The following is a 112345-nucleotide window of genomic DNA, read 5'->3' as shown; positions in this document are numbered from 1 at the left end:
CGCCGTCGGCGATGCGGAACATCTCCCGCACCAGGTCGATCCCCGCGACCTCCTCGGTCACCGGGTGCTCCACCTGCAGACGCGTGTTGACCTCCAGGAAGGAGATCGTGCCGTCCAGGCCGACGAGGAACTCCACCGTGCCGGCGCCGACGTAGCCGGCCTCCTTCAGGATCGCCTTGGAGGCGGAGTACAACTCCTCCATCTGGGCGTCCGACAGGAACGGCGCCGGCGCCTCCTCGACCAGCTTCTGGTGCCGCCGCTGCAGCGAGCAGTCACGCGTGGAGACCACGACCACGTTGCCGTACTTGTCGGCCAGGCACTGCGTCTCCACGTGCCGCGGCTTGTCGAGGTAGCGCTCGACGAAGCACTCCCCGCGACCGAAGGCGGCGACCGCCTCACGCACCGCGGAGTCGTACAGCTCCGGCACCTCCTCCAGCGTCCGCGCCACCTTCAGACCGCGCCCGCCACCGCCGAACGCGGCCTTGATCGCGATCGGCAGCCCGTGCTCCTCGGCGAAGGCGACGACCTCCTCCGCCCCGCTCACCGGATCGGGCGTACCCGCCACCAGCGGGGCGCCCGCGCGCTGCGCGATGTGCCGGGCGGCGACCTTGTCGCCGAGGTCGCGGATGGCCTGCGGCGGCGGGCCGATCCAGATCAGGTCCGCGTCCAGCACCGCCTGGGCGAACTCGGCGTTCTCGGAGAGGAAGCCGTAGCCGGGGTGGACGGCGTCGGCACCCGACTCACGCGCGGCGTTCAGCACCTTGTCGATGTCGAGGTAACTGGTGGCCGGAGTGTCACCGCCCAGGGCGAACGCCTCATCCGCTGCGCGGACATGCAGAGCGTCCCGGTCCGGGTCGGCGTAGACGGCAACGCTCGCGATTCCGGCGTCCCGGCAGGCCCGGGCAACGCGGACAGCGATTTCGCCACGATTGGCGATGAGCACCTTGCGCACGATTGAGGCTCCCTCCTTGAAACAAGCCGAGTTTAGGGACTGCCGACACGGCTCTTCGACCCGTCCCCACTGGTGAGCTTGCCCACACGGAGCGTGATACGAGGCTCGCTCGACCCGCGAAAGCCCTTGTCGCACCTCGGTACGCAGGGCTCCTCCCGGAAACCCTAGCCGTCCTGTGTGGTCAAGGTCTCTGTGAGAGCGTGCTGCGGCCCACTCCGTTTCTTTGTGGAGTCCCTACGAATGGCCCAATGATTCTTTGCCCCGCACGGACCCCTTGTACCGAGGTTTACCCGTTAGTAGCCTTCCCGGCGACCCGAACATACTCGGGGTAACCACAAGCGTGCTCGAAAGTGGGTGGGGCCGGTGGTGCGCAGACCGGTGGCGTGGGTCGTGGCGCTCGTGCTGTTCGCCGAGGCGCTCGGCATCGCGGCGCTGAACTGGTTCCTGGGTGTCGTCGTCGACCGGCAGGACATGTCGCTGGCCGGTCTCGACCCGGACGTGATGTCGACGTCCTCGAAGATCGGCGGAGTCGTCTTCGGGCTCTACTTCGCGCTGTGCGGCCTGGCGGCCCTGCAGGCCGCCCTGCGCGACCGGGCGCCCGCCGGGCTCGCCCGGGTGCTGCTGGTCAGCGCGGCGGTGGTGCACGCGCTGCTGGGCGCGGTCACGTGGGGCCTGGTCGGCCCGCTCGCGTTCCTCTGGATGGTGCTCGTACTCGGGCTGGTCGTGCTGCTGCTGATGACGTACGACGGCCGTCCGGAGCAGCCGGCCGACGCCGCTCCCGAGGACGGCGCCGGCGGTGACGGCTCTCCGGTCGCGCCCCCGGTCACTCCTCCGGCGGCGCCCACAGCTCCGTGATGCCGACGCCGAGGTCGGCGAGGAGGCGCCGGACCAGGGGCAGGCTGATGCCGATGACGTTGCCGTGGTCGCCGTCGATGCCGTCGATGAACGGGGCGGAGCGGCCGTCCAGGGTGAACGCCCCGGCGACGTGGAGCGGTTCGCCGGAGGCCACGTAGGAGGCGATCTCCTCGTCGCTGGGATCACCGAAACGGACCACGGTGGAGGCGGTGGCGGAGACGTAACGGCCACTGAGGGTGTCGTAGACGCAGTGGCCGGTCTGCAGGGTGCCGGCACGGCCCCGCATGGACTTCCAGCGCGCCGTGGCCTCCCCGGCGTCCGCGGGCTTGCCGAGGGCCTGGCCGTCCAGTTCCAGGACCGAGTCGCAGCCGATCACCAGCGCGCCCTTGACCTCGGGCTTCGCGGCGACGACGGAGGCCTTGGCCTCGGCCAGGGCGAGCGCCAGGTCGGCGGGGGTGGGGGCGGTGACGGCGTCCTCGTCGACCCCGCTGACGATCACCTCGGGGTCCAGCCCGGCCTGGCGGAGCAGCCCGAGCCGGGCGGGGGACTGGGAGGCGAGCACGAGTCGGCGGCGCGGCTGATCTGTCATGCGGTCAGCGTAGCGACGTGGCCCGGATGCCTCATCTCACGCCGATCACGAGCATGGCGAGCACCATGGCCAGCGCCATGAGAACGCCCAGCCGCCGCAGCATGTCCTGCGTGTCCCGCAGTTCCTTGGGCGGCTCGTTCTCGGGGTCGGACCACAGCATGCCACCAGCGTGGGGCCTGGCCGGCCGGGGTGCCTGAGTACGCGTACTCAAGTAGGGACGCGGGACTCGTCGTGCCGTGCGCCCGCGCGGCGGATCCGCACCCGGGCACAGCCCCGCGTCCCTGAGCCGGCTGCCGCTAGCCGGGCCAGTAGGTGCGGGTCCAGGACGTCGGGCCCGGGCTCGGGACGCCCCGGGCCGCGAGGCGGGACGGGTCGGACCACGCGTCGCGGGGGGCGGGCGCGCCGGGCGGCACGGCTGACGCCGCCGCGGCGCGCGCCCGGACCACCGCCAGTGCGGCGGCCAGCTCCTCCGGGGTGGGGTTGCCCCGTACGACCTTGATCACGTCGGCTCCTTACAGGGGGATGTTGCCGTGCTTCTTCGGGGGCAGGGATTCCCGCTTCGTACGCAGCTGACGCAGCCCGCGGACGATGTGCCGGCGGGTGTCGGACGGCATGATCACCGCGTCGACGTAGCCGCGCTCGGCCGCGACGTAGGGGTTGAGGAGGGCGTCCTCGTACTCCCGCATCAGCCTCGCGCGGGTCTCCTCCGGGTCCTGAGCCTCGGCGATGGTGCGGCGGTGCAGGATGTTGACCGCGCCCTGTGCGCCCATCACGGCGATCTGGGCGGTCGGCCAGGCCAGGTTGAGGTCGGCGCCCAGGTGCTTGGAGCCCATGACGTCGTAGGCGCCGCCGAAGGCCTTGCGGGTGATCACGGTGATGAGGGGGACGGTGGCCTCGGCGTAGGCGTAGATCAGTTTGGCGCCGCGGCGGATGATGCCGTCGTGCTCCTGGTCCACGCCGGGCAGGAAGCCGGGGACGTCGACGAAGGTGATCACCGGGATGTTGAAGGCGTCGCAGGTGCGCACGAAGCGGGCCGCCTTCTCGGAGGCGGTGATGTCCAGGCAGCCGGCGAACTGCATCGGCTGGTTGGCGACGATGCCGACGGGGCGGCCCTCGACGCGGCCGTAGCCGGTGAGGATGTTCGGCGCGAACAGCGGCTGGGTCTCGAAGAACTCGGCGTCGTCGAGGACGTGCTCGATCACCGTGTGCATGTCGTAGGGCTGGTTCGCCGAGTCCGGGACGATCGTGTCGAGCTCGAGGTCCTCGTCGGTGACCGTCAGGTCCGCCTCCTCCGGGAACGCCGGGGGGTCGGAGAGGTTGTTCGACGGCAGGTAGGACAGGAGCTGCTTGACGTACTCGATCGCGTCCTTCTCGTCGCCGGCCATGTGGTGGGCGACGCCGGAGGCGGTGTTGTGGGTGCGGGCGCCGCCGAGTTCCTCGAAGCCGACGTCCTCGCCGGTGACGGTCTTGATGACGTCCGGGCCGGTGATGAACATGTGGCTGGTCTGGTCGACCATGACCGTGAAGTCGGTGATCGCGGGGGAGTACACCGCGCCGCCCGCGCACGGACCGACGACCAGGCTGATCTGCGGGATCACGCCGGAGGCGTGGGTGTTGCGGCGGAAGATCTCGCCGTACGCGCCGAGGGAGGCCACGCCTTCCTGGATGCGGGCGCCGCCGGAGTCGTTGATGCCGATGACCGGGCAGCCGGTCTTCAGCGCGAAGTCCATGACCTTGACGATCTTCTGGCCGTAGACCTCGCCCAGCGCCCCGCCGAAGACGGTGAAGTCCTGGGAGAAGACGGCGACCGGGCGGCCGTCGACGGTGCCGTAGCCGGTGACGACGCCGTCGCCGTAGGGGCGGTTGGCGTCGAGGCCGAAGCTGGTGGAGCGGTGCCGGGCGAACTCGTCCAGTTCGACGAAGGACCCCTCGTCGAGCAGGAGGTCGATCCGCTCACGGGCCGTCAGCTTGCCCTTGGCGTGCTGCTTCTCGACGGCGCGCGCGGAGCCGGCGTGCGTCGCCTCTTCGATACGGCGCTTCAGGTCCGCGAGCTTGCCCGCGGTCGTGTGGGTGTCAGGCTGCTGCTCTTCCGGCTCGGACATCGGGATGCGGCTCCCTGCCTGCTCAAAAGGGGGGACGGTTACTCATCCGTAGCGTAGTGGGGGGCCCTCCGTTCGGCAGTGCGGTCTTTCCCACACCGCTTCCCCCTTCACAGACGCGGGAAGGAGATCCTCGAAGAGCCCACGTCATCGCCGTGCTCAGGGCGACGATCGAGGCGTCGCGGCGGGACACGTCGGAGGGGCGACACCGTGAGAACGGTCGAGCGCCCGTGAACCTCGGCCCTCGGGGCCGGCATCCGTCCCCTGTGCGGGGCGGAGGATGCCAAATCTAGTGTGGGTCGCATGACACCACATGGTGAAGGTAAGCCCAATGGGCCCAGTGAGCCGAGGTCGGGACGTTGGTCGGACCTCGACCGCCCGCCGTTGAACGCCGCCGGCCTGCGCCGGGGACTTGTGCGCGCGGGCGGATTGTGGCGGCAGCTGGACGTGGTGCAGCGGACCGGGTCCACCAACTCCGATCTGGTGGCGCGGGCCGCCGAGGGGCCGCTCGAGGAGGGTGTCGTCCTCGTCGCCGAGGAGCAGACCGCCGCGCGCGGGCGCCTCGACCGGCGGTGGACGGCGCCGGCCCGGTCGGGGCTGTTCTTCTCCGTGCTGCTGCGGCCCGCCGAGGTGCCCGTGGCGCGGTGGGGCTGGCTGCCGTTGCTGACCGGTGTCGCGGTGGCGACCGGGCTGTCGCGGGCCGCGGGCGTCGACACGGCGTTGAAGTGGCCCAACGACCTGCTGGTTACGGTGGGCGGCGAGGAGCGGAAGGCCGGCGGGATCCTGGCGGAGCGGGCCGGTGACGACGGGGTGGTGATCGGTGTCGGGATCAACGTGAGCCTTCGGGCCGACGAGCTGCCGGTGCCGACCGCGGGGTCGCTGGTGCTGGCGGGGGCGGTGAGCACGGACCGGGATCCGTTGCTGCGGGGGGTGCTCCGGTCGCTGGAGGACTGGTACGGGCGGTGGCGGGCGGCGGGGGGCGACCCGGGGCCGAGCGGCCTGCAGGAGACGTACGCGGCGGGGTGCGCGACGCTGGGGCGGGTGGTGCGGGCGGAGCTGCCCGGGGACCGGGAGCTGGTGGGGGAGGCGGTCGCGGTGGACGGCGACGGCCGGCTGGTGCTGGCCACGGGGGAGGGCGTGCAGGAACCGGTGGGCGCGGGCGACATCGTCCACCTGCGCGCACGCTGACGCCGGGGGCCGCGGGAACGCCGGGGTTCCGCCCCCGGCCCCGGCCCTCGGGGCGACGCCGATCGCCCCACCTCACGGCTCAACCCGACGGAGTGAGCTGGCGCACACCTGCCGTAGAGTTGAGCCCGGTCGACACCTGGCCATGGCAGATCGGAAGGGCACGCGTGACCGTCGACGACTCGGGTTCCACGGACGCGCAGGGCGACGGCGAGGATCCGCTTGCCCTGCGCCTCGAACAGCTCATCCTGGGTGCCGAGCGCCGTTACACACCGTTTCAGGCGGCCCGCAGCGCCGGTGTCACCATGGAGCTGGCCACCCGCTTCTGGCGGGCGATGGGTTTCGCCGACGTGGGCCAGGCCAAGGCCCTCACCGAGGCCGACGTGCTCGCGCTGCGCCGGCTCGCCGGTCTGGTGGAGGCGGGCCTGCTGAGCGAGGCCATGGCGGTCCAGGTGGCGCGGTCCACCGGGCAGACCACCGCCCGGCTGGCCGAGTGGCAGATCGACTCGTTCCTGGAGGGGCTGACCGAGCCGCCCGAGCCGGGCATGACCCGTACCGAGGTGACGTACCCGATCGTCGAGCTGCTCCTGCCCGAGCTGGAGGAGTTCCTCGTGTACGTCTGGCGGCGACAGCTCGCCGCGTCGGCCGGGCGGGTCGTGCAGGGCGCCGACGACGAGGAGATGGTCGACCGGCGGCTCGCCGTCGCCTTCGCGGATCTGGTGGGGTTCACGCGGCTGACCCGGCGGATGGAGGAGGAGGAGCTCGGCGAGCTCGTCGAGGCCTTCGAGACCACGGCCGCCGATCTGGTCGCCGCGCGGGGCGGGCGGCTCATCAAGACGCTGGGCGACGAGGTGCTCTACGCCGCCGACGACGCCGGTGTCGCCGCGGACATCGCGATGCGGCTGATCGAGACCATGGCGAACGACGAGACCATGCCGGAGCTGCGGGTCGGCATGGCGTTCGGCACGGTGACCACCCGGATGGGTGATGTGTTCGGCACGACCGTGAACCTGGCGTCCCGGCTCACGTCCATAGCCCCCCGGGACGCCGTGCTGGTCGACAGTGCCTTCGCCGAGGAGTTGATCCGCACCGGTGCCGCCCCTGCCTCCGAGGCGGCGGCGGCCGAGGCGGTGGCCGCGGCGGAGAAGGAGGGCGAGGAGCCGCCGAGCTACCGGTTCGCGCTCCAGCCGATGTGGCAGCGGCCCGTGCGTGGCCTCGGTGTGGTGGAGCCCTGGCTGCTCACGCGCCGGAACGGGGCTTCCGCCTCGGCTTAGTTCTGGCCGGCTCGGCCTGGTTCCGGCCGCCTCGGTCTGCTTTCGGCCGTCTCGTCCCGGTCCCGGCCGTCTCGTTTTACTCCTGTTGCTCCTGTTCCTCCTGGCTGTTCCGTCCTAGTCCCGGTCGCCGAGGTCCGGGCCGCCGCCCACGCAGAGACCGATGATCGGTACGCACAGGCCGCCGGGGTCGGGGCCGTGGCCGGGGTCCGGTCCGTCCGGCTGTTCCGGTGCCGGGTCCCCGGGTGTCGGTGGGGGTGTTCCCGGGGTGCTCGGTGACGGGGGTGCGGGCGGCCGGTGCCGGGTGGCCGGGGGCCGGGCGGCCGGGGTGCTCGCCGTGGCCGGGACGGCCGTCGGGGGCCGGGCCGGGGACGACGGGCCGGGTGCGGTGAGCGGGGCCCGGTCCTTGCCGCCCAGGGCCGTGGGGGAGGACGGGCTCGCCTCGGGGGCGGGCCCGGTGGCCTCGCTCGTCGTGGGGGAACCGGTGGAGGAACCGGTGGGTGTGCCGGTGTCCGTGTGGAGGACGGGGCGCGGGCCCGTCTCCGCGCCGATGTCCGTGCCGTCGCCCTGGGTGGTGGCCAGGCGGACCAGGGTCACAGCGCTCGCGGCCACGGCCAGGCTTCCCGCGGCCAGCAGGGCCTTGCGGGGGCGGGGCTTGCGGTGGCGGCCCCGGAAGCGGGAGGTGCCCGCCGGTGGCTCCTCGATCGGTGCGGTCGGTGTCATCGTGATCCCCTCCCCTGCGTGCGCGCCCCCGACGCGCCGCGGTGTGCGCACGCTATGCGCTTCCGTGAAGGGCCGGGCCGGGAAGTCGGGGTGATGTCACTCGAACGGGTGGGCGGGGGGTGACGAGGGAACCGGGCGTGCGCCCTTTTCCCCGGTGGGCGTGGGCTGCGATGATCGGGACGAGTGGAAGTTAACCCGCGTTAACCGGAGGGTGTCGATGAGTGAGGAACGGTTCGGGGAGTTCGTGCTGGTGCGCCGGCACGAGCGGGGGCATGTCGCGGAGCTCGTCCTCGACCGGCCCAAGGCCATGAACGCCGTGTCGACCGGGATGGCCCGCTCCATCGCCGGTGCCTGCGCGGCGCTGGGGGAGGACCGGAGCGTACGGGCGGTGGTGCTGAGCTCCTCGCACGAGCGGGCGTTCTGCGTGGGGGCCGATCTGAAGGAGCGCAATTCCTTCAGCGACGCCGATCTGGTGCGTCAGCGGCCCGTGGCGCGCGGGGCGTACACCGGGGTGCTCGAGCTGCCCGTGCCGACGGTGGCGGCGGTGCACGGGTTCGCGCTCGGCGGCGGGTTCGAGCTGGCCCTGTCGTGCGACGTGATCGTCGCCGACCGCACGGCCGTCGTGGGGCTGCCCGAGGTGTCGGTCGGGGTGATCCCGGGCGGGGGCGGTACGCAGTTGCTGCCCCGGCGGGTGGGGGCGGCGCGGGCCGCCGAGCTGATCTTCACGGCGCGGCGGGTGGAGGCCGCCGAGGCCCGGGAGCTGGGGCTCGTCGACGAGCTGGTGGAGGAGGGCCGGGACCGGGAGGAGGCCCTCGCCATGGCGTCCCGGATCGCCGGGAACTCGCCGGTGGGGCTGCGGGCGGCCAAGCGGGCGCTGCGGCTCGGGCACGGGCTGGACCTGTCCGCCGGGCTGGAGGTCGAGGACGCCGCCTGGCGGTCGGTGGCGTTCTCGGGGGACCGGGCGGAGGGGGTCGCCGCCTTCAACGAGAAGCGCAGGCCGGAGTGGCCCGGGGAGTAGGGGGCCGCCGGGCCCGTTCGCTTCTCCCGATGTCCCGGTCCGTCCTGAATCTTCCTAGTCTGGAGAGATGGGTGAGGAGAGCCGGCTGGCGGCCGTGGTGGCGCTGGCCCAGGGCATGGCCGCCGCGCACGGTTCGCGGGACGCCTGGCGGGCCGCGGCCGGCGGGGCCTGCCGGGCGCTGGGCGGGAGCTTCGCCGCCCTGTCGGTGTGGGAGCGGGAGCTCGGGCGGCTGCGGGTGCTGGTGAACGTCGGCGAGCTGGCCGAGGGAGAGGAGGAGTTCCCGGAGGACGAGTCCTATCCGGTGCACCAGTTCGCCGAGATCACCGAGTTCCTGCACGAGCGGTGGGCGGGGGGTGGTGAGCCCGACGCGTGGGTGGAGACCGCCGAGGGGCCCTCGGCGGGGCGCGCCGGGTACCGCCACCAGCGGGTGGCCGCGCTCAGGCGGCGGGGGCGCGGGTGCTGCGTGGTCGCGCCGGTCGTGCTGCACGGGCGGGCCTGGGGCGAGCTGTATGTGGCCCGGCCGGCCGGTGCGCCCGTCTTCGGGCGGGACGACGCCGACTTCGCGACGGTGCTGGCCGCCGTCGTGGCCGCCGGGCTCGCGCAGACCGAGCAGCTGGAGGAGGTCCGGCGGCTGGCGTACACGGACTCGCTGACCGGGCTGGCCAACCGGCGTGCCGTGGACGCGCGGCTCGACGAGGCCGTCGAGCGGCACCGGCGCGACGGGGCCGTCGTCAGCCTCGTGGTGTGCGACCTGAACGGGCTGAAGCGGGTCAACGACACGCTGGGGCACGCCGTGGGCGACCGGCTGCTGGAGCGGTTCGGGACCGTGCTGTCGCTGTGCGGGGCCATGCTGCCGGGGGCCCTGGCGGCGCGGCTCGGCGGGGACGAGTTCTGCCTGCTGGTCGTGGGGCCGCCGGCCGACGAGGTCGTCAAGGCGGCCGACGAGGTGTGCCGACGGGCCGTGGAGCTGGGCATCGGGGACGGTGTCGCCTGCGGTGTGGCGTCCACCGGGGATCCCGTCGGGCCGGTGCACTCCGCCCGGCGGTTGTTCCGGCTGGCCGACGCGGCGCAGTACCGGGCCAAGGCCGAGCGCGCCGCGCATCCCGTCGTGGCCGGGCGGGAGGGGCCCGGCGATCCCGTCGTACGGCTCGCGGACGAGCCGTCACGGGCGGCAGACGGGGAGCGGCGCCGGTTCCGGGGGCGGCATTCGCCGTAGCGCGTGACCCCTCGGTAAGGGGTGAGGTGCCGAACCGGTGGTGACATTATTGAATTCACTGCGTACGCTCCTGAATATGGATATGCACACTGTGGTGGTGGGGACATCCGGCGTGACCGCGTCCGACGTGCTCGCCGTGGTGCGCGGCGGTGCCCGCGTCGAACTGTCCGCGGAGGCGGTGGCCGCCCTCGCCGCGTCCCGCGAGATCGTGGACGCCCTGGCCGCGAAGCCGGACCCCGTGTACGGGGTGAGCACCGGATTCGGCGCCCTGGCGACCCGGCACATCGGCCCGGAACTCCGTGCCCAACTCCAGCGCAACATCGTCCGCTCGCACGCCGCCGGCATGGGGCCCCGCGTGGAGCGGGAGGTCGTCCGCGCCCTGATGTTCCTGCGGCTGAAGACCGTCTGCTCCGGGCGCACCGGCGTCCGGCCCGAGGTCGCGCGGACGATGGCCGACGTGCTGAACGCCGGGATCACCCCGGTCGTGCACGAGTACGGCTCCCTGGGCTGCTCCGGCGACCTCGCCCCGCTGTCCCACTGCGCCCTCACGCTGATGGGCGAGGGGGAGGCGGAGGGCCCCGACGGCAGCGTGCGGCCGGCCGGTGAACTGCTCGCCGAGCACGGCATCCGGCCCGTCGAACTGCGCGAGAAGGAGGGGCTCGCCCTCCTCAACGGCACCGACGGCATGCTCGGCATGCTGGTCATGGCCCTCGCCGACCTCGACGTCCTGTACAAGTCCGCCGACGTCACGGCCGCCCTGACCCTGGAGGCGCTGCTCGGCACCGACAAGGTGCTCGCCCCCGACCTGCACGCCATCCGCCCGCACCCTGGTCAGGCCGCGAGCGCCGCCAACATGCTGGCCGTGCTGAAGGGTTCGGGACTGACGGGGCATCACCAGGACGACGCGCCCCGCGTCCAGGACGCCTACTCGGTGCGCTGCGCCCCGCAGGTCGCCGGCGCCGGACGGGACACCCTGGCGCACGCCCGGCTGGTCGCCGAGCGCGAACTCGCCTCAGCCGTCGACAATCCGGTCGTGCTGCCCGACGGGCGGGTGGAGTCCAACGGCAACTTCCACGGGGCGCCGGTCGCCTACGTGCTGGACTTCCTCGCCATCGCCGTCGCCGACCTCGCCTCCATCGCCGAGCGCCGCACCGACCGGCTGCTGGACAAGAACCGCAGCCACGGGCTGCCGCCCTTCCTCGCCGACGACCCCGGCGTGGACTCCGGGCTGATGATCGCCCAGTACACGCAGGCCGCCCTGGTCAGCGAGTTGAAGCGGCTCGCCGTACCGGCGTCGGCGGACTCGATCCCGTCCTCCGCGATGCAGGAGGACCACGTCTCCATGGGCTGGTCGGCGGCGCGCAAACTGCGGACGGCCGTCGACAACCTCACCCGGGTCGTCGCCGTCGAGCTGTACGCCGCCACCCGGGCCGTGGAACTGCGCGAGGGGCTGACCCCGGCACCGGCCACACGGGCGGTCGTCGAGGCCGTACGGGCGGCGGGCGTGGGCGGTCCCGGGCCCGACCGTCACCTCGCCCCCGACCTCGCCGCGGCGGACGCGTTCGTGCGGGACGGGCGGCTGGTGGCGGCCGTGGAGACGGTCACCGGACCGCTGGGCTGAACCGGCCGGGGTCCGGCGGCCGTTCCGCCGGGCCCCGGTGCGCGCGTCCACGGACCCGTGCGCGCGCGTCTACAGACCGAGGTGCTCCCGGCGGACCGAGTAGACGACGAAACCGGCGCCGAGGGTGAGGCAGGCCGTGCCGCCGACGATGTACGGGGTGCTGTCGAAGCTGCCGGTGTCCGCGAGGCGGACGTCCCCACCCATGCCGTCGACGGACGTCGACACGACTCTCGCCTGCTGCGTGACCTGCGGCGACGGACTTGCCGGGACCGTGTCCGCGACCGGTGTGTTCGAGGTCGCGTTCGCGGACGGGACGAACCACAGGGCGCACAGCAGGGTGCCCGCGGCGGTGGCGGTCAGCAACGGACGGAGCGCGGATGACACGGAATATCGATCCCCTTGTGGTGCTGGCGAATTGGCCGTGTGGGGCGATGTTAGTGAACAGCGCGGGTCACGGGAAAGCCGCGGGGGCCCGAGGCCGTACGCTCCGGGCATGAGCACCCCAGAGACATCACGGTTTGTGCGACTTCGCGTGGAACTCGTCCTCGAGATCGACGACGAGGAGGCGGTGACCGGGGCCGCGTTGCGCAGGATCGCGGACGACGGCGATATGCCGGACGAGGAACGGGTACACGCCGAGAGCGCCGTGACGGAGGACACCGCGGAGGCCCTCGCCCAGCTCGTCGATCCGTTCGCCCTGATCGACGAGGTACCGGGCGTGGAACTGCTGCAGGCCTCCTGGAGCGGCGAGGAGATCGACTACGACCCCGACTCACCGGAGTGGGACCTCGACGAGGACGATGACGGCGAGCCCCACGGCGGTGAGGAAGAAGGGGCGGGCAGGGAAGGCTGAGGCGTTTTGGGGAAATCGTGACCCCGGGCGGCAACCGCCGCCCGGGTGATGACGTCTCAAGCGACGGCGCACCGACCGGCGCCCTCACCGTCCGCCCCGGCGGACGTGGCGAGCCCCACACCCGCGGGCCGTGGGGAACGGGAGCACCCGGTCGTAGCGTTGAAGGTTGTGGACGAGGTCCTTCGGCTTCGCGCCGGGGACTCGTGGGGTTGGGATTCGGCAACGATGGAGAAGCGTGTGATGACGGACGGTAAGCGGCGCAGGGGTCTGGCGGCCGCGTCCGCTCTGCTCGGCGGAGTGCTGGTGCTCTCGGCGTGTTCCGGTGGTGACAGCAGCGCCTCGAGCGACGGCGGCAAGGGCGACTCGCAGGCCCAGGTCGACGAGGCGGCGGCCAAGAAGTCCTCCGAGGCGCAGATCAAGATCACGCCGAAGGACGGCTCCAACAACGCCTCCATCAACAACTCCGCCACCGTGACCGTGGCCAAGGGCACGCTCACCGAGGTGAAGATGACCACCGCCGACGGCACCGCCGTCGCCGGTGAGATATCCGCCGACAAAAAGAGCTGGAAGCCCAGCGCCCAGCTGGAGCGGGCCACCACCTACAAGCTGTCGGCCACCGCCGAGGACGCCGCGGGCCTCGCCGCCCACGAGAACGCCTCGTTCACCACGGTCGCCCCGGACAACAGCTTCATCGGCACCTTCACCCCGGACGACGGCACCACCGTCGGCGTCGGCATGCCGGTGTCGATCAACTTCGACAAGGCGATCACCAACAAGGCCGAGGTGCAGAAGGGCGTCACCGTCACCAGCAGCAGCGGCCAGGAGGTCGTCTGCCACTGGTTCAACGCCAACCGCATGGACTGCCGGCCCGACGAGTACTGGCAGGAGAACTCCACCGTCACGCTGAAGCTGGCGCTCGACGGTGTCGAGGGCGCCGAGGGCGTCGTCGGCGTCCAGCAGAAGACGGTCACCTTCAAGATCGGCCGCAACCAGGTGACGTACGTCGACGCCAAGACCAAGCAGATGAAGGTCACGCAGGACGGCAAGACCGTCCGCACCATCCCGATCTCCGCCGGGGCGCCCGAGAACAAGACCTACGAGGGCCAGATGGTGATCTCCGAGAAGTTCAAGGAGACCCGGATGAACGGCGCGACGGTCGGCTTCACCGACGACGACGGCAAGGGCGAGTACGACATCAAGGACGTGCCGCACGCCATGCGCCTGAGCACCTCCGGCACCTTCATCCACGGCAACTACTGGGGCGCCAAGTCCATCTTCGGCAGCGTCAACACCAGCCACGGCTGCGTGGGCCTGTCCGACACCAAGGGCGCGAACGACCCGAGCACGCCGGGCGCCTGGTTCTACGACAACTCGATCATCGGCGACGTGGTCGTCGTCCAGAACACCGGCGACAAGACCATCGCCCCGGACAACGGCCTCAACGGCTGGAACATGGACTGGGAGCAGTGGAAGGCGGGCTCGGCGGTCTGACGCCGGCCGCGCACGCGGCACCCCATCCCACCACCTGACCGATGCCGCCGCCCGCCCCTTCGGGGAGCGGGCGGCGGCATCGGTCTTCTTCTCATGGGGCTCTTATGGGGCGCTTATCGCTTCATCACCCACCGTCCCTAGCTTGCCGCCATGTTCTTCACCTACCTGAGGCGCGAGCTGCGCCGCCGCAGAAAGGCGGCCCTCGTCGTCGCCTCCGGCCTCGCCCTGGGCATCGCCCTGGTCGTCGTGGTCAACTCCGTGTCCTCCGGCATGAGCAAGGCGCAGGAGAAGGTCCTGCAGTCCCTCTACGGGCTCGGCACGGACATGACGGTCACCAAGGCCGCCGAGTCCCAGACGGCCGGCGAGCGCCCCCGGTTCCGGTTCGACGCCCAGGACGACGACTCCGGCGAGGAGCAGAGCAGCGACCGCGTCATGGTGCAGGGCTTCCAGACCCTGGCGAGCTCCACCGTGGACAAGGTCGGCGAACAGGACGGCGTCGCCGGCGCGGTGGGCGGACTGAGCCTCCAAGTGATGAAGGTGAGCGGCGAGTTCACCCGGGGTCAGTTCCAGCAGGACGGCCAGGGCGCCGAGGGCGGCCAGGGCGGCGGTCCCGGTGCCGGCCAGTCCTCCCCGCAGGGCCGGGTCGAGGGCGGCGGCGCCAGCTTCGACGTCAACAGCTACACCGTCTACGGCACCGACGTCACCGAGCCCGCCCTCGGCCCGCTGACCTCCTCCGAGATCACCGACGGACGCACCTTCGAGCCGACCGAGACCGACGCGAAGGTCGCCGTCGCCGACTCCGCCTACGCCAAGGAGAAGAAGCTCGAGACCGGTGACACCGTCACCGTCAAGGGCACCGAGTACAAGGTCGTCGGCATCGCCACCGCCACCAGCGGGGACGCCGCGGCCAACCTCTACCTGCCGCTGAAGCAGGCGCAGACCCTCGCCGACGCCGAGGACAAGGTCACCACGATCTACGTCCAGGCGACCGACTCCCAGCAGATCGACAGCGTCAAGTCCGGGATCCAGAAGAACATCTCCGGTACGACCGTCACGACCTCCGCCGACCTCGCCGACACCGTCTCCGGCTCCCTGTCCACCGCCTCCTCGCTCGCCGCCGGCGTCGGCAAGTGGCTGTCGGTCGTGGTCCTGGTGGCCGCGTTCCTGGTCGCCGGTCTGCTCACCTCCTCGGCGGTCTCCCGCCGGGTGCGCGAGTTCGGCACCCTCAAGGCGCTGGGCTGGAAGTCCGGCCGGGTGACCCGGCAGGTGGTCGGCGAGTCCATGGTCCAGGGCCTGATCGGCGGCGCCCTCGGCATCGCGCTCGGCCTGGCGGGCGCCTACGCCGTCACCGCCGTCAGCCCCACCCTGCAGGCCCAGCTCGGCGGCGGCACCGGTGGCGCCGGCGGCATGGGCGGACCCGGTGGCGGCGGCATGGGCGGCCCCGGGCGGCAGACCGCCGCCAAGACCCTCGACATCGCGCTCACCGCGCCCGTCAGCCTCACCACCGTCGCCCTCGCGGTCGGCCTCGCCGTGGCCGGCGGCCTCGTCGCCGGCGCCTTCGGCGGCTGGCGCGCCTCCCGGCTGCGGCCGGCCGCCGCGTTCCGCCGCGTCGAGTAGCACCCGCCCGGCACCTGCCCCGGGGCCCGCCCGCAGCGGACGGGCCCCACCCTCGTACGCGATCCAGGAGCAGCCCCATGTACGAACTCAGAGGCGTCACCCGGCGCTACACGCGCGGCAAGGAGACCGTCCACGCCCTCGACGGAGTCGACCTGACCATCCCCGACGGCGACCGGCTCGTCATCCAGGGCCCCACCGGCGGCGGCAAGTCCACGCTGCTGCAGATGCTCGGCGGACTCGACCGGCCCACCTCCGGCGAGATCGTCCTGGACGGCACCGACCTGGCCAGGCTGCCCGAGGCCCGGCTCACCCGGGTCCGCAGCGAGAACATCGGCTTCGTCTTCCAGTCGTTCAACCTGATCCCCACGCTCACCGCGCAGGAGAACGTCGAGACCGCGCTCGTCCCGCTCGGCGTGAAGGCCAAGGAGCGCCGGGAGAAGGCCGCCGAGGCGCTGGCGTCGGTCGGTCTGGGCGAGCGGCTCGGACACCTGCCCGGCGAGATGTCCGGCGGCCAGCAGCAGCGCGTGGCCATCGCGCGGGCGCTGGTGAAGGAGCCGAAGGTGCTGCTCGCCGACGAACCCACCGGAAACCTCGACGAGTCGATGCGCGACGAGATCATGGACGTGCTCATCCGCATGTGGAAGGAGCTGGGGCTGACCTTCGTCATGGTCACTCATGACTCGGCCATCGCGAAGGCGGCCCCGCGCCTGGCGACGATCCGCAAGGGACGGATCACGGTGAAGGAGAACGCGAAAGCCTGACCGGACGACCGGAAAAGGCGTCAACCGCGCGGTTGTGTAACAGAGTGTCGGCGGCGGTGTTACAGCCTCCCGTCGACTTCGGCACCCTTTCCGGCGCCCCTTGAGTCGCTTGATCACCCCTCGGCATACTGCGTGTTCCGGGGGGTGCGCGCATGCGTACGAGACCACCCCCGGCCGGGTGACGTCGAGTTCGCCCGGCGACTTCGCTAGGGGGAACCTTGCGCAGACAAGTGAAGAGAGCGTGCGCGGCCACGATCGCCACGGCGACCGCCGTGGCGCTCGCGGCGGGCATGGCCGGCCCGGCGTCGGCGAACGGGGAGCGCACGACCGCCACCTCCGCGACGGAGGCGTCCTCGCCGAAGGCCAAGCACCGGATCACGCTGATCACGGGTGACCGGGTCGCGGTGGACGCCAAGGGCCGCGTGGTCGGCCTGGAGCGGGCCGAGGGCCGGGAGCACATACCCGTGCAGGTCCGCCGCACCGGCGGCCACACCCTGGTGCTGCCGGCCGACGCCGCCCGGCTGATCGCGAGCGGCAAGCTGGACCAGCGGCTGTTCGACGTCACCGAGCTGAACAAGGCCACGACCCGCGGCTCCCAGAAGCGGGGCCTGAAGGTCATCGTCGGCTACCAGGGCGCCGCCCAGGCCGCCAAGGCCGACGTCCGTGACGCGGGCACGGTCCGCCGGACCCTGAAGTCCCTGAACGCGGACGCGGTGCAGACCCCGCACGAGGAGACGCCCGAGCTGTGGGACGCCGTCACCAACGGTGACAGGACCGCCTCCGGCATCGCCCACGTCTGGCTCGACGGGGTCCGCAAGGCCTCCCTCGACACGTCGGTGGCGCAGATCGGCACCCCGAAGGCATGGGCGGCCGGCTACGACGGCAAGGGCGTGAAGATCGCCGTCCTCGACACCGGCGTCGACGCCGCCCACCCGGACCTCAAGGGCCAGGTGACCGAGTCCAAGAACTTCACCTCCGCGGCCACCGCCGGCGACAAGGTCGGCCACGGCACCCACGTCGCCTCCATCGCGGCCGGCACGGGCGCCCAGTCCAAGGGCAAGTACAAGGGCGTCGCGCCCGGCGCGAAGATCCTCAACGGCAAGGTCCTCGACGACTCCGGCTTCGGTGACGACTCCGGCATCCTCGCCGGCATGGAGTGGGCGGCCGCACAGGGCGCCGACGTCGTCAACATGAGCCTGGGCGGCATGGACACCGCCGAGGTCGACCCGCTGGAGGCGGCGGTCAACAAGCTGTCCGCCGAGAAGGGCGTCCTGTTCGCCATCGCGGCCGGCAACGAGGGCCCGCAGTCGATCGGTTCGCCCGGCAGCGCGGACGCCGCCCTCACCGTCGGTGCCGTCGACGACAAGGACCAGCTCGCCGACTTCTCCTCCACCGGCCCCCGCCTCGGCGACGGCGCCATCAAGCCGGACGTCACCGCGCCCGGCGTGGACATCACGGCGGCCTCGGCGAAGGGCAACGACATCGCCAAGGAGGTCGGCGAGAAGCCGGCCGGCTACATGACCATCTCCGGTACGTCGATGGCGACCCCGCACGTCGCGGGCGCGGCGGCGATCCTCAAGCAGCAGCACCCGGAGTGGACCTACGCGGAGCTGAAGGGCGCGCTCACCGGCTCCACCAAGGGCGGCAAGTACACGCCGTTCGAGCAGGGTTCGGGCCGCGTCCAGGTCGACAAGGCGATCCAGCAGACCGTGATCGCCGACCCGGTGTCGCTGAGCTTCGGCGTCCAGCAGTGGCCGCACACCGACGACACGCCGGTGACCAAGCAGCTCACCTACCGCAACCTCGGCACCCAGGACGTCACCCTGAAGCTGACGTCGACCGCCACGAACCCCCAGGGCAAGGCGGCCCCGGCCGGCTTCTTCACCCTGGGCGCCACGACGGTCACGGTCCCCGCGGGCGGCAAGGCCTCCGTGGACCTCACGGTCGACACCCGGCTCGGCGGCACCCTCGACGGCGCCTACTCCGCGTACGTGGTCGCGACGGGCGACGGGCAGACCGTGCGCACGGCGGCCGCGGTGCAGCGCGAGGTCGAGTCGTACGACGTGACGCTGAAGTTCCTCGACCGCGCGGGCAAGCCGGCCGCCAACTACGTCGCCAACCTCGCCGGCATCTCCGGCCTGGGCGCCGGCCGGTGGCACCAGCCCTACGAGGCCGACGGCACCGTCACCGTCCGCGTGCCCAAGGGCGGTTACGTCCTGGACACCGGCATCCTCGTGGGTTCCGACCCGGAGAAGTACGAGGGCGCCGACTGGCTCGCCCAGCCGAAGCTGAACGTCACCAAGGACACGACGATCACGCTGGACGCCCGCAAGGCCAAGCCGGTGAAGATCACCGTGCCGGACAAGGCGGTCAAGGCGGGATTCGCCTCCGCCGACTACACCGTCGAGACGAAGAACTCGGCCTACGGCTTCGGCTGGTGGCTGGACTCGTACGACAACTTCCGCTCCGCCCACCTCGGCCCGCAGGTCACCGACGGCTCGCTGTACCAGCAGTGGGACGCCCACTTCAGCAAGGGCGCCAAGGAGCAGTACAGCGCCGTCACCGGCGCCAAGGTCAAGAACCTCGCCACCGGTTACACCCGGAACTACAAGGCCGGCGAGTTCGCCACGGTGAAGGTCGGCATGGGCGCCGCGGCGAGCGGCAAGAAGGGCGTCGTCAGCGCCTTCGGCACGTTGCCCGAGAGCGGCGGCGCCTCCTCGTTCGGCCAGGCGCAGAACCTGCCCGGCACCCGCACGCTGCACCTGTCCACCGTGTCCGGGGTGAAGTGGGACCTCGACTTCGAGCAGCAGGGCGGTGTCGACGCCGAGGGCTGGCCGATCTGGGATGCCGGCTACGTCATCGGGTACGAGAAGGGCTACAAGGGCGGCAAGACGTACAAGGAGACCGTGAACACGGCCGTCTTCGGGCCGCGCCTCACCTCCGACTACGGCATCTTCCGTGACGGCAACAGCATCTCCGGGCTGGTCCCGCTGTTCGCCGACGGCAAGGGCCACGCCGGCTCCTCGGTGTTCACGTCGGTCACCACCAGCCTCTACCGCAACGGCAAGAAGGTCGGTTCGCACGACGACCCGCTGTTCGGCGAGAAGGAGTTCAAGGTCCCGTCCGCGGACGCCTCCTACAAGCTGACCACCTCGGTCAAGCGCAGCGCCAAGGTCGCCGCCGCCTCCACGCGGATCGACGCGAGCTGGACCTTCCGCTCCAAGAAGACCGCCGACCTCAAGCAGCTGCCCGCCTCCACGGTCCGCTTCCAGGCGGCCACCGGACTGGACAGCAAGGTGACGGCCGGCAAGAAGGTCACCGTCCCGGTCACCGTCGAGGGCGCCGCCAAGGGCAAGAACCTCAAGTCCCTGTCGGTGTACGTGTCCTACGACTACGGCAAGACCTGGAAGAAGACCACGGTCACGAAGGGGAAGATCACCTTCAAGAACCCGTCGAAGGGGAAGGCCGTCTCCTTCCACGCCAAGATCGCCGACAAGAAGGGCAACAAGTCGACGATCTCGATCTACAACGCGTACTACGGCAAGTAGTCCGTGAACGGACGGCCCGCCGGAAGCACCGCTTCCGGCGGGCCGTCCCGTTTCGTCCGGACGCGGGAGGACCCGGGCGTCGAGAGCCGTGGGCCGTCCGGGCTCAGGGAGCCGTGGATCGTCCGGCTCAGGGAGCCGAGGGCCGTCCGCCTCAGGGAGCCGTGGTCCCCGCTCCGGCCCGCCTCGCGTCCGCGCCCCAGCTGCACAGCAGCTTCAGGGCCTCCGCCGACGGCGAACCCGGTTCCGCGAAGTACGTGACCAGCGACTGTCCGGTGTCGTCGCCGGCCGGGCGGAACGACTCCCACAGCAGCGTCAGCTCACCGACCAGCGGATGCCGGACGTGCTTGACGCCGTGGCTCTTCTCCTTGACGTCGTGCGCCGCCCACAGCCTGCGGAACTCCTCGCTCTTGACGGACAGCTCGCCCACCAGCGAGGACAGCTGCGGGTCGTCCGGATGGAGGCCCGCGTCCATGCGGAGGTAGGCGACCATGTCGTACGCCTTCTGCTCCCACTCCACGAACAGCTCCCGGTGGTCCGGGTTCAGGAACACCAGCCGCGCCCAGTTCCGCTCCTGCGCCGGGAGCCGGTCCCAGTCCCCGAAGACCGCCGCCGCCATCCGGTTCCAGGCGAGGATCTCCGAGCGCCGGCCCACGACGTACGCCGGGACCGCGTCCATCGACTCCAGCAGGTGCCGCAGCGCGGGACGGGCCTGCTGCGTCCGGGCCACCGGCTTCCGCCGCTGCCGCTTCGGCTTCGCCAGGTGCGTGAGGTGGGACCGCTCGGCGTCGGTGAGGCGCAGGGCGCGCGCGATCGAGTCCAGCACCTCCGCCGACACGTTCCGCCCGTTGCCCTGCTCCAGGCGCGTGTAGTACGCCACGGACACCCCGGCGAGCTGGGCCAGCTCCTCGCGGCGCAGTCCCGGCACCCGGCGGTGCCGTCCGAAGTCCGGCAGTCCCACGTCCTCCGGCTTCAGCCGGGCCCGCCGGGTGCGCAGAAACTCGCTGAGTTCCGCCCGTGGGTCGAGGCCGCCGCTCGCGGGGCCGGCCGGGTGGGTGTGCTGCTCGTCCATGTCTCCAGTATTCCCGGTCGTACGCACGCCATCCTGTCCCCGCCAGTGGTACGCACGGCCAACGTAGGCAGAACCGTGGTCTGGGTGAGTCCGGGCCGTTGTCGCAGGCTGGGGACCGTGCCCGGCCGGACAGGAGACAGCCGGGCGCACGACCTCACGAGGAGAACCCCGGCATGACCACTGTTGCCGCATACGCCGCACCCGCCGCCAAGGCTCCGCTGGAGCGGACGACCGTCGAGCGGCGCGCGGTCGGCGAGCACGACGTCCTGATCGACATCAAGTTCGCCGGCATCTGCCATTCCGACATCCACCAGGTCCGTGAGGGCTGGGGCGAGGCGATCTTCCCGATGGTCCCCGGCCACGAGATCGCCGGCGTGGTGTCCGAGGTCGGCTCCGGCGTCACCCGGTACCAGGTGGGTGACCGCGTGGGCGTCGGCTGCATGGTCGACTCCTGCCGGGAGTGCGAGAACTGCAAGGCCGGACGGGAGCAGTACTGCACCGGCAGCGGCATGGTCGGCACGTACAACGCCCTGGACAAGAACGGCGAGCCCACCCACGGCGGCTACTCGGAGAAGATCGTCGTCGACGAGAACTACGTCGTCCGCATCCCCGACGGGCTGGCCCTCGACGTCGCCGCGCCCCTGCTCTGCGCCGGCATCACCCTGTACTCCCCGCTGAAGCGCTGGGGCGCCGGCCCCGGCAAGAAGGTCGCGGTCCTCGGCATGGGCGGCCTCGGCCACATGGGCGTCAAGATCGCGCACGCGCTGGGCGCCGAGGTGACGGTGCTGTCGCAGTCCCTGCGCAAGAAGGACGACGGCCTCAAGCTGGGCGCCGACCACTACCACGCCACCAGCGACCCGAAGACCTTCGAGGAGCTGCGGGGCACCTTCGACCTGATCGTGTCGACGGTGTCGGCCCCGCTGGACTTCGGCGCCTACCTGTCCCTGCTGAAGACGGAGGGCACGCTGGCGAACGTGGGCGCTCCCGAGGAGCCGGTCGCCCTCAACCTCTTCTCGCTGCTCGGGGGCGGCAAGACCCTCGCCGGTTCGATGATCGGCGGCATCGCCGAGACCCAGGAGATGCTGGACTTCTGCGCCGCGCACGGCATCGGCGCGGAGATCGAGCTGATCGGCGCGGCCGAGATCAACGAGGCGTACGAGCGCGTCCTGAACAGCGACGTCCGCTACCGCTTCGTGATCGACACGGCGACGATCTGACGCCCGGCGCCTCCCCTGGTCACCGGCGGCGGGGACACCGGTCACCGGACCTGCGGGGCCCCGCCGACTCCGGCCGGGGCCCCGCCGCGGTGCGTCGCTCAGTGCGGGAGTGTCGCCGGGCTGCCGCCGTTCGCCTCGTAGCCGGCCACCGCCAGGGCGCGGTAGACGGCGAACTCGGCGGCCGGGTCCGGGGAGAGGGTCCAGGGGAGGGCGCCCACGTGGCCGTCGATGTGTATGAGCTGGCTCATGGCCTCCGCCCAGCGCTCGCCGCGGACCAGGAAGAAGACCAGCAGGTGCCGCACGTGCGCCGACATCGGGTCGTCGGGGCGGGCCGAGTGCACCGCGTGCAGCGCGCCGTGGACCGCCTTGGTGACGGTCTCGCTCCGGTAGAAACCGGCGACCAGGTTCACCTCGGGCAGGTGCTCGAAGACCGCGAAGAGCGGCATGGCGGCGAGGAGGGAGCCCTGGGGCGCCCGCGCCGCCGCGGCCTCCGCGAACGCGAACGCCTGCTGCCGCGAGCCGTGCCACTTCTCGCACCAGTAGTGCAGCGCGGCCAGGTGCGCCCCCATGTGGGCCGGGGCGCGGTCCAGGATCTTCAGCCAGAGCTGCTCGAAGTCCTGCTGCGGGTAACCGAGTCCGCGGGCCACCGACAGCTCCACGATGTACGGGACCGGGTCACCGGGAGCCAGCAGCGCGGCCTCGCCGCACGCCGCCTTCGCCTCCTCCATGATGATCCGGAACTCGTCCGTCCCGGGCGCCGCCGTACGCCACGCCTGCTGCACCAGGAACTCGGCGTGCACCGCGGCGCCGCCCGCGTCCTTGGGCATCTCGGTCCGCCACACCCGCAGCCACTGCCCGCCCGGCGCCTCGCCCACCCCGCCGGGCCGCTGCTGCAGTTCCAGCGAGGCCGCGCCCGCGAACGCCTGGACGCGCTGCCAGCGCAGCTCGCCCTTCGCGTCCGTGCCGGCCAGCAACTGCTGCGCCGCGCGGTAGTCCTGGGTGCGCTGCACCAGGTCCAGGACGTCCAGCAGGTCCTGGTCGGGGCCGGGCATGCGGATGTCCAGCTCCTCCTCGCGGGCGAAGCCGTAGTTCGCCGGGTCCGCCGCGTCCGGGTGGCCGGCGGGGACCTGCGTGATCGCCCCGCGCCCGCGCCGCAGATACGGCACCACCACGAAGCCGAGCATGACGAGCGCGATCAGGACCCAGAGAATCTCCATGCCACCAAGCGAACCAGACCACGCCGACAATTGGCCAACCCGGTGCCGGACCCTGTGGAAAACTCCCGGCGTCCGCCCGCTCCACCCGTTCCGTCCACCCGTTCCGTCCACCCGCTCCGTCCGTGCCGCCCCTCCGCGTCCGTCATCCGCACCGTGCGCGCACTACCCTCGGTGCCCATGAGCGACAGGCACATCAGTCAGCACTTCGAGACGCTCGCGATCCACGCGGGCAACACCGCCGACCCCCTGACGGGCGCGGTCGTCCCGCCGATCTACCAGGTGTCCACCTACAAGCAGGACGGCGTCGGCGGCCTGCGCGGCGGCTACGAGTACAGCCGCAGCGCCAATCCGACCAGGACCGCGCTGGAGGAGAACCTCGCCGCCCTGGAGGGCGGCCGCCGCGGCCTCGCGTTCGCGTCCGGACTGGCGGCCGAGGACTGCCTGTTGCGTACGCTGCTCGGCCCCGGCGACCACGTGGTGATCCCGAACGACGCCTACGGCGGCACGTTCCGGCTCTTCGCCAAGGTCGTCGCACGGTGGGGCGTGGAGTGGTCGGTGGCCGACACCTCCGACCCGGCCGCGGTACGGGCCGCCCTCACCCCGAAGACCAAGGCCGTCTGGGTGGAGACCCCCTCCAACCCGCTGCTCGGCATCACCGACATCGCCGCCGTGGCCCAGGTCGCCCGGGACGCGGGCGCCCGGCTCGTCGTCGACAACACCTTCGCCACGCCCTACCTCCAGCAGCCGCTCGCACTCGGCGCGGACGTCGTCGTGCACTCCCTGACCAAGTACATGGGCGGCCACTCCGACGTCGTCGGCGGCGCCCTGATCACCGGCGACGCGGACCTGGGCGAGGAGCTCGCCTTCCACCAGAACGCGATGGGCGCGGTCGCCGGCCCCTTCGACTCCTGGCTGGTGCTGCGCGGCACCAAGACGCTCTCGGTCCGCATGGACCGGCACAGCGAGAACGCCACGAAGATCGCCGACATGCTCACCCGCCACGCGCGCGTGACGAGCGTCCTGTACCCGGGGCTGCCCGACCACCCCGGCCACGAGGTCGCCGCCAAGCAGATGCGCGCCTTCGGCGGCATGATCTCCTTCCGCGTGGAGGGCGGCGAGGAGGCGGCCGTCGAGGTCTGCAACCGGGCCAGGGTGTTCACGCTCGGCGAGTCCCTGGGCGGCGTCGAGTCGCTGATCGAGCACCCCGGGCGGATGACGCACGCGTCCGCGGCCGGTTCCGCGCTCGAGGTCCCCGCCGACCTGGTGCGCCTCTCCGTGGGCATCGAGAACGTCGAGGACCTGCTCGAAGACCTCCAGCAGGCGCTCGGACGCTGACGGTCACCAGCCCATGAGCGGTGGAGTCGTCTCCGGCGGCGGCTCCACCCAGGGGCGGGCCGTCAGCGCCCACACCACGAACGCCACGCTCCCCGCCAGCAACAGCAGCCACATCACGCGGCGGGCGAGCGTCCTGCGGCGCAGGATGCGGGCCCCGCGGCGCGCCGCCTCCGCGTGCAGCCCGGGCGGCACGGGCGGCGGCGACTGCTCCAGCATCCGCCGCACGGTCGCCTCACGCCTCATCCGGGTCACGACGGCACCGCCTCGACGCCGCCCGCCGCGGGGGCCGGCCCCGGGGGCGGGCGCAGTACGGCGGCCATCGCGCGGTGGAAGACGGTCCGCACGCGCTCCGCGGACAGGCCGAGCAGGGCCGCCGTCTGTTCCTCGGCGATCCCCTCGTACAGCCGCAGTACCAGAATCAGGCGTTCCTGCGGGGAGAGCCGGGCCAGCGGGCCCGCCGGGCGGGCACGGGAGGGGAGCAGTCCGCCGCGGCGGTGCCAGGCGTCGTTCGCGAAGCGGGTCGCCAGGTACCGGCGGGTGTGGGCGTAGGGGTCCCCGCCGCGCAGCCGGTGCCAGGCCGCGTACGTGCGGGCCAGCGCCAGGGTCAGCAGGCGTCGCGCGTGCGGGTTGTCGTCCGGGGCCTCGGCGGTGAGCAGGGTCGCGGTGTGCAGCAGCCGGGTGCCGGCGCCCGCTACGTACGCCTCGAACTCGCGGGCGCGGAGGTCGTCCTGGGACGTGTGCCGTGGGTGCAACCGTGCCTCCCGTCGCCGGTGGGAGCCCTCGGTTCTCATATCAGGGCAGGGTGTACCCCTCGGTCAAGGGACGTGCGCGCGTGACGCTCCGGTTTTTCGCCCCCGCCGCCCCTTCCCGTCCCGACCCGGCGCTCCGCCCCGGACCTCGCTCCTCAAACCGCCGGAGGGGCTGGAAGTCAGCCCGTCCGGCGTTTGAGGACGAGGCCGTTCAGGCCGAAGGGGGTCTGGGGCGCAGCCCCCAGAGATCAGGAGTCCACCCGGTCAGAGGTGGACATCCGAGCCGACAGCGCGCCGTTGAAGCGCGTCAGGAGCGTGCAGAACGCCTCACGCTCCTCCGCGTCCCAGTCCTGGGTCAGCTCGGCCATCAACTGGCGGCGGGAGGAGCGCACTTCCTCCAGGCGCGACTGCCCGCGCGGGGACAGCTGGAGCACGACCGCGCGCCCGTCCTCGGGGTGCGAGGTCCGTTTGACCAGGCCGGTGTCCACGAGCGGGGCGACCTGCCGGGTGACCGTCGAGGAGTCGATGCCCATGCTCGAGGCGAGCGCCTTGACGCCCATCGGGCCTTCCTTGTCGAGGCGGTTGAGCAGCAGGTACGCGGCGCGGTCCATCGAGTTGCGCACCTGGCCGACCCCGCCCAGACGCGTCTGTTCGGCACGGCGGGCGAACAACGCCACCTCGTGCTGCAGCGTGTCGAGAAGACCGGTGTCACCGACGGCCGTCAGGTCCGTCCTCATGTCCATCGACATATCAGGTGGTGTGGGCATGGCCGGGGGCTCACTTCGTGGAGGGCTGCTAATTGGGGGACAGGGTACGCGGCCGGACGACGGCCCGTACCGGCGCTGCGCAAAGCCGAGTCCGCGGGTTGGTCACACCGGCCGCCGCCGGCGGCGAACTGCGATCCTGGAGCCATGAGCTACAGCACGGCCGAACACCTGCGGACCGTCACCCTCGACGACGTGCGCGGTGCCCGGAAGATGCTCTCGGGCGTGGTACGGACGACCGCGCTGGAGGGCAGCAGGCACCTGTCCCGGCGGGTGGGCGCGCCGGTGCACCTGAAGTGCGAGAACCTGCAGCGGACGGGGTCGTTCAAGCTGCGCGGCGCGTACGTCCGGATCGCCGGGCTGCTGCCCGAGGAGCGGGCCGCCGGTGTCGTCGCGGCGAGCGCCGGCAACCACGCGCAGGGTGTCGCGCTGGCGTCCTCGCTGCTCGGGGTGCGGTCCACGGTGTTCATGCCGAAGGGCGCCCCGCTGCCGAAGATCAGCGCGACCCGGGAGTACGGCGCCGAGGTGCGCCTGCAGGGCCAGGTGGTCGACGAGACGCTGGCCGCGGCGACGGAGTACGCGCGCGAGACGGGCGCCGTGTTCATCCACCCCTTCGACCACCCGGACGTCATCGCGGGCCAGGGCACGGTGGGCCTGGAGATCCTGGACCAGTGCCCCGAGGTGCGCACGATCGTCGTCGGGGTCGGCGGGGGCGGGCTGGCCGCCGGGATCGCGGTCGCGGTGAAGGCGCTGCGGCCCGACGTGCGGATCGTCGGCGTGCAGGCGGAGGGCGCGGCGGCGTACCCGCCCTCGCTGGCGGCCGGGCGTCCGGTGTCGGTGCGCGACCCGGCGACGATGGCCGACGGGATCAAGGTGGGACGGCCCGGTGACGTGCCGTTCGGGATCGTCGGCGAGCTGGTGGACGAGGTGTGCACGGTCACCGAGGACGAGCTGTCGGCCGCGCTGCTGCTGTGCCTGGAGCGGGCCAAGCTGGTCGTCGAGCCGGCCGGGGCGAGCCCGGTCGCGGCGCTGCTGAGCCGGCCCGGCGCCTTCGAGGGGCCGGTCGTGGCGGTGCTGTCCGGCGGCAACGTGGACCCGGTGCTGATGGAGCGGGTGCTGCGGCACGGCATGGCCGCGCAGGGCCGCTACCTGGCCGTACGGCTGCGCCTGACGGACCGGCCGGGCGCGCTCGCGTCGCTTCTGGGGGCGTTGTCGGTGGCCGACGCCAACGTCCTCGACGTGAGCCACGTACGGACCGACCCCCGGCTCGGGCTCACGGAGGCGGAGGTCGAGCTGCACCTGGAGACCAAGGGCCCGGAGCACTGCGCGGAGGTCGAACGGGCCCTGCGCGAGGCGGGTTACACGGTCATGGACTGACGCCCGGCGCGGCGTCACCCCTCTGGGTGAGTCCATTGTGAAACGCGATACATCGCGTTATGGTGTATCCCTCGCCACCGGGTGCCGTCGCCCGTCCCGCCGCCCGCGCCCGGCGAAAACCTCAGCGCGCCGGAGTGCGCAAACCTAGGCTTTCCGAAGAATCACAACGACGTGGAGACTCATATGCCAGGCGCCATCCATGCCGAAGGCTTAGTGAAGACCTTCGGGAACGTCAGGGCGCTGGACGGCGTCGACCTCGATGTCCCCGAGGGCACCGTCCTGGGCCTGCTCGGGCCGAACGGAGCGGGCAAGACCACCACCGTCCGCTGCCTGACCACCCTGCTGCGGCCCGACAGCGGCAGGGCGGTCGTCGCCGGCCTCGACGTGCTGAAACAACCCGACGCCGTACGCCGCTCCATCGGCCTGTCCGGCCAGTTCGCCGCCGTCGACGAGTATCTGACCGGCCGCGAGAACCTGCAGATGGTCGGACAGCTCTACCAGATGAGGGCGAAGGCGGCGAAGGCCCGCGCGGACGAACTGCTGGAGCAGTTCAACCTCGCGGACGCCGCCGACCGCACCGCCAAGACCTACTCCGGAGGCATGCGCCGCCGGCTCGACCTCGCCGCCGCCCTGGTCGTCTCGCCGCCCGTGATGTTCATGGACGAGCCGACGACCGGCCTCGACCCGCGCAACCGCCAGCAGCTGTGGGAAGTGATCAAACAGCTGGTCTCCGGCGGTACGACGCTGCTGCTCACCACCCAGTACCTGGAGGAGGCCGACCACCTGGCCCACGACATCGCGGTCGTCGACCACGGCCGGGTCATCGCCCAGGGCACCTCCGACCAGCTCAAGGCCCGCACCGGCGGCGAGCGCGTCGAGGTCGTGGTGCACGAGCGCGAGCACATCCGGGCCGCCTCCGCCCTCCTCGACAAGTACCGCCTGCGCGGCGCCGGCCAGGGCGACACGACGGTCGAGGACCACATGCGCAAGATCACCACACCGGTCTCCGGCGGCGCGAAACTCCTCGCCGAGATCATCCGCGACCTCGACACCGAAGGCATCGAGATCGACGACATCGGTCTGCGCCGCCCCACCCTCGACGACGTCTTCCTCTCCCTCACCGGCCATGTCGCGGAGGCCGGGGCCGGGGACGAGGACAGCAAGGAGGCCGCGAAGTGAGCGCCGTCACCGACGCCGTCCGGGGCACGGCCCCCGGCAACCCCCTCGGCCGGTCGATCCGGGACTCCCTGGTCGTCGCCCGCAGGAATCTAATCCGTATGACCAGGATTCCTGAGATGCTCCTTTTTGGGGTCATTCAGCCTGTTATGTTCGTCGTCCTCTTCACGTACGTCTTCGGCGGCTCGATGAGCGTCGGCGGGACCACCGACCCGGACGTCTACAAGAACTTCCTGATGGCCGGGATCTTCGCGCAGACCGTCACCTTCGCCACGGCCGGCTCGGCCGCCGGTATCGCCGACGACATGCAGAAGGGGCTGGTGGACCGCTTCCGTTCGCTCCCGATGGCGCGGGGCGCGGTCCTGACCGGCCGGACCGTCGCGGACCTGGCACAAACGTGCATCACGATGCTCGTCCTCGCGATCGTCGCGCTGATCGTGGGCTGGCGACCTGGCTCGGCTGAGCCGACCGACGCGGGCAAGGTGCTGGGCGCCTTCGCACTGCTCCTCCTGGTTGGATACGCCTTCACCTGGATCGGTGCGCTGATCGGCCTGTCCGTGCGGACCCCGGAGGCGGCGACCTCGGGCGGCATCATCTGGCTGTTCCCGGTGACGTTCATCTCGAACGCCTTCGTGGACTCCAGCCAGATGACCCCCTGGCTCCGGCACATCGCCGAGTGGAATCCCTTCAGTGCGACCGTGCAGGCGTGTCGAGAGCTGTTCGGTAACCCAGGCGTCGTGCAGTCCGATGCATGGCCGATGCAGCACCCGGTCTGGGCGTCGCTGATCTGGTCCGTGCTGATCATCGCGGTCTTCCGCACGCTGGCAGTGCGCAAGTACCGCTCGGCGGCGGCATGACGAAGCCCCCGGCACCGCAGGGGTGCCGGGGGCCCGTCGGGGACTCGCGGGGGCGGGTCAGCCGGTGTACGGCTTCGCCTCCAGGATCTTCACCGAGGCCTTCTTGCCGTTCGGCAGCTCGTACTCCGCGTCCTCGCCGACCTTGTGGCCCATGACGCCCGAGCCGAGCGGGGACTGCGGCGAGTAGGTCTCGATCTCGGAGCTCGCGTACTCGCGCGAGGCGAGCAGGAAGGTCAGCGTGTCGTCCTCGTCGCCGTCGAAGGCGATGGTCACGACCATGCCGGGCGCCACGGCACCGTCGGCCGCCGGGGCCTCGCCGACCTTGGCGTTCTCGAGGAGCTGGGTGAGCTGGCGCACACGGAGCTCCTGCTTGCCCTGCTCCTCCTTGGCCGCGTGGTACCCGCCGTTCTCCCGCAGGTCGCCCTCCTCGCGCGCGGCGGCGATCTTGGCGGCGATCTCCGTGCGCGCGGGACCAGTAAGGTACGCAAGCTCGTCCTTGAGCTTGTTGTACGCCTCCTGGGTCAGCCAGGTGACGTTCTCGCTGGTCTGGGTCACAGGTGCTCCTCGTAGGTGCTGGGAATACAAAGCATCGCCCTCTCTGAAGGATGTTCCTCCAGGGATGGGCGAAACCACGAGCCTAACAATTGAGTGCCCGTAGGGGGAGGACATAAGCCACCGGACTCATGTCAGCGCAGGTCAGTGGCCGGGTATTCCCCGTGGTGTCAGTCCGTGTGGCAGCCGACGAGCTCGGCCGAGGTGCCCCGGGAGGTGGTGCGGAGCGTGACGACCTCGTCGACGCGCGTGGCGTCCTCGTCGAAGCGGAAGTCGGCGCGGCCCACCTCGGCGCCGTCCTCGGCCTGGGAGCGGACCGTGCAGTAGCCGGCGGTCCCCGCGTCCTTGTGCACCTCCAGGTGCACCTTCACCGAGTCCTCGGCGGTGTCGAAACCGATCACCTCGGCGCTGATCTCGTTCTGGACGACGTGGTGGTAGCCGAACCAGCCGATCAACGCGAGCGTCAGCACCGCCAGCACGGCGCCGACGGCCTTGAGGGTGCGGTCGGCCTGCTGGTCGGAGGAGCGGCCGTAACGGCCCTCGGGCAGCCGCGCGCTCGGCGTACTCATGATCGTCTCCTCGGCAGGAGGGAACCGTGTCCCCTGGCAGGCCCCGGAGTGTAAAACCCCGGAATTATTCGTCCCCCGATTCGGTCACTATAGAAGCCTGCTACTGCGCCGCCGCACTGAGGGCGCCGACCGACTTGAGGATTGAGTCTTGACTGACCAGCTGCGACTGATGGCCGTGCACGCCCACCCCGACGACGAGTCGAGCAAGGGCGCGGCCACCATGGCGAAGTACGTGTCCGAGGGGGTGGACGTGCTGGTGGTGACCTGCACGGGCGGGGAGCGCGGCTCCATCCTCAACCCGAAACTGCAGGGCGACGCCTACATCGAGGAGCACATCCACGAGGTGCGCAGGAAGGAGATGGACGAGGCCCGGGAGATCCTGGGCGTGAAGCAGGAGTGGCTCGGGTTCGTCGACTCCGGGCTGCCCGAGGGCGACCCGCTGCCGCCGCTGCCGGAGGGCTGCTTCGCCCTGGAGGACGTCGACAAGGCGGCCGGTGAGCTGGTGCGGAAGATCCGTTCCTTCCGTCCCCAGGTGATCACCACCTATGACGAGAACGGCGGCTACCCGCACCCCGACCACATCATGACCCACAAGATCACGATGGTGGCGTTCGAGGGCGCGGCGGACACCGAGAAGTACCCGGAGGGCGAGTACGGCCCGGCGTACCAGCCGCTGAAGGTGTACTACAACCAGGGCTTCAACCGCCCCCGCACCGAGGCGCTGCACCAGGCGATGCTGGACCGCGGCCTGGAGTCGCCGTACGGGGACTGGCTGAAGCGCTGGAGCGAGTTCGAGCGCAAGGAGCGCACGCTCACCACGTACGTGCCGTGCGCCGACTTCTTCGAGGTCCGTGACAAGGCGCTGATCGCGCACGCGACGCAGATCGACCCCGACGGGGGCTGGTTCCGGGTGCCGATGGACCTCCAGCGGGAGGTCTGGCCGACGGAGGAGTACGAGCTCGCGAAGTCGCTCGTCGATACGTCCCTCCCCGAGGACGACCTCTTCGCGGGCATCCGGGACAATGCCTGACATGAGCGCAAGCGCAAGCCTGGCAATGACCCACCTGGTGCCTCTGGCCAAGGAACTCGACGAGGACAAGGTGACCCCCGGTGTCCTCGGGTTCATCGTGTTCGCGGTGATGGCTCTGGCGGTGTGGGCCCTGATGAAGTCCATGAACCGGCACATGGGGCGCGTCGACTTCGTCGAGGCCGAGGAGCCCGGGGGCGAGAAGGCGGGGGCCGCGGAGAAGCGGGGCTGAGCCCAGCCCGGTACAGCCGCGGGCAGTCGTGCCGCTGGGGCGGCACGGTGGGCGCGACGGCACCCCGCAAGCGCCGGGCCGCGCAGACGCCCCCCGGTCGGCACCGACGCCGGATGCCGGCTGCGGGGTGGTTGTGCCCACCCGTTCCGCCCTGCGGAACGACTGCCCACAACCACCGGCCGGTGACCAGTGCGCCCTACGCCTTCTCGTTCACCGGTACGCCCATCACCTCCCGGGCGTGGCGGCCCGGGACCATGCCCAGGTGCCAGGCCTGCCAGCCGGCCTCCAGGCTGACGCCCCGCTCCAGGAGGAGCTGGTACGCCTCCACGCAGTCGGCCAGTTTTCCGTCGCGCGAGGCGTGGCCGGCCCGGCCCAGCCGGGACAGCTCCTCCTGCGCCACCGCCGTACCGACCTCCGTGCCGCCCGGCGCCGCGTACGGCAGCAGCGTGCAGCGCAGGAAGCGCGCCCAGTCCTCGCCGCGCCGGTCGCCGTACGACACGAACAGGGACACCGCCTCGTCGCACAGTGCCAGCGCCTGCTGGGTGCGCGCGTTGCCCGCGTCGACGACCGCCAGCTCCAGGCAGGTCCACGCCTCGCCGTGCGCCACCCCGATGCGCTGGAAGTCGGCGCGCGCGTCCACGAGGAGCTGCCGGGCGAACCCGGAGTTCCGCAGCGACCCCGTCCGGGCGGCCCGCTGGTCGCGGGTCACCCGCGCCGAATGGTGCCGGGCGCAGGCCAGGCCGTACACGTCCCGCATCCGGGAGAACATCGTGCGGGCGCGTTCCAGCTCCCGCACCGCCCGGTCCAGGTCGCCGGTCTCCTCCAGCGCCTGGCCCAGGTAGTACAGCGTCCACGCCTCACCGCGCACGTCCTCGTTGTCCCGGTGCCGGGCGGCGGCCCGGCGCAGGTCCTCCACCGCCGGTGAGGCGTCCCCGTCGACCAGCCGGGCCCGCGCCAGCTCGGTCAGCGCCCACGCCTCACCGCGGGCGTCGCGGGTACGGCCGTACAGCTCCAGGGCGGTGCGCAGCTCGGTCTCGGCGTGCGGGACGTCGCCCCTGCGCAGGTTCAGCTGGCCCAGCTGGAAGTGCGCCCACGCCTGCCCGTGCACGGACTCGCCCGCGCGGTGCAGCACCAGCGACTCGGTCAGCAGGTCCAGCGCCTCGGCCAGCCGGGCCCGGTCCCGCTCGACCGCCGCCAGCGCGTGCATCGTCCAGGCGCGGTCCGTGGCCAGCTCGGGCGCGGCCTGCAGATCCAGCGCCTCCCGCAGTCTCGCCGACGCCTCCGTCAGGTTGCCCTGGTGGTGCAGCGTGATCCCGAGCGAGGTCAGCGCCCGCGCCGCGCCCGCGTCGTGCTGCGACTCCCGGTAGAGGTCCACCACCGACGTCAGCGTGGTCCGCGCCGTGTCCAGCTCGCCCAGCTGCCGTGCCGCGATGCCCGTGCGCCACTGCACCGAGCGCACCAGCAGCCCCTCGTCCACGGCCTGCGCCAGCTCGTTGATCTCACCCAGCCGGTACAGGTCGCCGCGCAGCAGGCAGTAGTCGCACAGCGCGCCGAGCAGGTTCAGCACCGCCCGCCGGTCGACGCCCTCCGCGTGCCGCAGCGCCGCCGTGATGAAGCTCGACTCGTCGTCCAGCCAGCGCAGCGCCTCGTCCAGCGAGGTGAAGCCGTACGGGCCGAAGCGGTCCGAGCGGGTCGACATGTTGCCGTCGACCAGCCGCAGTACCGAGTCGGCCAGCTCGGCGTAGTTCACGATCAGCCGTTCCTGCGCCGCGGTGCGCTCGGCGGGGTCCTCCTCGTCGAGGAGGCGGGCGAGGGCGAAGGCGCGGACGAGGTCGTGCAGCCGGTAGCGGCTGTGCCGGACGCGGTCGATCAGGCCGGCGCGGTTCAGGGCGACCAGGTGCCGGGTCGCCTCCGCCTCGTCGGTGGCGAGGAGGGCCGCGGCCGCGGCGGCGCCCAGCGAGGCCCGGCCGGCCAGCGCCAGCCGCCGCAGCAGCCGCCGCAGGGTCTCCGGCTGGTCGGTGTAGCGCAGCCACAGGGCGCGCTCGACCGGCTCGACGGGCCCGTAGGCGGCCAGGTCGGTGGCGAGCGCGAGGGGCGAGCGCGGACCGAGGGCCGCGCCGGCGGCCCGCAGCGCCAGCGGCAGCCCTCCGCACAGCTCCCGCACCCGCTCGGTGGACTCGGCGTCGTAGGGCCCCGAGGAGTCCTGCGCGGCGGCCGCCAGCAGCTCCTCCGCGCCCGCGGGGTCCAGCGGCTCCACCGGCAGCTGGTACACCCGGGCCGGCAGGTCGTCCGGCAGCCCGAGCGGCGCGCGGGAGGTGACGAGGACGAGGCTGTCGGACCGTTCCGGGATCAGCGTGCGGACCTGCTGCGGGTCGGAGGCGTCGTCCAGGACGATCGTGACCGGCATCCCGGTCAGATGCTGGTGGTACAGCTCGCTCAGCCGCTTGAGCTGCTGGTCGGGGGAGGACCGCTCGCGGAACAGCAGCTGCTCGCGCGGGGCCCCGAGCCGGTTCAGCAGGTGCAGCAGCGCGTCCCGGGTGGACAGCGGGGGCTCTCCCGGGCCGTCGCCGCGCAGGTCGACGACGCAGGCCCCGCGGAAGTGGTCCTTCAGGTCGTGCGCGGCGCGCACCGCGAGCGTCGTACGGCCGCTGCCGGGCGCCCCGTGCAGCACGACCACCGTCGGCCGGGTCTCCGTGGTCGCGCGGGCCGCCCGCACCCACTGCCGGATCCGCGCCATCTCCTGCCGCCGCCCCGCGAACAACCCCAGCGGCTCCGGCAGTTGCCCGAACGACTGCTCCAGCACGCTCCGCCCGCGGGCCGCCGCGCTCTTGTCCGTGCCGCGCAGCCGGGGCCCCGCCTGCTGCGGCCCGGTGGACGCGGCCAGCACCCGCTGCTGGTCCAGGAACGGCCGGATCCCCCGCACCTCCAGCGCCGTCAGCCACTGCAGCCGCAGCTGTTCCGGCCCGCCCGGCTGGCTCACCGCACCGGCCCGGTGGTGCGCGGCGGGCACGTGCGCGCCCGCCACCTTCACCACCGTCGCCGCCGCGCCGACGACCCCGACGGCCACGCCCGCGCCCAGCGCCGTCCCGGTGCCCGTCCCCAGCGCCATGTCGGCGACCACGGCCGCGACCCCCGCCACGCCGGCCACCAGCAGCGGGGTCCCGGCGCCCTCGCGGGCGTAGCGCTGCCGGAAGGTGAGCTGCCCGGCCTCCGCCTCGTCCAGGGCGCGCGTGTACGCCTCGTACTCCTCGGCCGACGTCCGCACCATCGCGTCCAGTGCCCCGCGCGCCCGCGCGAGCAGCACCCTGCCGTCGGTGCGCCCGCCCGATCTGCGCACCTCCTCCTCCACGGCCCGCGCCAACAGCCGCTCGGCGTCCGCCCGTTGACTGTCCCGCATGACATGTCCCCCTCCGGCGGCGACTCCTTCGCCCACGAGTGTGCTCCGGACGGGGCGTCAGCGCGAGGGGGCGACGATCAACGGTTGCGGGCCGGTGACGAAGGAACGGTCGAGGGGCGGCCGGCGGCTCCCCGCCCGTCGTGCGGAGGCGGACGGCCGCCGCAGCGGATCCGCCCGCGGCGGCGGGGCGGACCGGGAGGACACGCGAGGCGCCGCCGGGTGCGCGAGGATGGGGGCATGGCGAACCGACTTGCGCAGGCCACGTCCCCCTATCTCCTCCAGCACGCCGACAACCCCGTCGACTGGTGGTCCTGGTCCGAGGAGGCCTTCGCCGAGGCGCGGCGGCGCGATGTGCCGGTGCTGCTGAGCGTCGGCTACTCGAGCTGCCACTGGTGCCATGTGATGGCGCACGAGTCCTTCGAGGACCAGGCCACCGCCGACGACATGAACGCGCACTTCGTCAGCATCAAGGTGGACCGCGAGGAGCGCCCGGACGTGGACGCCGTCTACATGGAGGCGGTGCAGGCGGCGACCGGGCAGGGCGGCTGGCCCATGACCGTGTTCCTCACCCCGGACGCCGAGCCGTTCTACTTCGGCACGTACTTCCCGCCCGCCCCCCGGCACGGCATGCCGTCCTTCCGGCAGGTGCTCCAGGGCGTCCACCAGGCGTGGGCCGAGCGGCGCGGCGAGGTCGACGAGGTGGCGGGGAAGATCACCCGGGACCTGGCGGGGCGGGAGCTGTCCTACGGCGACGACCGGCTGCCCGGCGAGCAGGAGCTCGCGCAGGCGCTGCTCGGGCTGACCCGCGAGTACGACCCGCAGCGCGGCGGGTTCGGCGGGGCGCCGAAGTTCCCGCCGTCCATGGTGATCGAGTTCCTGCTGCGCCACCACGCCCGCACCGGCGCCGAGGGCGCGCTGCAGATGGCGCAGGACACCTGTGAGCGCATGGCGCGCGGCGGGATCTACGACCAGCTCGGCGGCGGCTTCGCGCGCTACTCCGTCGACCGGGACTGGGTGGTGCCGCACTTCGAGAAGATGCTCTACGACAACGCGCTGCTGTGCCGGGCCTACGCCCACCTGTGGCGGACCACCGGCTCGGAGCTCGCCCGCCGGGTGGCGCTGGAGACCGCCGACTTCATGGTGCGCGAACTGCGCACGCCCGAGGGCGGGTTCGCGTCCGCGCTGGACGCCGACAGCGACGACGGGACGGGGCGCCATGTCGAGGGCGCGTACTACGTCTGGACGCCCGCGCAGCTGCGCGAGGTCCTCGGGGAGGAGGACGCGGAGCTCGCCGCGCGGTACTTCGGGGTGACCGTGGAGGGCACCTTCGAGGAGGGCGCCTCGGTGCTGCAACTCCCGCAGCGGGACGAGGTGTTCGACGCCGGGCGGATCGGCGGCATCAGGGAGCGGCTGCTCGCGGCGCGTTCCGCGCGGCCCGCGCCCGGCCGGGACGACAAGGTGGTCGCCGCCTGGAACGGGCTGGCGATCGCCGCGCTCGCGGAGACCGGCGCCTACTTCGGCCGGCCGGACCTGACGGAGGCCGCCGTCGCCGCCGGTGACCTGCTGGTCCGGCTGCACCTGGACGACCGGGCCCGGATCGCCCGCACCAGCAAGGACGGCCGGGTGGGCGCCAACGCGGGGGTGCTGGAGGACTACGCCGATGTCGCCGAGGGCTTCCTGGCGCTGGCGTCGGTGACGGGGGAGGGGGTGTGGCTGGAGTTCGCCGGACTGCTGCTCGACCATGTGCTCGCCCGCTTCGCCGACCCGGAGTCGGGCGCCCTGTACGACACGGCGTCCGACGCGGAGCGGCTCATCCGGCGGCCGCAGGACCCGACCGACAACGCCGCCCCGTCCGGCTGGACCGCCGCCGCGGGCGCCCTGCTGGGCTATGCCGCGCACACCGGTTCCGAGCCGCACCGCACCGCCGCCGAACGGGCGCTGGGCGTGGTGAAGGCGCTCGGCCCGCGGGTCCCGCGGTTCATCGGGTGGGGGCTCGCGGTCGCCGAGGCCGTACTGGACGGGCCGCGGGAGGTCGCGGTGGTCGGTCCGGCGCTCGACGACCCGGCCACGACCGCCCTGCACCGCACGGCGCTCCTGGGTTCCGCGCCCGGCGCGGTGGTCGCCGTCGGGGCGCCGGGGAGCGACGAGTTCCCGCTGCTCGCCGACCGCCCGCTGGTCCAGGGCGAACCGGCCGCCTACGTCTGCCGCAACTTCACCTGTGACGCGCCGACGACCGATGCCGACCGGCTGCGGGTGGCGCTGGGCGGCTGAACCGGCGGCCGTACCGGTACGCGGCTCCGCCGCACCCGGACGATGACCGCGACGGCCCGGCCTGTGCAGGACAAGAACGGTCCGACGGTGCGCCGAGCACTCCTGCGGGGGCGCGGGGCCGTACCGGTACGCGGCTCCGCCGCGCGGGCGCGACCAGCCATGCCGGGCCTGCGGTTTCCCGCGGCGGGCCCGCGGCTCTCCGCGGCGGGCCTGCGGTTTCCTGCGGCGGGCCTGCGGCTCTCCGCCGCGGGCCCGCGGTTCTCCGCGGCGTTACCGCGTCAGCCCCGCTCCGGCCGTGAGGCGACCGCCCGTTCCACGATCGCGACCAGCTGCTCGTGGTGCGCGCCCTTCCAGTACGCGCGGCCGCACTCCGCGCACTGCGCGAACACGTCGTACGTGCGGTGCGTCCCGCCCCGCAACTGGTCGGCGACCTCGTCCTTGGTGACCTGTCGCAGCAGCCCGTTGCAGGCGGTGCACCGGCTCCACGGCCGCAGCTCCGGCCGGAACCGGTCCAGTACGTACGTGAGTTGCTCCTCGGGCCGGGTGCTGTACACGAACGCCCCGGCCCACAGCTCCCGCCGCCGCAGCAGCCCCCGGTCCCGGCTGAGCATCACCCGCCGCTCCGCCGCCGACCGCGCGGCCAGCGCCGGATCGCCGATGTCCGTCGACTCGTACGCCGTGTCCACGCCCAGCAGCCGCAGCCGGCGCGCCAGCGTGCCGAGGTGCACGTCGAGCAGGAAGCGCAGGGGAGCGCCCGGCACCCGCTGGGGGTGTTCGACGGCCCGCACCGTCACCGACTCGCCCGCGGCCGGCACGTGGCCGGCCGGCACCTCGCGGCCGTCCACGAGCAGCGCGCCGACCTCGGTCAGCGGGACTCCGAGGGACTCGACGACGTGGCCGAGGCTGGAGACACCGTCGGTGGCGGCCCTCGTGGTGCCGGTGGGCCGCGCCCGGGGCACGAAGAGCAGCAGTTCGGGGTCGAACGCGACGTGGATCTCGGGACCGTTCACCCGGTCAGGATGCCATGGCGCGGGGGTGCGGCCTCAGGTTTTCCCGGCGGCGGACAGACCGTTCTCGAGGACGTCCAGGGCGCGGTCGACCAGGTCGGCCAGGTCGTCGCGGTGGCCGTGCTCGGCCCAGTACCGGGAGGTCTCCATCAGGCCGCCGACCAGCGACATCGACAGGACCCGGATCTCCAGGCCGTCGGGGTCGAGGCCGGTGCGCCCGGCGATGGCCCGGGCGAGCATGCGGCCGATGACCGACATGCTCTCCAGCATCCGCGAGCGCACCGCGGGGACCTCGGCCATCAGCTGCGTCCGCAGCAAAGTCACCTCGCGCTCCTCGCCGGCCCCGAGCGCGACGGCCTTGCGCATGACGTGCCGCAGGGAGACCGCCCACGGCTCGTCGGCGGGCCGGGCCGAGAACTCCTCCATGACGACCGCGTCGTACTCGTCCGTGAGGACGATGTCCTCCTTGGCCGGGAAGTAGCGGAAGACGGTCGACGGCGACACCTCGGCGCGGTCGGCGATCTGCTCGATCGTCGTGGCGTCGTATCCCTGTTCCCGGATCAGCCCGTAGGCCGCGGTGCGGATCGCCTCGCGGGTCTTGATCTTCTTCCGTTCCCGCAGGCCCGGCTGCGGGCGGTCGGCGGGGGAGCGGGGGGAGCGTGCGGCCGTCATGCGGATCATTGTCGGACATCCGCCGGGGGCGGGGCCACGGCCGGTGCGGTGCCGGCGGGGGCGGGACGCACGTCGCTCGATTGAGTGACAGTAACAGTCAGGTGAAAGTGACTTTCAAATCGTGCTCCATGTCAATCGATGGATCGTGCGGCATTCCGGGCGTACGGAAACGGCCCCGGCTCGTCGAGCCGGGGCCGTTCGGGGAGTCCTGGGAGCCGTCACCCGTGCTGGTAGGCCACCAGGGAGATGCCGACGTAGTGGGCGATGAAGGCGGCCAGGGTGAGGGAGTGGAAGACCTCGTGGAAGCCGAACCAGCGCGGTGACGGGTTGGGCTTCTTGAGGCCGTAGATCACTCCGCCCGCGCTGTAGAGCAGCCCGCCGACGACCACCAGGACGAGCACGGCGACGCCGCCCGTGCGCATGAAGTCCGGCAGGAAGAAGACGGCCGCCCAGCCCATCGCGATGTAGCAGGGCGTGTAGAGCCAGCGCGGCGCGCCGACCCAGAAGACCCGGAAGACGATCCCGGCGGCCGCCGCCGCCCAGATGCCCCACAGCAGCCACCGCCCCTTGGAGTGCGGCAGCAGCAGGATGGTCAGCGGGGTGTAGGTGCCCGCGATGATCAGGAAGATGTTGGCGTGGTCGAGGCGGCGCAGCACCCCGTCCATGCGGGGGCTCCAGTCGCCCCGGTGGTAGAGCGCGCTCACGCCGAACAGCAGGCAGGCGGTCAGGGCGTAGACCGCGCAGGCGAGGCGTGCCCGGCTCGAGTCGGCGAAGGCGGTCAGCACCAGTCCGGCGACCAGGGCGGCGGGGAACATGCCCAGGTGCAGCCAGCCGCGGAGCTTGGGCTTGACCGGATGCGGGAGGGAAGTCGCCACCGGACCGCGGCCGTCGGCCGGCGGGTCCGTGGGCGCGTCGGGGGCGAACGCAGTCATGTCTCGCATCGTACCTACGGAACCGTAAGTTATGCCTGGTGGTGACCGATCGGTCCGTCGCGTGGCCATCATCTCACGCCGTTCCGCCGAGATGTCACGCAAAGAAATCGTCAGCTGTACCCAACGTGCGCGTAAAAGCCCACGAAAAACCGTGGCCAGTGTCACGTTGCTCACCTGTGCGGCCCTCTGGACAGATGGGCGCTCTCGTCGGATGATCAAATGAGTGCGGTCGACACCGGATGAGCGCGCAGCGCACCACCGTGCAGCATCCGGGTCGCAGCCCCCACGGGGCCTCCCAAACAAAAACCCTCATTTAGGAGCAATCGTGGCGCGCGACATCGCGGCTCCCAGCGTCCCCACCACCCACCAGGGACTGATCTCCTGGGTCAACGAGATCGCAGACCTGACGCAGCCGGACCGGGTGGTCTGGTGCGACGGCTCGGAGGCTGAGTACGAACGCCTGTGCGAGGAGCTCGTCGCCAAGGGCACCTTCCGCAAACTCGACCCGATCAAGCGCCCCAACTCCTACTACGCGGCCTCCGACCCCACCGACGTCGCCCGCGTCGAGGACCGGACCTTCATCTGCTCCGAGAAGGAGGAGGACGCCGGCCCGACCAACCACTGGAAGGCCCCCGCCGAGATGCGGGAGGTCTTCCAGGGCGAGCAGGGCGTCTTCCGCGGCTCGATGAAGGGCCGCACCATGTACGTCGTGCCCTTCTGCATGGGCCCCCTCGGCTCGCCGCTGTCCGCCATCGGCGTCGAGATCACCGACTCCGCGTACGTCGCCGTCTCCATGCGCACCATGACCCGGATGGGCCGCCCGGTCCTGGACGAGCTCGGCTCCGACGGCTTCTTCGTCAAGGCCGTGCACTCGGTCGGCGCCCCGCTGGAGCCCGGCCAGGAGGACGTCCCCTGGCCCTGCAACAGCACCAAGTACATCTCCCACTTCCCCGAGGACCGCGAGATCTGGTCCTACGGCTCCGGCTACGGCGGCAACGCCCTGCTCGGCAAGAAGTGCTACGCCCTGCGCATCGCCTCCGTCATGGCCCGCGACGAGGGCTGGCTGGCCGAGCACATGCTCATCCTCAAGCTCACCCCGCCCACCGGTGAGTCGAAGTACGTCGCCGCCGCCTTCCCGTCCGCCTGCGGCAAGACCAACCTCGCCATGCTGGAGCCCACGATCTCCGGCTGGACGGTCGAGACGATCGGCGACGACATCGCCTGGATGCGCTTCGGCGAGGACGGCCGCCTGTACGCCATCAACCCCGAGGCCGGCTTCTTCGGCGTCGCCCCCGGCACCGGCGAGCACACCAACGCCAACGCCATGAAGACCCTCTGGGGCAACTCCGTCTTCACCAACGTCGCCCTCACCGACGACAACGACGTGTGGTGGGAGGGCATGACCGAGGAGACCCCGGCCCACCTCACGGACTGGAAGGGCAACGACTGGACCCCCGAGTCCGGCACGCCCGCCGCCCACCCCAACGCCCGCTTCACCACCCCCGCCGCGCAGTGCCCGATCATCGCGCCGGAGTGGGAGGACCCCAAGGGCGTGCCGATCTCGGCGATCCTCTTCGGCGGGCGCCGCGCCAGCGCCGTACCGCTGGTGACGGAGTCCTTCGACTGGAACCACGGCGTCTTCCTCGGCGCCAACGTGGCCTCCGAGAAGACCGCCGCCGCCGAGGGCAAGGTCGGCGAGCTGCGCCGCGACCCGTTCGCCATGCTGCCGTTCTGCGGCTACAACATGGGCGACTACATGGCCCACTGGATCGACGTGGCCAAGGACAAGGACCAGTCGAAGCTGCCGAGGATCTACTACGTCAACTGGTTCCGCAAGGACGACGGGGGCCGGTTCGTCTGGCCCGGCTTCGGTGAGAACTCCCGCGTCCTGAAGTGGATCGTGGAGCGCCTGGAGGGCAAGGCGGAGGGCGTCGAGACCCCGATCGGCGTGCTGCCGGCCAAGGGCGCGCTGGACACCGAGGGACTGGACCTCTCCGAGGCCGACCTGGACTTCCTGCTCACCGTCGACAAGGACGTGTGGCGCGAGGAGGCCGCCCTGGTCCCCGAGCACCTCAACACCTTTGGCGACCACACGCCCAAGGAACTGTGGGACCAGTACCACGCGCTGGTGAAGCGCCTGGGCTGAGGCCCGCACAGACTCCGCGGCCGGTCGCTACTCGGTTTGAGGATGCCCTGACCAGCGATCGTCACGCCACGACCGGCCGCGGAACACACCGGCGGGGCCCCGCACAACGGCGTGCGGGGTTCGGGCCTGCCGCCACGCGCCGTCCCCGTCCGCCCCGACGGGCACGGCGGCGGCAGGCCCGAACCCGCCTTCCGGTGACGGCGGCACCCGCGCGGCGGCAGCGGCGGCCGACGGCGGCAGCGACGGGGCAGCGGCGGCAGCGACGGCGCGGCGCGGAACCCCGGACCGTCACCGGTCCCGGCCACCGCCGGTACCCGGGCCCTCCACCAGGTTCCACGCGACGGCGCCGACGTCGGGTTCCGCGGCGGAGATCTCGTACGTCACCTCGCCGCGCGGCCGCTCGACGGTCACCAACTCGCCGCTCGTGTTGCAGGGCCGCCGGTGCGTGGTGGTCGCCCCGTCGACGGTGAGCCGCACCGTGAACTCCTTGCCGCGCCCGGAGCAGGAGACCGACAGGAAGTAGTCGGTCCCGGCGTCGAGCGCGGAGGCGCCGCCGCGGATCCGTCCGGGGAGGTCGCCCGCGCCCTCGTCCGCGGGGTCGTCCGGCTCACGGTCCACGTTCACGTCCGTGGGGAGGCGGTTCAGCGCCGTCTGCCGGTAGAGGTTCAGCGGTGAGGTGCCCTCCAGCAGCCGCCGGACGTCGTCCAGGGTCCTGGGGTTGTACGTCTCGCCGACGGCGAACCGGGCGACCGAGTCCTTGGGCATGCCCCGCAGGGAGCGGTAGTACGCGTCGCGGCCGACGGCGCGGCCCTCCAGTTCTCCCCGGCCGAAGGTCCCGGCGTCGTAGGGCAGAACCGCGTCGTCACCGATCAGTTCCACCCCCTTCGTCAGCCGGGTGAGCCCGACGACGTACGTGTGGCCGGGCTCCAGGCGCGGCGCTCCCTCGCGTGCGGCCTCCTCCCGGCCGCCCCAGAGGGTGGAGTACCAGCCGTGCGCCCGCAGGGTGATCTCCCCGGACAGCCGGGGCGCCCCCGGCCTCGACCAGACGACCTCGGTCACGGCCGCCGTGACCGTCCGGGGAACGTAGTCACCGTCCTTCGGATCCGGGTCGCCCGCCGTCTCCCGCGTCACGCGGATGACGGCGGCGTGGTCACCGTGGGCGACCCACTCCTCCGCGGCGGCCGAGCCGCGGAGCGGGTCCCACGAGGCCCGGGGCAGCACCCGGCGGCCGTCGCCGCCCGCGACCGCCACCGCGGAGCCGCCGGCCGCCAGCAGGGCCGCCCCGGCGGCGATCCCGATCCTCAGCCGTCTCCTCGCCACCACTGCGCTCCCGCCTCGTGCCCTGGGTCCCGTCGGTCATCAAGGGGTGACGGTTCGGACGGTCGTTCGGTTGCGCGGGTGTGCGGTTGCGCGAGTGCGCAGGTGCACGGGTGCACGGGTGCCGGGTGTCCAAGTGTCCGGCCGGACGTCACGGCCTGCCGAGTCCGCCCTCCCCGGCCGGCCCCCGGTCCTCCAGGTACCGCGTGTGCGACTCCTGCCGCCGCGCCTCCGTCTCCCGCAGGGCCTGCGCCAGCCGCTCCGCCTCCGCGTGCAGCAGCTCCAGCTGACGCACCAGATGCTGCTCCGGAGGCATCTGCCCGGGCGTCAGCCGCGTCCACCAGCGGGTGCGGACGTAGGCGTCGACGGCCTCCGGCACGTCCTGCCGCACGGCTCGCGACAGCGTGTGGACGGCCTCCGGGTCCTGGGCGATGATCTCGGCCACCCACCCGGGATCCAGCAACGCGGCCAGCAGCTCCGTCAGTCCGGTGAGCCGGTCCCGCGCGGTGGGCGGCAGATCGACGTCCGCGAGGTAGTCCCGCAGCCGTTCGAAGTCCGCCCGCACCTCGTCCAGCTGCGCGGACGGGTCGGGGAACCCGGGCGGCGCGGGCCGCTCGGGCGGGGCGATCAGCGCCCCGGCCCCGTACAGCCCCACCACCACGACCGGCCAGTACGGACCCGCCACGCCCGTGAACGTCAGCACCAGCCCCGCCAGCCCGCCCACGCCCCCGGTCAGGTTCTTGCGGGACTCCAGGTACGCCATCGCCCTACTGGTAGCCACGGATCTCCTCGAACGCCCCGTCCAGGGAGCCCTGCCCGTCGAACAGCCGGCCGCCGGTCAGCTCGGCGATGTGCTCCAGTTCGGCCCGGTCGGAGTCGCCGAACAGGATGGGGAAGACGGGGGTGTTCCGGCGGTCACCGGACAGCCCCCGGTAGAAGGAGTCGAAGTCGCCCGCCTCGGCACCGGCCGTGTTCTCGCCGTCCGTCATCAGCACGATCGAGGTGAACGTGTCCTCGCCGGTGCCGAGGTGGTCGTAGGCCTTCTCCAGGGACGTGTAGATCGCCGTCTCGCCCTCGGCCCGCAGGGCGGCGGTGTCCCGGCGGATCGCCTCCAGCCCCTGCCGCGGGTCGTCGGGCTCGACGACGTGGGTGCGCACGCTCTTCACCGCCGACCCGAACGGCATCAGGGTGACCTCCTCCCGGTCGCGGAAGTCCCCGGTGAGCCGGGTCAGCGCCTGCTTCAGCCGGCTGAGGCGCTCGCCCTCCATCGAGCCGGAGGTGTCGAGGACGTACACGGTCCGCGAGGGGCGGCGCAGCTCGTTCTCGTAGGCGTCGAGCAGGCCGTCGGCGACGGAGAGGTCGCCGGGGAAGGGCAGTTCGCGCCGCCTGCTCGTGTCGAGGCCGGCCGCCGGCGGTACGGAGGCGACGACCGGCCGGCGGAACGTACGGTCGGTGATCAGCCGCTGCACGCCGTCCGTGCGCAGCGCCTCGGCCACCCGGCGCACGTCGTCGCGGGTCTCCTGGTCCGTGGCGGCGAGCGACGACAGCGGGTAGTCGGCGGTGACGACACCGTCCTTCGGGCGGATCACCGTCAGGTTCTTGAACCCCTTCAGGACGGACTCGTAGTTGAGGAGCGCGTCGATGTCGCCGCGGCGGGCGTAGGCGCCGGCCAGCCAGCCCGACGAGCCCGAGGTCAGCTTCTGCCCCCGGAAGAACTCCTCCAGCCGCGGGCGCGCCTTCGTCACGTCGGCGTCGGTGAGCGCGGACTGGGCTCCGGAGAGCGCCGAGGCGACCGAGACCAGCGTGGCGAAGCCGGAGTTGGAACGGGCCGGGTCGGTCATGCCGTAGGTGAGCTCCCCCTCCCGCACGGCCCGGTCGATCTGCGACCAGGTGACGTCCTCCGGCTTCCAGCCCAGCCGCCGCACGGTGGCCGGCTTGACGCCGACGGCGACCGGGCTGGACATCACGGGTGTCTCCGAGACGACCTTCTCCGCCGCCTCGGGGCGCAGCCGCAGGTAGTCGTTGGAGGACAGCCACACCGCGTCGTACCTGCCGTCCGTCTTCCCCGCGGCCAGCATGTCCACGGCGTCGAGGGTGCCGATCCAGGTCGGCCGGACGGTGACGCCGGTGTCCTTCTCGACCTGCTCCAGCACCGCCGTCATGCCGCTGAGCTCGCTGGAGGCCAGGACCCGCAGGGTGCCCGGCTCGGCGGCGTACGGGTCCTTCTCCTCCTCCGGTGCGGCGGTGCACGCGCTCAGCAGGGCCGCGCCGGCGGCGAGCAGCGCGGCCAGGGACCGTCGTCTCATCCGAGTCCTCCCTCCAGCGCGCCCTGCGACCGGCTGCGCTCCAAGTAGGCACTGGCCTGCCGGAGTTCGGAGGTCAGGTTCTCCACCGTCGCCGCCATCGCCTCGGTCGCCCGCACCTTGTAGGTGTCGATGGCGTCGAGGGTGCGGTAGATCTGCTGGAACGCGGTCCGCAGGGTCTCCGCCCCGACCGCGGGGTCGGCGGCGATGCGCTGGATCTCCCCGCTCTGCGTCGCCAGCATCTCCGCGTTGCCCCGGATCAGCTCCTCGGTGGTGCCGCGCAGGGCGTCGACCTGCTGGACCACCTTCTTCTGGTGGTCCAGCGCGGACGCCAGCATCACGGAGATCCGCAGCGCGGACACCGTGGTGGTGGCCGCCCGGTCCACGCCCTTGATCAGCTCGTCGTTGTTGCGGCGTACGACGTCCATGGCGAGGTAGCCCTGCGCGCACACCGCGAGCTGGGTGAGCAGGTCCTGCTGCTTCTGCCGGACGGGGAAGAGGACGTCGGCCCGGAGCGAGTCGGCCTGCGCGGGGTCGGCCGCCTCGACCCCGGTGATGTGCCGCTCGACGGCCGTGTCCAGGGCCTCCGTCAGGACGACGTACTCCTGGAGCTTGCCCATGGTCTCCCACAGCCGGACCCGCTCGGTCTGCAACGCCGCGTTGTCGCGGCGCAGTTCGTCCTGCCCGCCCCGCAGGGAGCCCACGATCCGGTTCAGGGTGCCCTGAGCGGAGGCGTACTTGGCGACGTGGTCGCGCAGCTTGTTGCCGCCCGGCAGCCGGGACAGGAACGTGCGGCCCTTGCCCGCGGGCAGGTCCCGCGGGTCCAGGTCCTCGACCACGCGCCGCAGTTCGACCAGCGACCCGGCGACCTTGGACCGGGCGTCACCGCCCTTGTCGGGCAGGCTGCGGACCGCGCGCTCCAGCATGCGGTTGGACTGCGCGGTGGCGGCGCGCATCTCGCCGGCGCCCAGCGCGGTGATCTCGCCGACCTTGCCGGCGAACTCGGGCGAGCGGGCGTCGAGGGCGGCCAGCCCCTCGACGTACGCGGCGGCCTTGGCCGCCATGTCGGCGCGCACGCCGTCGTCGACGGGCACGAGCCCGCCGGCCTTCTCCCGCGGCACGGGCGTGACGGCCTCGGGCGGCGTGAGGACGAAGTCGCCGTCTGCGTTGCTGCTCATCGGTTGCTGTTCCCCCTTATCCGCGCGCCCGTCGCGCCAGTTCGCGCAGCACCGCGGAGGTGGGCACGGGCGCCTGGCGGACGCCGGTCAGTCGCTGCTTGAGGTAGGCGGTGCGGCCCACGGCGGCGGCCGCGAACTCGGCCACGTCGCCCTGTGGGCGGAAGCCGTGCCGGACGGCCAGCTTGCGCAGGGCCGGGTCGGTGCCGAGGAGTTCGGCCAGTTCCCGGCCGTTCCCGGTGAGCGGGACGACGGTGTGGTCGCTGTTGACCGTGGTGTCCGGGTAGAGGACGACGAGGTCGTCCGCGTTCTGCTGCTCGTCGAGGAGCGCGGCAACCTGGGACTCGTAGACGAGGACGAGCGGGTTGCCGGCGCCGCTGACGAAGTCCCGGAACGCCGCGTCCGTGCCGGTCTGCTGGGCGCCCTGGACGCTGACCAGCTTGCGCAGCAGGGGAGCGGTGCGCTCGACGTCGGCGTCGCTCGCGACCACCTTGCCGCCGCCTGCGACGTAGGAGGCGGCGGCGAGGTACAGCGCGCCGGAGTTGGAGCTCTCCGGGTCGGTGCTGGAGATGTAGAGGGTGCCGGTCAGCTCCCCGTACTTCCCGGCCCCCTCGAGTTGCTGCCAGGTGCGGTCGCGCTCGGCCGCGTCGAGGTAGGCCGCCATCTTCAGCGTGCCCGGGTTCTCCTCGTCGAGCTCGGCCAGCCCGTTCGCGGCCAGCACCTCGGCGGCCCCGCGGCGGGACACGACGACGAGGGGCGAGTAGAACGGGCGCGGGAGCATCCCCCGGACCCCGTACTTCTCGGCCAGTTCGGCGGCGGGCGCCCGGCTGGACGGGAAGGCGAGGTCGTACCCCTCGAGGTCCAGCCCTTCCATGGCCCAGGACCCGGCGGTCTCGGCCTCGACGGTGTAGCCCTTGGCGGCGAGGGCCTTCACCACGTCCGGATCGGCGAAGAACTCGGCCTTCTCCGATCCGATCACCATGCGCACGGTCTTCGTTGCCGTGCCCGATTCCTCGTCGTCCCGGCCCGCGACGACGGCGGCCACCACGCCACCGATCAGCAGCACCGCGAGGACGATCCCCATGATTCGTCTCACACCCGGAGCATCCCTGTGGAACCCAACGTTCCCCGGCGGCCCCGGTGAACGGCCGGTGTCCGGCCGATACCGGTACGCAACGGGAACCGGCCACTCCGCAGCGGGCCCGCGTACCGGCGCGAGCAAGGCGACGACACGCCGGACGGCCCCGGTACGGTCCCGGCATGGATCTCTTCGCCGCCGACCGGCTGCGGCTGGTCGAAGCCCCGCCGCCCCGGCTGTCCCCGCGGGACCGGCGTGCCATGGACGACGCCTGGGACGCCGCGGTCCGGGCGAACCCGGCCCTGTTCGACGGGCCGGTGGCCGGATGCACGGGCCTGGACCACGACGAGCGCCACGGCCTCGTCCTGACCTGGGTCCGGGCGACGTACCGGTACTACGTCCTGCGCAAGGTGCCCGGCGCGACCGTACGGCTGCCGTCCCTGTTCGTGTCGGTCGCGCAGCCGGCGGACGACGGGCGGCTGCTGATCGGCCGGATGGCGGCCTGGACGGCCTCACCCGGCCGCTGGCAGCTCCCGGGCGGCTCGGTCGAGCCCCCGCCGGACGGCGAACCCCTCGACCCGGCCGCCCTGCGCCGCCACGCGGCCCGGGAACTGGCCGAGGAGACCGGCATCGACACCCCGGCCGACGACCTCACCCCCTGGCAGGTCACCCGGGGCGCGAAGGGCAGCGTCGGCGTCCTGTTCCAGGCCCCGCCCCGCCCCGCGGCCTGGCTGCACGAACGCCACACGGCCCTCACGGCGGCCGAGCGCGCCCTCGGCCGCGTCCCCGAACTCGACCGGCTCGCCCTCGTCCGCACCCCCGCCGACCTGGCGGACCTCACCGGCCCGCACGTGCCCTACCTGGCCCCCGTCCTCCGCCGCCACGGCGGCCGCGAGCCTGCCCCCGACCTGCCACGAACCGTGTCCGCACGCTTGAGGGAGTGACGCGGACCGGTTCCGCTCGTTCTTAGAGGCGTACTTATAAGAAGTGTGCCTCTAAAAAAAGGCGCGCTTCCGAGATCGCTTCCGAGACCAGGGAGGTGCCCATGGCCCGGCCCGCAGCGCGCAGCCTGCCGAGACCCTCGGACATGTTCGACCGGCAGTGGGAATGGAGCGAGCTGACCGCCTTCGCCACCGCTGAAGGCACGGGACCCCGGCTCGGTGTGGTGTCCGGCCGTCGCCGGCAGGGAAAGAGCTTCCTGCTCCAGGCCCTGGCCGAGGCCACCGAAGGCTTCTACTACTCCGCCGTCGAGGCGTCGGCGACCGAGTCCCTGCGGCTGCTGGGCGAGGCGGTCGCGCGCTTCACCGGCACCGCCGTCCCCCCTCGGCCCGCGAACTGGGACGAGGCGTTGGAGATGCTCTTCGGGCTGGCGGGGGACCGGCCGCTGCCGGTGGTGATCGACGAGTTCCCGTACCTGGTGCGGAACGCCCCCGCCCTCCCGTCCCAGTTGCAGGCCGCCCTCGGCGTGCGCTCCGAACGTCACCGCAGGGAGCGGCCCCGGATCCTGCTGTGCGGCAGCGCGATGTCCTTCATGGGAGGGCTGCTCTCCGGGGCCTCCCCGCTCTACGGCCGCGCCAATCTCGACCTCGTGGTCCACTCCCTCGGCTTCCGGGAGGCCGCCGAGTTCTGGGGCATCCAGGACGACCCGCGGCTGGCGGTCCTCGTCCACGCGATCGTCGGCGGAACCCCCGCCTACCGGCGTGAGTTCGTCGACGACGACGTACCGGACGGCGCCGACGACTTCGACGCCTGGGTCTGCCGGACCGTGCTCAACCCGGCCCGGCCGATCCACGGCGAGGCCCCGTACCTGCTCGCGGCGGAGCCGGACCTGCGCGACCGGTCGCTGTACCACTCGGTCCTGGCCGCGGTGGCGGGCGGCAACCGCACCAGTGGTGGCATCGCGAGTGCGGTGGGCCGCAAGGCCACGGACATCTCCCTCCCGCTGACCGTCCTGAGGAACTGCGGTCTGCTGACCGCCGAGCCCGACGCCTTCCGGGGCAATCGCACCACGTACCACGTCGCCGAGCCGCTGATCAGCTTCCACCATGCGGTCGTACGGCCCGAGACGGCACTCCTCAGCCGCCGCCGGGGAGCCGCCAAGGTCTGGGAACACAGCCGTCCCACGTTTCTCAGCAAGGTCGTGGGGCCGCACTTCGAACGGCTGTGCCGGGAGTGGGTCGAGTGGCACGCGGACCCCGAGACGTTCGGGGGCATGCCGATCCAGGTCTCCTCGGGAACCGTCGCCGACCCCGTGAGCCGCACCGGCATCGAAGCCGATGTCGTGGTGCACGGCGCGATCGGCCAGGACCAGGGCATCCTGCTGTCCGTGGGCGAGGCGAAGTGGAACAAGGTGATGCACCTCGGGCACCTGCAACGCCTGCGCCGCATGCTGGACCTGCTCGCGGCGCGAGGCGTGGACACCGGTCACGCCACACCCGCCTGCTACAGCGGCGCCGGCTTCGAGCCGGAACTGCGTGCGGCCGCGGACCGGGGCGAGGTGGTCCTGGTCGACCTGCGGCGGCTCTACACCGGCTCGTGAGCCCGGCCGGTGCTCCCTGCGCGACGTCGGCCGGGAGGGGCCGCGCCGAACGGAAGCCGGGTCCGTCCGCACTCAAGCGGACGCCGCCACCGACATCGCACCCCGGCCCGGGACGGCGCCGTCCTCCGGCGCCCCCGGGCCCAGCTCGCACCACACGGTCTTGCCGCCGGGCCCGTGCGCCACGCCCCACCTGAGTGCCAGCGCGTCCAGCAGTGCGAGCCCCCGCCCCGACTCCGCGTCGACGTCCACGGTGGCACGCAGGACGGGCAGTGCACGCGGGTCGGGATCGGTGACCTCCAGGCGTGTACGTCCGCCGTCGTCGCGCAGTACCCGGACGGTGACGGGAACGCCCTCGCCGAGGTGCTGGATCACGTTGGTGACGAGTTCGCTCGCGCAGAGCTGGACGTCGGCGCCGTAGTCGTGCAGGGCGCGGCGTACGGCGGACAGCTCGGCCGGTGCCGCGAGCAGGTCGAGCGTCGTCTCCGGTCGCATCACGCGGCCCCCTCGCGGAGGGCGGCGGTCAGGGCCCGGGCGGTGAGGAGGTTGCAGTTGCCGAGCGAGATCAGCGGCCGGGTGGGGCAGCGGGCGGCGACGGTCGGGAGGTCGACGCCGAGGGACGGCAGGGTGATGCCGTGCGCGGCGAGCGCCGCCCGCAACTCCTCGGCGCAGGCGTCGGCTTCGGTGGGGTTGTGCATGGGTGGGTTCACACCTTCCAGTGCGCTGTGTGACGAACTGATCACACTGTGCCGCCGCTCGGCGTAGCGTGGCAGCCCTTCGGCATCCCGGCCCTGAACTGCACGTATGCGGTGCGGGGGTTGGTAGCGGGCGGTAACGGCACATCAAGGACGGTGAACGATGGGGCAGCGCAAGGACATCGACGGCTCGACGGGCGTCCCGACCTTCTACGGCAGCGAGCTGCGCTGGAAGCGGGAGGAGGCGGGGCTGACGCTCCAGCAGTTGGTGGAGGGCAGCTTCTACGGTCCGAGCCACCTCAGCGAGATCGAGCGGGGGACGCGGAGGATGCCGGCGGAGCTGGCGGAGCACGTGGACAAGGTGCTCGGTACGGACGGGTTCTTCCGGCGGCGGTGCGAGGACGTACGGAGGGCGAAGCGGCGGGGGCACGCGAGCTATTTCGAGCGGGTGCTGGAGGCGGAGAAGCACGCCAAGACCATCGAGGAGTGGTGCCCGACCCTGATTCCCGGCTTGCTCCAGACGGACGCCTATGCTCGGGCGCTCGTTCAGGCAGCCATGCCGCTGGCTCAGGACGAGGAGGTGGAGGAGAAGGTCAGTGCGCGACTGGCACGGGCTCGCCTCTTCGAGGACAACCACAAGACGCCGATGTACTGGGCGATCCTGTCCGAGGTGCTGCTGCGGCAACCGGTCCTTCACCCAGAACAGACGGCAGAACAGTTGGAGCACATTGCTGCGTTGGCACGCCGCCGCCGGATCGTTCCCCAGATTCTCCCGTGGAACTGTGGACCGCATCCGCTCATGATGGGGATGGCCAAGATCATGACCTTCCCCGACGCCCCGCCGTTGGTCTACTTGGAGTCTCAGCACAGTGGGGACACCATGGACGATCCGGCCCTCGTGGAGGACTACCGCCGGTCGTACGATCTGCTCAGGGCCGCCGCACTGCCACCGGAGGCGTCCCTCGCCCTAATTCAACAAACGGCTGAGGATGTACGAAATGGCAAGCAGCGCGATTGACTTGAGCACTGCCATCTGGCGTAAGAGCAGCTACAGCAACGGCACGGGCGGTGACTGCGTGGAGGTAGCCGAAGCCTTCCCCGCCGCCGCCCGCTGGCGCAAGAGCACGCACAGCAACGGTGACGGCGGCGACTGCCTCGAAGTCTGCGACGCCCACACCACCGTCGTCCCCGTCCGTGACTCCAAGGTCCCCCACGGCCCGGTCCTCACCATCACGGCCCCGGCCTGGGCGTCGTTCGTCGCGTCCCTCAAGTAACCCGGACCGGCTTCCTCCGTTCTCGGAGGCGCACCTCCGAAACCGGGAGACCCTCCCGGCCCGGTCCGCATCGCGCAGCCCGACGGGACCAATGGCGCTCCACGTACCTCCTGCATTGCCAAGTCTCCGGTTTTTCACCAGACTTACCGAACCATGAGGGCGACACGGGGGGCATATCGCGGTTCCGTATGGGGTGTCCTGGCCGTCGTCTTCTTCATGGGCGCGGCCGGACTCTTCGTCTTCCGGGACACCGCGCCGCTGCGCGACAGCCCACTGGCCGACATCCTCGCGACCGCGCTCGGCGCGGCGGCCGTCGGTGTCAGTCTGTACGCGCTGGGTTACACGGTCAGAGCCGAGCAGTCGGATCTCGCACGCCGACTGGCCGAGGTCAAGAGCCGGGTGGACCGGCGTCTCATGGCCGCTCCACGCGGCTACTTCCCGGGCTCCGACAATGTGATCCCCGTCGGTTTCAAGGACTCCGCCGATCCCGGGGTCACGGTGTCGGATCCGCTGGGCGATTACTTCACCTCGTCACGATGCAAGGACCGCCTGGTCGTACTCGGCGGTCCGGGCTCCGGGAAGACGGTTGCCGCGACCCAGCTGATGGCCCATCTGATGGACGGCTGGCAGGACGGCGATCCGGTGCCCGTACGCATCCCGCTGTCCACCTGGAACACCGAACTCGAGCTGGCTGACTGGCTGTCCGGCTACCTGAAGGAAAGAGGCCTGGTCCGCTCCAGGGCCGTGGCACGCCAACTTCTCGACGAACGTCTCCTCCTGCCCATCCTCGACGGCCTCGACGAGATGGACCCGCCCGGCGTGCCGCCCGCGAAGAGCCGTGCGCTGAAGGCCCTGCAACGGCTCAACCGCGAGTACGACGGCCGGACGGGTCAGGCGCCGCTCGTGGTGGTCTGCCGGGCCGACCGGTACAACGCCCTGAAGTCGAAGGAGAGGCTCGAACACGCCACCGTCGTCACCCTCCAGCCGCTCTCCAGTGACCAGCAGCTCGCGTTCCTGGGCAGGAGCGGCCAGGACGAGACGGGGGAATGGCTGCCCGGATGGCGGCGGCTTGCCGAGGCCCTCACCTGGACCGGCACCCCGCGCGGGCTGGCCCGGGTCCTCGACACCCCGTGGCGGATGGCCCTGCTGACCACGGCGTACACCGAGAAAGGCGAAGACCGCCGCCCGCTGCGCACCCCCGACGCGCTCCTGGCGATGCCGTTGGACGCCGTACCGGCCCACCTGCTCGGCCTGTACACCCACGCCGCCGCGTCGACGTACAACCACCGGCCGGACGCCGGCCGCCGACGGGACCCCGCAAAGGTCGAGGCGTGGCTGACCACCCTGGCCGGGCATCTGCGGGACGATCACCGGCCGGACGAGTCGGCCGGCGCCCCGCGCCCTCGTGACGAGGTGGTCTCCGACACGGATCTCGTGCTGCACCGGTTGTGGCGGATGGAACGCGACTCCGGGATGCAGTACGTCGAGCTCGCGCTGCTGGCCCTGCCGTTCGCCGTCTCGGTCAACGTGGCCGAGCGGATCGGCCTCACGCCCTGGGAGAGCCTCCCGTACCCGACCCTCTTCGCCGCCTTCGGCCTGCTGTTCCTGATGCAGGAGGTGCTGCCCGTGGCGCTGGAGAACACCCGGCGGCAGCCCGTTCCACGTCACCTCGACTGGCGGCGGCTGGGCGAGCCGAAGAGGATCGGCCTGAACGTGGTGTACGCCATCGGCTGGGTGTTGTTCCTGATGGACCGGGGCCTCAGTCCGTCACTGTTCGGGTTGGTCCTGGCCGCGAACGTCCTGTCGTTCGTGACCTCGCAGGCCGTCTGGAGCACGGGCGACCACCCGCAGGCCACCCTGACCGATCCACGCGACCCGCTGCGTGCGGAACTGCGCTACGCGCTCCTCTGGGCGGTCGTCACCTCTCTGTGGGTCGGCTCGCTGATCGCCCAGTGGTCGGAGAGCGTCCTCGGCTTCGCCTACGGCGCGCTCCTCAGCGTCCTCCCCGTCTTCGCCCTCGCGGCGCGGGCCTGGCGCCGCTACCTCCTCTTCAAGCTCGTCGCGGGCCGCCGGCTCCCCGCGGGACTGGGCGGCTTCCTCGACTGGTGCGTCGAAGCGGGCATCATGCGCGTCGAGGGCTTCGCCTACCAGTTCCGCCACCGTGAACTGCAGGAGTGGCTGGCGGCCCGGCCGTGAGGTCGTGTCTCCACCCACGGAGCGCGGAGGGTGCCCTGAGCACCCTCCCCGGTCGGCCGCCGGCGCGGGCTGCCCCCAGGCACGGGACACGCCCGACGGGGCAAGAACCCCGAGGAAATCCGGACGGGCCGGTGTACGCTCCCGATCTTGTACGACCCGAACGGCTGTTCCCCGTTCCATGGTTGGGGGCGGCCTTCCGTGCGGGTCGCCGACACAGCCTGTGGGGGGCACAGTTGAATACAGCACGACGATCCAGACGTCTCGCGGCCACGCTGCTCACCGCCGCGCTCGCCGCCGGCGGCCTGACCGTCGCGGCCGCACCCGCCGCGCACGCGGCGGCCTCCGACCTCGTCGCCAAGCTGCCGATCACCTCGTTCTCGGCGCTGGCGGTCGACTCCGTGCACCAGCGCGTGTACGTCGCCGACAGCAACATGGGCAGCTACACCAACACCGGACTCATCGCCGTCTACGACTTCTCCGGCGAGCGCGTCACCACCCTCAGCACCCAGCGCCACGTGTCCGGCCTCGCTCTGAACGCCGACGGCAGCGTGCTCTACGTCGGTGGCCGCGAGGGGATCCTGCGGTACGACACCGCCACGTACACGTCGCTCAGCGCGGGCACGGCGGGTACGGACACCTGCGGGCGCAGCCTGGCCTTCGCGGGCGGCAGGGCGTACCACACCACGCCGTACGCCAACTACACCTCGGAGTGCGACGCGACGCTCACGTACCTGGACAACCACCAGACCGACAACACCTGGCAGCGCACCGGCTGGCAGGACCACGGCAAGCTCCAGCTCGAGGCGGGCCCCGGTGACCGGCTGATGATGGGCCAGCCGCTGAACGCCAAGGCCGCCGACCCGTTCCTCGCGGTGTTCGACGCGAGCGGGACGACCCTGGTGCGCACCGCCGGCCGCCGCTTCGCCGACGCCGACGGCAAGGGCGCCCAGAACCTCAAGGACATGGCGTTCTCGGCGGACGGCAGCAAGGTCGCCGTCGCCGACGCGACCGCCGGCACCCGGCTGCTGAACACCGCCGACCTGTCCGACGCCGAGACCGGCTACCCGGCGCTGCCGTCCGGCGCCTCCGCCTCCGCCGTCGCCTTCGGCGGGGACGGGAAGTACCTGGCGCGCGGCGCCTCGGCCTCCGGCGCGACGCCCGACCTGCTGCTGTCGCCCGCCGATCCGGCCGACACGACCGCTCCGCTGGAGTTCGTCTTCGAGGGCAGCCTCGACGGCGACCGGGTCGCGCCGCGCGGCCTGGAGTGGTCCGCCGACGGCTCCCGGCTGTTCGCGGTCACCACCAACACCGCCGGCAACCAGTACTGGCTGCACATCGTCCAGCCGCCGGCCGTCCAGTACGACAGCCGCTTCACCGGCGGGCTGACCCACAGCCGGGCCACCGCCGGCGAGCCGCTGGCGGTGCGCGGGAAGCTGGAGTTCGACGGCCCGGCCCCCGCCGAGCCGCTGAAGGTCACGGCGACCCGCACGGACGCGAACGGCACGCACGAGCTGGGCACCGCGACCGTCAAGGCGGACGGCACCTTCACCGTCCTCGACGAGCCGGACCTGGTCGGCGACGCCACGTACACCGTGTCGTTCCTCGGCGACCTCACCCACCGCCCGGCCACCGACGTCACCCACACGGTGTCCGTCGGCAAGGCGGCCAGCTCGATCGCGCTCACGGCTCCGGCGGAGGCGTCGAAGAGCGAGGGCGTCCACATCACCGGCACGTTCGCCGCGCAGGGCAAGGCGCTGCCGGAGCGGGCCGTGCTCGAGGTGGAGCGCGCCGACCGGCTCGGCACCGGCACGCTGTCGTCGGTGACGGTCGCCGCCGACGGCACCTTCACCATCGACGACCTGCCGCGCACCCGGCGCGAGACGACCTACACGGTCAGCTGGCCCGGCGACGACCTGCACGAGGGGTCCACGGCGTCGGCGACGGTGCGCGTCACGCGCTGACCGCGCGGGAAACGCCGACGGGGCACCCCGGGCAGCACGCCCGGGGTGCCCCGTCGACGGTGGGGGATGTGTGGCGCCCGGTCCGCGCGTCGCTGCGGGTGCACGCGGACCGGGGCCGTCGGGGGGAGCCCTCGTGAGGGCTCAGTGGGAGGACGCGAGGGCGCGCGGCTCCAGGGCCGCGGTGTGCGCGTCCATCCGTTTGGCGGCGAGGATCGCCGCCGCCGTGTCGGCACGGGAGGCGGCGACGACCAGGGCGCGGCCGGCGAGCGCGTGGGCCCGCCGGTGCAGGGCCGCCGCGTTCGGCTCGCGGCCCGTCGTGGTCGCCGACGCGCGGGCCGGCGTACGTCCTCCCCGCAGGCGGGCTATCTCCCCGGCGAGCCGCTCGGCCGCGGCGTCCAGATCGGCCGAGGGGGCCGCCGCGCGCAGCTCGTCGGTGACGGCGAGCAGCGCGGCGAGGTGCCCCGCGAGCTGGATGTCCAGCTCTTCCTCACGGGAGCGGTGGGGGAAGTCGTGGGGGGTGCCGGCCATCGTGCTGTGGACCGACTTGGCACGGATCGGTTCGTACATGGATGGCCTCCTGTGGTGCAACAGGAAACCATCCTAGCTTAGATTCAGTCTAAAGTTGAGTCGTTCGTAAGGGCGGTGCCCGCGAAAAGGCCTCAGGGCTGGCCGTAGCCGTCCAGGAAGCGGGCGATCCGCCCGACCGCGTCCCGCAGGTCGGTGACCGACGGCAGGGTCACCACCCGGAAGTGGTCCGGCTCCGGCCAGTTGAAGCCGGTGCCCTGGACCACCATGATCTTCTCGCGGCGCAGCAGGTCCAGCACCATCCGCCGGTCGTCCTTGATCTTGAAGACGTCGGGGTCGAGCCGCGGGAAGAGGTACAGCGCCCCCTTCGGCTTCACGCAGCTCACGCCCGGGATCTGGGTCAGCAGCTCGTACGCCGTGTCCCGCTGCTCGCGCAGCCGCCCGCCCGGCAGCACCAGGTCGTTGATCGTCTGGCGCCCGCTGAGCGCCGCGACCACGCCGTGCTGGCCCGGCATGTTCGCGCACAGGCGCATGTTCGCCAGGATCGTCAGGCCCTCGATGTAGGAGTCGGCGTGGGCGCGCGGCCCCGAGATCGACATCCAGCCCACCCGGTAGCCGGCCACCCGGTACGCCTTCGACATGCCGTTGAAGGTGAGGGTGAGCAGATCGGGGGCGACGGAGGCGGTGGGGACGTGCTTCGCGTCGTCGTAGAGGATCTTGTCGTAGATCTCGTCCGAGCAGACCAGCAGGTTGTGGCGGCGGGCGATGTCGGTGAGGCCCTTGACGACCGCCTCGTCGTAGACCGCGCCGGTCGGGTTGTTCGGGTTGATGATGACGATCGCCTTGGTGCGGTCGGTGACCTTGCGCTCCACGTCGGCGAGGTCCGGCATCCAGTCGGACTGCTCGTCGCAGCGGTAGTGCACCGCCGTGCCGCCGGAGAGGGAGACGGCCGCCGTCCACAGCGGGTAGTCGGGCGCGGGGACGAGCACCTCGTCGCCGTCGTCCAGCAGGCCCTGCATCGCCATCACGATCAGCTCGGAGACGCCGTTGCCGATGAAGACGTGCTCGACGTCGGTCTCGATGCCGAGGGTCTGGTTGTGCATGACGACCGCCCGGCGTGCGGCCAGCAGGCCCTTCGCGTCGCCGTAGCCGTGTGCCGTCGACACGTTGCGGAGGATGTCCTCCAGGATCTCGGGCGGGCACTCGAAGCCGAACGCCGCCGGGTTGCCGGTGTTCAGCTTGAGGATGCGGTGACCGGCCGCTTCCAGCCGCATCGCCTCCTCGAGCACCGGGCCCCGGATCTCGTAACAGACGTTGGCGAGCTTGGTCGACTGGATCACCTGCATGCTGGGAGCTTACGGCCCGGTATGGACCCCCGGACCGTGTTTTCCGCCACGTGAGACGCTCCGATTCGGGTGGTTCGTCCGCTCGCTGTCCTTGGAGCGCCCCGCTTCCCTACAATGCGCCGCCATGTCCATCCCTTCTCCGTACGCCGATGGGGGGAACGGCACGCCGGCGCCCCAGGGTCCGCCGAACGTGTACCTCCCACAGGCCTCCCCGTCCCCGGAGTACGACGCGTACGTCGACCCGGCGAGTGCTCACGGCTGGCAGAGCGTGTACGACGAGACGCGCGAGCTGCCGTCGGTGGGGGAGTGGGACGCGCCCTCCGTACGGGACGCGTCCTCCGTACGGGACGCGTCCTCCGTACGAGACGCGCCCTCCGTGCGAGGGGAGGACGGGCCGCGGCCCGGCGTGCCCGGTCCCCGTGCGGGCGGCGCGGACGGTGCGGGACGCTCGCGCCGGGGCTCGGGCGGGCGCGGCCGGCGCGCGGCCGGTGCCCGGCGCTCGCGCCGCGCGGTGACGGTCGCCGGAGCGGTGGGCGCGGTGTCGGTGGCGGCGCTGATCGCGGGGTTCGCCTTCTCGGGCTCGCCGTTCGGCGTTTCCGGCGGCAAGGGCGGCCGTACGGGACCGACGGCCGGGGAGGCCGGGGCGTCGTCCGGGGAACCGGGTGCGCCGTCCGGGGAGGCGGGCGCGTCCTCCCCCGCCGGGGAGCCGTCCGCCGGTGACGGTCCCTCGGCCGGCATGGGCTCCCCGGGGGCGGGCGCCCCGGACGAGGGCCGCAAGGGCGAGGAGGACCCGTCCGGCGGGGTGTCGGCCGGGCCGTCGACCGGGTCGCCGTCCGAGCCGTCGTCCGGCACCACCTCCGCACCGGTGGACGGTCCGACGGTGGCTCCCCCCGTCACCACGGAGCCGGGCGACGCCGACCCGGGCGACTCCGGCGACCGGCCGGGGAGGGGCCAGGGCCCGAAGTGGTCCAGGTGACCGCCCGCCCCTTCATCCCCTCCGCCCCCTCCGTCCACCACCTTCACACGGACTCCCCCCGCGCCCGTCGCCTCCGCCCCCGCCCCCTCGGGGGACCCTGAACGCGCGACGAAGCCACCGGCCGGAAACAAGTCCTTGTCCCCCCGCCGCCCACGTGCTGACAATGCGCATGACAATTCTGTGGGCGGTCGGAGGATTCCCGGCCGCCCGACGCCGCAAGAGGGGACCCCCATGAGAAAACCTCTCGTCGTCGCGCTCTGCGCCCTGGCCTTCGCCGGGGCGGGCGCGGCTCCCGCGGTCGCCGCCGAGCCTTCCCCCACGGGCGCGGACACGACCACGGACGCGGCCCCGACCACGCTGACGGATGTCGTCAACGGCGTGGTCGGGACCGCGGCGGACACCCTGTCCGGACTCACCGCGCCCGAGGCGGGCGCGGTGAACTTCGCCGGGACCGTCTCGCTCAGCAACTGCTCCGGCTCCGTCGTCCGCATGCCCGGCTCGGCGGACGACGACCCGGCACTCGTGCTCACCAACGGCCACTGCCTGGAGAGCGGCTTCCCCGCACCCGGCCAGGTCCTCGTCGACCGTGCGTCCAGCCGCACCTTCGGACTGCTGAACTCCGCCGGCTCCAGGGTCGCCACCCTGCGCGCCGACCGGCTCGTCTACGCGACCATGACCGACACGGACGCCGCGATCTACCGGCTGGGCACGACGTACGCGCGGATCAAGAGCGCGTACGGCATCGACGCGCTGAAGCTGAGCGGCACCCGCCCGACGGCCGGTACGGCCATCAGCGTGGTGTCCGGGTACTGGAAGCGGATCTACACCTGCTCCATCGACGGGTTCGCGTACCGCATGAAGGAGGGGGACTGGACCTGGAAGGACTCGGTCCGTTACACCTCCGCCTGCGACACCATCGGCGGCACCTCCGGCTCACCGGTCGTCGACGACGCCACCGGCCAGGTGGTCGCCGTCAACAACACCGGCAACACGGACGGCGAGCGCTGCACGGTCAACAACCCGTGCGAGGTCGACGAGAACGGCCGGGTCACGGTCCGCCAGGGCATCAACTACGCCCAGCAGACCTACCTGTTCCCCGCCTGCTTCGGCGTGGACAACAAGCTCGACCTGAGCGCGAGCGGCTGCGCCGTCCCCAAGCCGTAAAGGGCCGGCGGGGGCGGGCAGGGGCGGGCGGTCAGTGGGGAGTCCTGCGGACCGCCCGCCCCGCCAGCACGTCCGTGCGCCGCCCGTCCTCGATCACGAACCGCCCGTCGACCAGCACGTACGGGATGCCCGTCGGCAGCGTCCGGGGCTCGGCGAAGGTCGACCCCGCGGCAACCGTCCGCGGGTCGAAGAGCACCAGGTCGGCCTTGTACCCCTCGCGCACCAGCCCCCGGTCCGGCAGCCGCAGCCGGGCGGCCGGGCGCGCGGTCAGGTGCGCCACGCACTCCTCCAGCGACAGCACCCCCAGCTCCCGCACGTAGTGCCCGAGGTAGTGCGGGAACGTCCCGTACGCGCGCGGGTGCGGCTTGGCGCCCTGCAGGATGCCGTCCGAGCCGCCGGTGTGCACCCGGTGCCGCATGATCGCCCGTACGTTCTCCTCGTGGCCCACGTGCTGGAGGATCGTCGGGGCGAGCCTGTCCTTCAGCAGCAGCTCCCGTGCGACCGTCCAGGGCGACTCGCCGCGCGCCCGCGCCGACTGAAGGACCGTACGGCCCACGTACTCGCCGAGCGCCGGGTCGCCGACCCCCGAGATCTCGATCGTCTCCCACTCCACCGGCACCCCGTGGCAGCCGTCCGAGCCGGTGACCTCCATATGGTGCCGGATCCGCTCGGCGGTCCCGTCGTCCGCGAGCCGCCGCAGGACCTCCTCCGGACCGCCCTCGCTCGCCCAACTGGGCAGCAGCGCCACGAGGGTGGTGCAGCCCGGGGTGTAGGGGTAGGTGTCGAGGGTGATGTCGGCCCCGGCGTCCAGCGCGTCGTCCAGCAGGGCCAGCAACTCGGGCGCCCGGCCCTTGTTCACGCCGAAGTTCATCGTGGCGTGCGCGAGGTGCAGCGGGCAGCCGGCCTCCCGGGTCAGCGCCACCATCTCCTCGTACGCCTCCAGCGCCCCGGCACCGTAGGAGCGGTGGTGCGGGCAGTAGTAGCCGCCGTACGACGCCACCACCCGGCACAGCTCGGTCAGTTCGGCGTCCTCGGCGTACATGCCGGGCGTGTACGTCAGCCCCGACGACATGCCGACCGCGCCCTGCTCCATGCCCTCCGCGACCAACCGCCGCATCCGGTCCAGCTCTTCGGGCGTGGCCGCGCGGTCCTCCCAGCCGACGGCGAGCGCGCGGACCGTGCCCTGCGGGACCAGATACGCGGCGTTGACCGCGATGCCCCGGTCGAGCCGGTCCAGGTACTCGCCCACCGACCGCCAGTCGACGTCGACGTCGTCGCCGGAGCCGTTCCACCCGGCGATCGCCCGGCGCACCTCGCCCAGCGTCCGGTCGTCGACCGGCGCGTACGACAGCCCGTCCTGGCCCAGGACTTCGAGGGTGACGCCCTGTGCGGCCTTGGCGCTGTGGTCGGGGTCGCGCAGCAGCGCCAGATCGCTGTGGGCGTGCATGTCGATGAAGCCGGGGGCCAGCACCAGCCCCTCGGCGTCCAGTTCGCGGCGGGCCTTCGGGCGCTGACAGCCCGCGTCCGCCGCCTCCTTCACGATGGAGACGATGCGGCCGCCGTCCACGACCACGTCCGCGCGGTACGCATGGTCGCCGGAGCCGTCGACGACGTCCGCGTCCCGGATGACGAGCTCTTCCATGCCGGCCTCCTAGAAGAACGTACGGACGTAGTCGACCACCGTGCCGTCCGCCTGCGCCACGGGGATGAGCACCCATTTGTCGAACGACGTGCAGGGGTGCGACAGACCGAACCCCACCCAGTCCCCGACCTCCAGGTCGGCCTCCCCGGTGGTGCGCAGCCACGCGTGCTGGTCGGACAGGCCGGTCACCGAGATCCCGGTGGCCGGGCGCTCGCTCCCGTCCCGGCGGACCACCTGGGCGAACGGCAGGTCGAGGTCGTAGGCCGCGTCCCGCTTGCCCGCGTTGGTGAACGCCTGCTCGGGGGAGGGCCGGGAGACGACCTGCGTCCACAGCCGGAACGCCGGCTCCAGCGCACCCTCCTCCGGGACCCGGTTGAAGGGGGTCAGCTCGCGGTAGTGACCGTCGTCGTGCGAGACGTACGCGCCCGAGCGCAGCAGCTTCAGCACGGGCGCGGAGAGGTCCGGGACCTCGGCGAAGACATCGGCCACCGCGTCGAACCAGGCGCTGCCGCCCGCGCTCACCACGATCTCGTCGAGGCCCGCGAACCGGCCCGCCTTGTCGAACTCCACGGCCAGCGCCACCAGCCGCCGCAGCCAGGCGTGCACCCGCTCCGGGTCCGCCCGCGGCACCTCGCCCTCGTACCCGGCGACCCCGACCAGCCGCAGCCCCCGCGCGCCCGCCACGGCGTCGGCGACGGCGGCGCACTCCGCCTCCGTCCGCACACCGGTGCGCGCGCCCTCACCGGCGGCCAGCTCGACGACCACGTCCACGGGGCGGGAGGCCCCGGCGAGCGCCGCGTCCATCAGCTCGACCCCGCGCACGGAGTCGACGTAGCAGATGAACCGGAAGCCGGAATCCGAGTCCAGTTCGCGTGCGATCCACTTCAGGGCCGCCCCGTCGACCAGCTCGTTGGCGAGGAAGACCCGCTGGACCCCGTACGCCCGCGCCACCCGCACCTGATGCGGAACGGCCAGCGTGATGCCCCACGCCCCGTGCTCGATCTGCCGCTGGAAGAGCTGCGGCGCCATGGACGTCTTGCCGTGCGGCGCGAAGGCGAGCCCGTGCCGGGCGGCGTACGTCTCCATCAGCCTCAGGTTGTGCTCCAGGCGCTCGGCGGAGAGGGCGAGCACGGGGGTGGTGAAGCCGTCGGTGAAGAGGTTGCGGCGCTGCGCGGCCAATTCACCGACGGTCAGCCCCTCGGCGTCCGGCGGGAGGCCCTTGAAACGGTGGTCGACCCGTTCCTCGGTAAGGCGGGCGAGAGCGTCGAGGACCATCGGAACCTCCCTGATCAGCTGTGTTGCATGTCTTGCAACACTCGTTGCGTATAACGCTTACCGCTGTCTAACATCTCGGCCACGCGCGGTCAACGGACAGCGCGCCCCTCCACCCGACGAGGAGCCCCGTCATCGTGACCGTCACCGGACCCTGCAACGCCCCCGACGTCGTGGACGTCGTCGCGCTCGGCGAGTCCATGGTGACGTTCCTGCCCACCCGGCCGGGCCGCCTCGCCGACGTCCCCTCCTTCGACCGGGGCATCGGCGGCGCGGAGTCCAACGTGGCGTGCGTGCTCGCGGCGGCGGGCCACACCACCCGGTGGATCAGCCGGGTCGGCGCCGACGGCTTCGGCGACCACCTCGTCGAGGCGATCGGCGGCTACGGCGTCGACGTGTCCCACGTCCGCCGCGACCCGGCCCGCCCGACCGGCATCTACTTCCGCACGGCCGGCGACCGCTCCACCGACGCCCACGAGGTCGCGTACTACCGCGCGGGCTCGGCGGCCTCCGCGATGACGGTCGCGGACCTCGACCTGGAGGCGGTACGCGCGGGACGCATCCTGCACCTGTCGGGCATCACGGCGGCGCTGTCGGCCGACTGCCTGGCCCTGATGCGCGAGCTGACCGCCCCCCGCCCCGACCGCCCCCTGATCTCCTTCGACGTCAACCACCGCCCGGCCCTGTGGCGCGACGCACACGGCCCGGAGGTGCTGCTGGAACTGGCGCGCGGCGCGGACATCGTCTTCGTCGGCGACGACGAGGCGCGCGAGGCGTGGGGGCTGCACGGAGCCCGCGCGGTACGGGAGGCGCTGCCCGAACCGGAGATCGTGGTCGTCAAGCAGGGCAGGGGCGGGGCGGTCGCCCTCGACAAGGACACCGACGACCTCCTGTGCGAGGACGCCACCGGCACCGCGACCTTCGTGCGGGCCCTGAACGTCGACGTCGTCGCCGCCGTCGGCGCCGGCGACGCCTTCGCCGCCGGGTTCCTCTCCGCCACCCTCCGGGACCTCCCCGTACGGGACCGCCTGCGCCACGGCCACCTCACCGCCGCCGCCACCCTCACCACCCCCGGCGACCTCGCCCCACCCCCGCCCCGCGCCCTCGCCGACCGCCTGGCCGCCCTGGACGACACCGCGTGGGGGAGACTGCGACTCGGCCCCGGCTGGACACAAGCCGATGAAGACGAGAGGGCCGAGAAGGAGGCACGCACCCCATGAGCCAGACCGTAGACCGCGCCCTGAGCATCCTCCCGCTGCTCGCGGAGGGCCCCGCCGACCTCGGCCAGGTCGCCGACCGGCTCGGCGTGCACAAGTCCACCGCCCTCCGCCTCCTGCGTACCCTCCACGAGCACGGCCTGGTCTACCGCCAGTCCGACCAGCGCTACCGCCTCGGCGCCCGCCTCTTCGCCCTCGCCCAGGAGGCGATGGAGAACCTCGACGTCCGCGAGATCGCCCACGCCCACCTCGTACGCCTCAACGAGACGTGCGGACACACCGTCCACCTCGCCGTGTACGAGGAGAACGAGGTCCTCTACATCGACAAGGTGGAGAGCCGCTACCCGGTCCGCATGTACTCGCGGATCGGCAAGCCCGTCGCCATCACCGTCGCGGCCGTCGCCAAGCTGCTCCTCGCCGACCTGCCCGAGCACGAGCGCCGCGCCCTCGCGGAGAAGCTCGACTACCCCATGTACACGTCCCGTTCGACACCCAACCCGGCCGCGTTCCTCCAGGAACTGGCCAAGGTGCGCGAACAGGGCTGGGCCACCGACCTCGGCGGCCACGAGGAGTCCATCAACTGCGTCGCCGCGCCGATCCGCGGTGCCGACGGCCGGGTGGTCGCCGCGATGTCGGTCTCCGCGCCGAACGTCGTCGTCACCGCCGACGAACTCCTCACCCTGCTCCCGCTGGTGCGCCGTACGGCGGACGCGATCAGCGGCGAGTACTCCGGCAGAACCCCAGTGAAGGACACCTCCGCATGACCGAGAAGACCGCGCTCACCCCCGCGACCCACACCACCCCGCCCGCGAAGTTCTCCCACGGCGTCCGCAAGGGCAACATCCTCCAGGTCGCCGGCCAGGTCGGGTTCCTGCCCGCCGAGGAGGGCAAGCCGCCCACGCCCGCCGGCCCCACCCTGCGCGAGCAGACCCTCCAGACCCTCGCCAACGTCAAGGCGATCCTCGAGGAGGGCGGCGCGAGCTGGGACGACGTGATGATGATCCGCGTCTACCTCACCGACGTGGACCACTTCGCGGAGATGAACGAGATCTACAACACCTACTTCGAGGAGCAGGGCCTCACCCAGCCGCCCGCCGCCCGCACGACCGTCTACGTCGGTCTCCCCGCCGGCCTCCTCATCGAGATCGACGCGCTCGCCGTCCTCGGCTGACCGCGCCCTCCCTCCCCCCCCATCCCCCTCACCGCCGTACGTCGTCACGGCACGGCGTCCCGCACCCCTGGGACGCCGTGCCGCGATCCCCCCTGCCCGAAAGCCCCATGCCCTTACGCAGAGGACCCCCGCATGTCCCACCCGTTCCTCCCGCTCGCCGCCTCCGCACCCGCGGAGGCACCACCGCACACCGGAGGACTGCTCCTCCTCCTCGACGGCACGGCGGGCCTGCTGACCGTCGCCGCCCTCGGCATCGCGCTCCTCCTCTTCCTGATCATCAAGGTCCGGCTCCAGCCGTTCGTCGCGCTGCTCGCCGTCTCCATAGCCGTCGGCCTGATGGCGGGCCTGTCGGTCACCGAACTCTTCGGCACGATCCAGCGTTCGGACGCGGTGTCCACCATCGAGTCCGGGATGGGCGGCATCCTCGGCCATGTCGCGATCATCATCGGCCTGGGCACCATGCTCGGCGCGATCCTCGAGGTCAGCGGCGGCGCGGAGGTGCTGGCGGCCCGGCTGCTCGGCCTGTTCGGCGAGAAGCGGGCCCCGCTCGCGATGGGCCTCACCGGTCTGATCTTCGGCATCCCGGTCTTCTTCGACGTCGGCATCTTCGTCCTCGCGCCGATCGTGTACGCCGCCGCTAAGCGCTCCGGCAAGTCGATCCTGCTCTACTGCCTCCCCCTCCTCGCCGGCCTCTCCGTCACCCACGCCTTCCTGCCCCCGCACCCGGGCCCGGTGGCCGCCGCCGGACTGCTCCACGTCGACCTGGGCTGGGTCATCCTCATGGGCGTCGTCTGCGGTCTGCCGGCCGTCGCCGCCGCCTGGGTCTACTCCGCCTGGATCGGCAAGCGGATCTTCGTCGCCGTACCGCAGGACATGGTCGAGGCCGCGCAGGAGGCCAAGGACGCCGTCGCCGCCGAGCAGCGCGCCTCCGGCGTCGAACCGCGGGAGGCGCCGGTGCCGCTCGGCACGGTCCTCGGCATCATCGGTACGCCGCTCCTGCTGATCCTCGCGGCCACCTTCTCCTCGATCGCGCTGGACCCCTCCACCCTCCGCTCGGTCATCGAGTTCTTCGGCCACCCCTTCGTGGCCCTCACCCTCGCCCTGTTCCTCGCGTACTACCTGCTGGGCATCCGGCGCGGCTGGTCCCGCAAGTCCCTGGAGACCGTCTCCACGTCCTCCCTCAAGCCGGTCGGCAACATCCTGCTGGTGGTCGGCGCCGGCGGGGTCTTCGGCGCGGTCCTCAAGGCCAGCGGGGTCGCCCAGGCGCTCTCGGACACCTTCAACGACGTCGGCCTGCCGGTGATCGTCCTGTCCTACCTGATCTCCGTGGTGCTGCGGGTCGCGCAGGGCTCGGCGACGGTGGCGATCGTGACCACGGCGGGCATCGTGGCCCCGCTGCTGGCCGAGGGGGACCACTCGCAGGCGTTCGTCGCGCTGGTCATCATGGCCATCTCGGCGGGCTCCATCTTCGCCTCGCACGTCAACGACGGAGGCTTCTGGATGGTCGCCAAGTACTTCGGCATCAGCGAGCGGGACACGCTCAAGACGTGGACGGTGCTGGAGAGCGTGCTGTCCGTGGCCGGTTTCGTGGTCGCCGCCGCGCTGAGCCTCGTCGTGTGAGCCACCCGGGCGCCGGGACGACCGGGAAGCGACCGGGGAGAGACCCGCCTCCGCCCGGCCCGTGCGCTGCAATGGAAACCGGGGGAGCACCGGATCGGGCTTGTGAGGGCGGAGACGGCGATGGGATTCTTGATGCCATGTCGCCTCCCCCTCGCCGGCCCGATCACGCCGCGGTGCTCGCCGAGGTGAGGGCGGTGCGGCGGGCCGGAGTCGTCAGGCTCCGGGGGCTCGACACCCCGGAGCTCTCCCGCATCGCCCGCGAACGCCTCGGCACGACGGGGGAGTCACCCGTCCTCGCGGTCGAGCGGCTGCTCCGGGAAGCCGTCGCCGGCATCGGCGGCGGAACCCTGCAGGACGCCGCCGAGTACACCCTCGGCCTCGCCCAGGGCACCCGCGACTGGCCCCCCGCAGACCGCCGCCGCCGTCGCGGGCCTTCGTCGTCGACACCTTCGCCGACGTACGGCCGCTGAGCGTGAGCAACCCCGAGCAGATCGAGGGAGATCCGCGCCTGGGGCCGGGAACGCGCGGTGCCCGCCGGCCGGGGCGCGGTGACGCCCGTACCGGGCGCCGGGGCAGGACGCGGCGCATCGTGTTCATGGACGAATGACGGCCGATTGACGGCCGATGCACCACTGTGACGTGGGTGAGCGCGAATGAACGGCGGGGTGGCTGTTCCCGGCACAGGTTTATCGACCATACTCCTGCGGTGTGGAGCAGCGCATAGGTTCGAGCAGCCAGCCCCTGGAGGGCGCCGGATTCGACCCGGCCTTCATCCCCGGGCTCACCTCACCCGCGTCCGGCCGGGAGGTGGAAGCGAAGGCGAAGACGGACGAGCCGGAGGACACCGACCCCGGGGCGGCCCCGGAGCAGGACGCCACCCCGGAGCCGGAGGCGGAGGCCGCGCCCGAGGAGGACGCGGTCCCCGACGGTCCCGTCTTCGAGGCGTCCGACCGCCGCGCCCGGATCGTCGCCGACCACAGCGGCGTACGCCTGCGTCTGGACGACCAGGAGTGCGAGTTCCGCTGGGACGAGATCGGCGCGGTGGAGACGGAGACCGCCCGCTTCGGCAAGCGCTGGACGGTCACCGTCCACACCCCGGACAGCCGCTGGTACCCGCTGGAGGTCGAGGCCCCGTCCAGGAGCCGCTTCGCCGAGTGGGACACGGCTCTGGACGCGGTCCTGGACGAGTACTTCGAGGACGACGCCGGCGAGTCCGCCGAGTCCACCGAGGCCGCGGAGAGCACCGAGGCCGCGGAGAGCACCGGGGACGACGCCGGGAAGTAGCGGCCGCCCTCAACGGCAGTACTGCGCCTCCTTGCCGATGGAGCGGTACATGCAGTCCGCGTTCTCCAGGAGCTGCAGGACGGCGTCCCGGTTGCGGGACGTCTCCCGCTCGATGACCTCGTCGGGCGGGTAGAACCCGCCTCCGGAGCTGGAGCCCGGGTACATCTCGAAGGTGTAGCCGAAGATCCTGTGCGTGCCCCACAGGTAGTCGTCGATCGACCCGTCCGTGATGTACAGGTCGCTGGACTGCTGGGGCGTGTAGCCGTTGCTGGCGGCCATCTTCTGGCCGACGGTCCGGAACGCGTTGTAGTCGTCGGCCGTCATCCCGGTCGTGGTGTCGGAGTAGGTGTAGCCGAACGGCCACAGCACCAGCTCGCTGTAGGTGTGGAAGTCGACGCCGGCCTTGATCTGCTGCACCCCGCCGACGACCCGGCTGCGCACGAAGTTCGCCACGACCTTCACCTCGGTGGCCGACTCGGGCGCGGAGCCGCGGTACGTCTCGGAGGACGTGGAGCCCGAGGAGCCGCCGCAGCAGCCCCAGCGGTAGTCCCAGTTGCGGTTCAGGTCGGTGCCGACGTACGACGAGCCGGAGTTGGGCTGGCGGTTCTTGCGCCAGGAGCGGTAGGAGCCGGAGGCGATGTCGTACTCGCCGCCGTCCGGGTTGAGGTCCGGGATGATCCAGATCTCGCGTCCGTTCACCATGTTGGTGATCCGGGAGTCGCTGCCGTACCCGGCGCCGAGCTCGCGCAGCAGGTACAGCGCCATCTCCACCGTCAGGTGCTCGCGGGCGTGCTGGTGGTGGGTGAACAGGACCTCGGGTTCGCTCTCGTCGGCCGCCACGTTGTCGCTGATCTTGACGGCGACGATGTCGCGGCCCTGGTAGGACTTGCCGATCACCCGCTTGCTCATGATGTTCGGGTACGCCGACAGCCGCTGGTCGATCTCCGCGGTCATCTCGGCGTAGTTGTGGTAGCGGGAGTCGGCCGAGGGGAAGTCGAAGAGCCGTGTGCCGTCGGCGGCGGACGAGCGGTCGGGCGCGGAGCCCAACGGGGTGACCTCGTACCCCTGTTGCCGCAGGGCCCGGATCTGGTCCGCGCGCCCGGAGACCACCACGGTCTCCTCGTCGGCCTCGTCCACGGTGACGCCGGAGCGCTGGATCGCCGTACGGGTCACGGGGGTCGTGCGCTGGTGGATCTCGTACTGGCGGACGTCGTCGGCCGAGGGTGCGGCCCGCTCGGCGCTGTCGGCGCCGGCCTGGGTCGCCGTCAGCGACAGGGGCGCCGCGAGGGCGAGGGCGAGGAGGGCGGCGAGCGCGGCGGAGCGCCGTCTGCCGCGGATGCGGAGTCGCATGAAGTCTCCTTGTGGGAGGTGGGGTTGTCCATGGCGACGTGCGTGGTGCGGTGCGGTCATCGTCACGGAGTGACATGGTCCGGTCAAGATGGGGGTTCCGGTCGCTCACTCGACCAGGTGCATCCCGTGAAGATCCCCGCACGCCCTCTTGTCCGACCGGCGGCCATGGGCTTTCTTGACCCCCATGGCGGACACCACGGGCAACATCAGAGACACCGGCGCACCAGGCGGGGCCGGCCCGGCTCCCCGCAAGTCCAGTTGGCGTCACATCGGTCCCGGCATCGTCGTCGCCGCGACCGGCGTCGGCGCCGGCGACCTCGTGGCCACTCTCATCGCGGGCAGCAACTTCGGCTACACCCTGCTGTGGGCCGCGATCATCGGCTGTCTGGTGAAGATCTCCCTCGCCGAGGCGTGCGGCCGGTGGCACCTGTCCACCGGGCGCACGCTCTTCGACGGCTGGGCGAGCCTCGGCAACTGGACGACCTGGTTCTTCGCCGTCTACGCGGTGATCTGGGGCTTCGTCTACGGCGCGGCCGCGATGTCGTCCAGCGCCCTGCCGCTGCAGGCCCTCTTCCCGGACGTGATGGACCTCGAATGGTGGGGCATCGCCTGCGGTCTGGTGGGCCTGGCCTTCGTCTGGTTCAACAAGTACTCCGTCTTCGAGAAGGTCATGACGGTCCTGGTGGGCGTCATGTTCGTGGTGACGGTGTACCTGGCGATCCGCGTCACCCCGAACCTCGGCGACGCCTTCGCCGGACTCCTCCCGGTCCTCCCCGACGAGAAGGACTCCGTCCTCAACACGCTCGGCCTGATCGGCGGCGTCGGCGGCACCATCACGCTGGCCGCGTACGGCTACTGGGTCAACGCCAAGGGCTGGACGAACACCGGCTGGATGAAGGTCATGCGCCTGGACAACCGGGTCGCCTACGCCACCACCGGCGTCTTCGTGATCGCCATGCTCTTCGTCGGCGCCGAACTGCTGCACTCGGCGAACATCGCGATCGCGAGCGGCGACAAGGGCCTGATCCAGCTCGGCGACGTCCTGGAGCAGCAGTACGGCACGGCCACCGGCAAGCTCTTCCTGATCGGCTTCTTCGCCACCTCCTTCACCTCCCTGATCGGCGTCTGGCACGGAGTGAGCCTGATGTTCGCCGACTTCCTGGCCCGGCGGCGGGGCGAGCGGGAGGCGCGGGGCGACGAGCTGGCCTCGGGGCGCCGCGAACGCTCCTGGGCCTTCCGCGCCTACCTCCTCTGGCTCACCTTCCCGCCCATGGTCCTGCTCTTCCAGGGCCAGCCCTTCCGCCTGATCATCATCTACGGCGTCCTGGGCGCCGCCTTCATGCCCTTCCTCGCCCTCACCCTGCTGTGGCTCCTCAACTCCGCCCGCACACCGCGCGAGTGGCGCAACGGCCCCCTCAGCAACACCATGCTCGCCGTCGCCGGACTGCTGTTCCTGGTCCTGTGCGTGAAGCAGGTCTGGGACCAGCCGTGGTCGGAGTTCTTCTGACGGCGGCCGGTCGCCCTACCGCAGCCCGTCCCACTCCGGGCTGAGCGCCATCTCCCGCAGCTGGTCGACGGTCAGCGCGGGAGTGCCGCGGGACGGCTCGGCATGCGCGGCACCGTTGTTGAAGACGCTGATCACCACGCGGAAGCCGTCCTTGCCGGGCCGCAGGGTGTCGGCGGTCCACATCAGGACTCCGGCGACCCGGTCGTCCCCGTTCCCCTGCCGGACGGCGACGCGGGTGCCGTCGGGCAGGGTCTCGCCGTCGGCGTAGAGCTGTCCGGCGACGTCGTCCATGCCGTACTGGACGTTGACCTGGACGAGGCTCTCGCCCCGGCCGTCGTCGACGACGACGTAGGTGAACCCGTCCTCCCCGTCACCCTTCTTGACCACGTCCAGCCCCTCCGGGAGCAGCCCGGCCAGCGTCTCGCCGACGTCCTCGCCGGAGACGGCCGGCGGCACGTCGGCGGCCGGGGCGCCCTCGGTGGGCTTCGGCGTCTTGGGAATCGCGTCCACCACCCGGCGCCAGACCTCGGCCGTGACGACCTCCTCCAGCTGCCCGGCCGACAGCGGAGGCTCCGCACGGGAGACCTGCGCGCCCTTCTGCGCGGGCGCGTTCCACTCGCCGACGCTGACGTGCTGCCCCTCGGCCGTGACCAGGTCGGCGGACCAGTACTTGGTGTCGACGCGCTTGTCGGGGTACTCGTACCCCTTGAGCAGCCGCAGCAGCGAGCCGTCGGGCAGCCGGGTGGAGGAGCAGTCGTCGTACGGGGTGAACGTCTCGTCGGGACACCGCGTCAGCTGCCGGGCCTGAGCACTGCCCGGCTCCACCCGGGCGAACCCCACGCTGATCGCGGCGGCCCCCCGCCCGTCGTCGTGGACGAGATACGCGTACGGCCCCGGCTCGTCGGCCGACCCGCGGGCGTCCTCCTGACTGAACTCGCCCTCGGGAAGCAGTTCCTTGAGCTGACCGAGGATGGTGTCACCGGACACGGGAGCCGGAGCGGGCGCGGTGGCCGATGCGGACGGCTGGGAGGCGGTCGCGGTGGCCGCGACGGAGACATCCGGTCCGTCGGAGCTCCCCTGCGGCAGGAGCATCGCCCCGCCCACCCCGACCAGCGCGACCCCGGCGACCCCGCCGAGCACCCCGGCCCGGCGCCGCGTCAGCGCCCGCCGCCCGCGGGCCCGCCCACCGGCGACGAGGGCCGAACGGTCGGCGTCGAAGCGCCCGCCGGTCTCGTGCAGCGCGGCGGACAGCCGCTCCTCGAAGATTTCCTGGTCCTGGTTTTCGGGCATGGCGAACCACCCTTTCCGCATGGTGGGAGAAGTGAGAGCCGAAGTGGGGGAGTGGGAGTGGGGAACGGGGGCCGGAAACGTCAGGATCTGGCGTACTCCGCGAGATCCTCACCGAGCAGCTCACGCAGCCGGCCCAGCGCCCGGGAACACCGGGTCCGAACGGCCGCCGAGCTGACGTTCATGACGTCGGCGGTCTCCTCGACGGACCGGTCCTCCCAGTACCGCAGGACGACGACGGCCCGGTCCTTGGCGGGCAGCCGCGCCAGCGCGTCCAGCAGCGTGAGCCGCAGCGAGGCGTCCCCGTCCCCGGTGCCGGGCACGTCCGGGAACATGCTGGTCGCCCGCTCCCGGCTGCTGCGCCGCCGCTGGTGGGCGAGGAAGGCCCGGGTGAGCACGGTCTGCGCGTACCCGGCCGGATTCCCGACCCGGGAGACGCGCCCCCACCGCACGTACAGCCGCCCGAAGGTCTCCTGTACGAGATCCTCGGCCAGGTGTGTGTCCCCCGCGGTGAGCAGACACGCGGACCGGTAGAGATGGCCGGCCCGCGCCGCCGCGAACTCGGCGTACTCGTCCTCCCGTCTCTGCCTCATGGTCCGCCCCCGTGTCCGTCCCGCCCGCTGGTGCCTTCACCTCATTGATGCGGTGGGGCCCGGGAAATGTTTCATACGGACTTCGGGGCGCTCCCCGCGGAAAGAAAGGGACCCCGCCCACAGTGCTGTGGGCGGGGTCGAGGGCCCGGGTACCGGCCGTGGCTACGGCAGGGCGTGGACGTGCGGGCCCACCGCGTTGGACCAGGCGTTTCCTGCCGTGGCATCCCAGTTGGTGGACCAGGTCATCGCGCCCCGCAGGGACGGGTAGGTCCTCGACGGCTTGAAGGTGCCGCAGTGGGTGCCCTTGGTGAGGCAGTCCAGGGCGTTGTTCACGACCGTCGGGGAGACGTAACCGCTGCCCGCGCCCCGCGTCGAGGCCGGCAGGCCGAGGCCCACCTGGGACGGGTCGAGACCGCCCTCCAACTGGATGCAGGCGAGCGCGGTCAGGAAGTCGACCGAGCCCTGGCTGTAGACCTTGCCGTCGCAGCCCAGCATGGAACCGCTGTTGTAGTACTGCATGTTGACGACCGTGAGGATGTCCTTCACGTTCAGCGCGGTGCGGAAGTACGCGTTGGACGTCGACTGCATGTCGATCGTCTGCGGTGCCATCGTCAGGATCATCGACGGACCGGCCTTGGCCGACAGCGACCGCAGCGCCTGCGTCATGTAGGTCGCGTCGAGGCCGTTCTCCAGGTCGATGTCGACGCCGTCGAAGCCGTACTCCCGCATCAGCGCGTACACCGAGTTCGCGAAGTTCGTCGCCGAGGCGGAGTCGTTCACCGAGACGGTGCCCTTCTCGCCGCCGACGGAGATGATGACCTTCTTCCCGGCCGCCTGCTTGGCCCGGACGTCCGCCTTGAACTGGTCGACGGTGTAGCCGTTCAGGCCCGCCGAGTCCAGGTTGAAGGTGACGGCGCCCGGAGTGCCGGTGGCGTCGGCGAAGGCGACCGCGATGATGTCGTAGGCGTTCTGGACGTCCGAGACGCGCTGCACCGCCGCCCCGTTGTCGAAGTTCTGCCAGTAGCCGGTCACGGCGTGCCTGGGCAGACCGCCGTTCCCGCCTCCGTCGTCCTTCTGCTTCGTGCGGGCGGTCACCGCCGTCGACTTCGGCGACTCGCCCGCCGCGTTGGCCGCGGCGACCTGGAAGGAGTACGAGGTGTCGGCCGCGAGTCCGGTCACGGTCGCCGAGGTGCCCGACACGGCCGTCACCTTCGCGCCGTCGCGGTAGATGGTGTACCCGGTCGCCCCGGACACCGCGTTCCAGGCCAGCGACACCGACGACGCCGTCGTGCCGGAGACGGACAGACCGCCCGGGGTGCCCGGGACCGTCGGCTCCGTGTCACCGCCGCCCCCGTCGGGGCCGAACACCGACAGGTCGTCCACGTGGTAGGCGGCCTGGCCGTACCAGCCGTGGGTGTAGACCGTCACCGAGGTGGTGGAGGAGCCGGTGGTGAAGCTCGTCGACAGCCGCTTCCAGCTGCCGGAGTCCGGGGTCCAGGTGGACACGTCCGTCGTGCCGGTGCCGGTCACGCCCAGGTAGGCGTACCCGCCCTGCACCCAGCCGCTCAGTTCGTACGTGGAGTTCGGCTTCACCGCGACGGTCTGGGTGCAGCGGGCGTTGTCCTGCCCGGCGGGCGTGGCCCTGAGCGCGGCCGTACCGCCGTGCACCGGGGAGGAGACGGTCGCGCCGCTGTTCGCCGAACAGGTCCAGTTGCTCAGGCCCGCCTCGAAGCCGGCGTTCTTGACGTTGTTGACGTCCGCCGCGGACGCCTGGCCCGCGCCGGCGAGGGGAAGGGTGAGGGCGAGGGCGGAGACGAAGGCTCCGGCCCAGAGGCGTCTGCGGCGGACGGGTGTTCCTGGCGCGCGGTTCATGGGGGCCTCCGGTGGGGGAGAAGGGGGAGAAGAGTGGGGGGGAGGAGGGGAGGAGCGGGCGACGGTGGCCACCGTGTGCAGCACAAGGTGGTCCAGACCAATCGCGTTGTCAATAGGTCCAGACCAAAATCGACCAGTGGGCCGACCCCGGAACGCCGTCCGGCGTCAAGGCGGTGCACGAGATCCACACCCACGGGGCCCGACCGAGACCGGCGAGATGCTCAACGTGTCCCGTTTTGGCTCATCTTGTGCATCAGTAGTTGCCGTCCGGCTGCTCAAACGCTGTTCTCCGGTCACAGGCCCGCGGATACAGTGCTGACGTAGTCACGCAGTGAAGTCACCGGGGTGCATCGGAGTGACGCCCGGTGGGCCGAGGGGCCTGGGAGAACGGGGAGCCGCGCGTGCCAACTGCCATTGCCGTGACCGGCGCCGACATGGCGCTGCCGGCCCAGGACGAACGAACCCTGCCCGCCGTCGTGCTGCGGGACGTCGACACCCGCCCGCTCGAACAGGTCCTGTCCGAGCTGCAACTGCTCATCGAGCACCACGGGCACGTCATCGTGGTCTGCTCCCAGGCCGCCCCCCTCGCCGTCCAGCGGCGCCTGCACACCCTGCGCTCCCTGCTGGAGAGCGACCGGATAGCCCTCTTCCGTCCCGATCTCCCGCCCCTCGGAATCGCGGTCCTGGCCCGCCAGTTGCGGCAGCTCGCCTCCTGCGACCTCAGCCCCGGCGTCCTCGCGTCCGCCGGCCGGCTGCTGATCCACTACATCCACTCCGGGGCCCTGCTCGGCTCCGTCGCCCGCCTCGACCGCGTCCCCGTCGACCTGAAGCAGCACGCGAAGTCCTGGATGCCCGGCAGCCAGTTCGCCGTACTCGCCCACCCGCGGCCGCAGCTCGCCCGCCTCGGCCCCGGAACCTCCCTCGAAGGACCCGAGTTCGGCACCTGGCTGCTCGTCGCCAAGGGCCAGCTCCAGTCCGACTGGGTCACCACCGCCCTGGCCCCCTCCTGGAAGGTCCAGGGCCTGCGCGAGACACCGCTGCCCGCCGAGTCCCCCGGCTGGTGGGGGACCGGCAGGATCGTCGAGTTCTGCGCCTACCTGCCCGACCTGTCCGTCCTGTACCAGCTGGTCACCTCCGTACGGCGCGGCAGCTGCCACTGGTGCGGCATCGACGTCATCGGCGACCGGTGCGTGTTCTGTTCCGCCGTACCACCCGCCCCCGAGGGCACCCCGGCCCTCACCCGGGGCACCTGACCCCACCCACCGCACGGTCCCGATTCCGCTCGACCGATATCCCTGATGAGGTTGCACGGTTCATGAACTCCCGTCAGCGCCGCGGCGTGATACTCCTCCTTCTGTCGGTCCTGTGCGCCCTCGGCGCGTTCGCCGGCGTGCTCTCCGTCATCAGCGACGTGGAGTCCAAGGTCGGCCCCGAGGTCACCGCGTACCGGCTGAGGACGGAGGTGGCGCCCTACACCCCCCTCGCCGCCGACCAGTTCGAGAAGATCTCGATGCCCGAGCGGTGGCTGTCGAAGAACGCCGTCACCGACCTGGACGAGATCCGGGGCAAGATCGCCGTGACCGAGCTGCGGGAGGGCTCCCTGCTGCAGAGCGACATGATCGTGGACCGGCCCGCCCTGCAGCCGGGACAGCAGGAGGTCGCCATCATGATCGACGCGGCGACCGGCGTCGCCGGCAAGATCACACCGGGCGCCTCGGTCAACGTCTACGCCACCTTCGAGGGCGAGCGCGAGGGCGACCCCGACCAGTCCAGGGTCATCGTGACCAACGCCAAGGTCCTCGACGTCGGCGAGCTCACCGCCCTCCGCCCCGACGAGAACGACCGCGGCCGGGAGCCCACCGACGCCGTCCCGATCACCTTCGCGCTGTCCGCCATCGACGCCCAGCGCATCACCTACGCCGAGTCGTTCGCCCAGCGGGTCCGCCTCGCGCTGGTCGCACCCGGAACCGACACCACCGTCCCGGAGCAGGACCGGACGTACGAACTCGCGAAGGACAAGTGAGAGGCCCGCATGCCCACGAGGATCCTCCCGGCAGTCGGCGACGCGGACGCGGTCCGGTCCCTCACCACACTGCTCAGCCAGCTCCCGGACGCCGAACCGGTGGCCCCGGTGGCCGACTCCACCCAGCTCGTCGACACCCTCGCCCGCCTGGCCGCCGAGTCCGTCGACGAACTGCCCGAGGTCGTGGTCGTGCACGAGCGGATCGGCCCCGTCCCCGCCCTGGAGCTGATCCGCGAAGTCGCCCTGCGCTTCCCCGCCGTCGGCGTCATCCTCGTCACCTCCGACGCGAGCCCCGGCCTCTTCCAGGCCGCCATGGACTACGGCGCCCGCGGCCTGGTCCCCCTCCCGCTCAGCTACGAGGAGCTCGCCAGCCGCGTCCAGGCCGTCGCCCAGTGGTCCGCCGGCGTACGGCGCCACCTCGGCTCCGGCGGCGACGTGTTCACCGGCACCGGCGGCACCGTCGTCACCGTCAGCGGGGCGAAGGGCGGCGTCGGCACGACCCTGACCGCCGTCCAGCTCGCCCTCGCCGCCCAGGCCTCCGGCCGCCCCACCGCCCTCGTCGACATGGACCTCCAGACCGGTGACGTCGCCGCCTACCTGGACGTCCAGTTCCGCCGCTCCGTCGTCGACCTCGCCGCCATCAACGACATCTCCCCGCGCGTCCTCGCCGACGCCGTCTTCCGCCACGACACCGGCCTCGCCCTGCTGCTCGCCCCCGGCGAGGGCGAACGCGGCGAGGACGTCACCGACCGCGCCGCCCGCCAGATCGTCAGCGCCCTGCGCTCCCGCTACGAGGTCGTCGTCATCGACTGCGGCGCCCAGCTCGGCGGCGCCGGCGCGGCGGCCGTGGAGATGGCCGACACCGCCCTGCTGGTCACCACCCCCGACGTGATCGCCGTACGGGGCGCCAAGCGGGCGGTGCGGATGTGGGACCGGCTGCAGATCCGCAAGGCCGAGGAGACCACCGTGGTCGTCAACCGGCACACCCGGTCCACGGAGATCCAGCCCCCGCTCATCCGGAAGATCACCGGCACCGCGGTCGCGGCCACCACGATCCCCGCCCACTTCAAGGAACTGCAGGCCGTCGTGGACGCCGGCCGCGTCCACGAACTGGAGAGCAAGAGCGCGGTGAAGCAGGCCCTGTGGGGCCTGGCCGGCGAACTCGGCCTGGTCAAGGCCGCCGCGGGCGACCGGCGCACGGGCCGGCTGCGCGGCGACCGCGGATCGGTGAGCTTCCGGCGGCGCAGGGACGGAGGGGGATGACCATGGAAGCGGCATCACCCGCGCGTGACGGCGACCGGGGCCGTGACCGGGGCCAGGTGACCATCGAGTTCCTCGGCATGACCCCCACGATCCTCGTGACGCTGGTGGTGCTGTGGCAGCTCGTCCTGGTGGGGTACGCGTTCACGCTCGCGGGGAATGCTGCGGACGAGGCCGCACGGGCGGGTACGGCGGCGGCACCGGGCGCACGCCAGGGCGCCTGCCGGGCGGCCGGACTGGACAAGCTGTCGGGAGCGTGGGCGGAGGGAGCGACCGTGAACTGCACCACCGGGGGCGGTCTCGTCACCGCCGACGTGAAGCTGAGCGTCCCCCTCCTCTTCCCCGGCGTCCTCTCCCTCCCCCTCGACGTGGAGGGACACGCGGGCGCGGTCGAGGAGGAGACGGACTGACATGCCGCACGCACCGCACGCACCGCACGCACCCCGACCCCGGCTCCGGCCCCGGCCCCGGCTCCGGACCCGCCCCCGCGACCGCGGGCAGGTAGCCATCGAATACCTCGGCTTCCTCCCGGTCCTGCTCCTCGTCGCCATGGCCGCCGTCCAGCTCGGCCTGATCGCCTACACCGCCCAGCAGGCCGGCACGGCGGCCCGCGCGGCGGCGCGCAGCGCGTCGCTGGACCAGGCGTACGGCTCCGCCTGCACCGCCGCCGTCAGCGACTGGCTCGCCGACGGCACCTCCTGCGAGGGCCGTTCCGGCGGCGACGAGATCACCGTCACCGCCACGGTCGACATCCCCTCGATCGTGCCGGGCTGGGACTTCGGCCCCGCCCGCAAGTCCGCCACGATGCCGCGAGACCACTGAGGAGCGAGCGACCCATGAGCCTGCGGGCACGCATCAACTCCCCCGAGGAGACGACCGGACGGGGCGAGGACGGCCACCTGGTCGCCTCCTACCGCGCCAAGCTCCTGGAGGAGATCGACCTCGCGGAGATGAGTTCGCTGGCGGCGGCCGAGCGCCGGGCCCGGCTGGAACGCGTCCTCGGCCACATCATCAGCCGCGAGGGCCCGGTCCTGTCGACCGTCGAGCGCTCCCAGCTGATCCGCCGGGTCGTCGACGAGGCCCTGGGCCTCGGCATCCTGGAACCCCTGCTGGAGGACGCGTCCATCACCGAGATCATGGTGAACGGCCCCGACGCTATCTTCGTCGAGCGCGGCGGCCGCGTGGAACAGCTCCCGCTCCGCTTCGCCTCCAACGACCAGCTCATGCAGACGATCGAACGGATCGTCTCCACCGTCAACCGCCGCGTCGACGAGTCGAACCCCATGGTCGACGCCCGCCTCCCCTCCGGCGAGCGCGTCAACGTCATCATCCCGCCGCTCTCCCTGACCGGCGCCACCCTCACCATCCGCCGCTTCCCCCGCTCCTTCACCCTCCAGGAACTCATCGGCCTCGGCTCCCTCGACGAGCACATGCTGTACCTGCTCGCCGGCCTGGTGCAGGCCCGCTTCAACATCATCGTGTCCGGCGCGACGGGCACCGGGAAGACGACCCTCCTGAACGCCCTCTCGGGCCTGATCCCCGAGCGCGACCGCATCATCACCATCGAGGACTCCGCCGAACTCCAGCTCCAGCAACCGCACGTCGTCCGCCTGGAGTCCCGCCCGCCGAACGTCGAGGGCAAGGGCCGGATCACCATCCGCGACCTCGTCCGCAACTCCCTCCGCATGCGCCCCGACCGCATCGTCGTCGGTGAGGTCCGCGGCGGCGAGTCCCTGGACATGCTCCAGGCCATGTCGACGGGCCACGACGGCTCCCTGGCGACCGTCCACGCCAACAGCGCCGAGGACGCCCTGATGCGGCTCCAGACCCTCGCCTCCATGTCCGACGTGGAGATCCCCTTCGTGGCGCTCCACGACCAGATCAACAGCGCCGTCGACGTCATCGTCCAGCTCACCCGCTTCGCCGACGGCGCCCGCCGCATCACCGAGATCGCCCTGCTGGAGAGCCACGGCTCGGAGCCGTACCGGCTGGCCACCGTCGCCCGCTTCCACGCCCGGCCCATGACCGCCGACGGCCGCGTCCACGGCGCCTACGAGCACCACCCCCTCCCGCGCCGCACCGCCGACCGCCTCTACATGGCGAGCCAGCCCGTCCCCCAGGCGTTCGGCGTCGCCCAGTCCTACGACCAGCTCGCCACCCGAGAAGCCAGGTAGGAACCGCCCCCATGGAGCTGCAGAACCTGATCACGCTGACCACCGGCATCACGCTGCTGACCTGCGTCCTCGCGGTCGTCGGCGTGCACGCGTACGCCACCGGCAGGGCACAGCGGCAGGCGCTGGTGGACCGGCTGTCGGCCACCGGCCAGATCCCCCGCACCGGCCGCCGGCGCCACTTCCCCGCCCTGGACCGCCGCCTGCGCCGCACCAGGCTCGGCAAGAAGCTCGAACTGCGCCTGGCGGCCACCGGCCTGGACGTCACCCCCGGCGAGTTCTTCGCCTACATGCTCGCCACGGTCGCCGGCCTGTGGCTCGTCGGCCAGGCGACCCTCGCCCCCTTCTTCGGCCCGATCGCCGGCCTGCTCGGCATCGGGGTGGCGCTGCAGTTCCTCAACTGGCAGCGGCAGAAACGCATCGAGAAGTTCATCAACCAGCTCCCGGAACTGGCCCGCATCCTCGCCAACGCCACCCAGGCCGGCCTCGCCCTCCGTACGGCCGTCGGCATGGCGGCGGAGGAGCTGGAGGCCCCGGCGGGCGAGGAACTCTCCAAGGTCGCCAACCAGCTGGCGGTCGGCGCCTCCATGGACGACGCCCTCGGCGAACTCGCCGACCGCCTCCCCTCCCGCGAGCTGGTCGTCCTGGTCACCACCCTGGTGCTCTCCAACCGGGCGGGCGGCCAGGTGGTGAGCGCCCTGCGGAACCTGACGGAGACGCTGGAGGAGAGGAAGGAGACCCGGCGGGAGGTCCGCACCCAGCTCTCCCAGGTCAGCATGACGTCGTACGCCGTCCCGGTGCTCGGCGTCGGCTCCCTCTTCCTGATGAACGGCGTGAAGGACGGCGCCCTGGAGCGCATGACCGGCTCCCCTGCGGGCCAGGCCGCGGTGATCATCGCGTTCGGCCTGTACGCCGTCGGCTTCGTCCTCATCCGCCGCCTGTCCCGCATCGACGTCTGAACGGCGAGGAGGACCGACCGACATGGCACTTCTCCTGGCCCTCCTGACGGGCCTCGCCGTCTACGGCGTCTTCGCCGGCGTCCGCATGTACCGGGCGGAGGCGAAACTCCCCGGCGACCTGGCCCTGGCCCTGGAGGTCGGCTCCACCCGCACGGGCGCGGTCGACTCCCTCGTCGACCGCATGGGCATGCGCTACGCCCCCGCCGTGCTGCGCGCCATGGGCCCCAAGCAGGTCGCCAGGTACCGCCGCAAGATCGACCTGGCGGGCAACCCCGGCGGCCTCACCATCGACCGCTACGCAGCCCGCCGCGCGGTGTACGGCTTCCTGGGCGTCGTCGGCTTCCTGGTGTTCCTCATGCGCGGCCAGCTCTTCATGGCCCTGCTGCTCCTGGCCTTCGGCGCGTTCTGGACGGAGGTCGGCATCTGGTCGGCGATCCGCATCCGCAGGGACGTCATCGAACGGACGCTGCCGGACTTCCTGGACGTGCTGGCGGTGGTGGTGAGCGCGGGCCTGGGCTTCCGGCAGGCCCTGGACCGGGTGTCGTCGAAGTACGAGGGCCCCTGGGCGGACGAACTCCGCATCACCCTGCGCCAGATGGACCTGGGCATGAGCCGCCGCCAGGCCTTCGCGGAACTGCGCCGCCGCAACGACTCCGAACAGGTCGCGATGTTCGTCACGGCGTTGCAGCAGGGCGAGGAACTGGGCGCGCCGATCGTCGACACGCTGGTGTCCCTGGCCAAGGACATGCGCCGCACGGACGCGCAGAACGCCCGCCGCAAGGCGGCCCGCGCGGTCCCGAAGGCCACCATGATGATCACCACGTTCATGGTCCCGGCGACGATGATCCTCCTCGGCGCCGGCCTGATCCTCGGCTCCGGCATCGACTTCGGCGCGGTCACGGGCGAGTAGGACAGGGGGCGATGACGACGACAAGGGAACGCGCGAGGCTGTTCCGCCGTCCCGCGAAACCGTCGGAGACCACGACCCCGCCGACGGGCGCGGTCCTCCCGCCCCCCACCGGAACAGGCGCCCCGGACGGCCCGCCGCAGGGTGGGAACACCGCCGGCGGGGCCGAGCCCCCACGGGCCCGCGGAGCGGCGGCCGCCGACGGCGGTCAGCCCCCACAGGGGCCACCCGCACCCGACGACGAAACCCGCACGGGCGGTGCGGCCGGGAACCCCCGTCCGGCCGAAGGCCGGACGCACCCCCCGCACCCCGCACCGGACGTCCACATCCAGGTCAACGCCCTCCAGGCCCTCTGCCGGCAGGCATTCGGCTTCCGCCTGGCGATGATCGCCCTGGCCGCCCCCTCCGCCCTCCTCAACGCGGCCCCCGGCTGGGGCACCCGCCTGGTCGGCATGGCGGTGGTGGCCACCTTCATGGCCTCCTACGTCCTCTTCCGCGACTGGGAACGCTTCGGCCCCCTCCTCCTCCGCCACCCCACCCTCCTCGCGGCGGACACCCTCTTCGGAGCCCTGCTCCTCGTCTCGGCGGGCCCCGACACCACCCTCGCCTACGTCAGCGTCTGCACCCCCCTCCTCGCGGGCCTGATCTACGGCTGGCGCGGCGCGGCGGTCTTCGCCTCCCTCCAGGGCCTGATCCTCCTCCTGGTCCACGCGGCCCTGGACAGCCCACGGACGGACCCGGCGGAAGCCCTCCTCCTCCCCGGCCTCTGCGTGATCGCGGGCGCGGTCGGCTCCAGCCTCCGCAACCTCATGCTCCGCCTGGGCACGGCGACCCAGGCCCTGACGACCGTCCAGGCCCGCCTGGCCGTCACGGAGGCGGTCGGCGCCGAACGCGCCCGCCTCGCCCGCGAGATGCACGACTCGGTGGCCAAGACCCTCCACGGAGTGGCCCTGGCGGCGGACGGCCTGGCCGGCACGGCGGGCGCCCCGCACCCGGACCCGGCCCTGGTGAGACAACAGGCGGAACTCGTGGCCCGCTCGGCCCGCAGGGCCGCCGCCGAATCCCGCGAACTCCTGGCCGACCTGCGCAGGGAGTCGGACCCGGACCAGGGCACGGACGTCCTGGCGGAACTGGCCGCCCGCACCCGCGACTTCTCCGTCCGCACCGGCGTCCCCGCGGCCTACCACCCCACCGGCGAGCACGCCCTCCCGCCCGTCCCGCCCGCCGTGGCCCGCCAACTCCTCACCATCGCCTCGGAGGCCATGGAGAACGCCCACCGCCACGCCGAGCCGACCAGGGTCGACGTCCACGCCGGCGTCCACGGCGACCTGCTCCGCATCAGTGTGTACGACGACGGCACCGGCCTCCCGCCCGGCACCGACCTCGAACACCTCCGCCGCGCCGGTCACTTCGGCCTCGTCGGCATGGTCGAGCGGGCGGCCTCGGTCGGCGCCCGCATCCGCATGGGCCGGGGCGAACACAACCGAGGCACCGAAATCCGCCTGGAACTCCCGCTGGCGGCCGTGACGACTCCCACGGAGGCCACCCCGTGACGACACCACCGAACCCCTTCGCGAACGTCCCGCCCCCCGCCTCCCTCCGGGTGCTGGTGGCCGACGACAACCCGGTGGTCCGCGCCGGGCTGACCGCCCTCCTCACCGGCCGCGAGGACATCACGGTGGTGGCGGAGGCGGCCGACGGCCGGGAGGCCTACGAGGCGGCCCGCACCCACCGCCCCGACGTGATCCTCCTGGACGTCCGCATGCCCGGCGTGGACGGCATCTCGGCCCTCCCGTACCTGGTACGGATCGCACCCGTGGTGATGCTGACGTACAGCGGGGAGTCGGAGATCGTCCAGGAGGCCCTGCGCAGGGGAGCGGGCGGCTACCTGGTCCACGGCGAGTTCACGGCGGACCAGCTGGTGGCGGCGATCCGTGACATCAGGGAGGGCAGGCCCCACTTCACCCCGACGGCGGCGGGAGCGTTGCTCTCGCAACTACGTCAGAACCCGCGACCGCCCAGGACGCTACCAGAGGGACTGGGTGCCGCACGCGCAACTAACCCCACCACAAACGGATTCGACCTCCCTCACATCTCACCCCCGTCTACTTCTGCGGAAAACCTTTCGCGACTGCAACCGGGTGTGGCACGATCGTCGTCTGGCTGGACAGGCGGCCGCCCGGCCGCTCCCGACAGGTCGAGGTACCGACTCAGCGCGAGGGAGGCGGAGATCATGGACCTCATCGCATCCGGCATGACCAACCAGCAGATCGCCGCCACGTGCTTCATCAGTGAGAAGACGGTCAAGAACCACATCAACCGCATCTTCGCGAAGCTCCACAGCACGAGCCGTTCCGAGGCCACGGCGAAGTGGCTCGGCACGGCACCGGGCTCGGGCCGAGGGGTGGGGTGACCTCCGGTGACGAGGGGGACGAGGAACTGGGCCCGCGCCTGGGCCCGGGATTGGGCCCAGGGACCCTCCGGCGGACGGAACTCCCGCCCGTACGGTGCAGACGCCGAAAGCGGCCCTGCGAAGCAGGCCGCTACCGCGTCAGCCGGAGGGGAACACCATGAGCGACCTGATGATCAAGACCGCCGTCGCGACCAAGGTCCGCGTCAACGGCTGGAAGAACACGACGGTCGAGGCCCTGCGGCGCCGCAACGCCGACAAGGGGCAGACGGCGGTCGAGTACCTGGGCATCATCGCGGTGGTGGTGCTGATTGTGCTCGCGGTCAACGGCACCAGTCTCGGCCAGACAATCTTCGGCAAGATCACTGCGCAGATCGCCAAGGTCGCTCCTTGAGGCGACTCCACCGGTACGGCGACGCAGGGCAGGCCTTCCCCATCTACATCACGGTGGTGGGGGGCCTGCTCTTTCTCGCGTTCGCGTACTTCGCGGTCGGCCAGGCCGCGGTGAACAGGAACGGCGCGCAGACCGCTGCCGACGCGGCGGCACTCGCGGCGGCACAGGACACCAGGGACGCACTCGCGGACCGATGGGTTCAGGACCTGCTCGACCCGGCGAAGTGGCAGGCCATCTTCGATGGAAATGTCGATGGTATCGGTCTCACCTGTGGGCGGGCGTACGAGCTTGCCGCGCAGAACGACGCCAGCGTGGTCGGATGCGGTCTGGAGGGCCTACTCGGCTACAAGGTCGAGGTTCAGACCAATAGGACCGTTGGAGACTCCATCGTCCCCGGCACGGAGAATCGTCGTTCCCACGCGACCGCCACGGCCGTGATCGAGCCCCGCTGCACTTTCCAGCTCCCGTCCGAGGACGCTGGAGAGGACGTACTGCCGCTGCTCACCTGCGAGGGTGAGGAATGGGAGCTGGACCCGAAAGGGCCCGTCGACCTCCTTCCCGAGCCCGAGGATCTGTTCGACGTCCACCTGGCCGACTGACAAGCGAACGACGAGTGATGAAGGAAGCGGAGAGATGAGCATTCGGATCACTGCCAAGGCCCGCAGGGGGATGGTCGCGTTGACTGCTGTAGCCGGTCTGGCTCTCGGCGTGGCGGCTTGCGGTGGCGGTGGTGACGACGACAAGCCGAAGCCTTCGTCATCTGCGTCCAAGGACAGTGGATCGAACCCGAGTGCTCAGGAGGAACAGGCGAAGACGCCCCTGGCCGAACTGCGGGGCACGGACGGGCTGCTCCTCCAGATCACCTCCGCCAAGCGTGATTCCGGCGGATTCATCACGGTGAACGGGACCGTGAAGAACGACGGTGCCGAATCAGTGGTGGTTCCGCCACAGACGAGCGGTGACGAGACCGAGGTCGTCAAGCATGGTTCGTCGCTCGGTGGAGCCACCCTCGTGGACTCAAAGGGGAAGAAGCGCTATTACGTGCTGCGAGACACGGACGGCCGACCGCTGACCACAACGGGCCTGGGAAATCTGGAAGCGGGGCAGACCCTGCCTGTCTTCATGCAGTTCCCCGCGCCGCCGGCGGACACGATCGAGGTCGACCTCCAGGTACCGACGTTCACCAGCGGCACGATCAAGATCTCCGGGTGAGGTCGGCCATGACTCGAACCCCGATCCGCCCGGCGCCGCCCCGCCTCGCCCTGGTCCTCTCGGTTGCCACGGTCATGGCCGCCACCAACCTGTACGGCGCGGCGGTGGCCCACGCGGACGACGGACCCAGCGTTCCCCCAGGGACCGAAGCGTCTGCGTCGGCCCCCGTGGAAGTCGACCCGAACGACCCCGACCTCAAGCTCCCGGAGGGCGCCACCCTCACCGAGCCCAAGGTCCTGGACATCAAGCAGATCGTGGAGGACAAGAGTGGCGACGAGCGTCGTGAGGACACCAACTCCGACGTGACGTTCGCGCTCCAGGCCGAGGTGCTGTTCGGCAAGGACAGTGCGAAGCTCGGTGCGGAGGCGAAGGCCCGTATCGTCACGATCGCGGGCGAGATCAAGACGCAGAACGCGACGAAGGTCCGCGTCTTCGGCTTCACCGACAACCTGGGCTCGTCCGCTCACGGTGACGTCCTGTCCCGTCGGCGCGCCAACGCCGTACAGGCGATCCTGGGGCAGGAGCTGAGCGACGCGAACATCACCTACGAGGTGCGCGGTTACGGCGAGCAGTACCCGATCGCCGACAACTCCACGGAGGCCGGCCGCAAGAAGAACCGCAGGGTCGAGATCACCTTCCCGCGCACGGCGAGCTGAGCCGGAACCGCAGGCACACCAGCGGCGTGTCCTCGTCCACCGGGGTGCCGATGCCTTCCCAGAAGCGCCTGTGTCCGGTCCGCCACTCGTCCAGCGATCGGTCGCCCTCTCCTTCGGCGGTGGCGTGTTCCCACGTGACACCGCCGAAGGAAGTCAGCTCGACGCCGGTGATCTCGATCGTGGCGACGCAGTCTCCGTCGTTCCCGAGAAGCGCCAGGCGCTCACCCTCGAACTCCAGGCCCTCCGTCTCCTCGACGTACTCGGCCAGCAGCCCGGTGGTGGCGGTTTTCCTCCCGGCCAGGACGAGAGCGTTGAGCCGCTCCCGCATTTCACCGATGGTGCCGAGCTCCAGCGCCCGCATGCCGTTCACCCGTGGCCACATGGTTCCACTTCCCTTCCGGCGTCCGTCTCCGCACCGATCGTCCCGCAGTTCCTGGAGCGGGTGGTCGGCCTTGCCCGCCTTGATCTCCAGGACGAGGGCGCGCAGGGCCTCTCTGCTGTCGGTGAGCGGGGTGTCCTCCTGCCCGGCGACGGCGATGTAGGCGTTGCCGTCGAGGTCGGTGCCCATGCGGGAGCAATTGTTTCCTTCACCGCAGAAGGGCTCTTACCAGCCGATGTCGGCCATGATCGTGGCTCCTCGGATGTCACGGGCAACGGTGCGGATCAGCTCCCGCGGGGCCGCCGCAGGCAGCGCCGCGTTGTCCGTCCAGTCCAGGTGGGAACGGTACTTGGTGAGCTGCGCCTCGGCACCGGTGAATTCCGGCCCGTGAGCCGAGTCCAACTGCACGGTGTCGAGTCGGGGCACGGCTCCCTCGGCGTACAGCAGGGCGTGTCCCACGCCGGGGAAGCCGCCCGCGCTGTTCGGGACGACCCGCACGTCGAGCCCGTCACGCTCGGACTCGGCGATGAGCCGGTCGAGTTGCTGCCGGGTCACCTCCGGACCTCCGTACGGCATGCGTAGCGCCGCCTCGTGGACGTAGGCCACGTAGGAAAGCGGCTCGGCTCGCTGGAACACCTGTTGGCGCTCCGTGCGATGGGCCACGCGGAGCTCGACCTCCCATCGGCTCAAGCGCGGGAGCACCGCGGCGAACACCGTTCGGGCGTACTCCTCGCTCTGGAGTAGCCCAGGTACGTGCATGACCTGTGCGGTGCGAACCCGAGTGGCGTGCCATTCCAGCTCGGCGACGTCCAGCGGTCCCGCGGGCAGCGTGCCCCTGTACTGCTCCCACCATCCGCGTTCCCCGCCTTCCGCCAGGGCGGCCAAGGCATCGACGTAAGCACCGTCGTCGCACGCGTAGTCGCAGGCCAACGTGCGTACGCGCTCGGCTGGGAAGGGCCTGATGCCCGACTCCATGTCGGACAGCCGGGTCCGCTCGATCCCCAGCAGCCCGGCCGCGTACTCCTGCCCTGGGAGGGGTGCGTTCGCGTTCAAGGGGACGAGCCACCGGGTGGAGCCGCAACCACTTGCCGTCAGGAGTTGTCCGTGCCTGCAACCGCCTGGCCCCCACCGCGGAGCTGTACGTATCGCTCCGCTACCGCGACGAAGCCCTCCGCGCGACCTTCTACGACGCACACCCCCGCCACACGCACCCCCGCCTCGCCACGGCCTGCGACACCCGTCGTCGGGCCGCGCTCCGGGTGCTGGCCCGCGTGGTGCGGGCCTGCGCCGGCGACTGGGGCTCCGGTGACGCGCGGGAGCCGGGCGGAGGGACCCGCATGTGGGCGGTCCTGCCCAGGGAGGGGCGCGGACGTACACGGCGGCGGCGCCCTAAAGGTTCACTTCCACCCGGGCCCCGACCCGGAGCCCCCACCCCTCCATCGCCTCGGCTTCGGCTTCCAGCACATGCCGTGCCCGGAGCCGGGGCAGGCCGAGCCGTCCCGGCGCCATGGTGCGGACGGCGATGACCCGGAGCCGCCGGTCGAGATAGGCGACGTCGATGGGCATGCGCATGCGGAAGGTGTGCACGCTGTTGGCGGGGGAGAGCAGCAGCACCCCGTCCAGGGAGTCCCGCCCCAGCAACCCTCTGGTGCGGGCCCGATAGGAGGCGGCCATCTCCAGCGGAACGCGTACCGGCGCCTCCTCACCGTTCCCCCGTACGGTCAGCTCCCCACGCCCGTCCCGCCAGCGCCCCATCCCCGACCGACCCCCTCCACCGCCGACCGACCACAACGTCCACACCGAACGTATCCCCAGGGCGCCCCGAGGGCGCATGACCCCTCACTGTGCGAAAAAGAGTGAGCATCCGGCGGACGAATGTCCCTCATGCACTCAAATGAGCGGAACATGAACACTGGAGGCTGAGATGTTCCCGTTCTTTCAGAACCTCACACCACGACGACCCGTACTGATGCGGGAAGAGCGGTTCGAAGCGACCCTCAGCGCGTGCCTGCGGAACCGGCTCGCGCGCGACGTCCCCGGCCGTCCGCACCGAACGTGTCCCCGCAGGCCGCTCGAGATCAGTGCGTGCGGAGTCGTGCCGCCAGCGCGGCCAGCGTCTGGGCCGTCTCGGACAGGCTCGCGACGGCGGCCTGGAGCTCCGAGGCGACGAGGGGAGCCGTGGGGAGGACGGAGGGCGCGGCGGCGACCGGTGTGCCGCGGTAGCCGATGGGGCCCTCGTTGTAGCGCTGGTAGTAACCCGTGAACGCCTGCCCGGCGGGTGCTTCGGCGAACCGGACCCGGGCGAGCTGGACCTCGGACCCGCCGGCGTTGCGGGTGATGTCGAGACGGTAGTGGCGGTAGGCCCGGGCGGTGGAGCGGAGGTGGAACTCCCTCGTCTGGAAGCGCTCGGTGAACTTCTCACCGCTGCGCGTGTCCAGCGGCGTCCACGTGTGGCCGTCGTGGGAGCCGAGGAGGGTCCAGTCGCGGGGATCGCGCTCGGCGAAGTCGTTCGCCGACATCAGGGAGTACGAGGCGACGGAGGCGGGGCGGGCGAGGGTGAAGTCGAGGTGGGCGGTCTCCTCGAACGTCAGCCACTTGCTGCGCTGGTCCTCGAGGAGGTTGTCGGCTCCCTCGCCCCCTTCGTCGAACTCGTCGCTCGCCTCGACGCCGGTCACCTCGACCTCGGAGGTGGCGGCGTGCAGCACGGCCACCCCGGAGTTGCCCCGCTGATCGCGCCAGGTCACCCGCTCGACGGGCGCCCCGCCGTCGTCGACCAGCAGGCGCAGTTCGTGGGAGGTGTGCCAGCGGCCGCCCCATCCCTCCTCCGTGTGGAAGCGGTGCAGGGGGGACGCCGAGAGGTTCGCGGTGTCCTCCGAGAACGGCCGGCGGTCGGTGAGCCGCCCCCGGTACTCGTACGCCGTACCGTCCGCGGCGCGGTACACGCCGTGGAAGTCGGACATGTTGGACTGGAAGCTGATGGCGGACTCGGCCCCGTCCTCACCGCGCCAGCCGAGCTGCGCGGGCAGGGAGTGCTCGTCCCGGTCGATGTGGAAGAGCAGCCGGGGGGCCGCCTGCCAGGAGGCGGAAGAGGAGTGCGCGGGACGGAGTTCCGTACGGTAGGAGAAGACCGAGTCCCGGGCGGCCTCGGCCACCCGCGCACGCTCGGAACGGCCACGCTCCCAGACGGGGTCCAGGGTGATCCGGTAGAGCCAGAGCATGCTGCCGGCCTTGGCCGAGGAGCGTATCTCCAGGGTGTTGGTGCCGGGCTTCAGCAGGCGCCCGGGCACGGCGAAAACGTTGTCCTGGGGCAGGTCCCCACCGCCGGGCACCGTCAGGTCCTCGGCCAGCGTCTCGCCCTGGAGCAGCACGGTCATCGGGGCGTACCCGAGGTCGGAGCCGAGCTTGGAGACGAGGGCCGTGACGGTGAGCGTCGCCTGGGGGACGTCCTCCGGGTCCTCCACCTCGAAGTCCAGCGTCACGCTCCCGCCCGCACTCAACGCCACGTGCGACCCGGCGAACCGGGCCCCGTGAAACCTGACATCGGAGTTCGCCAGCCGGGTCGGATCGACGGAGAAGTCGGCGTAGGTGGCCTCAAAGCCCATGAGCACTCCAGGTCATGACGGTTCGTCAGCAGAAGTCACCACGCGGTGGTGACTGTGATCCAGGACCCTAGTGGGCCGGACTGACATCGCCGTTCAGGCGAAGGGAACGGCGTCCGCCGGGGAGGTGTGCCAGTTGGTGACGATCGGGTCCTCGACGGTGATGGTGTCGACCGGCAGGGAGACCGGGTTGGGGTCGGCGTCACCGACGCCGACGATGATGCTGTCCAGCTCCTTGCCGCCGTCGCCGCTGGTGGTCTTCGGGTTGACCCCGGCGTAGGCGGTGGTGCTCCCGGTCAGCTTGATCTGCTGGCCGACGGACTGCTCCGCGGGACCGGCCTGCGTACCGTCGGACCCGAACGCCACGGTCGGCAGCGCGGCGGGCAGGTAGCAGGTGATGCCCGACTTCGCCTTCGCCGTGATCAGGATGTATCCGCCGCCCTGCGTCTCGGACCTGGTGCTCCAGGAGATGTCGTTGGCGCCGCAGGTCTGCTCGACCGCCGCCCGCTCCCCGTCACCGGTGTCGACGCCGGAGCCGGCCCCGTCCCCGGTTCCCTTGCTCGTCGTGTCCGTGCCCTCGTCGGTGCCCTGACCGCTGCCCTCGGCCGACGAGCCGGACGACGGGGTGGCCGTGCCGCCGGTCGAGGCGGCGGACGAGGAACTGCCCGCGGCACCGGTGTCCGTGTCCGCGTCCGTGTCCTGGCAGGCGGTCATCAGCATGGCGCCGCCCACGAGGGCCGCGGAGACGAGGAAGGCCTTGCGACGGTTGCCGAACATTGAAATCCCCTTGCTGGTCGGTGGGTGAGGTCGAAGCGGTTCCGGCTTCCCGGTGCTTCTTCGATCACTATGAGGGGTCCGCGAGCCGGAGGGATCCCGCTGCCGTCGTTCCACGACATCGCTGTCACAGAAGGGTGACATGACCACGAACTCGTCCGATCCATGGCCGAGTTGAAACCGATGTCCTACCGCTCACCGCCCGGCCGCCCCGACTGGTGGAGCCGGGCTCGGGCGGGCGTTGCCGGCGAACAGGTGACGTCCGGTGCGTACGTTGACTGGATCGCCCGGGATCCCGTGCTGCTCGCTCGCTCGAGGTCGAGGTCGAGTGGCCGGGCGAAGCCTGTTTCCCTGGGTCGGGCTGCTGCCCGTGCCGTTGCGGAACGTCGCCATGACGGCCATGGAGGCCGCCGGCCTGCACCGGATGTTCCCGGGGCGCGCGATCCTCGGCGTCGGGCACGGGGTGCAGGACTGGATGGGGCAGGTCGGGGCGCGGACCGAGTCACCGCTCACCCTGTTGCGGGAGCATCTCGTCGCACCGCGGGCCCTGCTGGGAGGGGAGAGGGTCACCACCGGGGGCGGTACGTCAGGCTCGACGACGTCGCCCTGGACCGGCCGCCGCAGGGGCCGGTGGAGGTTCTCGCCGGCGCCACCGGGCCCCGTACCGTGCGGCTCACCGGTGAGGTCGCCGACGGGACCGTCCTCACCGCCGACACCCCGCCCGAGGGGGTGCGGCGGGCGCGCCGGCTCATCGACGAGGGGCGGGCCGCAGCGGGGCGTACCGACGGACCCCACAAGGTCGTCGTGCATCTGCTCGCCGCCACGGGAGTCGGCGCCGGTGAGCGGGTGCGGGCCGATCTGGTCGCCGAGGGGGTCGACGGGGAAGCGGAAGTCGGGGTCGCCGGGGACGCGGGGACCGTCGCCAAGGCCGTACGGCGGCTCGCCGGGGCCGGGGCCGACTCGGTCGTTCTCCGGCCGACCAGTGACGAACCGGACCCGGAGGGGTTCGTGCGGTTCGTGGCGGAGGAGGTACGGCCGTTGGTGCCGTAAAGCCGGAGGACAGTGCGGGGCTCCGCCGGGCATGATCGGTGCATGACGGACAGGGCGAGCCACCGCACCTTCGAAGAGCTGATCGCGGAAGGTGCCTCCGCGCCCACCGAGGGATGGGACTTCTCCTGGTTCGAGGGGCGGGCCAGCGAGGCCCGGCCCTCGTGGGGGTATGCCACGACGATGGCCGGGCGGCTGGGCCGGGCCGACGCCGTGCTCGACGTCCAGACCGGGGGAGGGGAGGTCCTGGACTTCGCCCTCGCCCACGCCCCTCGGCGGCCCCGGCTCGCCGTCGCCACCGAGGGCTGGGCGCCCAACGTCGCCAAGGCCACGGCCGTGCTCCGGCCGCGCGGTGTCGCCGTCGTGGCCTCGCCCGAGGACGCGCCGCTGCCCTTCGCGGACGGGACCTTCGACCTCGTCGTCAGCCGGCATCCCGTCGAGGCCCCGTGGAAGGAGATCGCGCGGGTCCTCCAGGACGGTGGCGTCTACTTCGCCCAGCATGTGGGGCCCGGCAGCGTCCACGAGCTCGTCGAGCACTTCCTCGGGGCGCAGCCGGACGAGCGGCGCGACGCGCGGCATCCGGACCGTGAGCGACGCGCGGCCGAGGCCGCCGGGCTGGAGATCGTCGATCTGCGGGCCGAACGGCTGCGTGTCGAGTTCTACGACATCGCCGCCGTCGTCCACTTCCTGCGCAAGGTGATCTGGATGGTCCCCGGTTTCACCGTCGAGGCGTATCTGCCGCGGCTGCGCGCCCTGCACGAGCGGATCGGGACCGAGGGAGCCTTCGTGGCCCACAGCACCCGGCATCTCTTCCACGCCCGCAAGGGCGGAGCGGGCGGCGCCCCGCGTTCATGAGTTTCCGCATCGTTATGGGGTGCGGCTGGTTCGCGGAGCAGGGGATCACATAGGTTCGGACCAAGATGATTCGCGTCAGCAAAGCTGCGAGGGGGTGGCGTTACCGCGCAGCGGAGGGGGCTGCGCGGTGCCCGAATCGGCCCCCTCGGGTCAATCCGGCGTCCGCGCCCGGGTCGCCCGTCGGAGGGATGGCCGAAAGTGCGATCACCCTGTTGGCGGACGGTGTCACATCCGGCACAGAGTCCCCTCATCGATCGTTTTCCACGCGATTTCGCTGTGTTTCAGCCACCTCAGAGCCCTGAAGAGGGCCTTCCGGGGGCGTCTACGCGTTGTCGGGCGGTTTCGGAGAGTAGTTGTGGCGCGCCGATGTACGCAGCATCACTTACGAAGGGTTATGGTGGAAACCCCCCCTCGGGCCGGTCCGTCTCCCCCCCACGGACCGGCCCGTTTTTTCTCGGCCCGGGGCGAGCGCCCGACGGGGCGGTGGTCCGGGGCCGCGGGCAAACCGCGCGCGGTACCCGTACGGGCGCGAGTGGCGAACCGCGCACCGCCGCCGGACGGCCGGCGGGTGCGACCACCCCGGACTTTGGGGACCCCCGCCCCGGCAGGGGTACGCTTCGCCTTCGGGGACCGCCACACGGACAGGGGCCGCCCGCTGCCGAGACCGGGCCGCTCGCCGCGCGACGCGGCGGGGGAGCGCCGCGCCTGTCCGATCCGCACGGAGGGGCTGACGATCACGTGAACCTGCGCGACAAGCTGCGGAGCCTGCTGGTCAGGCTGTACGCACGCCGGGTGGAAGGTCACCTGGACACCGCTCAGGTGCCCAAGCACATCGGCGTCATCATGGACGGCAACCGCCGCTGGGCGAAGGCCGCGGGTTCCAGCACCGTCCACGGCCACCGGGCCGGTGCGGACAAGATCGGGGAGTTCCTCGGCTGGTGCAGTGAGACGGACGTCGAGGTCGTCACCCTCTGGCTGCTGTCGACGGACAACTTCGACCGGCCGAAGGAGGAGCTCGTCCCGCTCCTCGGCATCATCGAGGACGTGGTGCGCACCCTCGCCGCCGACGGACGCTGGCGGGTGCACCACGTCGGCACGCGCGACCTGCTGCCCTCCGGGATGCAGACCACCCTGAAGGAGGCCGAGCAGGCCACCTCGGACGTCGACGGGATAGTGGTCAACGTCGCCATCGGATACGGCGGTCGCCAGGAGATCGCCGACGCGGTGCGGTCCATGCTGCTGGACGCCCACGAGCGGGGCACGTCGATGGACGAGCTCGCCGAGGCCGTCGACATCGACATGATCGGGCGTCACCTCTACACCCGCGCCCAGCCCGACCCGGACCTCGTCATCCGCACCAGCGGTGAGCAGCGGCTGTCCGGATTCATGCTCTGGCAGACCGCGCACTCGGAGTACTACTTCTGCGACGTGTTCTGGCCGGCCTTCCGCAAGGTCGACTTCCTGCGCGCGATGCGCGACTACGCCGCCCGTCACCGACGCTACGGCGGCTGAGCGCCCCGCGGCCACCGCAGGTCACACGGAGTTCACCGGCGCGCCGTCATATGCCGTGGCATGGCGGCGTTCGTTCGAGGGCATAACCCAGACAGGTCGACACCCGAACCACGGGTGTCGGATCTCAGCGGGCGGCATCGAAGCCGTCCGCCCGGGAGGCCCTTTGCACCAGCCCGACCGTGCGGTCACGGCACGGAAGAAGCGGCGGAGGGCCGGTTCTCGGCCCGCTGTGCACGAGGGCCGTCGACCGGTCCAGCTCCGCCTCGTCGCTCCCCGACCTCATCCGAGGGGGTACGTTCTTCCGTGGTGACCAGCGCAAAGCGCCACAAGCCCGACCGGCGCACCTATGTTCTCGACACCAGTGTCCTGCTAGCCGATCCCAATGCCCTGAGCCGCTTCGACGAGCACGAGGTCGTGCTCCCCGTCGTCGTGGTGACAGAGCTGGAGGCCAAGCGGAACCATCCCGAACTCGGCTATTTCGCCCGGCAGGCGCTGCGTCTGCTGGACGACTACCGGGTGAGGTACGGCCGTCTCGACGCCCCCATTCCCACCGGGGACCTCGGCGGGACCGTGCGGGTCGAGCTCAACCACTCGGACCCCGGCGTGCTGCCCAGTGGCTACCGCCTGGGGGACAACGACTCCCGCATCCTCGCGGTCGCCCGCAACCTGCAGGCCGAGGGGTTCGACGTCACCGTCGTGTCGAAGGACCTCCCGCTCCGGATCAAGGCGTCCTCCGTGGGACTCCTCGCCGAGGAGTACCGCGCGGAGCTCGCCATCACGGACTCCTCCGGCTGGACCGGAATGTCCGAACTGGCCCTGCCGGGCGAGCAGGTGGACGTTCTCTTCGAAGAGGGTCACGTGTACGTGCCCGAGGCCGCCCGCCTGCCCGTGCACACGGGGCTGACCATCCAGTCCGAGCGCGGCAAGGCGCTGGGGCGGGTCACCGCCGAGGGCAACGTCCGTCTGGTGCGCGGCGACCGGGAGGCGTTCGGTATCAAGGGCCGCAGCGCCGAGCAGCGGATCGCGCTCGACCTGCTGCTCGACCCGGACGTCGGGATCGTGTCCATGGGCGGCCGGGCCGGCACCGGCAAGTCGGCGCTGGCCCTGTGCGCCGGTCTGGAGGCGGTGCTGGAGCGCCGGCAGCACCAGAAGGTGATGGTCTTCCGTCCGCTGTACGCGGTGGGCGGGCAGGAGCTCGGTTATCTGCCGGGTTCCGAGGCGGAGAAGATGAGCCCCTGGGCGCAGGCGGTGTTCGACACGCTGTCGGCGGTCACCAGCCGGGAGGTCATCGAGGAGGTCACCGCGCGCGGCATGCTGGAGGTCCTGCCGCTCACCCACATCCGGGGCCGCTCGCTGCACGACGCGTTCGTGATCGTGGACGAGGCCCAGTCGCTGGAGCGGAACGTCCTGCTGACCGTTCTGTCCCGCATCGGGGCCAACTCGCGGGTCGTTCTGACCCATGACGTCGCCCAGCGGGACAATCTGAGGGTCGGTCGGTACGACGGTGTGGTCGCCGTCGTCGAGAAGCTGAAGGGGCACCCGCTGTTCGCGCACGTCACCCTGACGCGGTCCGAGAGGTCCCAGATCGCCGCACTTGTGACCGAAATGCTGGAAGACGGGCAGATCTGAGCCGCGCATTCCAACAAGGGCCGGTTACCGAGTAGTTGGCGCCGTCCGGAAAGGCGTAGAGCCTAGCCGGGCGGCGTCGGCGTGTGTGCGGATTTCCGGGATTCCCTGGGGCCAAACGAGATGTGAGCTTTCACACGCAACAGAGAATTGCCTTGCGGCGTCGGGTTACGGCAGAGTCTCACTCCTGTCAGGCCCCGCATACGACACACCTGTACCCCCAGCGGTACGGCACCACAGTTTTAACTCCATAGCGTCGTCGTATGCCGCCCGAGCACCACGCGGCGCTCCCCCGTAGGAGTTGCCCACCGGGCCCGCGCCTTCCGTGACCCGTAGTTGGGGAGGCCAGTGCCAGGGGCACGATTGCGTCCGCGAGGGTCACCGGAGCGGGCGATGCTGGAAGGAAACCGTGTGAGCCGGATCTCGGTCCGGGGATTCGCAGTGGCCTCGGCCACCGCGGTCACCGCTGTCGGAAGCGTCGTCGGCGTTGCCTCGGGCAGCACCGCGCAGAACAACGACGCCGAAGCGACGGCAAGCGGCACCACGCTGCTCGCGGACATCCCCGCGGGGCAGCAGGCCCAGGTGCAGACCGCGTCCCTGACGCAGCAGGCCGAAACGATGGCCATCGCCGCGGACGCGAGCGCCAAGAAGGACGCCGAGGAGGCCGCCCGCAAGGCCGCCGCCGAGACCGCGGTCGCGAAGAAGAAGGAAGCGGCCGAGAAGGCGGAGAGGGCGGAGCGGGAGGCCAAGGAGCGCGCGGAGGCCAAGGAGGCCGCCAGCCGTTCCGCGACCCGCGACGCGTCCAGCTTCCCGGTCCAGTCCTCCTACACGATCGCCGAAGTGCAGGCGATGGCCCGGCAGATCGTCCCGGCGGACCAGTTCCAGTGCTTCAGCACCATCGTGCAGCGCGAGTCGAGCTGGAACTACATGGCCGACAATCCGACCTCCGACGCCTACGGCCTGATGCAGGCGCTCCCGGGCTCCAAGATGTCCTCCGCCGGAGCCGACTGGGCGACGAACCCGGCCACCCAGATCAAGTGGGGTCTGGGCTACATGAACGAACGTTACGGTAGCCCGTGCGAGGCCTGGACGTTCTGGCAGGCCAACCACTACTACTAGGGCGACCGGGAGCCCGCAGTACCGGCCCCGCTCAACCACGGCACAGCCCCGCACCGTCCTACGGTGCGGGGCTTTCGCCATGTACGGTCTGACCGACGACTCCAGGGGTGAGTGGTGGGGAGAAACGGGGGAAGAGGACGGATCATGTCGCGAGTGCCAGGGTGGCTCGGCCGGGTCGGAGCCGGACTGACCGAGGTCAGCAAGCGGTTGGAGGAACGCCGCGCCGAGGTGGAGCGGGACCGCCCGCCGGACGCCGAGGACCCCGGGCCCGAACGGGTGGAGACCCCGCGCCCCGAACCCGCCCCCGAGCCGCCGCTCGAACACCCGGCCGTCGTCGTCCCGGCCCGCCCCGACCCGGCGCAGGCCGTGCCCTGGGGGGTACGGGTCGCGGCCGAGGCCGGCTGGCGGCTGCTGGTGCTGGCCGGCACGCTCTGGGTGCTCATGCGGGTCATCAGCGCCGTACAGCTGGTGGTACTGGCGTTCGCGGCCGCGCTGCTGATCACCGCGCTGCTGCAGCCGACGGTGGCGCGGATGAAGCGGCTCGGCGTGCCCCGCGGGCCGGCCACCGCGCTGACGGCGCTGTTCGGGTTCGTCGTGATCGGCCTCATCGGCTGGTTCGTGACCTGGCAGGTCATGGAGAACATCGACAACCTCTCCGACCAGATCCAGGACGGCATCGACGAGCTGCGCAACTGGCTGCTCAACAGCCCCTTCCACGTCACCGACAAGCAGATCAACGAGATCGCCAAGAACCTGCGGGAAGCGGTCGGCGCCAACACCGAGCAGATCACCTCGGCGGGCCTGGAGGGCGTGACCGTCGTGGTCGAGGCGCTCACCGGCATCCTGCTGGCGGTCTTCTCGACGCTGTTCCTGCTCTACGACGGCAAGCGGATCTGGCAGTGGTCGCTGAAGCTCGTTCCGGCGGCGGCCCGCCCGGGTGTCGCCGGGGCGGGTCCGGCGGCGTGGCGGACACTGACGGCGTACGTGCGCGGCACGGTGATAGTGGCTCTGATCGACGCGATCTTCATCGGCCTCGGCATCTACTTCCTCGATGTGCCGATGGCGGTGCCGCTCGCCGTGTTCATCTTCCTGTTCTCGTTCATCCCGCTCGTGGGTGCGGTGGTGTCGGGAGCGCTCGCGGTGGTCGTCGCGCTCGTCACCCAGGGGGTGTTCACGGGCGTCATGACCCTGGTGGTGGTGCTGGCGGTGCAGCAGATCGAGGGGCACATCCTCCAGCCGTTCATCCTGGGCCGCGCGGTCCGGGTCCATCCGCTCGCGGTGGTGCTGGCGGTCGCCTCGGGCGGCATGGTGGCCGGCATCGGCGGAGCGGTGGTGGCCGTGCCGCTGGTCGCGGTCACCAACACCGTCGTCGGTTATCTGCGCGCGTACTCTCACGAGAAGGCCGCGATCCAGGCACCCCGGCCGCGCGGTGCCACGGCGATGTCCGAACCGGACGCCCCGCTGCCGGCGGTGCCGGAGGTCCGGCCTCCGGCACCGGGGGGCGAGAAGCGGCCGGGGGACACCGGCGAGGAGTAGGCGGGGCTGCCGCACCGTCCGGCGACGCAGCTGCGGTACCCGGTGAGCGGTGTCGGTGCGGGGCGAGGGGTGTTGCGCAGCCCGGCGCTTGCGGGGTACCGCTGCGCCCACCCGTGCCGCCCCAGCGGCACGATTGCCCGCAGTTACGCCGGTCGCGGCACGGCTGCCCGCGGAGTGCGGGAGTGCGGGGTGTACGGGGCGGGCCCGCCCACCGGTCATGGTGGACGGGCCCGACGCGTGGGACGGGGCGGAGTCACTCCGCCAGGGCCGCCTCCGCGTCCAGCGTGGCGGCGACCGCCTGGACCACCGCGGCGATCTTGAAGGCCTCCTGGATGACCTCACGCTCCACACCGGCCTTGCGCAGCACCTGCTCGTGGGAGTCGAGGCACATGCCGCAGCCGTTGATCGCGGACACCGCGAAGGACCAGAACTCGAAGTCGACCTTGTCGACGCCCGGGTTGCCGATGACGTTCATCCGCAGCCCGGCGCGCAGGTTGCCGTACTCGTGGTCCGACAGCAGGTGACGGGTGCGGTAGAAGACGTTGTTCATCGCCATCACCGCGGCGGCGGCCTTGGCCGCCGTGTACGCCTCCGGCGACAGGTTCGCCTTCGCCTCCGGCTCCAGCTCGCGCAGCACGATCGCCGAGCGCGAGGCGATCGCCGTCGACAGCACCGTGCCCCACAGCTGCTGGGCCGGCAGGTCCGAGTTGCCGATGACCGAGCCCAGGTTGAGCTTCAGGTCCTTGGCGTAGTCCGGTATGCGGGACTTCAGGGAGTCGAGGGACATGTCAGGTCACTCCCCGGCCAGCAGCGCGACCGGGTCCAGGGTCTCGTCGCCCTTGCTCCAGTTGCACGGGCAGAGCTCGTCGGTCTGCAGGGCGTCCAGGACCCGCAGGACCTCCTTGGGGTTACGGCCGACGGAGCCGGCGGTCACCATGGAGAACTGGATCTCGTTGTTCTGGTCCACGATGAAGACGGCGCGCTTGGCGAAGCCGTCCTCGCCCTCGATGCCGAGGTCGCGCATCAGCTCGTGCTTGGAGTCCGCCATCATCGGGAACGGCAGGTCGCGCAGGTCGTCGTGGTCCTTGCGCCAGGCGTGGTGGACGAACTCCGAGTCACCGGAGAAACCGAGGACCTGGGCGTCACGGTCGGCGAACTCGTCGTTCAGCTTGCCGAAGGCGGCGATCTCGGTCGGGCACACGAAGGTGAAGTCCTTGGGCCACGCGAACACGACCTTCCACTTGCCCTCGTAGGTCTTGTGGTCGATCGTCTCGAACTCCTTGCCCTTCTCCAGCGAGACGCAGGCGGTCAGTTCGAACTCGGGGAACTTGTCACCGACAGTGAGCACAGGCTCTCCTTGCAGCGAAGAAACACCCCAATTGCGGGTGTTCCTCATGGGTTGGACCTTGTTGATGTTGGCACACCGCGTATTGATTAGTGAAATAGCTACACTCGGTCGTGTTGATCGGAGGTAGCTATCAGTGACCGTGGGCAAGAGGCGCAGACAGCCCAGCTTCGCTCAGCTCCGCGCGTTCGCCGCGGTGGCCGAGCATCTGCACTTCCGGGACGCCGCCTCGGCGATCGGGATGAGCCAGCCGGCGCTGTCGGGTGCCGTGTCGGCGCTGGAGGAGACGCTCGGCGTCACCCTCGTGGAGCGCACGACGCGCAAGGTGCTGCTCTCACCGGCCGGTGAGCGGCTCGCCGTCCGCGCCAAGGCCGTCCTCGGGGAGATCGGCGCGCTGATGGAGGAGGCGGACGCGCTGCGGGCGCCGTTCACCGGGGTGCTGCGGCTCGGCGTGATCCCGACCGTCGCGCCCTACCTGCTGCCGACGGTCCTGCGACTGGTCCGCGGCCGCTATCCGCTCCTCGACCTCCAGGTGCACGAGGAGCAGACCGCGAGCCTGCTGGACGGACTGGCCGGCGGCCGGCTCGACCTGCTGCTGCTCGCCGTGCCCCTCGGCGTGCCCGGCGTGACCGAGATCCCCCTCTTCGACGAGGACTTCGTCCTGGTCACCCCGCTCGGCCACCGGCTCGGCGGCCGGGAGGGCATCCCCCGCTCGGTGCTGCGCGAGCTGAACCTGCTGCTGCTCGACGAGGGCCACTGCCTGCGCGACCAGGCCCTGGACATCTGCCGGGAGGCCGGGCGGGCCGACGTCCCGGCCACGACGACGGCGGCCGGACTGGCCACGCTCGTCCAGCTGGTCGCGGGCGGCCTCGGGGTGACCCTGCTGCCGCGCACCGCCGTCCAGGTCGAGACCGCCCGCTCCAACCGGCTGCTCACCGCCTGCTTCGCCGACCCGGCCCCCGCCCGCCGCATCGCCCTCGCCATGCGCACGGGCACGGTGAGGGCGGCGGAGCACAAGCAGCTGGCGGCGGCCCTGCGAGCGGCGCTGCGGGACCTTCCGGTACGGATGGTGGGGAGCTGAGCGCCCCCACGGGCCGTACGGCTCCCACGGCCCGTACGGCTCCCACGGGCCGTACGGGCCGTACGGGCCGTACCGTTCACTCCGTGCGCAGGCCGTCCGGGCGCATCATGCGCAGCAGCGGGGGCAGGCTCAGCAGGGTCACCACGAGGACCACGCCCGCGCCCATGCCGGTCATCCGCAGCACGCTCGGCCAGTCCACGGCGACCGGTGCCGAGGTCATCTTCAGCAGCACCGCGCCCAGGGCCATGCCCACCACCGAGGCCAGCAGCAGCCCCAGGCCGATCGGGATCGCCGTCTGCCACAGCACCGACAGGCTCAGCGTGCGCCGCCGGGTGCCGAAGGCGATCAGGGCCGACAGCAGCTTGCGGCGTTCCCGCAGCTGCTCCAGCTGGGAGACCAGCAGACTCGCCCCGATCAGCGCCAGTACGGCGGCGGCGCCGACGAACAGGCCCGTGCGGATGGAGTCGTAGCGCTCGGAACGCTCGACGGAGTTCCACGTCGACAGATAGGCCAGCGGGTCGACCGCGGCCACCGTGTTGCGTATGTACTCGTCGGCGTACGGCACCGAGTCGTCGACCGACAGATACAGATGGCCGGTGACCGCCTCCGCCATGTTCGCGGGCACCGCGGCCGGGGTCACGAGGAAGCCGCCGCGCTTCGTCCCGGTCGGGTCCTCGATGGAGTCGGCCTGCTTCAGGTTCTCGGGGAGGGTCCAGGCGACGTTCTCCCTGCTGCTGTCGCTGATGGATTTCTCCAGGTACAGCTTCTGGCCCGGCCTGCTCAGCGACGGGGTGTCGGTGTCGTACTCGCCGCCCCGGACCGTGAACACGTCGCCGTCCGCGCACGAGGGCAGCTTCGCCACCTCGCGCAGGGTCGCGCAATCACCGATGGTCAACTGGGCGGTGCGCTCCGGGTCCTTGTTCCAGGGCCGGTCACCGAAGTACCCCTCGGACAGCGGATAGACCTTGCGGACGCCCTTGGTCTCCTCGAACTTCGTGGTGGCAGCGGCGAGTTCGCTGCCCTCCGGCACCCGCACCTGCATCTGCGCCAGTGACATGTCATAGCCGGTCTCCTCGGTGTAGTCGCCCTCCACCCCGGCGAACAGCATCTGCAACGCGATCGCGCCGGCCACGGCCACCGCGATGCCGTTGACCATGCGGGCCGCCGCACCGCTGCTCAGCTGCAGGCGGCGCACCGCCAGCTGCCAGGACACGCTGCCCGATCCGAGCCGGGAGACGACCGTCTCCACGATCCACGGCAGCAGCGCGGTGACCCCGACGAGCAGACAGATGACACCGCCGGTGACCAGGTACTGGTTGAACTCCCCGTTCTCCCGGCCCTGGCCGACCATGGGGAGCAGCATGCCGATCCCGGCCAGCGGCAGCAGCAGCCGCCACCACAGCCGGCGGCGGGCGGGCCGTGCCGTGCGCACCACGCCCAGCGGCTCGATGACCACCCCGCGCAGCGCCAGCAGGGTCACCAGCACCGCGGCCCCCGGAACCGCCACCGCGACCAGCAGCGCCAGCAGCGGCGAGGGGTTCAGATAGCTCGGGAAGACACTGATCCGGAACACCTCGACGGACGCCGCGAACTCACGCCCCGCCAGGAAGAACCCGGTACCGAACACCAGCCCCAGCAGCGCCCCGCCGAGCGCCTCGCCCGCGGCGATCCGCCGGGTCATGCCGCCGTCGGAGCCGACCAGCCGCAGCGCGGCCAGCCTGCGGTCGCGCCGCTCGCCGCCGAACCGTACGGCCGCGGCGATGAACACGGCGACCGGCATCAGCAGCACCACGAAGACGACCAGGATCAGCAGCATGAGGACCGGGTCCATCTCCTCCACGATCGGGTCGGGGTTCCCGAAGGAGTCGATACGGCCCACCATCCCGTCGCCGGCCCGCCCCGCGAGGCCCTCGGCGCCCGCGTAGTAGGCGAGCTCCTGCGAGCCGATCAGTCCCTGCTCACCGATCGTCCCCACGACGTCGTACGACAGCCGCTCCCGCAGCAGTTCGCCGCCGTCGGAGTCGAGGAGTTCCCTCAGCGCGGGGGAGACCACCATGTCACCCGGCGCCGGGAACTCCCGGAGCCCCGGCGGCAGCGGGGCCTTCTCGCCCTCCGGCTCCAGCAGCCGGCCGCGGATGTCCCGGCCGTCGAACTCGGTGTCGGTGTCCGCGGTCATCAGGGTGTCGTCGGCGCGCTCGATCTGTTCGCCGAAGGTGTAGTTGAGCCGCGCATCCTCCCGCCGTTCCCGCTCCGCCAGCGCGCCGGGCAGGGCGGTGGTCAGCAGCAGCAGCGCCACCCCCAGCCCGACACCGACGGCGGTGAGCAACGCCCGGATCCAGCCCTCGCGTCCACCGGCGAAGGCGAACCGCAGCCCCATGCCGAGGTCCCGCGCCCTCCCCCAAGCTCTCGACTTCGCTCGAGCAGGGCGGTGCCCCCAGCCCGTACTCATACGACGCGCTCCATGTCCCGGGACTTCCCGTCGCGCACGACGACCTCGCGGTCGGAGTACGCGGCCACCCGCGCCTCGTGCGTGACGAGGACGACGGCGGCGTTGGTGGACCGGGCGGCCTCGGTGAGCAGCTCCATCACCCGCTCACCGTTGAGCGAGTCCAGCGCGCCGGTCGGCTCGTCGGCGAACAGCACCCGCGGGCCGGTGACCAGTGCCCGGGCCACGGCGACCCGCTGGCCCTGACCGCCGGACACCTCGCCGGGCCGCTTCTTGCGGACGTCGTCGACCTCGAGGCGCTCCATCCAGGTCAGCGCGGCCCGCTCGGCCTCCTTGCGGGGCGCGCCGTTCAGCCGCAGCGGCAGGGCGACGTTCTCCACGCAGGTGAGCTCCGGCACGAGCTGCCCGAACTGGAAGACGAAGCCGAACTCGGAGCGGCGCAGCGCGCTGCGCTCGGCGTCGCTCATGGCGGTCAGCTCACGCCCGTCGTACATGATCGACCCGGAGTCGGGGGTGACGATCCCGGCGAGGCAGTGCAGCAGCGTCGACTTGCCCGAGCCCGAGGGTCCCATCACGGCGACGACCTCGCCGGGGTGGATGGAGAAGGCGGCGCCGTCGAGCGCGGGGGTCGGACCGTAGGCCTTGCGCAGGTCCTGCGCGGTGAGCAGGGAGCCGGGGGGAGGAGGCACGGTCATCGGGTCACCGCCGCACGGAGCTTGTCGAGACGCGCCGCGGTCAGTTCCAGCCAGCGCAGGTCGGCCTCGAGGTGGAACAGGGCGTGGTCGCAGATGAGCTGGTCGGCGAGATCGCCCTTGCGCTTGCGGTCGGTGAGGATCCGCATGCCGCGCAGATGCTCCGAGCGTTGCGTGTCGAGGATGTCGGCGGCGTCCCGGCTGGTGAGCAGCGCCAGGACGACCTTGGTGTAGAGCGTCGACTGGAGGTACGGCTCCGGCTTCTCCGGTGTGGCGAGCCAGCGCTCGACATCGGTGATGCCGGCCTCGGTGATCGCGTACCGCTTCCGCTCGGGGCCGCCGCCGGCCTCGATGCCGTCGACTTCGACGAGCCCGTTCTTCAGCAGGCGGGACATCGTCGAGTAGACCTGGCCGTAGTGCAGCGGCCGGTCGTGACCGAACTTCTCGTCGAAGGCCCGCTTCAGGTCGTAACCGTGACGCGGGCCGGACTCCAGGAGCCCCAGGAGGGTGTGACCGATGGACATGCGGAGCACTCTACACACGGTGTATACGCGATGTGTATACGCGGAGTGCGCAGTTCGTGCCGGGGTGTGCGGAGGCGCAGGTGGGGGCCGATTGTCACGGTTCTGCTACCGGGGCCGGCCCCGTCCGGAGTCCGCGGACGGGGCCGTTCAGGCCGACGGGGGTCCGGAGGCGGAGCCCCCGGGCGGCCGCCCGCGGCGGGGAAGGGGCCCGGTGTCACCGGGCAGCCTCCCCGCCTCGGCCAGCGCTCGCCGCAGCAGGAACTCGATCTGCGCGTTGGCGGAGCGCAGCTCGTCGTTGGCCCAGCGCGCCAGCGCCTCGTACACCGACGGGTCCAGTCGCAGCAGGACCTGCTTGCGCTGCGGCCGGCCCTGGGGGGCCGAACCCCCGGACGGAGTCGTCACTGGTAGAGCGTCCCGGTGTTGAGGACCGGCTGCGCGGAGCGGTCACCGCACAGCACCACCATCAGATTGGACACCATCGCCGCCTTCCGTTCGGGGTCCAGTTCCACGATGTCCTGCTCGGCGATCCGCGTGAGCGCCGACTCGACCATGCCCACGGCGCCCTCCACGATCTGCTGCCGCGCCGCCACGACCGCGCCGGCCTGCTGCCGCTGGAGCATCGCCGAGGCGATCTCGGGGGCGTACGCGAGGTGGGTGAAGCGGGACTCGATGATCTGCACACCGGCCGCCTCCACGCGCGCGTGCAGCTCGACGGCGAGCTTCTCGGTGATCTCCTCGGCGTTGCCGCGCAGCGAGAGGCCGTTCTCGTCGTGGGCGTCGTAGGGGTACTCGATGGCGATGTGCCGCACGGCCGCCTCGGTCTGGGTGGAGACGAACTCGATGTAGTCGTCGACCTCGAAGGTGGCCTGGGCGGTGTCCTCCACCCGCCACACCACGACCGCGGCCAGCTCGATCGGGTTGCCGTAGGCGTCGTTCACCTTCAGGACGGCGGTCTCGTGGTTGCGCACCCGCGTCGATATCTTCCTGCGCGAGGTGAGGGGGTTCACCCAGCGCAGCCCGTCCTGCCGGATCGTGCCCCGGTAGCGGCCGAAGAGCTGCACCACCCGCGCCTCGCCCGGCGCCACCATGTTCAGCCCGCACATGGCGAGGAACGCGGCGGCGGCGACCAGGACGCCGGCGATGATCAGTGCGGCCTTGGCGCCGGCCCCGGTGACCGCCGTGGCGGCGGCGATCAGCGCCGCGCCGATGAGCAGTCCGACCAGTCCGAGCAGCAGTGCCAGCCCGCCGCCGATGCTGTGCGCCGCGAACTCCCGTACGCGTGGCGCCGGCATCTCGGGCACGTCGGCCGTGACCTGCGTGTCGTGTGTGGACATGGGTGATCCCCCGTTTCTCCGGGTGCCCGCCGAGCGGCTAGCACCTGCCTAGCTAAGTGATATCACTTTACCCCGAGACGGCAACCTCACGCCCCTCTCGCACGTCGGTTCCGTTGAGGCGGGTGCTGATTGTCACGCCCGTAAAGGCCGGATCAGCGGCCCTTTGTCACAGCTTCCGGTGTTAGCTTTCTGAGCTGACCTGAGCGGCGAACTGGTGTGGCTGAAGAGCACACACGAACGAAGCGGAGCGGAACGGACGCATGGGACGAGCGGAAGAAAGACGCGCACGACAGCGCGGTGGGCGCCGTGCGGCACCCAAGGGCCGCCGTTCGTCGGGCGCGGCCGGCCGCGGCGGCATACGCCGCCTCTTCACCTGGAAGAAGATCCTCGGCACGTTCTTCGGCCTCTGCCTGCTCGGCATGGGCGCCTTCATCGTGCTGTACATGGTGATCGACATCCCCGAGGGGAACGCCGACGCCGAGCTGCAGGGCAACGTCTACAAGTACAGCGACGGCTCGATCATGGCCCGCAAGGGCTACAACCGCGAGATCGTCGACCTCGCCAAGGTGCCCAAGGACGTCCAGCGCACCTTCGTCGCCGCCGAGAACAAGTCGTTCTACAAGGACTCGGGCGTCGACCTCAGGGGCACCGCGCGCGGTGTGCTCAACACGCTCTCCGGCAAGGGCGCGCAGGGCGGTTCCACGATCACCCAGCAGTACGTCAAGAACTACTACCTGTCCCAGGAGCAGACCGTCAGCCGCAAGCTGAAGGAACTGGTCATCTCCCTGAAGCTGGACCGGGAGAAGTCCAAGGACTACATCCTCGCCGGCTACATCAACACCAGCTACTACGGCCGCGGCGCCTACGGCATCCAGGCCGCCGCGCAGGCCTACTACCGCGTCGACGCCGAGGACCTCACCGTCGAGCAGGGCGCGTACCTCGCCGCGCTGCTCCAGGCGCCGAACCAGTACGACTGGGCGATCGCCAGCGACACCGGCAAGGAACTCGTCCAGGAGCGCTGGAACTACGTCCTGAACAACATGGTCGAGCAGAAGTGGCTGGACCGGGCCGACCGCCGGAGCATGAAGTTCCCCGTTCCCGAGGAGCCCAAGGCCGCCCCCGGCATGGAGGGCCAGGCCGGGTACCTGGTGGAGGCGGCCAACACAGCGATCAAGCAGCAGCTCGTCGCCCAGGGCACCGCCGAGGACATGAAGCAGGCCGACGCCATGCTGGACCTCGGCGGCTACACCGTCACGCTCAACATCGACAAGAAGAAGCAGAAGGCGCTGGAGGAGGCGGTCAAGACCAAGCTCACCAGCAGGCTCGACCCCGACAAGCGCGAGGTCGACGCCGACGTCCAGGCCGGCGCCGTGTCCGTGAACCCCAAGACGGGCGCGGTCGTGGCGATGTACGGCGGCGTGGACTACGTGAAGCACTACCGGAACAACGCCACCCGCGACGACTACCAGGCCGCCTCGACCTTCAAGCCGGTGATCCTCGCCGCGGCCGTGGACCAGGACGCCGAGACGCAGGACGGCGTGCCGATCACGGCGAACACGATCTACGACGGCACAAGCGAGCGCCCCGTGATGGACGACGGCCGCAAGGTCGGCTTCGCGCCGCCCAACGAGGACGACAGGAGTTACGGAGACATCACCGTCCAGGAGGCGATGAACAAGTCCGTCAACTCGGTCTTCGCGCAGATGGGCATCGACGTCGGCATGACCGAGGTGGTCGAGACCGCGGGCGAACTCGGCATGGAGACCGAGGGCATGGAGGCCGTGCCCGCGCAGACCCTGGGCAGTATGGGCGCGAGCCCGCTGGAGATGGCCGGCGTCTACGCCACCCTCGACAACCACGGCAAGAAGGTCACCCCGGCCGTCGTGAAGTCGGTCGAGCACAAGGACCGCCAGGTCGAGTTCCCCGACCCGATCGGTGAGCAGGTCATCAGCCGCGAGGCCGCCGACACGGTGACCTCCGTGCTCACCGGCGTGGTCGACGACGGTACGGCCCGGCAGTCCGTGCGGGAGAACCCGCTGCGCAACGGCCAGCAGGTCGCCGGCAAGACGGGTACGTCCGACAACAACAAGTCGGCCTGGTTCACCGGCTTCACCCCCGAACTGGTCACCTCGGTCGGTCTGTTCGGTGAGGACTCGAAGACGTTCGCCCAGGTCCCGATGTACCGGGCGGCCGGCGTCGACTACCGCGTCAACGGCGGTGGCCCCCCGGCGGAGATCTGGGCCGCGTACACCTTCGGCGTCATGGACGAGGTCACCGAGTTCGACCTGGACACCAAGCAGGGCGCCGCGGTGAAGCCGAGCGGCTCGCCGTCGGTCTCGCAGTCGCCGTCCCGGACGCCGAGCGAGGAGCCGACGACCGAGGAACCGGCCACCGAGGAACCCTCCGAGACCCCGTCCCGGACGCCGACGTCGGAGCCGCCCACCCAGACGCCGACGTCGGAGCCGCCGACGAAGACGCCCTCCCCACCGCCGACGCTCGAACTTCCGGGCGACCCGGACGACCCGGACGACCCGGGCGACGAGCAGGAACAGTAGGAGAAGACGCAACAGTTGAAGCGGGCCCGACGGTTCACCCGACGTTCACCCGAATGTCACCGTGGCGGGCCCGCTCGACGGAACCGCCCTATCGTGGTGCGCATGCTTCAGCAGCAGAACACCCGCACCCGTCTCGTCCGTGATGCCCGAATACGGGAGACGGAGCCCCGGGTGAACCCTCTGGACCGGTACCGCGCGTCGCTCTACGACGCGATACGGAACATGGGCGCCTACGGAGCGAAGGCAGAGGCGGAAAGGCACACGGACGGTGGTGATGGCCTCAGGTCCTGACCCGTACTCGGAGGAACCCCGCGGGCGCACCACGGGGGACAAGTACTTCAAGGAGTTCGTGAGGCTCGTGCACGTGAGCCTGCGGAGCTGGTGGTGGGGCGAACCGTTGGCCGCGACGTTCGGCGGGGCCGGCGGGGCCTGGCTCGGTCACGACGACGACCTGCCACTGGACGAGGTGATGGGTGTCGCCGTCTCCATGGTGGGTGTCATCATCGGATCCGTGTTCGCCATCCTCGCGATGATCACACGCGCCTGCGACAACTCGTTCCTGAAGAAGGCGAGAAAAGCGGGCCTGCTGCCCGTCGTGCACTACCTGTGGCCGTTCTTCACCATCATCGCGATGGGGGTCCTGTCCATCCTCTTCCTGATGGTGGTGGCCGGTATATCCGAGGACGCCCCGGTGGCTCTGCGCATGACGGCCGGTGCGGCAGCGGGCTTCTGCGTCCTGTGGACGCTGGCCGGACTGCTCCCCGCGCTGGGGGCGCTCATCGTCTTCACCCGCCTCATCGAGAAGACCTCCGGCATACAGGAATGACGTCGGCGGAAACGAAGCCGGCGCGGAAGCGCGTACCGCGTCTCCCGCACCGGTCGGTCGTGGCTCCCCGCGTCACTCGTCGACGTTGAGCACCAGGTGGATGTGACGGCCCTCGATGGTGATGGAGCCGTCGCCGTAGGCGGAGCGGTAGTGGCCGGTTCCGCCGGTGATGGCGGTCTTGGACGTCACCCGCTCCGGCGGGCTGTACCTGATCATGTCGCTGAGCGTCAGGGTGCCGTTCGCCATGCGCAGCACGCGGGTGCACTGCGCGGTCACCTCGTGGCCCCGGACCTTGACCGCCACACAGTCCGACTGGCCGTCACCGACGTGCCGGAGCTGACGCCCCTTCTCCGCGTCCGTGTGCTTGGCGTACAGATCCAGGTGGTTCGTCCAGGCGTCGCCGGTCGAGACGCCCTGGGCCGGCCAGGTGTCGAGCCGGCTGATGCCGAGGAACTCGACCCTCTCGGTGTCGATCTCGTCCTTCTCCTCGGCGGCGTGCGCCAGGGTCGGGAAGAGGGCGAGCGTGGCGGCGAGGGCGGTGACGGCAACCCCGCGGACAGCCGATGTGATCACGGAACCTCCAGTCCGGGCGGGGTCAGTCATCGACGGAAAGGTCGAAGTGGACGCGGTTGCCCTCGAGGGTGATGTAGCCCTCGCCCTCGGCGTCGTTGTAGACGCCCGTGCCACCCGCGATGGCGGTCTTGCTGGTGATCCGCTTGTCGTCCTTGCGGCTGATCATGTCGTGGAGGGTGATCTCCCCGTCATGCATGCGCAGGACCCGCGTGCACTGGGCGGTGACCTTCTTGCCGACTTCGACGGCGGTGCACCGGGTGCCGGCGTCGCCGACGTGCTTGTTGTCGAGCGAGTACAGGTGCATGTACGTGGTCCAGGTGTCGCCCGCCTTGAGCTTCTTGGGGCTCGTGTCGGTCTCGACGACTCCGACGAGCTGCAACCGCACGACGTCTTCGTCCCCGACGTCTGCGGCAGCCTGCGAGGTGAACGAGAAGGAGAGGGCTGCGGCCAGAGCGCCGACGGTCAGGGCGCTGCGGACGGTGGCAGAGGGCATGAATCCTCCAGGTGTGCTGTGGACGCTCGGCATGGAGGAGCGTCGGTGACGCATTCCACGCACTGGGGCCCTGCCGCGCAACGCACCGTGCGCGGCGGACCACGCGAACCACTCGAACAGCGGCACGCCCCGTACCCCTTGCGGTCGCCTGCGCGCCGCCGTCGTGTCCGCGGGTGCGGGCCCGTCGTCACCGTGTTCGCGGGTGCGGGCCTGTCGTCACCGTGTTCGCGGGTGCGGGCCTGTCGTCACCGTGTTCGCGGGTGCGGGCCTGTCGTCACCGTGTTCGCGGGTGCGGGCCTGTCGTCACCCGT

Annotated in this window: 103 protein-coding genes and 3 pseudogenes (1 of these 106 cut by a window edge); 58 read left to right on the top strand and 48 right to left on the bottom strand. The window is 71.7% G+C overall.

Going from position 1 to position 112345, the window contains the following annotated elements:
- On the bottom strand, positions 1-952 hold the 5' portion of the coding sequence (locus AB0A94_RS27690; protein WP_361748603.1) for a biotin carboxylase N-terminal domain-containing protein. Its footprint begins 821 nt before the window's first position; 952 of the gene's 1773 nt are visible here — the first part of the coding sequence; it begins with the start codon at positions 950-952; the stop codon falls past the left edge of the window.
- A gap of 363 nt (positions 953-1315) precedes the next feature.
- Between AB0A94_RS27690 and AB0A94_RS27685 the strand changes: the two genes are divergently transcribed.
- Positions 1316-1807, top strand: coding sequence for a hypothetical protein (locus tag AB0A94_RS27685; protein ID WP_361748602.1), 492 nt, complete (start codon positions 1316-1318; stop codon positions 1805-1807).
- Here the strand turns inward: AB0A94_RS27685 and AB0A94_RS27680 are convergent.
- From AB0A94_RS27680 to AB0A94_RS27665, 4 genes are all read right to left on the bottom strand, one after another.
- Positions 1776-2396 carry a nucleoside triphosphate pyrophosphatase gene (locus AB0A94_RS27680; protein WP_361748601.1) on the bottom strand — a complete coding sequence of 207 codons (621 nt, stop codon included), beginning with the start codon at positions 2394-2396 and terminating at the stop codon, positions 1776-1778. The genes AB0A94_RS27685 and AB0A94_RS27680 overlap by 32 nt on opposite strands.
- Before the next feature lie 31 nt (positions 2397-2427).
- Positions 2428-2556: a hypothetical protein gene (locus AB0A94_RS27675; RefSeq protein WP_106979509.1), complete on the bottom strand. Its 129-nt coding sequence runs from the start codon at positions 2554-2556 to the stop codon at positions 2428-2430.
- A gap of 136 nt (positions 2557-2692) precedes the next feature.
- On the bottom strand, positions 2693-2899 hold the full coding sequence (locus AB0A94_RS27670) for an acyl-CoA carboxylase epsilon subunit (RefSeq protein ID WP_361748600.1): 207 nt from the start codon (positions 2897-2899) through the stop codon (positions 2693-2695).
- Positions 2900-2908: 9 nt separating this feature from the next.
- A complete protein-coding gene (locus AB0A94_RS27665) occupies positions 2909-4498 on the bottom strand; it encodes an acyl-CoA carboxylase subunit beta (RefSeq protein ID WP_361748599.1) in 1590 nt (529 codons plus the stop codon).
- A gap of 300 nt (positions 4499-4798) precedes the next feature.
- On the opposite strand from AB0A94_RS27665, the gene AB0A94_RS27660 reads away from it, so the two are divergent.
- Both AB0A94_RS27660 and AB0A94_RS27655 read left to right on the top strand, forming a co-directional pair.
- Positions 4799-5683, top strand: coding sequence for a biotin--[acetyl-CoA-carboxylase] ligase (locus tag AB0A94_RS27660; RefSeq protein ID WP_361748598.1), 885 nt, complete (start codon positions 4799-4801; stop codon positions 5681-5683).
- A gap of 164 nt (positions 5684-5847) precedes the next feature.
- Entirely contained in the window at positions 5848-6954 is a 1107-nt protein-coding gene (locus AB0A94_RS27655; RefSeq protein WP_361748597.1) for an adenylate/guanylate cyclase domain-containing protein, read from the top strand.
- A 114-nt stretch (positions 6955-7068) separates the two neighbouring features.
- Here AB0A94_RS27655 and AB0A94_RS27650 read toward each other — a convergent pair whose 3' ends face one another.
- Positions 7069-7674, bottom strand: coding sequence for a hypothetical protein (locus AB0A94_RS27650; protein ID WP_361748596.1), 606 nt, complete (start codon positions 7672-7674; stop codon positions 7069-7071).
- A 217-nt stretch (positions 7675-7891) separates the two neighbouring features.
- Here AB0A94_RS27650 and AB0A94_RS27645 point away from each other — a divergent pair, with 217 nt between their 5' ends.
- From AB0A94_RS27645 to hutH, 3 genes are all read left to right on the top strand, one after another.
- Positions 7892-8692, top strand: a complete 801-nt coding sequence (locus tag AB0A94_RS27645; protein WP_361748595.1) for an enoyl-CoA hydratase-related protein — start codon at positions 7892-7894, stop codon at positions 8690-8692.
- Positions 8693-8759: 67 nt separating this feature from the next.
- A complete protein-coding gene (locus AB0A94_RS27640; RefSeq protein WP_361748594.1) occupies positions 8760-9908 on the top strand; it encodes a GGDEF domain-containing protein in 1149 nt (382 codons plus the stop codon).
- Between the two features lie 82 nt (positions 9909-9990).
- Positions 9991-11529, top strand: coding sequence for a histidine ammonia-lyase (gene hutH / locus AB0A94_RS27635; protein ID WP_361748612.1), 1539 nt, complete (start codon positions 9991-9993; stop codon positions 11527-11529).
- Between the two features lie 69 nt (positions 11530-11598).
- Here hutH and AB0A94_RS27630 read toward each other — a convergent pair whose 3' ends face one another.
- A complete protein-coding gene (locus AB0A94_RS27630) occupies positions 11599-11913 on the bottom strand; it encodes a hypothetical protein (RefSeq protein ID WP_361748593.1) in 315 nt (104 codons plus the stop codon).
- 109 nt (positions 11914-12022) lie between these two features.
- On the opposite strand from AB0A94_RS27630, the gene AB0A94_RS27625 reads away from it, so the two are divergent.
- The 5 genes from AB0A94_RS27625 (at position 12023) to AB0A94_RS27605 (ending at position 19799) form a co-directional block, all read left to right on the top strand.
- Positions 12023-12382 (top strand): hypothetical protein, encoded by a 360-nt coding sequence (locus AB0A94_RS27625; RefSeq protein WP_361748592.1) that lies wholly within the window; start codon positions 12023-12025, stop codon positions 12380-12382.
- Between the two features lie 240 nt (positions 12383-12622).
- The gene (locus AB0A94_RS27620) at positions 12623-13873 is read left to right on the top strand and encodes an Ig-like domain-containing protein (protein ID WP_361748591.1); all 1251 of its coding nucleotides are present in this window, start codon (positions 12623-12625) and stop codon (positions 13871-13873) included.
- A 150-nt stretch (positions 13874-14023) separates the two neighbouring features.
- Complete coding sequence (locus tag AB0A94_RS27615; protein ID WP_361748590.1) at positions 14024-15490, top strand: ABC transporter permease; 1467 nt, start codon at positions 14024-14026, stop codon at positions 15488-15490.
- A 77-nt stretch (positions 15491-15567) separates the two neighbouring features.
- Positions 15568-16251, top strand: coding sequence for an ABC transporter ATP-binding protein (locus AB0A94_RS27610; RefSeq protein WP_361748589.1), 684 nt, complete (start codon positions 15568-15570; stop codon positions 16249-16251).
- A gap of 290 nt (positions 16252-16541) precedes the next feature.
- Positions 16542-19799 carry a S8 family serine peptidase gene (locus tag AB0A94_RS27605; protein ID WP_361748611.1) on the top strand — a complete coding sequence of 1086 codons (3258 nt, stop codon included), beginning with the start codon at positions 16542-16544 and terminating at the stop codon, positions 19797-19799.
- Positions 19800-19950: 151 nt separating this feature from the next.
- On the opposite strand, the gene AB0A94_RS27600 is transcribed toward AB0A94_RS27605, so the two are convergent.
- The gene (locus AB0A94_RS27600) at positions 19951-20868 is read right to left on the bottom strand and encodes a helix-turn-helix transcriptional regulator (protein ID WP_361748588.1); all 918 of its coding nucleotides are present in this window, start codon (positions 20866-20868) and stop codon (positions 19951-19953) included.
- Between the two features lie 173 nt (positions 20869-21041).
- On the opposite strand from AB0A94_RS27600, the gene AB0A94_RS27595 reads away from it, so the two are divergent.
- Positions 21042-22085 (top strand): NAD(P)-dependent alcohol dehydrogenase, encoded by a 1044-nt coding sequence (locus tag AB0A94_RS27595; protein WP_361748587.1) that lies wholly within the window; start codon positions 21042-21044, stop codon positions 22083-22085.
- A gap of 98 nt (positions 22086-22183) precedes the next feature.
- Here AB0A94_RS27595 and AB0A94_RS27590 read toward each other — a convergent pair whose 3' ends face one another.
- Positions 22184-23302 (bottom strand): hypothetical protein, encoded by a 1119-nt coding sequence (locus tag AB0A94_RS27590; protein ID WP_361748586.1) that lies wholly within the window; start codon positions 23300-23302, stop codon positions 22184-22186.
- A gap of 177 nt (positions 23303-23479) precedes the next feature.
- On the opposite strand from AB0A94_RS27590, the gene AB0A94_RS27585 reads away from it, so the two are divergent.
- Positions 23480-24637 carry a cystathionine gamma-synthase gene (locus AB0A94_RS27585; RefSeq protein ID WP_361748585.1) on the top strand — a complete coding sequence of 386 codons (1158 nt, stop codon included), beginning with the start codon at positions 23480-23482 and terminating at the stop codon, positions 24635-24637.
- A gap of 3 nt (positions 24638-24640) precedes the next feature.
- On the opposite strand, the gene AB0A94_RS27580 is transcribed toward AB0A94_RS27585, so the two are convergent.
- The 3 genes from AB0A94_RS27580 to AB0A94_RS27570 form a co-directional block, all read right to left on the bottom strand.
- Positions 24641-24889 carry a hypothetical protein gene (locus AB0A94_RS27580; protein ID WP_361748584.1) on the bottom strand — a complete coding sequence of 83 codons (249 nt, stop codon included), beginning with the start codon at positions 24887-24889 and terminating at the stop codon, positions 24641-24643.
- On the bottom strand, positions 24886-25389 hold the full coding sequence (locus AB0A94_RS27575) for a sigma factor-like helix-turn-helix DNA-binding protein (RefSeq protein ID WP_361748583.1): 504 nt from the start codon (positions 25387-25389) through the stop codon (positions 24886-24888). Before AB0A94_RS27575 ends, AB0A94_RS27580 begins: the two co-directional genes overlap by 4 nt.
- Before the next feature lie 245 nt (positions 25390-25634).
- On the bottom strand, positions 25635-26123 hold the full coding sequence (locus tag AB0A94_RS27570) for a MarR family transcriptional regulator (protein WP_361748582.1): 489 nt from the start codon (positions 26121-26123) through the stop codon (positions 25635-25637).
- A 174-nt stretch (positions 26124-26297) separates the two neighbouring features.
- Between AB0A94_RS27570 and ilvA the strand changes: the two genes are divergently transcribed.
- From ilvA to AB0A94_RS27555, 3 genes are all read left to right on the top strand, one after another.
- Entirely contained in the window at positions 26298-27527 is a 1230-nt protein-coding gene (gene ilvA, locus AB0A94_RS27565; RefSeq protein WP_361748581.1) for a threonine ammonia-lyase, read from the top strand.
- A 183-nt stretch (positions 27528-27710) separates the two neighbouring features.
- Positions 27711-28706, top strand: coding sequence for an ATP-binding cassette domain-containing protein (locus AB0A94_RS27560; protein ID WP_361748580.1), 996 nt, complete (start codon positions 27711-27713; stop codon positions 28704-28706).
- Entirely contained in the window at positions 28703-29560 is an 858-nt protein-coding gene (locus AB0A94_RS27555; protein WP_361748579.1) for an ABC transporter permease, read from the top strand. Before AB0A94_RS27560 ends, AB0A94_RS27555 begins: the two co-directional genes overlap by 4 nt.
- A 57-nt stretch (positions 29561-29617) precedes the next feature.
- On the opposite strand, the gene greA is transcribed toward AB0A94_RS27555, so the two are convergent.
- Both greA and AB0A94_RS27545 read right to left on the bottom strand, forming a co-directional pair.
- Positions 29618-30115 (bottom strand): transcription elongation factor GreA, encoded by a 498-nt coding sequence (gene greA, locus AB0A94_RS27550; RefSeq protein WP_361748578.1) that lies wholly within the window; start codon positions 30113-30115, stop codon positions 29618-29620.
- Positions 30116-30282: 167 nt separating this feature from the next.
- Complete coding sequence (locus AB0A94_RS27545) at positions 30283-30681, bottom strand: DUF4307 domain-containing protein (RefSeq protein ID WP_361748577.1); 399 nt, start codon at positions 30679-30681, stop codon at positions 30283-30285.
- 148 nt (positions 30682-30829) lie between these two features.
- Here AB0A94_RS27545 and mca point away from each other — a divergent pair, with 148 nt between their 5' ends.
- Positions 30830-31711 carry a mycothiol conjugate amidase Mca gene (gene mca, locus AB0A94_RS27540; RefSeq protein WP_361748576.1) on the top strand — a complete coding sequence of 294 codons (882 nt, stop codon included), beginning with the start codon at positions 30830-30832 and terminating at the stop codon, positions 31709-31711.
- Entirely contained in the window at positions 31704-31940 is a 237-nt protein-coding gene (locus tag AB0A94_RS27535) for a hypothetical protein (RefSeq protein ID WP_361748575.1), read from the top strand. Before mca ends, AB0A94_RS27535 begins: the two co-directional genes overlap by 8 nt.
- A gap of 196 nt (positions 31941-32136) precedes the next feature.
- On the opposite strand, the gene AB0A94_RS27530 is transcribed toward AB0A94_RS27535, so the two are convergent.
- On the bottom strand, positions 32137-35337 hold the full coding sequence (locus tag AB0A94_RS27530; RefSeq protein WP_361748574.1) for a tetratricopeptide repeat protein: 3201 nt from the start codon (positions 35335-35337) through the stop codon (positions 32137-32139).
- Positions 35338-35574: 237 nt separating this feature from the next.
- Between AB0A94_RS27530 and AB0A94_RS27525 the strand changes: the two genes are divergently transcribed.
- Entirely contained in the window at positions 35575-37608 is a 2034-nt protein-coding gene (locus AB0A94_RS27525) for a thioredoxin domain-containing protein (protein WP_361748573.1), read from the top strand.
- A gap of 278 nt (positions 37609-37886) precedes the next feature.
- On the opposite strand, the gene AB0A94_RS27520 is transcribed toward AB0A94_RS27525, so the two are convergent.
- From AB0A94_RS27520 to AB0A94_RS27510, 3 genes are all read right to left on the bottom strand, one after another.
- The gene (locus AB0A94_RS27520) at positions 37887-38618 is read right to left on the bottom strand and encodes a Mut7-C RNAse domain-containing protein (RefSeq protein ID WP_361748572.1); all 732 of its coding nucleotides are present in this window, start codon (positions 38616-38618) and stop codon (positions 37887-37889) included.
- Positions 38619-38651: 33 nt separating this feature from the next.
- Positions 38652-39296, bottom strand: a complete 645-nt coding sequence (locus AB0A94_RS27515) for a TetR family transcriptional regulator (protein ID WP_361748571.1) — start codon at positions 39294-39296, stop codon at positions 38652-38654.
- Positions 39297-39505: 209 nt separating this feature from the next.
- The gene (locus tag AB0A94_RS27510) at positions 39506-40219 is read right to left on the bottom strand and encodes a hemolysin III family protein (RefSeq protein ID WP_361748570.1); all 714 of its coding nucleotides are present in this window, start codon (positions 40217-40219) and stop codon (positions 39506-39508) included.
- 325 nt (positions 40220-40544) lie between these two features.
- Between AB0A94_RS27510 and AB0A94_RS27505 the strand changes: the two genes are divergently transcribed.
- Entirely contained in the window at positions 40545-42365 is a 1821-nt protein-coding gene (locus AB0A94_RS27505; RefSeq protein WP_361748569.1) for a phosphoenolpyruvate carboxykinase (GTP), read from the top strand.
- A gap of 288 nt (positions 42366-42653) precedes the next feature.
- Here AB0A94_RS27505 and AB0A94_RS27500 read toward each other — a convergent pair whose 3' ends face one another.
- The 5 genes from AB0A94_RS27500 to AB0A94_RS27480 all read right to left on the bottom strand — a co-directional run bounded on the left by AB0A94_RS27500 (position 42654) and on the right by AB0A94_RS27480 (position 48256).
- Positions 42654-43685, bottom strand: a complete 1032-nt coding sequence (locus AB0A94_RS27500; RefSeq protein ID WP_361748568.1) for a hypothetical protein — start codon at positions 43683-43685, stop codon at positions 42654-42656.
- Positions 43686-43833: 148 nt separating this feature from the next.
- On the bottom strand, positions 43834-44445 hold the full coding sequence (locus tag AB0A94_RS27495) for a hypothetical protein (protein WP_361748610.1): 612 nt from the start codon (positions 44443-44445) through the stop codon (positions 43834-43836).
- 4 nt (positions 44446-44449) lie between these two features.
- Positions 44450-45988, bottom strand: coding sequence for a VWA domain-containing protein (locus AB0A94_RS27490; RefSeq protein ID WP_361748567.1), 1539 nt, complete (start codon positions 45986-45988; stop codon positions 44450-44452).
- On the bottom strand, positions 45985-47163 hold the full coding sequence (locus tag AB0A94_RS27485; RefSeq protein WP_361748566.1) for a toxic anion resistance protein: 1179 nt from the start codon (positions 47161-47163) through the stop codon (positions 45985-45987). The genes AB0A94_RS27490 and AB0A94_RS27485 overlap by 4 nt, the downstream gene beginning before the upstream one ends.
- Positions 47164-47179: 16 nt before the next feature.
- On the bottom strand, positions 47180-48256 hold the full coding sequence (locus tag AB0A94_RS27480) for a hypothetical protein (RefSeq protein WP_361748565.1): 1077 nt from the start codon (positions 48254-48256) through the stop codon (positions 47180-47182).
- A 164-nt stretch (positions 48257-48420) separates the two neighbouring features.
- On the opposite strand from AB0A94_RS27480, the gene AB0A94_RS27475 reads away from it, so the two are divergent.
- On the top strand, positions 48421-49182 hold the full coding sequence (locus tag AB0A94_RS27475) for an NUDIX domain-containing protein (protein WP_361748564.1): 762 nt from the start codon (positions 48421-48423) through the stop codon (positions 49180-49182).
- A gap of 101 nt (positions 49183-49283) precedes the next feature.
- On the top strand, positions 49284-50777 hold the full coding sequence (locus tag AB0A94_RS27470; RefSeq protein ID WP_361748563.1) for an ATP-binding protein: 1494 nt from the start codon (positions 49284-49286) through the stop codon (positions 50775-50777).
- A gap of 72 nt (positions 50778-50849) precedes the next feature.
- On the opposite strand, the gene AB0A94_RS27465 is transcribed toward AB0A94_RS27470, so the two are convergent.
- Together AB0A94_RS27465 and AB0A94_RS27460 are read right to left on the bottom strand one after the other, a co-directional pair.
- Entirely contained in the window at positions 50850-51269 is a 420-nt protein-coding gene (locus AB0A94_RS27465; protein WP_361748609.1) for an ATP-binding protein, read from the bottom strand.
- Complete coding sequence (locus AB0A94_RS27460) at positions 51269-51472, bottom strand: hypothetical protein (RefSeq protein WP_361748562.1); 204 nt, start codon at positions 51470-51472, stop codon at positions 51269-51271. The genes AB0A94_RS27465 and AB0A94_RS27460 overlap by 1 nt, the downstream gene beginning before the upstream one ends.
- 160 nt (positions 51473-51632) lie before the next feature.
- Between AB0A94_RS27460 and AB0A94_RS27455 the strand changes: the two genes are divergently transcribed.
- The 4 genes from AB0A94_RS27455 (at position 51633) to AB0A94_RS27440 (ending at position 56900) form a co-directional block, all read left to right on the top strand.
- The gene (locus AB0A94_RS27455; RefSeq protein WP_361748561.1) at positions 51633-52487 is read left to right on the top strand and encodes a helix-turn-helix transcriptional regulator; all 855 of its coding nucleotides are present in this window, start codon (positions 51633-51635) and stop codon (positions 52485-52487) included.
- Entirely contained in the window at positions 52468-52743 is a 276-nt protein-coding gene (locus tag AB0A94_RS27450; RefSeq protein WP_361748560.1) for a DUF397 domain-containing protein, read from the top strand. Before AB0A94_RS27455 ends, AB0A94_RS27450 begins: the two co-directional genes overlap by 20 nt.
- Positions 52744-52896: 153 nt before the next feature.
- Positions 52897-54939, top strand: a complete 2043-nt coding sequence (locus AB0A94_RS27445) for an NACHT domain-containing protein (RefSeq protein WP_361748559.1) — start codon at positions 52897-52899, stop codon at positions 54937-54939.
- A 233-nt stretch (positions 54940-55172) separates the two neighbouring features.
- Complete coding sequence (locus AB0A94_RS27440) at positions 55173-56900, top strand: Ig-like domain repeat protein (RefSeq protein WP_361748558.1); 1728 nt, start codon at positions 55173-55175, stop codon at positions 56898-56900.
- Between the two features lie 141 nt (positions 56901-57041).
- Here the strand turns inward: AB0A94_RS27440 and AB0A94_RS27435 are convergent, their stop codons facing one another.
- Positions 57042-57467: a hypothetical protein gene (locus tag AB0A94_RS27435; protein WP_361748557.1), complete on the bottom strand. Its 426-nt coding sequence runs from the start codon at positions 57465-57467 to the stop codon at positions 57042-57044.
- 92 nt (positions 57468-57559) lie between these two features.
- The gene (locus AB0A94_RS27430) at positions 57560-58771 is read right to left on the bottom strand and encodes a pyridoxal phosphate-dependent aminotransferase (protein ID WP_361748556.1); all 1212 of its coding nucleotides are present in this window, start codon (positions 58769-58771) and stop codon (positions 57560-57562) included.
- A gap of 124 nt (positions 58772-58895) precedes the next feature.
- Here AB0A94_RS27430 and AB0A94_RS27425 point away from each other — a divergent pair, with 124 nt between their 5' ends.
- Together AB0A94_RS27425 and AB0A94_RS27420 are read left to right on the top strand one after the other, a co-directional pair.
- Positions 58896-59747: a hypothetical protein gene (locus AB0A94_RS27425; RefSeq protein ID WP_361748555.1), complete on the top strand. Its 852-nt coding sequence runs from the start codon at positions 58896-58898 to the stop codon at positions 59745-59747.
- Positions 59748-59978: 231 nt separating this feature from the next.
- Positions 59979-60911: a serine protease gene (locus AB0A94_RS27420; RefSeq protein ID WP_361748554.1), complete on the top strand. Its 933-nt coding sequence runs from the start codon at positions 59979-59981 to the stop codon at positions 60909-60911.
- A 31-nt stretch (positions 60912-60942) separates the two neighbouring features.
- Here AB0A94_RS27420 and AB0A94_RS27415 read toward each other — a convergent pair whose 3' ends face one another.
- On the bottom strand, positions 60943-62553 hold the full coding sequence (locus AB0A94_RS27415; protein WP_361748553.1) for a D-aminoacylase: 1611 nt from the start codon (positions 62551-62553) through the stop codon (positions 60943-60945).
- A 9-nt stretch (positions 62554-62562) separates the two neighbouring features.
- Complete coding sequence (locus AB0A94_RS27410; RefSeq protein ID WP_361748551.1) at positions 62563-63828, bottom strand: amino acid deaminase; 1266 nt, start codon at positions 63826-63828, stop codon at positions 62563-62565.
- A gap of 134 nt (positions 63829-63962) precedes the next feature.
- Between AB0A94_RS27410 and AB0A94_RS27405 the strand changes: the two genes are divergently transcribed.
- From AB0A94_RS27405 to AB0A94_RS27380, 6 genes are all read left to right on the top strand, one after another.
- Complete coding sequence (locus tag AB0A94_RS27405; RefSeq protein WP_361748550.1) at positions 63963-65045, top strand: sugar kinase; 1083 nt, start codon at positions 63963-63965, stop codon at positions 65043-65045.
- Positions 65042-65806, top strand: a complete 765-nt coding sequence (locus AB0A94_RS27400) for an IclR family transcriptional regulator (protein WP_361748549.1) — start codon at positions 65042-65044, stop codon at positions 65804-65806. The genes AB0A94_RS27405 and AB0A94_RS27400 overlap by 4 nt, the downstream gene beginning before the upstream one ends.
- Positions 65803-66213 carry a RidA family protein gene (locus AB0A94_RS27395; protein WP_361748548.1) on the top strand — a complete coding sequence of 137 codons (411 nt, stop codon included), beginning with the start codon at positions 65803-65805 and terminating at the stop codon, positions 66211-66213. Before AB0A94_RS27400 ends, AB0A94_RS27395 begins: the two co-directional genes overlap by 4 nt.
- A 132-nt stretch (positions 66214-66345) precedes the next feature.
- Positions 66346-67833: a gluconate:H+ symporter gene (locus AB0A94_RS27390; RefSeq protein ID WP_361748547.1), complete on the top strand. Its 1488-nt coding sequence runs from the start codon at positions 66346-66348 to the stop codon at positions 67831-67833.
- A 137-nt stretch (positions 67834-67970) separates the two neighbouring features.
- Positions 67971-68303, top strand: coding sequence for a hypothetical protein (locus AB0A94_RS27385; protein ID WP_361748546.1), 333 nt, complete (start codon positions 67971-67973; stop codon positions 68301-68303).
- Between the two features lie 238 nt (positions 68304-68541).
- On the top strand, positions 68542-69117 hold the full coding sequence (locus tag AB0A94_RS27380) for a hypothetical protein (protein WP_361748545.1): 576 nt from the start codon (positions 68542-68544) through the stop codon (positions 69115-69117).
- A gap of 9 nt (positions 69118-69126) precedes the next feature.
- Here the strand turns inward: AB0A94_RS27380 and AB0A94_RS27375 are convergent, their stop codons facing one another.
- Positions 69127-70467, bottom strand: a complete 1341-nt coding sequence (locus tag AB0A94_RS27375) for a M14 family metallopeptidase (protein ID WP_361748544.1) — start codon at positions 70465-70467, stop codon at positions 69127-69129.
- Positions 70468-70651: 184 nt separating this feature from the next.
- On the opposite strand from AB0A94_RS27375, the gene AB0A94_RS27370 reads away from it, so the two are divergent.
- A complete protein-coding gene (locus tag AB0A94_RS27370; RefSeq protein ID WP_361748543.1) occupies positions 70652-71974 on the top strand; it encodes an Nramp family divalent metal transporter in 1323 nt (440 codons plus the stop codon).
- 15 nt (positions 71975-71989) lie between these two features.
- On the opposite strand, the gene AB0A94_RS27365 is transcribed toward AB0A94_RS27370, so the two are convergent.
- The 3 genes from AB0A94_RS27365 to AB0A94_RS27355 all read right to left on the bottom strand — a co-directional run bounded on the left by AB0A94_RS27365 (position 71990) and on the right by AB0A94_RS27355 (position 75726).
- Positions 71990-73264: a hypothetical protein gene (locus AB0A94_RS27365; protein WP_361748542.1), complete on the bottom strand. Its 1275-nt coding sequence runs from the start codon at positions 73262-73264 to the stop codon at positions 71990-71992.
- Positions 73265-73344: 80 nt separating this feature from the next.
- A complete protein-coding gene (locus tag AB0A94_RS27360) occupies positions 73345-73854 on the bottom strand; it encodes a SigE family RNA polymerase sigma factor (protein ID WP_361748541.1) in 510 nt (169 codons plus the stop codon).
- Between the two features lie 162 nt (positions 73855-74016).
- Entirely contained in the window at positions 74017-75726 is a 1710-nt protein-coding gene (locus AB0A94_RS27355; RefSeq protein ID WP_361748540.1) for a glycoside hydrolase family 18 protein, read from the bottom strand.
- A 419-nt stretch (positions 75727-76145) separates the two neighbouring features.
- Between AB0A94_RS27355 and AB0A94_RS27350 the strand changes: the two genes are divergently transcribed.
- The 14 genes from AB0A94_RS27350 (at position 76146) to AB0A94_RS27285 (ending at position 87718) form a co-directional block, all read left to right on the top strand.
- Positions 76146-76979, top strand: a complete 834-nt coding sequence (locus AB0A94_RS27350) for a hypothetical protein (protein ID WP_361748608.1) — start codon at positions 76146-76148, stop codon at positions 76977-76979.
- Between the two features lie 62 nt (positions 76980-77041).
- Positions 77042-77749 (top strand): Flp pilus assembly protein CpaB, encoded by a 708-nt coding sequence (cpaB, locus tag AB0A94_RS27345; protein ID WP_361748539.1) that lies wholly within the window; start codon positions 77042-77044, stop codon positions 77747-77749.
- A gap of 9 nt (positions 77750-77758) precedes the next feature.
- The gene (locus tag AB0A94_RS27340; RefSeq protein ID WP_361748538.1) at positions 77759-79012 is read left to right on the top strand and encodes an AAA family ATPase; all 1254 of its coding nucleotides are present in this window, start codon (positions 77759-77761) and stop codon (positions 79010-79012) included.
- On the top strand, positions 79009-79419 hold the full coding sequence (locus AB0A94_RS27335) for a pilus assembly protein (protein ID WP_361748537.1): 411 nt from the start codon (positions 79009-79011) through the stop codon (positions 79417-79419). Before AB0A94_RS27340 ends, AB0A94_RS27335 begins: the two co-directional genes overlap by 4 nt.
- A 1-nt stretch (position 79420) precedes the next feature.
- Complete coding sequence (locus tag AB0A94_RS27330) at positions 79421-79831, top strand: TadE/TadG family type IV pilus assembly protein (protein WP_361748536.1); 411 nt, start codon at positions 79421-79423, stop codon at positions 79829-79831.
- 14 nt (positions 79832-79845) lie between these two features.
- Positions 79846-81183 carry a CpaF family protein gene (locus tag AB0A94_RS27325; RefSeq protein ID WP_361748535.1) on the top strand — a complete coding sequence of 446 codons (1338 nt, stop codon included), beginning with the start codon at positions 79846-79848 and terminating at the stop codon, positions 81181-81183.
- 11 nt (positions 81184-81194) lie between these two features.
- The gene (locus tag AB0A94_RS27320; RefSeq protein ID WP_361748534.1) at positions 81195-82139 is read left to right on the top strand and encodes a type II secretion system F family protein; all 945 of its coding nucleotides are present in this window, start codon (positions 81195-81197) and stop codon (positions 82137-82139) included.
- Between the two features lie 22 nt (positions 82140-82161).
- Complete coding sequence (locus AB0A94_RS27315) at positions 82162-83049, top strand: DUF5936 domain-containing protein (RefSeq protein ID WP_361748533.1); 888 nt, start codon at positions 82162-82164, stop codon at positions 83047-83049.
- Between the two features lie 11 nt (positions 83050-83060).
- Positions 83061-84599, top strand: coding sequence for a histidine kinase (locus AB0A94_RS27310; protein ID WP_361748532.1), 1539 nt, complete (start codon positions 83061-83063; stop codon positions 84597-84599).
- Positions 84596-85459 carry a response regulator transcription factor gene (locus tag AB0A94_RS27305; protein WP_361748531.1) on the top strand — a complete coding sequence of 288 codons (864 nt, stop codon included), beginning with the start codon at positions 84596-84598 and terminating at the stop codon, positions 85457-85459. Before AB0A94_RS27310 ends, AB0A94_RS27305 begins: the two co-directional genes overlap by 4 nt.
- A gap of 157 nt (positions 85460-85616) precedes the next feature.
- Positions 85617-85850, top strand: a complete 234-nt coding sequence (locus tag AB0A94_RS27300; RefSeq protein ID WP_217129325.1) for a hypothetical protein — start codon at positions 85617-85619, stop codon at positions 85848-85850.
- Positions 85847-86449, top strand: coding sequence for a pilus assembly protein TadG-related protein (locus AB0A94_RS27295; RefSeq protein ID WP_361748530.1), 603 nt, complete (start codon positions 85847-85849; stop codon positions 86447-86449). Before AB0A94_RS27300 ends, AB0A94_RS27295 begins: the two co-directional genes overlap by 4 nt.
- A gap of 34 nt (positions 86450-86483) precedes the next feature.
- Positions 86484-87062: a hypothetical protein gene (locus AB0A94_RS27290; protein ID WP_361748529.1), complete on the top strand. Its 579-nt coding sequence runs from the start codon at positions 86484-86486 to the stop codon at positions 87060-87062.
- Positions 87063-87070: 8 nt separating this feature from the next.
- A complete protein-coding gene (locus AB0A94_RS27285) occupies positions 87071-87718 on the top strand; it encodes an OmpA family protein (protein ID WP_361748528.1) in 648 nt (215 codons plus the stop codon).
- Here AB0A94_RS27285 and AB0A94_RS27280 read toward each other — a convergent pair.
- The 6 genes and pseudogenes from AB0A94_RS27280 to AB0A94_RS27255 all read right to left on the bottom strand — a co-directional run bounded on the left by AB0A94_RS27280 (position 87693) and on the right by AB0A94_RS27255 (position 92473).
- Complete coding sequence (locus tag AB0A94_RS27280; RefSeq protein WP_361748607.1) at positions 87693-88046, bottom strand: ASCH domain-containing protein; 354 nt, start codon at positions 88044-88046, stop codon at positions 87693-87695. The genes AB0A94_RS27285 and AB0A94_RS27280 overlap by 26 nt on opposite strands.
- Before the next feature lie 108 nt (positions 88047-88154).
- Positions 88155-88343 (bottom strand): annotated as a pseudogene (locus AB0A94_RS27275) (hypothetical protein); the annotation flags it as partial.
- A 45-nt stretch (positions 88344-88388) separates the two neighbouring features.
- Positions 88389-89072, bottom strand: a pseudogene (locus tag AB0A94_RS27270) (DUF5753 domain-containing protein); the annotation flags it as partial.
- Positions 89073-89486: 414 nt separating this feature from the next.
- Positions 89487-89852, bottom strand: coding sequence for a DUF192 domain-containing protein (locus AB0A94_RS27265; protein WP_361748527.1), 366 nt, complete (start codon positions 89850-89852; stop codon positions 89487-89489).
- Positions 89853-90175: 323 nt separating this feature from the next.
- Positions 90176-91699 (bottom strand): alpha-1,2-mannosidase, encoded by a 1524-nt coding sequence (locus tag AB0A94_RS27260; protein ID WP_361748526.1) that lies wholly within the window; start codon positions 91697-91699, stop codon positions 90176-90178.
- A gap of 93 nt (positions 91700-91792) precedes the next feature.
- Positions 91793-92473 (bottom strand): DUF4232 domain-containing protein, encoded by a 681-nt coding sequence (locus AB0A94_RS27255; protein ID WP_361748525.1) that lies wholly within the window; start codon positions 92471-92473, stop codon positions 91793-91795.
- 352 nt (positions 92474-92825) lie between these two features.
- Here AB0A94_RS27255 and AB0A94_RS27250 point away from each other — a divergent pair.
- From AB0A94_RS27250 to AB0A94_RS27225, 6 genes and pseudogenes are all read left to right on the top strand, one after another.
- Positions 92826-93520, top strand: a pseudogene (locus tag AB0A94_RS27250) (LLM class flavin-dependent oxidoreductase); the annotation flags it as partial.
- 42 nt (positions 93521-93562) lie between these two features.
- Positions 93563-94372 (top strand): class I SAM-dependent methyltransferase, encoded by an 810-nt coding sequence (locus AB0A94_RS27245; RefSeq protein WP_361748524.1) that lies wholly within the window; start codon positions 93563-93565, stop codon positions 94370-94372.
- Positions 94373-95110: 738 nt separating this feature from the next.
- The gene (locus AB0A94_RS27240) at positions 95111-95884 is read left to right on the top strand and encodes an isoprenyl transferase (RefSeq protein WP_361748523.1); all 774 of its coding nucleotides are present in this window, start codon (positions 95111-95113) and stop codon (positions 95882-95884) included.
- Between the two features lie 303 nt (positions 95885-96187).
- A complete protein-coding gene (locus tag AB0A94_RS27235; protein WP_361748522.1) occupies positions 96188-97513 on the top strand; it encodes a PhoH family protein in 1326 nt (441 codons plus the stop codon).
- A 408-nt stretch (positions 97514-97921) separates the two neighbouring features.
- The gene (locus AB0A94_RS27230) at positions 97922-98629 is read left to right on the top strand and encodes a transglycosylase SLT domain-containing protein (RefSeq protein WP_361748520.1); all 708 of its coding nucleotides are present in this window, start codon (positions 97922-97924) and stop codon (positions 98627-98629) included.
- A 144-nt stretch (positions 98630-98773) separates the two neighbouring features.
- Entirely contained in the window at positions 98774-100165 is a 1392-nt protein-coding gene (locus AB0A94_RS27225) for an AI-2E family transporter (protein ID WP_361748519.1), read from the top strand.
- A gap of 253 nt (positions 100166-100418) precedes the next feature.
- On the opposite strand, the gene AB0A94_RS27220 is transcribed toward AB0A94_RS27225, so the two are convergent.
- Entirely contained in the window at positions 100419-100952 is a 534-nt protein-coding gene (locus tag AB0A94_RS27220; RefSeq protein ID WP_217129338.1) for an alkyl hydroperoxide reductase, read from the bottom strand.
- Positions 100953-100958: 6 nt separating this feature from the next.
- On the bottom strand, positions 100959-101513 hold the full coding sequence (locus tag AB0A94_RS27215) for a peroxiredoxin (RefSeq protein WP_030418999.1): 555 nt from the start codon (positions 101511-101513) through the stop codon (positions 100959-100961).
- Positions 101514-101646: 133 nt separating this feature from the next.
- On the opposite strand from AB0A94_RS27215, the gene AB0A94_RS27210 reads away from it, so the two are divergent.
- Positions 101647-102591, top strand: a complete 945-nt coding sequence (locus AB0A94_RS27210; protein WP_361748518.1) for a LysR substrate-binding domain-containing protein — start codon at positions 101647-101649, stop codon at positions 102589-102591.
- 76 nt (positions 102592-102667) lie between these two features.
- Here the strand turns inward: AB0A94_RS27210 and AB0A94_RS27205 are convergent, their stop codons facing one another.
- The 5 genes from AB0A94_RS27205 to AB0A94_RS27185 form a co-directional block, all read right to left on the bottom strand.
- Entirely contained in the window at positions 102668-104968 is a 2301-nt protein-coding gene (locus tag AB0A94_RS27205; RefSeq protein WP_361748517.1) for an FtsX-like permease family protein, read from the bottom strand.
- Between the two features lie 68 nt (positions 104969-105036).
- Positions 105037-105726 (bottom strand): ABC transporter ATP-binding protein, encoded by a 690-nt coding sequence (locus AB0A94_RS27200; RefSeq protein WP_361748606.1) that lies wholly within the window; start codon positions 105724-105726, stop codon positions 105037-105039.
- 2 nt (positions 105727-105728) lie between these two features.
- Complete coding sequence (locus AB0A94_RS27195) at positions 105729-106253, bottom strand: PadR family transcriptional regulator (protein WP_037939462.1); 525 nt, start codon at positions 106251-106253, stop codon at positions 105729-105731.
- Between the two features lie 147 nt (positions 106254-106400).
- A complete protein-coding gene (locus AB0A94_RS27190) occupies positions 106401-106655 on the bottom strand; it encodes a hypothetical protein (RefSeq protein ID WP_361748516.1) in 255 nt (84 codons plus the stop codon).
- On the bottom strand, positions 106652-107587 hold the full coding sequence (locus tag AB0A94_RS27185; protein WP_361748515.1) for an SPFH domain-containing protein: 936 nt from the start codon (positions 107585-107587) through the stop codon (positions 106652-106654). The genes AB0A94_RS27190 and AB0A94_RS27185 overlap by 4 nt, the downstream gene beginning before the upstream one ends.
- A 260-nt stretch (positions 107588-107847) precedes the next feature.
- Here AB0A94_RS27185 and AB0A94_RS27180 point away from each other — a divergent pair, with 260 nt between their 5' ends.
- Together AB0A94_RS27180 and AB0A94_RS27175 are read left to right on the top strand one after the other, a co-directional pair.
- Positions 107848-110142: a transglycosylase domain-containing protein gene (locus tag AB0A94_RS27180; RefSeq protein WP_361748514.1), complete on the top strand. Its 2295-nt coding sequence runs from the start codon at positions 107848-107850 to the stop codon at positions 110140-110142.
- 274 nt (positions 110143-110416) lie between these two features.
- Positions 110417-110968: a hypothetical protein gene (locus AB0A94_RS27175; protein ID WP_361748513.1), complete on the top strand. Its 552-nt coding sequence runs from the start codon at positions 110417-110419 to the stop codon at positions 110966-110968.
- Positions 110969-111040: 72 nt separating this feature from the next.
- On the opposite strand, the gene AB0A94_RS27170 is transcribed toward AB0A94_RS27175, so the two are convergent.
- Together AB0A94_RS27170 and AB0A94_RS27165 are read right to left on the bottom strand one after the other, a co-directional pair.
- Complete coding sequence (locus AB0A94_RS27170) at positions 111041-111541, bottom strand: hypothetical protein (protein ID WP_361748512.1); 501 nt, start codon at positions 111539-111541, stop codon at positions 111041-111043.
- 22 nt (positions 111542-111563) lie between these two features.
- The gene (locus AB0A94_RS27165; protein ID WP_361748510.1) at positions 111564-112034 is read right to left on the bottom strand and encodes a hypothetical protein; all 471 of its coding nucleotides are present in this window, start codon (positions 112032-112034) and stop codon (positions 111564-111566) included.
- Between the last annotated feature and the right edge of the window lie 311 nt (positions 112035-112345).

Source organism: Streptomyces sp. NPDC044984, assembly GCF_040646935.1.
Classification (GTDB): Bacteria; Actinomycetota; Actinomycetes; order Streptomycetales; family Streptomycetaceae; genus Streptomyces.
This window is presented reverse-complemented; position numbering and strand designations above follow the sequence as displayed.

What these genes read in the sequence shown, in the direction of transcription:
- AB0A94_RS27680 (WP_361748601.1), bottom strand. Translation starts at nt 2,396, where the DNA reads ATGACAGATCAGCCGCGCCGCCGACTCGTGCTCGCCTCCCAGTCCCCC.
- AB0A94_RS27675 (WP_106979509.1), bottom strand. Translation starts at nt 2,556, where the DNA reads ATGCTGTGGTCCGACCCCGAGAACGAGCCGCCCAAGGAACTGCGGGAC.
- AB0A94_RS27665 (WP_361748599.1), bottom strand. Translation starts at nt 4,498, where the DNA reads ATGTCCGAGCCGGAAGAGCAGCAGCCTGACACCCACACGACCGCGGGC.
- AB0A94_RS27660 (WP_361748598.1), top strand. Translation starts at nt 4,799, where the DNA reads ATGACACCACATGGTGAAGGTAAGCCCAATGGGCCCAGTGAGCCGAGG.
- AB0A94_RS27650 (WP_361748596.1), bottom strand. Translation starts at nt 7,674, where the DNA reads ATGACACCGACCGCACCGATCGAGGAGCCACCGGCGGGCACCTCCCGC.
- AB0A94_RS27645 (WP_361748595.1), top strand. Translation starts at nt 7,892, where the DNA reads ATGAGTGAGGAACGGTTCGGGGAGTTCGTGCTGGTGCGCCGGCACGAG.
- AB0A94_RS27640 (WP_361748594.1), top strand. Translation starts at nt 8,760, where the DNA reads ATGGGTGAGGAGAGCCGGCTGGCGGCCGTGGTGGCGCTGGCCCAGGGC.
- hutH (WP_361748612.1), top strand. Translation starts at nt 9,991, where the DNA reads ATGCACACTGTGGTGGTGGGGACATCCGGCGTGACCGCGTCCGACGTG.
- AB0A94_RS27625 (WP_361748592.1), top strand. Translation starts at nt 12,023, where the DNA reads ATGAGCACCCCAGAGACATCACGGTTTGTGCGACTTCGCGTGGAACTC.
- AB0A94_RS27620 (WP_361748591.1), top strand. Translation starts at nt 12,623, where the DNA reads ATGACGGACGGTAAGCGGCGCAGGGGTCTGGCGGCCGCGTCCGCTCTG.
- AB0A94_RS27615 (WP_361748590.1), top strand. Translation starts at nt 14,024, where the DNA reads ATGTTCTTCACCTACCTGAGGCGCGAGCTGCGCCGCCGCAGAAAGGCG.
- AB0A94_RS27610 (WP_361748589.1), top strand. Translation starts at nt 15,568, where the DNA reads ATGTACGAACTCAGAGGCGTCACCCGGCGCTACACGCGCGGCAAGGAG.
- AB0A94_RS27605 (WP_361748611.1), top strand. Translation starts at nt 16,542, where the DNA reads ATGGCCGGCCCGGCGTCGGCGAACGGGGAGCGCACGACCGCCACCTCC.
- AB0A94_RS27600 (WP_361748588.1), bottom strand. Translation starts at nt 20,868, where the DNA reads ATGGACGAGCAGCACACCCACCCGGCCGGCCCCGCGAGCGGCGGCCTC.
- AB0A94_RS27595 (WP_361748587.1), top strand. Translation starts at nt 21,042, where the DNA reads ATGACCACTGTTGCCGCATACGCCGCACCCGCCGCCAAGGCTCCGCTG.
- AB0A94_RS27590 (WP_361748586.1), bottom strand. Translation starts at nt 23,302, where the DNA reads ATGGAGATTCTCTGGGTCCTGATCGCGCTCGTCATGCTCGGCTTCGTG.
- AB0A94_RS27585 (WP_361748585.1), top strand. Translation starts at nt 23,480, where the DNA reads ATGAGCGACAGGCACATCAGTCAGCACTTCGAGACGCTCGCGATCCAC.
- AB0A94_RS27570 (WP_361748582.1), bottom strand. Translation starts at nt 26,123, where the DNA reads ATGAGGACGGACCTGACGGCCGTCGGTGACACCGGTCTTCTCGACACG.
- ilvA (WP_361748581.1), top strand. Translation starts at nt 26,298, where the DNA reads ATGAGCTACAGCACGGCCGAACACCTGCGGACCGTCACCCTCGACGAC.
- AB0A94_RS27560 (WP_361748580.1), top strand. Translation starts at nt 27,711, where the DNA reads ATGCCAGGCGCCATCCATGCCGAAGGCTTAGTGAAGACCTTCGGGAAC.
- AB0A94_RS27545 (WP_361748577.1), bottom strand. Translation starts at nt 30,681, where the DNA reads ATGAGTACGCCGAGCGCGCGGCTGCCCGAGGGCCGTTACGGCCGCTCC.
- AB0A94_RS27535 (WP_361748575.1), top strand. Translation starts at nt 31,704, where the DNA reads ATGCCTGACATGAGCGCAAGCGCAAGCCTGGCAATGACCCACCTGGTG.
- AB0A94_RS27530 (WP_361748574.1), bottom strand. Translation starts at nt 35,337, where the DNA reads ATGCGGGACAGTCAACGGGCGGACGCCGAGCGGCTGTTGGCGCGGGCC.
- AB0A94_RS27525 (WP_361748573.1), top strand. Translation starts at nt 35,575, where the DNA reads ATGGCGAACCGACTTGCGCAGGCCACGTCCCCCTATCTCCTCCAGCAC.
- AB0A94_RS27515 (WP_361748571.1), bottom strand. Translation starts at nt 39,296, where the DNA reads ATGATCCGCATGACGGCCGCACGCTCCCCCCGCTCCCCCGCCGACCGC.
- AB0A94_RS27510 (WP_361748570.1), bottom strand. Translation starts at nt 40,219, where the DNA reads ATGACTGCGTTCGCCCCCGACGCGCCCACGGACCCGCCGGCCGACGGC.
- AB0A94_RS27495 (WP_361748610.1), bottom strand. Translation starts at nt 44,445, where the DNA reads ATGGCGTACCTGGAGTCCCGCAAGAACCTGACCGGGGGCGTGGGCGGG.
- AB0A94_RS27490 (WP_361748567.1), bottom strand. Translation starts at nt 45,988, where the DNA reads ATGAGACGACGGTCCCTGGCCGCGCTGCTCGCCGCCGGCGCGGCCCTG.
- AB0A94_RS27485 (WP_361748566.1), bottom strand. Translation starts at nt 47,163, where the DNA reads ATGAGCAGCAACGCAGACGGCGACTTCGTCCTCACGCCGCCCGAGGCC.
- AB0A94_RS27475 (WP_361748564.1), top strand. Translation starts at nt 48,421, where the DNA reads ATGGATCTCTTCGCCGCCGACCGGCTGCGGCTGGTCGAAGCCCCGCCG.
- AB0A94_RS27470 (WP_361748563.1), top strand. Translation starts at nt 49,284, where the DNA reads ATGGCCCGGCCCGCAGCGCGCAGCCTGCCGAGACCCTCGGACATGTTC.
- AB0A94_RS27465 (WP_361748609.1), bottom strand. Translation starts at nt 51,269, where the DNA reads ATGCGACCGGAGACGACGCTCGACCTGCTCGCGGCACCGGCCGAGCTG.
- AB0A94_RS27460 (WP_361748562.1), bottom strand. Translation starts at nt 51,472, where the DNA reads ATGCACAACCCCACCGAAGCCGACGCCTGCGCCGAGGAGTTGCGGGCG.
- AB0A94_RS27455 (WP_361748561.1), top strand. Translation starts at nt 51,633, where the DNA reads ATGGGGCAGCGCAAGGACATCGACGGCTCGACGGGCGTCCCGACCTTC.
- AB0A94_RS27450 (WP_361748560.1), top strand. Translation starts at nt 52,468, where the DNA reads ATGGCAAGCAGCGCGATTGACTTGAGCACTGCCATCTGGCGTAAGAGC.
- AB0A94_RS27445 (WP_361748559.1), top strand. Translation starts at nt 52,897, where the DNA reads ATGAGGGCGACACGGGGGGCATATCGCGGTTCCGTATGGGGTGTCCTG.
- AB0A94_RS27435 (WP_361748557.1), bottom strand. Translation starts at nt 57,467, where the DNA reads ATGTACGAACCGATCCGTGCCAAGTCGGTCCACAGCACGATGGCCGGC.
- AB0A94_RS27430 (WP_361748556.1), bottom strand. Translation starts at nt 58,771, where the DNA reads ATGCAGGTGATCCAGTCGACCAAGCTCGCCAACGTCTGTTACGAGATC.
- AB0A94_RS27425 (WP_361748555.1), top strand. Translation starts at nt 58,896, where the DNA reads ATGTCCATCCCTTCTCCGTACGCCGATGGGGGGAACGGCACGCCGGCG.
- AB0A94_RS27420 (WP_361748554.1), top strand. Translation starts at nt 59,979, where the DNA reads ATGAGAAAACCTCTCGTCGTCGCGCTCTGCGCCCTGGCCTTCGCCGGG.
- AB0A94_RS27415 (WP_361748553.1), bottom strand. Translation starts at nt 62,553, where the DNA reads ATGGAAGAGCTCGTCATCCGGGACGCGGACGTCGTCGACGGCTCCGGC.
- AB0A94_RS27410 (WP_361748551.1), bottom strand. Translation starts at nt 63,828, where the DNA reads ATGGTCCTCGACGCTCTCGCCCGCCTTACCGAGGAACGGGTCGACCAC.
- AB0A94_RS27400 (WP_361748549.1), top strand. Translation starts at nt 65,042, where the DNA reads ATGAGCCAGACCGTAGACCGCGCCCTGAGCATCCTCCCGCTGCTCGCG.
- AB0A94_RS27395 (WP_361748548.1), top strand. Translation starts at nt 65,803, where the DNA reads ATGACCGAGAAGACCGCGCTCACCCCCGCGACCCACACCACCCCGCCC.
- AB0A94_RS27390 (WP_361748547.1), top strand. Translation starts at nt 66,346, where the DNA reads ATGTCCCACCCGTTCCTCCCGCTCGCCGCCTCCGCACCCGCGGAGGCA.
- AB0A94_RS27385 (WP_361748546.1), top strand. Translation starts at nt 67,971, where the DNA reads ATGTCGCCTCCCCCTCGCCGGCCCGATCACGCCGCGGTGCTCGCCGAG.
- AB0A94_RS27375 (WP_361748544.1), bottom strand. Translation starts at nt 70,467, where the DNA reads ATGCGACTCCGCATCCGCGGCAGACGGCGCTCCGCCGCGCTCGCCGCC.
- AB0A94_RS27370 (WP_361748543.1), top strand. Translation starts at nt 70,652, where the DNA reads ATGGCGGACACCACGGGCAACATCAGAGACACCGGCGCACCAGGCGGG.
- AB0A94_RS27365 (WP_361748542.1), bottom strand. Translation starts at nt 73,264, where the DNA reads ATGCCCGAAAACCAGGACCAGGAAATCTTCGAGGAGCGGCTGTCCGCC.
- AB0A94_RS27360 (WP_361748541.1), bottom strand. Translation starts at nt 73,854, where the DNA reads ATGAGGCAGAGACGGGAGGACGAGTACGCCGAGTTCGCGGCGGCGCGG.
- AB0A94_RS27355 (WP_361748540.1), bottom strand. Translation starts at nt 75,726, where the DNA reads ATGAACCGCGCGCCAGGAACACCCGTCCGCCGCAGACGCCTCTGGGCC.
- cpaB (WP_361748539.1), top strand. Translation starts at nt 77,042, where the DNA reads ATGAACTCCCGTCAGCGCCGCGGCGTGATACTCCTCCTTCTGTCGGTC.
- AB0A94_RS27340 (WP_361748538.1), top strand. Translation starts at nt 77,759, where the DNA reads ATGCCCACGAGGATCCTCCCGGCAGTCGGCGACGCGGACGCGGTCCGG.
- AB0A94_RS27335 (WP_361748537.1), top strand. Translation starts at nt 79,009, where the DNA reads ATGACCATGGAAGCGGCATCACCCGCGCGTGACGGCGACCGGGGCCGT.
- AB0A94_RS27330 (WP_361748536.1), top strand. Translation starts at nt 79,421, where the DNA reads ATGCCGCACGCACCGCACGCACCGCACGCACCCCGACCCCGGCTCCGG.
- AB0A94_RS27325 (WP_361748535.1), top strand. Translation starts at nt 79,846, where the DNA reads ATGAGCCTGCGGGCACGCATCAACTCCCCCGAGGAGACGACCGGACGG.
- AB0A94_RS27320 (WP_361748534.1), top strand. Translation starts at nt 81,195, where the DNA reads ATGGAGCTGCAGAACCTGATCACGCTGACCACCGGCATCACGCTGCTG.
- AB0A94_RS27315 (WP_361748533.1), top strand. Translation starts at nt 82,162, where the DNA reads ATGGCACTTCTCCTGGCCCTCCTGACGGGCCTCGCCGTCTACGGCGTC.
- AB0A94_RS27310 (WP_361748532.1), top strand. Translation starts at nt 83,061, where the DNA reads ATGACGACGACAAGGGAACGCGCGAGGCTGTTCCGCCGTCCCGCGAAA.
- AB0A94_RS27300 (WP_217129325.1), top strand. Translation starts at nt 85,617, where the DNA reads ATGAGCGACCTGATGATCAAGACCGCCGTCGCGACCAAGGTCCGCGTC.
- AB0A94_RS27290 (WP_361748529.1), top strand. Translation starts at nt 86,484, where the DNA reads ATGAGCATTCGGATCACTGCCAAGGCCCGCAGGGGGATGGTCGCGTTG.
- AB0A94_RS27285 (WP_361748528.1), top strand. Translation starts at nt 87,071, where the DNA reads ATGACTCGAACCCCGATCCGCCCGGCGCCGCCCCGCCTCGCCCTGGTC.
- AB0A94_RS27280 (WP_361748607.1), bottom strand. Translation starts at nt 88,046, where the DNA reads ATGCGGGAGCGGCTCAACGCTCTCGTCCTGGCCGGGAGGAAAACCGCC.
- AB0A94_RS27265 (WP_361748527.1), bottom strand. Translation starts at nt 89,852, where the DNA reads ATGGGGCGCTGGCGGGACGGGCGTGGGGAGCTGACCGTACGGGGGAAC.
- AB0A94_RS27260 (WP_361748526.1), bottom strand. Translation starts at nt 91,699, where the DNA reads ATGGGCTTTGAGGCCACCTACGCCGACTTCTCCGTCGATCCGACCCGG.
- AB0A94_RS27255 (WP_361748525.1), bottom strand. Translation starts at nt 92,473, where the DNA reads ATGTTCGGCAACCGTCGCAAGGCCTTCCTCGTCTCCGCGGCCCTCGTG.
- AB0A94_RS27245 (WP_361748524.1), top strand. Translation starts at nt 93,563, where the DNA reads ATGACGGACAGGGCGAGCCACCGCACCTTCGAAGAGCTGATCGCGGAA.
- AB0A94_RS27225 (WP_361748519.1), top strand. Translation starts at nt 98,774, where the DNA reads ATGTCGCGAGTGCCAGGGTGGCTCGGCCGGGTCGGAGCCGGACTGACC.
- AB0A94_RS27220 (WP_217129338.1), bottom strand. Translation starts at nt 100,952, where the DNA reads ATGTCCCTCGACTCCCTGAAGTCCCGCATACCGGACTACGCCAAGGAC.
- AB0A94_RS27205 (WP_361748517.1), bottom strand. Translation starts at nt 104,968, where the DNA reads ATGGGGCTGCGGTTCGCCTTCGCCGGTGGACGCGAGGGCTGGATCCGG.
- AB0A94_RS27195 (WP_037939462.1), bottom strand. Translation starts at nt 106,253, where the DNA reads ATGTCCATCGGTCACACCCTCCTGGGGCTCCTGGAGTCCGGCCCGCGT.
- AB0A94_RS27185 (WP_361748515.1), bottom strand. Translation starts at nt 107,587, where the DNA reads ATGTCCACACACGACACGCAGGTCACGGCCGACGTGCCCGAGATGCCG.
- AB0A94_RS27180 (WP_361748514.1), top strand. Translation starts at nt 107,848, where the DNA reads ATGGGACGAGCGGAAGAAAGACGCGCACGACAGCGCGGTGGGCGCCGT.
- AB0A94_RS27175 (WP_361748513.1), top strand. Translation starts at nt 110,417, where the DNA reads ATGGCCTCAGGTCCTGACCCGTACTCGGAGGAACCCCGCGGGCGCACC.
- AB0A94_RS27165 (WP_361748510.1), bottom strand. Translation starts at nt 112,034, where the DNA reads ATGCCCTCTGCCACCGTCCGCAGCGCCCTGACCGTCGGCGCTCTGGCC.